This is a genomic window from Alteromonas aquimaris (genome assembly GCF_026183695.1).
Lineage (GTDB): Bacteria > Pseudomonadota > Gammaproteobacteria > Enterobacterales > Alteromonadaceae > Alteromonas > Alteromonas aquimaris.
Genome location: NZ_JAPFRD010000002.1, coordinates 169,622 through 284,964, shown reverse-complemented (window position 1 = coordinate 284,964; position 115,343 = coordinate 169,622). Strand labels below are relative to the sequence as shown.

Here is a 115,343-nt window from a genome sequence, read left to right as displayed (position 1 = left end):
CAGAGTTACTATGCAAGTATGGATTGGAAGAAATGGTACCCCTGTAGAAGGTGATATTCACTTTGTGTATGGTGATATGTCGACGGGTACGTCCGACGGTGGCACCGTGGGTGCAGAAAATGCTACCGGTACAGTGGGCATGAGCTATTTCTATAACGGCTCTGGCACTGCCCCTTCCGCTGGCGACGAATTGCGCGTGTCTACCTTAGAAGGCGGCTCTGCCACATTAGGCTTCCAGGTGGTAACAGACTGCAGCGTCGATTCGGTGATCAACCGCGCGAATTTAAGTGGCGATGGTCAACAAGAAACAGCTATAGCAGTTACAGATTGTCAGTAATGCTGATAGAGTAATACTTGAAAGGCCCGTTAAACGGGCCTTTTTTATGCTTAACTTGTTAGGGCTTGCCTACGATGCCTTGAAAACTCTTCAGTTTAATTAGAGATCTGTAAGTGCAAGAAGTTATATTTTAAATGAACAAACAGATTGCACGGGTAACCACGCCGCGTTTGTCCAATAACGAAGCAGGCAGGCACCGGAATCTTAAACTGTTCAGGCATGTTCCGAATACCTCGTCTATTCGGAGTTGTATTTTCCAATCACTCAAATGTAAATATTCAGCGTAATCCAATTTATACGGCCACTTTTCGACAACTTACGCGAACTATCACACTATTCTGAAAGGGTTAATGGCAACCAGCAGTTTACTGAATTACTACAACCAAAAAACAAAAAGTGTCAGGATATTTTACACTGCAAATCCCTACACTTTATAAATCATTGATTTTCAATCTAAATAAAGTAAGGCCGAAATATTGCTTAAAAAATATGCAGTTTAAGTAAAGCCGATCTTATTAAGTGGTCATTTTCGGTTCGTACCTGGTGCGTAATGAACCTCGCATAGGGTATTACCTTCTAAAACTAAAAAGATGGGATTGTCATGAAACTAAAAGTAATACTTCAATCGCTATTAGTATGCGCATTGACTTCATTTGCACATGTAGCCAATGCGGGTGTCATATTTACTGCCACGTTAAGCGGTGACCAGGAGGTCCCGAGTGTTGATACGACTGCAACAGGAAGTGCGATGGGCGAATTAACCGGTACGGCCGGCGCGTACGTGTTCACCTATGAAATAAACTATTCCGGCCTTAGCTCGCCAATAGTTGATATTTTCGGTGGGGGGCATTTCCATAATGCCTCAACAGGCGTAAATGGTCCTGTTGTTCACCTTTTTGATACGACAGACTTTGCGTTCTTAGGTACTACGAATGGGACCATTTCAGGTGACTGGCGGTTTGACGACGCCTCCAACCCGCTAACCGACGAACTTGCCAATGAATTGAAGGCTGGCAATATGTATATCAATTTGCACACTGAAATTTTTAACCCGGGAGAGTTGCGAGGTCAGCTATTCGCTGTACCTGAACCTGCGGTTCTACTGCTGGTTGCAAGTGGGCTGTTATTTGCCGCTGGTAGGAAAAGAAGCTGATAATTTGACTCAGCGCACGCAGTGAGTGCGCTATTTTGCCATACATTCAGAAATATTGTTTAGTCAACACGGTTAAGACACTTTCTCCCCATCAATCGACCATTCTGTTTACTTCTTCACATCGTGAAATAAATTATGTCTAATTCCAAAGTGCGTGGCCAATTTGACCGTCAAATAAATTACCACCGCGATTATCACATTTCTTAGCGCTTCATTTTGAGTGGGAAACACTTCAGTAACAATACTTAATATCATTATTAATACTGCGGTTAGTGCTAACACATAAGCAAATAGCAGTGTCACATTCTTTATCGAAACATTCATGGATAAATCCTTTTTTAAAAGGGGAGACAATTCCCCTTATCTACTCATCCTTAACTTTGGTCGTCCTTTTGGACATTGTGTCGCCAACCTTACTTCCAGCATAGGCGATCCCAGCAGAAAAACCCCCTAGAGCGGCGCCAACAAAACCTCCTCTCATTCCACCTATCGCTCCAGCCATAACTGAAATGCCAAAACCCGCGGCGCTAAAATCGCCCCAACAGTGTTCAGCGCAGCCGCCGCTGACCGCATTTAACTCTTCAATATTAAGTAATTCCATTTTAATTTCCTTATTAAGTTACCAGTATCTGGTATTTAAAATTTAGACGGAAAAACGAATAACAATAACTGGATTGAAGGATAGTTTCTGAGTAATAACATTATGCAAGAATCTAAGCTGTTTAGAGCGCTTAGTATGAGGGGAAAGGTCAAGAAAAATACTTTGCTTTGACTCCTCACGTATAACTGGACTTCCCAGCTTTCACTAGACAGTTCGCTACTGGGTGATCCAGCCATCCCCAATTGCGCAGGTGATATACTGCGAGTATGCCCATGAGTGTACAGATTGCGGACGTTTGATACGAGGTTAGTAAGGGTGTTCCGGACTGTTCTAAGCTCTTCTTATACTATGAGAGTGAAAAGTGACATTTCAGTGCTGTTTAGAAGACCATTAGGGTGCAAGGGCAGCTCACTTGCTTCGACACGTTAAACCGTACAGCCTATTAATGTCCACAATCGAGAATTATTTCCCAGGACATCAGCTTTTTAAAATCCCCTCCAACAAAGTAAAAACTCTTGCTTTCCCCGTGGTTTTACCGCTCTACATATTGCGCAACTTTGTCGGTTATGTGCCAACTTCCGTTATGGTTAATCAAATTCAGGTAATCCACATAGCCTTTTTTACCCTCCTTACCCCAACTGAACTTCACCGTTGCGTTAGCAGCATTGCCTGTTACCTTTACATCGGTGATTTCAATCGTGGCGTTCCATTCACTACCACTATCCACCAGGTCAGCAAATGCATCGCGGGTGTAGTTTTTGTAGCTACCCTCTTCGTTGAAATACTGGATTGACGCTGACTCTAAAAACGCCATTTTAATATGTTCACCCGACCCTGTTTTAACTGCGGTGATGTAGCTGTTTACCGCCTCTTGCGGCGAGCCGAATTCGTGTGCCATAACCTTTACTGATAGCAACAAACTCATCGCTACCGCCACTACCTTCAATTGACGACTTAACATATTGGATTCCTTGTTGTTCTTTAGACATTCAGCATAGCCTATCGGTAAAAAAAGTGATGTGCAAGATGCTATTTATTCTCGCTGGGGAAAACACTATTCGGGTAGAAAAGTGACGGGCCGGTGCGAATGGTAGGTGACCCCTGTTCTGCTATCCGTTTAATTTAATTTCAAGAGTCCAACTTCAGTTTGCTCTGAAAAACATGCATGCTTTCGGAAATATTTTCATCAACATAATGCATATTTGGTATTTACCACAGAACCAAAAATTCTATCCGGTGCCTGACAGGAAAGGGCTGCAAAAGACCCCCAAAAAAAATTCGTTATCGGTATATTCTTTGCCTCTCTTCTCTGTTGTACCCAACTTTCACGAAAAATAGGAGGTTACAATGAAAACCCAACTGAAAACATTAACCGCTGCCACTATGTTTGCACTAGCTACTGCAGGTGTAAGCGTAAGCGCGCAGGCAGAGAAACTGGATGACCCTGCTGAACTTAAAGCTGAAACTAACGATACACTTGAGGGCGCAGCTGAAGTGCTTCGCGATATGAAGGAAGATAATGAGCTTGCCAACCTGATGGATAACGCACAGGGTGTCTTTCTAATTCCTAATTATGCCCGAGCTGCACTAGGCGTGGGGGCAGCCGGCGGTGAAGGCGTTCTGCTAGTACGCGATGGCAGCGACTGGAGCGGCCCGATGTTCTATAACATTGGTGCGCTAAACGCTGGTCTAGAGGCCGGTATTGAAGCTGGCGAAATTGCGATGGTATTGCAGAACGACAAAGCGGTAAAAACATTCATGGATGACAACAACTTTTCGCTCAACGCTGACGCCGGCTTGTCGATAATTGACTATTCTGCACACGCACAAGCATCCGTGGGTAAAGGAGACATCGTAGTATGGACCGATACTGAAGGTGCCTTTGCGGACGTCGCACTCAGCATCGAGAATATCATGTGGGATGACGAAGAAAATACTGCCTATTACGGTTCGACCGTTAGTCCACAAGAAGTAGCAGATGGAAAAGTAAGTTCGGACAATAAAAATCCCGCTCAGCTGGTACTGACCGCTCGTAACTAAGCAAGTCGTAAGATGTGAAATAGTGGGGGAATAAATTTCCCCCTTTTTTAAAAGTATTTGACTCATCCCAAATAGGAACGACACTTTTCAAACTAATTTTGTAGAGGGCAATGAAATTGAGTATAAGACGGATTCAGGGCGATTATACCCCCGCCTATAGATTGAAAAAGGGATGCAGTGACCTTCCAGATGTTAGTCACTTTCGATTCGCGCCCTACTCTATTGGCCCCCTTTTTGTTATTTACAATATTTCCCGGAGATGAGCGGGGCTCATCTCCAGTCCTATCAAAATGGTTATGTGGACAGTCACTCCACCCAAAGGACAGCGGGAGTGCGACCAGACATCGGCACAATTAAACCTCTTCATTCGAACCTTGGGTGATCATTATGCCCAGCCCCCGCAATGACCATATACTGGTCCGTTACGCTTCACGTTTAAATTAAAAAATTGAGGTTAAACCAGTTCTGCCTGCTTGAGCAAAATGGCTTTCGGCATCATCACCCATTTTTTGGTGAGTGTCTGCCCTTCTTGCCCCCTTTTTTCCAATTTGAGTTCTGTGATATCTGATCTATTTTTTAATGTATATCTAAATCTTTTGGTTTTTAGCTAAACATTCAGAATGTCACCGTGGTAAGGCTACTTAAGATTAATAAAATTTTTCACCTCTCTGGCTATCAAAACAGTGTTGGAAGTTGGTTTAGAGCAGGATTAGGAAAACGGATTTGCTAACGCTCAGGTTCGAATCAACATGTACGATTTTCTTATCGACTCATTTTATTTAATTGGTGACACCGCCACTAAGCTTTTTGGCATCGCGCTTATATTTCTTGCGCTAGCATTTATAGTGAAAGGAAAGAAGGCGATTTCTGCGCTGCGCACCGCCCTTCCTAACACAGTGTTCAATATCAATATTATGGCGCTCAACCTATTACTACTGACACCGGTATTAGTATGGATTTCACAGCTCCAGAAACAGCATAACCTGTTGTTGATTCAGCCCGACACTTGGCAAAGCATTCCTGAACCGCTGGTTATTTTTGTAGCGGTTTTTTTAGGTGATTTTATTGGTTATTGGCGGCACAGGTTTGAGCATACTTCGTTTTTATGGCCATCCCATATGATGCACCATTCCGATGCCAATATGACATGGCTGACTCTTGAGCGCTTTCATCCGATAAATCGGCTATCTACTTTTATCATCGATAGTACGTTCTTATTAGCTGTGGGCCTACCACCCTATGCAATTCTTATAAATGGGCTTGTGCGCCATTATTACGGCTTTTTCATTCATGCCGATCTACCGTGGGCCTATGGGAAATTAGGTTATGTCTTTGTGTCTCCGGTGATGCACCGTTGGCACCATGCTGAGGAGCAAGCGGCCCACAAGACCAATTTTGCGACTGTATTCGCCGTCTTCGATTTGGCATTCGGTACATATCGAGTACCGGGTCTATGTACAAAGCCATTGGGAGTAAAAGGTCAAAGCAGCGCCAGTTTAGTCGCTCAACTTATCTACCCCTTCAGATTTAGTAGCTATAAAACAGGTGCAGCGCGACAACAGTACGAAAGTAAAATTCACGCGCAACCTACCGAAAAAACGCTACGGTAACTATCTGGCAGCTAATAACGTTTCTTCGGGCGTTTATGCACTACTCTACTAACTTGGCCAAGAGCGCTGTCTTGAGATCAAACGAAATTCCTTCCCCCCCCGCGTTGGGAGCTGGATTCAAGTTTGACCGTACTGGTTGATTTGTTCCCTAGCGTTTCCTGAACAAATTGATTCTTTAATTTGAGAAACACCAACTCCCCTTCTTAAAATCTCTTATCCTTTACATCTAACACCCTACTGGACAGTCCCTCTCAATTCCGCACTGGTAAACTTTCCAGAAGGACCTCACTTTTTAAAGGCGCTAGACCAACAATTACATGGCGATTCCAATAACACATCATACCTCTGCTAGTTGTAGACAAAGATGATTGTCACTTAAAAATTTACTCAAAATAATCTACTCACAATGAATAAAATGATTATTATTTGCTCAAGCTTTTACCGTCACTGCCGAAAACTCGAGAACAGGTTTAACGATATGAGAGGCATCAATGCAAGCGGTAGCATTTTCCCAAAATTTCGGTCAGCAAGTTCATCAACTTAAGGCGACTCGTGCAGAGGAAGGCACAACAGGTCCCTTAGGCAAGGACGTTTCTGCGATGGCACACGCGCGCAATGCTGAGCGCCAAGCTGAAAAAAACGCGACAGAAAGGACTAACGCGACCGATCAAGTCGAATTAAATATAACCGACAGCGCAAATACCGATGCTGCCGTTACGACAATTGTAACCCACAATATAAATGAATTTTTACAGTCCGCTAATGAAACTAGCTCATCTGTCACGCTCCGCCCCGCCACAGCGGATGAGTCATTAAGCGATTTGATCCGCACAGGGTTCTCTTCACTGTTGGCAAGTTATCAAGAGCAAAACCCCGAGCAATCAGCTGAAGAGTCGTTAAATAATTTCACTAAGCTTATGCATGATGGCGTTGAAAAAGGGTTTAGTGAAGCGCACGAAGCTTTAGCTAATGGCAATACATTGGATGAAGAGTCGATAAATCGATTATCGGCATCTAAAGATCAAATACGTAATCTAATAAGCGAGCTAGCATCTGCAGTTTCGACAAGTGGTTTGTAATGAATTGGCCTGCTGAGAAATAACCGATAACTTATCTTCTCCGATTTTCCATACAGCAATAAAAAAGCGCATCATCACTGATTCGCTTTTTATCATTTCATTGTCACAGACTTATTGCTATTTCACAGCCTGCATTAAAACGTTCACAAACTTAATCAAGTATCAACAAATTGTTCCTATGAAATAAGCCGTTTAACCACTATCACCACGAACAGGCCCTTCCAGATACCGTGACTTTAAGTAAGATGCTTAAAGGTATGGCCAAAAATTACTGCTTCTGACGAACCTACAGCTGGTGTCAGTTATCCTTAGCAACGTTGCTGTATTACTCTAAACCAGTTTAGCAGAAATGAGACGTTCAAGAGTCGAAGCCTGGCTGATCACTTAGAGCGATTTGCAGACCGTCATCTTTAAAAGATTAGGCTATCAGTTTAGAAAAAAAGCTGACAGTCGGACACTACGCATAAACTAAATCCGACCAATCATCGTTACTGTTAATTTACGTCTCCGTTGATATGACCCATCACAAAATCATAGGCGATTCCTCCAATTTCACGACCAATCTTTTGACCAGATGGGACTGCATCAGGGAAATGAACTCCTGCCCAGACTCTAGAATCACCACAATCGTTTGAAAAGTCCGTCCATGTATCAAAATACAACTCAGTATCTGCAGCAGGTGAAAAGCCAGGTTCAACCACAGAACTTCCTTGAGGGATTGGGATGGTCCAATTCAGATTATCACTACCAAGATATTTGCGGGCTGCTATCGCATGTGCAGCACAGAAACTTGCTGACGCTGAAGGATACTCAGGATGATCTGCAACAGGCATATAGCTTTTCCACTGATTAGCCGGCATATCAATAACCGTTCCTTGTCTAGGTCCGCCCCAGCTACTTACGTGCTTGTCACCCCAAATATAACCAATAGCGCTAAAGGGTCTAACAGCGTCATGTCGATACTTTTCTTGCCAGATCGCAATAGAAGTATCAAAAGCTGCAACGTTAACTAAGAAGTCAAAATGAACAAAATCCATTAAGTTCAGGTTATACAATTGTGCCGCCTGAACTGCAGAAAAACCTAAGCTTCTAAATTTATTGTCGAAGAACTCAGCTTTCATCTTTTGTTCTTCGGTTAGATTGGCCGAAAAATAAAGTACTTGCTGCGCTTGCTCAATGTAACCCGCCCAATTTATGACATTACTGTTTGTAGGTTTGGGTGCTCGAAACTTGCGTGGGTTCTTATATGAGTAGGGTGTAACATTCTTTAGTTGCGGAGTAACAAAGTGCTGAGCTTTGAACAGTCCTGTACCAGAACTTACCAATGCGGGCTGCCATTTGCTAGGGAAGAGTAATAAGGTAGGCGAGTTTTTCGGAGAATAACCCGTGTAATCAAGGTAGGGGACAGGGTTGTACTTAGCTTCTTCACCATCTGCTGCAATGTTTCCCAGCTGATTCATACCGTCATTTTGACGGTTAAACACCACATTTTTGCCTGCAACTATACCTAACCCTTCAGGTGTAGAGGTATCGTCAGTATCTAAGTCTGGATCCAGACCTAGATCTTCCAACATCGCTCGCCACGTCTGCATTCTCTGCGGTTGTAAGCTCAGCATTACGTGGTAACTTGCATACAAAATCGCAATGTTTTTCTCTCTGTTGGTAGATTCAGTCATGCGGTGATCGAATTGACTATAAATACCAATAGCTGTCGGATGATAAGGTGCTATAGCATCGAACCAGGCATTAGTAACTAATATAGTATTGCGCAAAACCAATGTTGCATCTCCCGCCCCTGGAGACACATCTTGTAAAATGACGGGAATTATTGTTGGAATAACTATTTGTGCAGGTGCATTCCCGTTATCAAAATCAAAGGAATGCGCATTTTTGCTGATACTGGTTAATATTAATAATGTTAGAGTGGCCAGTAAACTGGCTTTGTTGAAGGTATTCATATTGCTTCCTTGTCGTTTCAGGTTATCGATTTAGGAAACGTTAATAAAAGACTACCAGCATTTTTTGCCGCGGATATATGGCGCTTCTAAAGCAACAGTTTAGACCAAAAATTTTTTATTTCGGGAAATTGTAGGAGCCATCCTATAAATTCCACCATAAAGGTTTATACAGATGTAAGGGTCTAATTATCCAAGACACCTTGTTAGAGGTATCATAAGCAAAACTAACGAGGTCATTGTGAGTCGTAAATCCTTTACGCCTGAGATCAAACAAGAGCGTGTTGAACTGGTTATCAGACAGGGTTATCAAGTTAAACAAGTTGCTATTGCGATGGATGCAAGAACTGGGATCTCAAGTAAAACAGCTAAAAAATGACAATGCCTGGTTAAAAAAAGCGTCTTTTTTTATATGTCCCGCTCCTGCGTGACCCGCTCTAACTCAGCTTCTAACTTGGCTATGCGAACTGCATCATCCGATGATTGGCGAGTGACTTTATTTCCACTCAATTGGCTTCGCCAGTGATAGAGCGATTTAGTCGAAATCCCAGCCCGCTCCGCGACTTCCTGAACTGAATAACCACGTTCAGTAATTTGCTTTACTGCTTCAACCTTAAACTCTTCGGTATATCGTTTGCCTTTGGTCATAAACACCTCTGTTTGAAGTTACATTGTAACTATTAAAAGTGTCTCGCAACGTCTGGGACGTGCGGTTAGCATACGATTATTTCTCGCTGAATCAGGAGGTTTGTTCTATGCTCGCAAAAATCGGGGCAAGCTCGCTCATATCGAGAGGTTTCACCAAATAATGATCAAAGCCTGCTTCCATGCCCATTTGTTGGTCTTTGGGTTGCCCCCAACCTGTCTGAGCAACAAATACGGTATCTTTGAACAACGGGTTAGCTCGAAGTGTGCGGCAAACTTCATAGCCGCTGATGTCGGGTAGACCAATGTCCAGCAACACAATTTGGGGCTGAAAACGCTTAGCCTTTGCCAGCGCCTCCTCGCCGGTGAATGCAATTTGGGTTTGATGCCCCAGCAATTCCGCAATCATGCACATGGAGCGAGCAGAAGGCTCATTGTCGTCTACCACCAGAACTTTGAGGTGCTTAAAGGGTGTTGCAGGCGCCTTTCTTTGTTTCTCGGGGTTCGGTCCCTGCTTTTTCTGAATGCGGGGCAGCGTGACAACAAATTCACTGCCTTTGCCTCGCCCTGGGCTCTTTGCAAAAACACTTCCCTGGTGCAGTTCCACCAATTTCTTTACCAGTGTGAGCCCAATACCTAAGCCCCCTCGAGAGTAAGTTGCAACGGAATCTGCTTGAACAAACATGTCAAAAATCGAGATTAACTCGTCTGCATCCAATCCCAATCCAGAATCTTGGATACTGATAATTACTTCCTCGGCGTCAGCATTAACCGTTATGTCAATGCTGCCACCTGGGTCACTGTATTTGGCAGCATTATTTAACAGATTTAAAAACACCTGGGTCAATCTGGTTGTGTCAGCATTTACCATTATGGTGTCTTCCGGTATATAGAGATTCAAACGATGTTGCTGCTGATCGATAAAAGGTTTGGCACTTTCTATTGCGGAATCGAGTAACACCTTTAGAGGCACAGCTTGTTCCTGAAGGTTCACTTTACCGCGCGTTATTCGAGAAACGTCCATCAGATCATCGATGAGGCGTGTCATTTGGCCTAACTGCCTATCCATCATCTCGCGCACTTTAGATAAAATTTGCGGATTGTCTTCGGCGTGCTTTAGCAGTTCGATACAATTCCCCATAGGAGCAAGGGGGTTGCGCAGTTCGTGCGCCAAAATTGCCAGAAACTCGTCCTTGCGCTTGTCTGCCAGCCGTAAAGTTTCTTCGGCTTGACGGGCTGCACTGAGTGCTGACACCAATCGATTACGAGCTTTCTCAAGTGACTGTGCTAGAAGGTTGGCCGACATTTCCTTATCACGCGCCAATTTGGTCTGTGCGACTAGGGTCGTGGATTGTCTTTCGGCTCTTAACGCATGAACCAATAAAGGGCAGAGCTGAAAAAGTTCGTCACTGTTTTTGATAACGCATTGGTCACTCACGAATACAATGATGATGTCATCCAGATAATGGATCCCGAATACCTGGACCGGCCCGGGAGAATGAGAGAAATGCAGGTGAGCTGTGGCGCGACTATTGTGGAGACAGTTCTCAAGAAAATGTTGCCACGCTTTGCTGTCTTTCAGCTTCTGGGAGAAGCCGGGCGCCGGCAGAAAAAGCCCTACCTGATCATCGCGAAAAAAAATTATTAGGTCGTCGGCTTGATAGAACTTCGCAAGTTGTCGCGCTGCACTCTGCCGTTCCGAAGGTACAGCTAGCGCGGCAATTAGCTGAAGTTTGCTGTGGCTTTGCAAAGATTTCATTCCGGAAAAATACCGATCACCGCAGTACAATTGTGAAAGCCGCCAAACTGACCCTCTGCCCGCGCTATTTGGCCATAAGTATTGCAACCTACATAAGAAGCCGGGGATAGCAAATCGTCCAATTTACCCAGTTCCAAACCAAAATCCTGACCCGTGCGCAGCCGGGTCGCCACACAGTCAAAGAAAATGGCTGTCTTAGGCCGGTGATCCTCTAATTGTGCTAATGCAGTTTTTGTGGCTTGCGCAGCTGCTTCGGCAGAGCACATGCTGGAGGTACGCATAATGCTAATGATACTGCCGCTGGGAATTTCTGCGGCACAGAAAACCTCTCCCTCTGCATTTGTAGTTAAGGGCACTCGCAGACGGTACGCCCCTTGGTCTTGAATGCCAATTACGTTCGACAAAAAGAATGCCATGGGGTTTTCAAGGTCAAGAATTTGTCCAGTGGCCTCTGCGTGAGCTTGGAAAGCCTCGATGGCAGGCACAGCGTTCACGCTAATCAGACGCTTGCCGTCCGCCTCTGTTACGCGCATAGGTGCGCTCGCAGCCTCCCATCCGTGTTGTACGCCGATGCCAATTGGTTTGTTCGATAATATTTCCAGCGCTACAGCTGCATTGGTGATGGCTTCTTCACCATAAAAGATATGCGTGCGTTTAAATTGAGCATCATCACCCGCCCCTCCGCCGAACAGCTGGTACATTCCCGAGGTAGATAATGTGATTTCTTCGATGAGCGAATCGGCAAAACCGGCTAGGGCGTCAGTCAACACCATAGCTGTGCGATAGTTATAGGTCTGATCATCGAGACCCATAAAGCTAGCTGTAATACTCTGCGCCGCCTGCTTGCGGTCCGAGCTTAAGTTACGTGCAACACCCACTGAAAAAGCCATATCTGATGACTTCAAAGCCAAAACACAGGCAGATCCTTCATAAGGAATAGCGGAGGAAAATTCGCCTGCAGAGGAGCAACCGAGCATGTGCGTAGGGTTGCATTGGACGGCAATATTCCGGAGCAACAACTTAAAGTCGTACAAAGGGGACGCGAATACGATTAGGGCGTCCGGATTGCCGCTGATTTTCTCTCTAACTTCAGAGCCCAGCTTTTTGCCCGCAAGAGCACTGTCTGTCTCATTCGTGTGAACTACGGCCACTTCAGTCATAACGATCTCTAGGTAAATACTGGTACAGTTCGATTAGATAAATATAGGTAATGTGTGCGCTTGGAAACATTGTTTTATGCGCTCACTTTTCAATTATAAACGCCATCGTTACCTTATAGTATTTCAACCACTTGCACAAGAAAGTGAAAAGGGGTAGAACCGGATAATAATCACGAAATTGAGATCTGGTAAGACCCCAGCAATCCCGTCATAAAACACAAAGCAGGACTGTTAAATCTGACTGGATAGCTGAAAAATATAGCTAATTTTCATTTTTCATCTTCCTGTATGGACTACATGCACATCTTATGCACCGAAGAACATGCCTAACTTTATATGCTAACTGAAGCTATTTATGGGTGTAACTAATTAAGGGAGGTTTACAGATATTTTCTAATCTTTTAAAGATCAAAAAAACCGCCATCACGGCGGTTCTAGAACGATTGCCAGAAGAAGCTAAAGCGAGATACAACCCTTTTATATATAGACGTTTAACTATCGTTATTTAAGTTAATCGCAAGTTTTCCAGGAAACCCCCTCATCATACGAACATTCCTCTAATGTCGAGCCGTCAGAGAATTTTGTCGTTCTCTCCCATTTACCGGAATGATTGTAGGAGGTCACTCTAGAATCAAAATTTTCAGTGCTATCTTCATATTTGTGTTTTTCCCAGATATCAACTGGTACCATTACGATTTCATCAAACTCATAACCAGACATACTTAATTCTGATATTAACTCAGCTAAATCAAACTCGTCTTCTCTTCCTTCGAGCCCTATCCAATTTGGCAGTACAGAGAGCGAGTATTCTTCGTAAAGTCTTGTACTGAATGCGGCCGACTCATTCTGGTATTCAATTATGAAGGAATGGCCACCAATCTCTGTGGCCAATGATACTTGCTCGCACTGTGAAAATGTTGAGAAGTCATTGCGTTGGACATTATTTAAAAGATAATAACTGACGTTTTCGCTCTCGAACTCAAGTGTTTCAAAGACATTGCAACTATAACCATATGTGTCATTGAATGACCAGCTATACTCGGTAGTTAGTTGGGCCGTATTGAATGCAGAAACCGTTTTATTTAGATAATAATCTTGATTGATGACTTCGTCAGTCAATTCATCAATTTTTGCTTTTCTTAAATACAAAGTATTACCTTCAATCACTTCGTAATACCTTATCAATTCAGCAGAAGCATTGGTTTCGTCACTGTCATTCTGCCGATAAAAATTTACATGGAAAGCAGTCGAATCGGGATACTTTGTTTCTAACGTCTTCTCATATGCATAGTTTTTTTTAAGCAGTTCGACCAGTGCTGTAGCTAATTCACGCTGTTCCGCATTAGGGACCATAATATAATCCATATTGAGTGGACCGCTAAGATTGAGCAATTTGACATATTCTCCGGAACCATTCCGAAGAAGAGAAACAAATTCGGATTTTATTGACTGGTCGTTTACGATTTCGCTACAGCCTGGGATCCCAGTGGGAACAGATTCTTTTTCAACGCCTTTCCAGGATACCGTTGTTAATGGAGTGATATTAATTACGCTATTGTCATTTAACGGTTCAATACCGTTAGGGACTATGACCATCTGAAATGCCCGTTCAATCTCACCATTATCTTCGTCAATAGCGCCAACAGGCACATTCGCACGAAGCATGGAATAAGCTGTACAAGCATGCTGTGATTCGGAAAGCTCTAGTGAAAAACTTCCTTCATCACCCGAAATGGTATTCGGCTCTTCGGAATCTAACAAACCGTTATTATTAATATCCAGCCAAACCGTTGCACCAGAAATATAACCGTCAATGACTTTTCCACTTACGGTATACGCTGGTGGCGGCGTATCATCGCCTGTTGAGTCATCGCCTGTTGAGTCATCCCCGCTTGAATCATCATCAGAGCTATCATCCTCAGAAGAGTTATTATCATTTCCATTATTGTTAGTTTGCGTTGGGGCCGCTGTGGGTATTGCCGAGCTGGTATCTCCTCCACCACCACAAGCTGTGACAGCGAGAGAAAATAAAAGTGATATTAAGAGGTAGTTATTGTTCATCTTTATTACGTCCCTGAATTACTACATTTTAAACTTTACCAGATAAGTATTTGCAAAAGAATCAGACTATGAATACTTTTTAACCTTTTAACGTAAATACCATCGTCACAAGTTTTTCGTAGACACCTGCTTTGCCAACATCGAAGAACAAACTATCAGAGTGAAAGCGGTATTCCTGCGACAATCAAATCGGGAATCTGAGTAGTTGATATTGCAGCTAGGTAAGTTTTCCGATTGATACGGTGTTCCTGTCGTGATTTTCTTACTTCTGAGCATTATCTTGAAACTGTTGGAAATAATAACGGATCTTTTAGGTATTAAATATAATTAGTATGGCACATCGTTATTAAATGCGTTGCTATTGGACTGCCTGTCAGAGTTTACTTTTAGTCAGCTACGTACGTACTTCGGACGGTCACACGAAGCATTCATAATGCGTTATCACATTATTCAGAGATTTACTTGAGAAAAGGACAACCTTCTCTTCGCTACGGCGAAAAATACCTTGATAAAATTCTTACTTACAATATTTCAAAACGTAACTACTGGAAAAGCTTGTTACAATAAACTGCTATTTGGTATCACTAACCGCAAGGTAATATGAGTTTAAATAGCATACGGGAGCGGTATTCTTGAGCAAAAAGATAGGTTTGACGTTATTCGCCAGTTTAGGTATCTGGCTATTATTAGCATTTCAGTTTTTAAACGGAGGAATCCCTAGTCATTATATTCTGCATGACAAAAACATGCCTTCGTTGACCAACGCTTGGGGAGCACTATTAATTCCAGTGCTCACATACATATGCACTGGTTTACACGAAAAATACTCAGCTTCACCCTTTGATAAAAAAGTAATTGCCGGATGGATATCGGCGATCTTAGTTGGCATAATTGTATCAGTAGTGTTTCTTAACAATATTAAGCCACTGGTATCATGGCTTGGGCCAATATTGCTCGCTATATCTCTCATTGTGAGGGTTTATCAACCGCAATATATACTTGGATTTGTATTCGGCATGTCGGTAGCGTTTGGCGCAGTATTACCCACCGCATTTGTGTTAGTTCTTGCCTTATTGTCAGCGACTGTTCACCTACTTTTATACCCCGTTATTAAAAAGGTGATAACTACGTGACAATCGTTGTCATCAACAAACCTCAAAAGATTGATCAAATGTCCGCTCTTTGTCTAAACCAGCCGCTCATCCTCATACCTAACGACCAGCGTCTATACGCGCACTACTACATCTCAGATTACCACTCTTAACTAATCGGTTTATAAGGTAATTTATTTTATTTAGGAAGTAACTTTTTTACCATAAAAGAAAGGCGAACCATTATGTTCGCCTTTCATCTACATCGGTTTCCAACTTCAATTGCAGTTTCCAACTAGATTGGATCGGTTTCCAACTACAATTGTCGTGATCAATTGTGAGTTTTGAATGAAGTTTGTGAAATGCCCCATTGATATCAGCGGGCCTAAGAAAAGGGGTGTTTAAATAAAGTTTGTGAATATGGACGGTTAATGCAATACACGTCTCAGCCTTCTTAAATTAAATTTGTGAAAGCTAATATAATCAGGGCGTTAGACCCACCCAACCTCTAACTAACGTAATGATTTATAAAATATTTTCTTATTTATTGATCTAGTACTAGCATAGACCTATACGCTAGTTTTTACAACGACAAATCAGTGATAAGTATTAACCGGAGCAGCTAATGGAAACAGAGAGTGAGTCAACACAGGAAAACCTCGTCAGGCAGATCTGCACACCTTTAGTGGGTGAAGCACTGGCGGTATGTGTTGTTACCAGCGACGGAAAGATAGCATTCGGTTTTGGTGATAAATGCGACTTTTCAGATGACGCAACTGACGCTGCAATGATCTTTGAGTTAATCGGTAAATTAACTGAACTCAAAAAACAACGAGCATGTGAATAAAACAAGGTCGCCATTGAAGAAGAAACTGCTTTGCCTCAATGTTGAACTGCTGAATGCTTACAATAACGCTAAGCCCACGTATCCATTCATGCTGCCATCCCCCAAACTATGCAGTGCATTTGTCACGGTTGACCTCATAGATACTATTAATAAAGCACTGTCATTAATCGATGAGAACGATTTAAACGAAGTCTCTTTTCGCTCCGACGACGTAAACTGGTTCAGTTCGCTGTCTGAGCGAATATATCAGGAGATACGTTCCAATCTTCACGTCACAAAAGATTGCATATACTTCTCAGGGGCTTTCGCTCCTGACAAAACACCCGTTTTTGTTTCGACTAGACTTCCATTGTCATCAATTACCCCCGATGAGAAACGAGCGGCTAAACAACTCAACCTCGCATTTCTAGCTACTGATACAGCAAAGGCGTTGATAAGTGAAATAGAAAATTTAGATAGGGAAATGCAGCTCGCGTGGGAACGACTGGATAGTTTAGAGGGACTTACTAGCGCTATTGATGGAGTCAAAGCTGCCAGTTTTACAACCCCGAGTGCAAAAACTGATGAACTTGCGCTTGAAGTAAGTATTGAGATCAAACAGCTAGAAAAAGAAGCTGAGTCACTGGAGCAGCTAATTGAAAGAAAATGCGAACTCCTGTGCAGTCGTGTCCTTAGCATATCTGTCGGTGACCGAATCATTACTCAAACAAAGCTAAACAATAAAAATCAGGAAATTCAGCTGGAGTCGGTTCGATACTACAACGGTACGCTGTACCTTACTGGTCCCAAAGTCCTGAAAAATGGTTCGCTTGGCAAACGCAGTGAATCAGCATACGTTACATTGGTGCCTGATGATGAACATAAATAATGTTATCAGGGCACTACGCCAAGCTATAAAAACACAACCCATATCAATCTACTGCAAAGATGCACAACCCTGTGTGCCTGCCGACAGGGCTTTTTTTGATGAAATAACACCGGTTTTTAAGTTGTTGCTTAAGGCGTTTAAAGTGACAGGTTTTACTGCGCACGTATCGAGATGGGGAGAGCTGGCGTTACACTCACCGACATTATGCATTGAGATTTTGATACGGATATCGCCAAACATTAACTATATGAAAAGAGTTTCGGCGAAAAAGCTTGAAGATACGGGATATGAGGTTGTTGAAGTAGAGACCCCTAGAAAGCCATTTATTGTTAGCTATTTTTTTAATGGTACAGCATCAAAATGGCGCTATATCCCTTTCGATACTGAGTTCGTTTCCGTTGAGTCAGCCTATACAGCCTTTATCGTGCCGATGCTGAAAACCAGTAAGCCATTTCAGGGGCGCCTGCAAACCTCTTTACTTCGAAAGAAAAATGAATCGTTACCATCAGAAAGCACCTTTTATGCTTTTGCACGATACGCGGCCATTCACATCAATAAAGCATACGGTTTGTCTCAGGTCAGCGAAATTGTTGATAAAAAATTCGTGCACACAGCTTTCTTCGGCAGCTATGGTGCACTTTTACTGACACATGACTGGCATGGTGCAACTGCTATCATCTGGCACGATAAAGACCGGGACTTCCTTACCAAGTATATTCCTGAAATATTGGCACCATACGAAATAAATTGCCCTTCAATCAATCAGACATACACGGAAGATGCGGAGCATCAGTTTCTTCTTGAGTCATTAGATAAAGCGCTGCTGGACAAATACGGCTCTGTTACCGGTGCCGAGAACTGGTTGGAAGAGAAGCATTACTTCACTGATAAAAAACCAACCAAAGAACTACTTCATACCTCTTCCGAAGTTATGAAGCTACTTTTCAAAATCAAATAAAAATTAATAAATATCAGAACTTTAAGATTACCTGCCTATTTGTTATTAGATTTTCTACTATTTTTGCTTGCAATATAAAGAGAGGTAAACCATACTCACCAGCACATTAAGTAACATATAAATTAATATTTAGGCAGAATATGAAACACATAAAACACAAGCTGATTACCCAAGAACTTCTAGAGCAAAGAGCAACGCAGCTCTTCAATGCCCACATTGAAGCGAATAAGCGCATGACAACGTCCTTTCCAAAAATCGAGGGCGAACTCTACGCAGACGAATTGCAGCAGCTGCTTGAGCGTCAATTTCGTTATGGGATCTGTGGGCAACTATGGGAAGGCGATATGGTGTCTGACGACTTTATGATGATGGAAGTGTTTTCATTATTGGAAAAGCTCTACGCAGGCTATCCTTTCTATGCATTTGATGACAACTCAACATGTGTTATCGAAACAATAAAGCTGGCAGCCAGAGCTCGTCACGAACTGGTTATCAATGATGGCATCAGCATGCGTGAGCTTTTTGAGTTGGAAGATGACTTCGAGTATACGAGTGGGCAGATAGAACTGCGTGAACTTGCAGCTATCGCTGATATGTCTGTTCAGAGCGTTAGGAACGATATTTCTAAAAGTGCCGCACCCATAAAGTTTCGCTCAAGCGAAGGGAAACACTATACGTCTGTGGCTGAGGCAAAGAGCTGGCTGAAACAGCGAAACTCTTTCAAACCAACAATCAATTTTAATGAACTACACGAGCGGGAGCAGCGTGACGGTACGCTTTATGTTCCCGTAGCCAAAGACGGTACGCATTTCTCCAGCGCATGCAGAATGACTCGCGGATACCAAATCGGTGACAAAGGTGCTGAACGTTATATCGAGTCGTTCAAAGAGGCGCGCAGTGAATTGCTGTACATGCCTCAGGCAAAATGGCGCAGACCAAACGAGAAAGGAAATTTCGGCATTGTAACTGCCGTGGAGTGGAAGTTTTTTCCTAAAAATGAAGTGCTGAAGGACTAATTCGACGACGGAGGGGTTCACGTGAAATCACAGGTTAAATGCAATAAAGCAGTATCTACTCAGCGCATCTCTGATGACGCCAAATATATTCTTATGCTACTTGGCATTGTACTGGAGGATAACAAATGAAAATCACTAATCATGCTGAAGCCCGCCTTGCGCAGCGATCCCTTCGTGAAGAGGAACTGAATATCCTAGCCGGAATAGGTGCAATTATTGAACAACATGGTGGCACATCATTAGCCATTGTCCCAAAGGCTGAAAAAGCGAAATGGGTAAAGGTTATGAAAGAGGCCCTAGATATGGTTGACGCATCAACAAATGTCGACCGAAAAGACAAGAAGCGTGCACGCAGGGTGCTATCCCGTTCCATAGAAAGATTAAGTGCCAAGCATCAACCTTACTTTGTGAGACTCGATGAGGAAAACCGCGTGATCACCTGCGGGCATTTCACCGCTCGCCGTTTGAAAAGAAACCACTGAGGACATTATGGACAACAACCAACTTAGTAAATTCGCCGACACATTGAGCCTGTATCGAGACGGTTCACCTTTCACTGATGAGCTATTGATTGACTCGCAAGGTGATCTCGATGTGTTTTTCTCACCGTTTGAACACGTTAATATGCTCGCGAAAGTCGTTCTGGTTGGCATTTCGCCGGGTGCCACACAAGCCAATAATGCCAACGTGAAAGCAATGGAGCTCCTGAACGCGGGGGAGACGCTAGACGTAGTTTCAGAAAAAGCTAAGCTTACCGGCGCTTTCAGCGGAGCGCTTCGGAATAACCTTGTTCGACTGCTCGACTACATTGGTATCAACCAGAAGCTGAGCATTTCAAGCTGCGAATCGCTGTTTGGTGACAACATGCACCTGCTTCACAGTACCTCCGTCTTTCGTTATCCAACATTACTGAGCGGAAAGCCTATAAGCTCTGCTAACAAAGGACTTACTAATCCGTTGTTGAAAAGCATGGTTGATAACTGCCTGACTGATGAGTTCGCACAGCTACCTCAATCAGCATTTTATCTGCCCATGGGACAGGGAGTAGATAAAATTCTGCTGTATTTGTGCGAAAAAGGAATTCTATCCAGAAGCCAGCTATTGATTGGCATGCCCCACCCTTCCGGTGCGAACGCAGAAAGAATTGCGTACTTTTTAGGCTCAAAGACTAAAACAGAATTATCCGACAAGACTAATCCGGATAAAATTGATGAAGCAAAACAGCAGTTGCTTAAACAGGTAGGGCAAAACTTTAGCACGACAAATATCACGCCAACGACAGTGAACTATGATAAGGGAGGAAACAGTAGCAGAACGTCTTCCCCCGCATCCGTCGGGTCGGCCAAACCAGTCGAAGAAAAAACCAGTCAACAGGAATGTAAAAACTATTTGAACATGGTTTCTCCATCTGATGGTTACATGCTGGAAAATATAGAACGACAGATAAAAAGGCATTTAGCCGCTCTTAATCTTTCGGTAGGCCCTGTAAAGTCTCGAACTTCTAAAGAGCTTGCCATATTTAAGGGCAGCGAAACCATTGCCTACGTGAGTCGCAAAACGGGATTAAAGAAAGGACATATGATTGTAGCTTTGCATCCCAGAATGGCAACAAAGATAGACCAGATGACTGGCGAGTTGGAGGGAGTGAGTGTGAGTCCCGGTAAAAACTCACGTTACATTTCCAGTTCAAATTACCGTGGGTTTAACAGTAAAGGATATTCTTCTCAGTTAAAGTCCAATGAACATCAGGCAGCCGCATTTAAGGTTGACGTAACAGATGGCTTGTCAGCCTTTAAAAGTCTGCTCGGTGTTTGCTGAGATTAGCGTTGCGTTGGTGCCCCCGTCGTAATGATACTCCCAATCGGGGGCGAGCCAATTAACAAGCGTATAAGGGTGAATTTTAAAAAGTGATTCTAAAAATAAGTGATGAAAAGATATTAGTCTGCCCCCTACACCTGACACTTTATATTTACGCCTCTACAACCACAGCTAGAACCCTCTCTCAGTACAACTTTTGGCAACCTCATAATACTGCTTTCCCCTGCTGTATGATGCAGCCTGATTTGGCTGAAAGCCATCGAATAGTATCTGATGAACAGATAGCCACTTAATTCTCTTACCTAATTTCGTGTTTACCTTATTTTCCTCTGAAACCATGGTGAGATAATATAATAATAGTGTTTTTCCAAGACGATAATAGTGCTTCCGCTTGGTAATAAACGGCTCACAAATGTTCTCAATCAAGTCGTAAATAGACTCATCAATTGATTTTGATGTCCGCTCATAAACTAAGCAAAAGGCTTCATAGAAGCTGTCCACAGTTTGTTCGGCAATAATATGCAAAACTTCTGTTAACATTTGCTCATCAGTAGGCTTGATGACGTCTTGCTCTGGACTGTGATATCGCACCAACCAGTCATCGAAGTTCCCACGCGTGAACTCGAACTTGGAATCATCAGAGAAATGTTTTAATTCATTTTTTGCCATTACTTTTCCGCTTGATAACACTAGGCGCGTCTTGAAGTGACGCATCTAAAATTGATAAAAATCTAGTGTTTTGTGTCTTTGTCAGATTGAAGTTCAGACCACCCAACAACAGCTTCTTCGCTGACTACCCCCTGTTCGAGCATTTCATTGATAGTTTTACACGTGCTATCAATTATCCACTCGTCGTTAATTTTACAAGCAAGACGCTTTCGCCCCTTTATCGTAATCAGCGCAAAGTGCCTTGGGTAACTGCTGTAGTTAATATCGGTAATGTTAAAAAGTGACTTCAGTTTCATAGCTGCTCCACCGTGAGTTTTGAATTCAAATTATCAATAGAAATCACACCGGTATAAACTACCGATGTCTTATTTTGAAGATACTAGGTCTTTTGATTAAGCAAAGGTTTTAGCTCTGAAGCAAGTTGTTCAGGAACACTAATCACCTCATAGCCCACTTGGCTCACCCGTTCAGGGTCAATCTGACGGTAGATGTCCTCGATTGACTCGCACTTGAACGCATTTTCGAAATCGATTGCCTTGAGGTAGGGGGTGGATTCATCAACGCATTCAACGATTCCAGATGAATTAACATAGATATATATCAGACCCCGCTCCAAAGATTCGGCTGCTGTAGGCCTTTCTAAATCAGCGTTAAGATCTTTAAGTCGGGTATGCTCTAAAAAAGCGCCAGCCCTCAACATAAGGTCATTGCTAAGAGATATTGCTACTTGAAGTCTAGGATCATTATGTTTTGCTTCAGCTGTTTTTCGAAGTGCATGAGCGTCTCGAAACCCAGCTTTTCTACTTATATTTTCTAACGTCTTTCGATAAGTCAAATTCAAGGGCTTGACGTTTTTCTTGATGGTCTTATCGAATTTTGTATAGGAAAAGATCATTCCTTTATTTCCGTATAGTGGCTCTTTTTCAGGAGTGCTTGCTGAGTCCAAACGAGCATTCAACAGGAAATAACGTTCGATGGAAGTGTTAAAAATGAGGCCAAATTATTGGCAGGCCGTCATCACTAGGATGTGCAAGCGGCAGACACCTCATCACTGACTATGAAGGAGCCTAAACCACTTTTCAAGAATCGTCAAAGTCTGTTATCACTTTTATGCAAAACTCTACCAATAAAGTAGATTTCTCCTTTATCCAAATTCATTTTGGACTTAATGGCTAAATAAATAACGCCCTCAAAACAGCATGTTGAAGTAGTAATGCATCCCGACTATCTGAAAGATGCATTATGCTTTATCATTTTTCCTCTGCGCTGGAAGCGCACACGATTACCTTATGAGCTGCTTAGACTAGCCTGTCATGCCCGCTAACTTCAAACCCCATTCCATCAACACTTAGACCTGACAAGTGAGACTTGGCAAACTCACTCAAATACATTTCGGTTAATGAGCTCCCCCCTTCTCCCTGAAGCCATTTTCCGTCCTTTCTTTCAAGCCACCCAAGTACGGATGCATGATAGGTAATTTTCTGACCATTCAATCGCTGTAGCCTCTTTCCACCTTTTACGTCTGCATTAACAGCCCAGAAAACATGAAAGCTCAATTCACCATGACCAAGACCTCGCCATTTAATGATGGAGGAATAGCCATGTATATCTGCTGTTAACTCTCCTTCCACATCCTTTTGAGAATCCAAATTGACCTGATCGGCTTCAATAACTGAATTGACACCTGCGACTAACAGATTTCTAAAAATCTGCGATTTCCCAACACCCATTCTACACCCCTGTTTTATTTATACTTTTTACTTAATCATGCGAGAGGCGGTATTAAGAATACCCATGCCATAAACTACAAAAGCGCTTTTGCGTTTTGAGAGTATGCTAGGTTTTAAGACCCAGTAATTTAAGCTGCGAGCTAGTTTCTTGGTTAATGAATATCGCATCACCAACCCTCCGCTTTTTTCCAAACCGATGGATTACATCAATATGCTCCGGCCCAAAACCTCTTTGCTTCATTCTATGTCTTGCGTGTGCGGTATTTTTCATAATCCCGCCTCCAATTTCGAAAACTATTTACACATGGCTCATCAGACGAATCATTCCTGCTCTCGCCACCAATCACCGGCTCCTTCAGACGGCGCGACTTTAAGTCGAGCATTTTGACAACCGATGAGTGGTAATGAAGAATGCTTTATATAATTGCTATGTCTCGACTGCTCTTTAAGCTTTTTTATCTCTTGGTAAAACTCTTCCCTTTCTTTTTTGTAGCGCTTTCCTTCCATACGCAGCGCGTGAGTTGAAGCACTCCCACTTGCAACTGATTGACCATATTTTGAAAAAATCCGACGTGAGAAAGCCTTCTTAACGTACGCTTGATTTATCCCCGACTTTTTTGTCATGCACTTTAAACAATAGTTGAAGCTGTTTTGGTGTTTTAAGCTTTCTGTTCTTGGCACGTTTTTCTCTCCTTTATAATAGATTGGATAAAAAACCAATATACACCCAAAAAGCGAACATTAAAGGTCACAAACGTGGTATCTTTTTAAAGAAAGGCTCGTATCTCAAAGTGCTTCTTTTCAGAAGCTTATGAGTATTTTTCTAGATAAGAGAGTTATCATATGGAATTCGAGGTAGAACACTACCACACAGGAGAGTTGATTGAGCACAATGTGCTCCTGAAGCAACTAACGAGAGAAGCCGGGGTTACCCGAAACGAGTGGCATCGCCTCATTGGTGAACGAGCCAAGAGTGAAAAGCGAAGTATTGGTCAGCCCACAAAACTTTCAGAAATATTCAGTGGCAAACGAGATTTACCATTAAGAGATATCGTATTTGCATTTGAAGAGCTTAAGTTGGGAGCTAGGGAAACAGAGCACTATATATGCGAATATATGAAAGCTTATCTTCCCAAAAGCACAAGGAAGTTCGTCAAACCAACAAAGTGGAATTCTAGTAATGACAAATTAAAGCTCCAGATATCTGTTCTTCAGGATCAAATATCCCATTTACGACAGCGGCAAACATTCATCTCGCATTTTGATATTAATAACCCTTTGCATCCACTTTCTAAGAATAAATTAGATTTGACGCCTCTGTTTCCAATTGACCCGACTGAAATCGATAGCAGACACGAAATTCATGACTGGATAGACAAGTCCCGTATCGAATCACAAAAATATCACTTCGAGACTATAAAGAGGTGGCTAAATGTTCCATCAGAGCTCGAGCAATTAAAAGATGACCCCAAATTACGTTCATTGGTCTTGTATTGCATTGAGCGCGATATCACACAAAAACTTGAATACTTGTTAGATGAAAGCGTTTCCAGCTTAGGCAGTCAGACACCAGAAGGGATATGGTCGTGGACACGACATCAGCCAGCCCTTATTCCCACTGATTTATTTGTAGCGAGATTGTTTAATCGATGGAAAGAGAAATTTCCCGATGAATATCACTTCTGGGAAAATCGATATTTAGAGTATCAAGAAAATCATTATTTAGAAGACAACGAAGTGCCAGAGGGATACCTTGGATTCGCCTATCACCTACCCGGTATTTTTGAGCAAATAAAGAAGCGGGCGCCAAATTTGTACCACTTTTTCTGCCCGATCCAAGATAGCTTATTTATCGACTATTCACAGTTAGAATCGCGCTCTTTTTATTTACATCGAGAGTACCTATCGGTTATGAATCCAAACAGAGTCTCGTTTGATGAGTTTCTCGCCTCTTTGTGGCCCTCTTATGCAGATTCAAACAGGCCTATTACTGACATTAATGACGTAATCCTAAAATCTTTAGACGACAAAGGAACGACGGTTTTTCACTACAGTGTAACAACCGAGTAAGCTATTAAAGCTCTTCATAAAATTTAGCAACCGTGTTGGCATTTAAAATATTTGGGGGAGTGACTTGCATTTAGCCACCGGGTTCATCAGTATAAAACACGACATATGAATCGCCACCATCCTCTCGTATATGGATAATGAAATCCAAAGCCTTGAACAGCGCTTGGAGAAAATCCGCGAAATCAAGCAAGGTATGATGCAAGAGCTACTAACAGGCCGCACACGCTTGCCGTTTGAAAAAGAATAATAAGGAACACGGATGTCTGAATTTAATGAATTAGAATTAAAGCCTATTAATGACCTACTAGAGCTGTCGTTTTTTATACCAGCCTATCAACGAGGATATCGTTGGTCTAAAAGGCAGGTTACCGAACTGCTCGATGACATCAAAGAATTTCAGCAGCAAGCGGAAAATAGCAGTAAGAACGCTTTTTATTGCTTACAGCCAATCGTAGTTAAAAGACATAATGGCGATTGGGAATTAGTTGATGGTCAACAGCGATTGACCACCATATATATCATTCTAACGTACTTAAAAGACATCCTAACTTTGCTTGGTAAGTCACGTTATCAATTGAGCTACGAAACACGAGAAGAGAGTGCTGACTTTCTTCAGGACATTGATGAAGAGCGTGGCGAGGAAAATATTGACTTCTTCCATATCGTACAAGCTAAAAAAGCAGTAGAAGAATGGTTTAAGGCACAAGATGGCACCTACCAAATAAAATTTATTCAAACTCTATTAAACGATGACGATACTGGAAAAAACGTAAAGGTTATTTGGTATCAAATTGACGAAACTGAAAATGTTACCGAGGTATTTACTCGGCTAAATATGGGCAAGATCCCTCTGGTCAATGCCGAACTAGTTAAAGCGCTGTTCCTGAAGTCGAGCAACTTTGCCCAAAATATAGGTGACTCCAAAAGCAAAAAGCCTATTCAAGATCTACAGCAGTTAAAGATTTCTCAAGAGTGGGATGCCATTGAGAAGCGCCTACAAGATGACACATTTTGGTATTTCATAAGCAACAAGTCCATTACCACGAATCGAATCGAATTTGTTTTGGATTTGGCATCCAGAAAACTGAATGATGAAGGCATTCTAGACACGGATAAATTGAAAATATTTTTGACGTTCAACCGATTACTTACCAATAACGGTGATAAGGATAAAACTGTAGATGTAGCTCGTGAATGGCTAAAGATAAAACAGTGCTTTATGACGCTAGAAGAGTGGTATAATGACCGAGCTTTATTTCACTTAATTGGGTATTTAGTCTCGCAAAATGTTTCTATCGCAAATATTTTCGACTTACATCAAGAAGCACTCACAAAGTATGATTTTCGACAATCTCTGTTAAAGCTAGTCTTCAGCAAAAGCTTTAGTGTTAGACAGATAGATGATTTATCTCAAGAATGGCTGGAAGACAGACTAAACGCAGTCACTTATGAATCAGGTGTGCATAGGCTCAGACCAATACTATTGCTATTTAACGTAGCTAGCTTACTTGCAAACCCGGCTACCGATGCGCGCTTTCAATTTGATAAATATAAATTAGATAGTTGGGATATTGAACATATCCGCTCAGTGGCATCAGATATACCAAATAGTAAAGACAAGCAAAAGGCATGGCTTGAAAACGTTGTTGCTTATATCTCTAGCGATGAGACCCCAGAAACTGAGGAGTCTGACGTTGATGTAAACAATGAAGAGCTATCTATCAAACTTGAAGCAACAGAGTTACTGCAAGCCGCAAGCTTTAATAATGATCAGTTTGAAGCTGTGTACGACAAAGTACGTGCGTATTACGACCCTGATAGTAATGAAGATGTAGATAACTCGATTGGGAATCTAACCTTACTAGATAGCAGAACTAACCGTAGCTATCAAAATGCGGTATTTCCAATTAAACGAGCAAGGATCATCGCATTAGATAAGAAGGCAACCTTTGTTCCTCTATGCACTAAGAATGCGTTTCTTAAGTATTACAGCAAACAGGTAGATAAGATGCTGTATTGGGAAGCGAAAGATAGCGAAGATCATCAAAGGGCTATGGTAGAAATGTTACTCGGTTTCTTTCAAGGAGTAGGTGTTCATCAAAAGGAGTTAGGACATGAATAAAGGAAAAAGCTTAACGTTTTACGGGCTATTTGATGTTGTTGAAGCGACTGAAATTCCAATATTACAGCGTGATTACGCACAGGGTCGAAAAGAAGAAGATGAAGTTAGAACACTATTTTTAAATTCATTATTCCATGCGCTAAATAACAATGATGGGTCGCGCCAACCACTAGATTTAGACTTTGTTTACGGAAACTTTGAAGAAGGTCAAAGTAAGGCTTTCTCGGTTCTTGATGGACAGCAACGCTTAACGACTTTATTTTTACTGCATTGGTACTTAGCAATACAACATGATCATATTGAAGAATTTAGAGGCCGGTTTGTCACTGACGAGCAAAGATCTCGCTTTACATATAAGACACGTCCAAGCACAACTGAGTTTTTTGATGCATTAACCTCCAAAGACATTGAAATATCTGAAGCAGTGATAAGCAAGCAGATCAAAAATAGTCAGTGGTTTTATTTGTCATGGCAACAAGACCCAACCGTACAAGCCTGTTTAAATATGCTGGATGCAATTCAAGAGTTGTTTGATCAAAACGATATCAACTTGTACGAGCGAATAATAAATACAAGAGAACCTTACATTACCTTTCAGTTTTTAGACCTTCATTCTTTTGGTTTATCTGATGAGCTTTATATAAAAATGAATGCTCGCGGGAAGCCGCTAACAATATTTGAAAACTTTAAAGCCAAGTTAGAGCAGAAAATAAAATCCTTTGACGGACCTTGGCCTGAATACACGCTTCCTTTTCAAGACAGTGTTAGCGGTTATGAGTACTTCATACATAAGGTAGATACTGATTGGGCCGATTTATTCTGGCCCTATAGAAACGTTTGCTCGGATGACGATACTTTTGATGACGAACTAATGAATTTCATTCGCTTAGTCATTTCCTATCAATACCTATTTGACAATAAAGAATCACCTATCGAACTTCATGAGAATAGTGGAGTATTCTTTGGGCGAAACGGGCGATTAGAGGCGCTTACGCTTTCGAAATATGAAGAACTAGAGTGCCTAAATAAAGCGTTTATTGTTCGCCTTATTAGCTTCCTAGATCTCATCTATAGAGATGGATTGGTCGATCGAAAAATAAACAGTTACTTTGAAACTGATTACTACTATAACGAGAACAAAACATTCAAGAACGTATTGAAAAACGATGCTAGCTACGACGATAAGCTTAGGTTTTATGCATTTTACAGCTACGTTGCGAAATCACCGGCTGATGAAGAGTTAAATGAATGGTTAAGGGTTATTTTCAATTTAACCGAAAACACCATTATCAATACCGCAGACGAGTTTAATAAGGCACTATTTGCGATAGACAAACTTTATCAGCACGATAATCCAATATTAGAAACACTAGCTAATGATGCAGAAATAACTGGCTTTGCAGGCGCGCAGATAGTTGAAGAAAAGATCAAGGCTCATTTGTTATTAAGGTCTAGTGAATGGCGAGAAGCAATTATCAGTGCAGAGCAGCATTCATTCCTGAAAGGTCAGATTGGCTGTGTTTTAAACTTTTCTGAAATCCTAAGTTATTACCGAGAACATAAACATTGCAACTGGAGCGCTGAAGAAGATTACGAGTATTTAACCAGCTTCACACGATATTCCAATGCTATTCAACGTGTATTCGATCAAATTGAAAGTAGCTCTGCATCAATTGATTATTTGTGGGAAAGAGCGGTATTAAGTAAAGGCGAATACTTCACCGATAAACGAGGCGACAAATACAATATGTTGTCCTCTCGCGATACTAGAAACAATATTCCTCGTGATCATAGTTGGAAAAGGTTACTGCGGTTCGGAACAGCTTCTATTGAACAAAAACAAAATTACGTGAAAGCAGTACTAGATGACCCAGCATTTAATTCTAATGAAGTACAGATGTCACTATCTTCCATTTGCGCTAACGCAATAGAATCAGGAGAACTTGAGCCTTGGAGAAAGGCATTAATTCTACATAAAGAGTTAATGGGGTACTGCCAGCAAGGCTTTATAGAGAAAAACAACTCTGAATTTGTATTGCTGGGGCAATCACAGCGGAATCATACGCATATTGAGCTTTACACCAAAGTTCTAGAAATAGAATTGTCGCGAGACAAGTCCCTATTGGCACCTTTCTCAAATCGATGGTACGTCCCAGTTAAATCGCGTGAAGAAAGTGCGCATTTAAAACTAAGTGGGTTTGTTCTTGACGGAATGGGGTATCAGATAGAGGTCCATAAAATACCTAGCGGGTTTGATATTAGAGTTTTAGGTAGTGAAATTGAAAATGCACCTGAAACATTGACAAATTTATTAAGGAATGAAGGTTTTGAATTTACAGGCTTATCCGCACCAAGCCTCGACCTTTACAAATTCTACTCCAATAAAAATGAGAAAAGCATCGAAGACGTAAAGATTAAGCTTCAGCATCTATGTGCAAGTTTAAAGGAATTAAGCGATGAGTAATGTCGGGAATTTAGAACAAAAAGCACAAAAGCGCGTCGTTAAGTTTTTTTACCGAGCAACTCGGTTACGAATATTTAGGTAACTGGGAACATCGCGAAGGCAACAGCAAGATAGAAAAAGAGTTGCCGATTAAGTGGCATAAAAATCGTGGTACGTCCAATGCCCTCATGACCCGCACATTACGCGAACTTGATGCAGCCGCAGTCCTCGGTGAAGGCAAAAAACTGTTTGATGCCAACAAAGATGTATGTCGTTTACTCCGTTACGGCGTAAAGGAAAAAGAAGGTGCAGGTAAGCTAAACCAAATAGTTTGGCTGATTGACTGGAAGAACCCAGAAGCCAATGACTTTGCTATCGCAGAAGAAGTATCGGTTAAAGGCGAACTGAAAAGCGGCCTGACATTGTCATTAATGCAAATGGTATGCGCTGGGTGTGATTGAGCTAAAGCGGTCTCATGTATCAGCCAGCGAGGGAGTTCGTCAAAATTTAGATAATCAGAAACGTTGGCTCCTTAACCGTTTAACTCAATACCAGCTAATTAATGCTGTACAAGCGGCTAGAACAGAATAAAGCGGTATTTCAAAAAATACCATGTTCATCGTGCGTTAGCCGTCATGTAAAGTTTTTGATGAACAGAATAAGCCTAAGCAACAAAGAACTAGCCAAGGGATCACTGCAACGCTTAAGCGCTGAATGAAATTACCAGTTGTTATCAGATTTTTTTCTGACTTGCTCTCATTGAGGCTAACACAGAATGTGTGAACACGCTCAATGCTTTCTCCTTGTCGAAGTTTTAATAATCAGGTCAAAAATACCCAGAGTATTGACCGCATCAGACTGTTTTTGTGGCGCCATGCTATACTTATCAAGTCGCCGACAAGATTGAGATTTTGAATGATGAAGATTCTAAATATAGGAGCAATGATAGTTAGCGAGCTTCGAATTGGTGAAAAAGCCTCTAAGACTTCTTACTGGGAAACCGGGCGCAAAATTGATGGGTTAGATTACCATCTGTTGAGAACATTAAAAGACGTCGAAGTCGATGAATTATCTGATGCTGACTTGCACATAAATAGTTCATCACTGCAACCTTCCCTATAATTGTTACCTATCTTGTAACAGTCTTTTCTGCCTCGGTATTGCATCGGGTAAATGCGCATAAATCCCTTCTCTGTCACTTTTAAAAAACCACTTGTATGCCTTGCTATTGGCTACTTTTATATCTTTACGCCTTGGGTTTATAAGACTCTCAAGAGAGCCAATTAAAGAAAGACTCACTTCCTTACAAGCAGGAAAAAGTACAAGCTCTTATGCAGGCGTGTGCTCGGCGTATTTGTTAATGCTTCGTTTCGCAAAAAAAAATCGTTTACAGTGCTTTAACTTTAGCTACGATCAGTCGAACTCTAAAAGAAAAGGTTTGATAACCGGAGGGAAAATAACTTTAACATTTTTCCCATCTGTATTATGTTCGTTAGCTAGCTTATTAAGCTCCGTCATGGTTAGCAAAATTTTGTCAGCTAAAGGCAACGGAAGAGTCAATTCACCATCAGCAGAAATTGGCTTTCTAAAGTCATCATAATGAATGGGAAAGACCACTTTTGCCTTCGTTTCCTTTACCGCGTTTTCCCAATAATTCGCTATATATTTAGTAGCGTTAGGTTGCTTACTCAGTAAACCAATACTTAAAAATACAATATCCGCCTTAGTGTTTGCTGGAAGGTCTCCCTGTTCGAGAGATGAACTGGGTATGATTAAAATATCCGTATCTCCATGCTGAATCAAAAAGCTATAAACCTTACCCGCACACATAAATTCGTGTCCTTTGGCATATATAGCAGTGAGAAAATATTCAAAGTTTTGTATGAATGAATCCTTTGGAACATGCTGAGTTTCGAATGCTGTGACGGTAAACTTTCCAAACAAATAAGGTTTCCCAACAATTACTTCAGACTTATGGGAAAAATTTGGAAACAATCTGAGTGTTGAGGGAGACCCGAATAATTTTGCATTTGTCTGTTGAGCTGTCATTTCCGCATCTAGGGCGTGATCGAAATGCGAGTGACCTACGAAAAGCCCATCTATATTATCTATTCCTGCGGTTTCCAGACCGTTCGCGATAGCTTCCGAATCAGGAAGAAATCCATATTTTCGATGCTGAGTAAAGCTTCGACGGGTGAACAGACCATCAATCATTATCGAGGATTCACCATCGCTAAGATAGACCGTTGAGGTCCCAAAAAATCGTGCGTGTAATGCCCCGTTATCGGGTGGAGAGTCTAAACCCGGTAGGTTATGCGGCCTAAGATTGCTGCAACCACATATACAGATACTTAGAATCATTATGAACAAGATTCGTTGAGAGTTACCGTCCTGAATATACTTTATTTTCTGTCTCATAGTCGCCTGCCGAGCATCTCGCCCGATTCGTTTCATTCATTCTTAATTTAATCTTTGCGTTGTAAGCTTGGTTGATTTTATTAATCACAGACTGCGCCGAACAATTACCCTCTGCTTCAGCAGCTTGTAACAATTGCATAGTGAAATCGTGAATACCGTGGTCTGCTAACAGAGTCCAAGTGAAAAAATTAATCCAAGCAGTCTTGATATTGTCTTGGGCATCAGGCCATTCGTCGTAATCGAAATCCGGAGTACTAATAAGTCGAAGAGCATTTAGTATTTCTCCTTTTTCATAGACGCGCAAACTATTAAGTTCACCTCGGATATCGTAGTCAGTAAAAGAATAAATGTAGCCATTATTTGGTGAGGACATAAACACAATCGCCTCGGAATTTGGCGTGATAGTCTGCATAAACTCTGCAAGACCACCTCCTAACGAGTGACCAGTGAAAATAATCTTACTGAAGCTTAGATTGTGTTCATACAGATAGCGCAAAACTAACCTCTTATACTTCTTTGCAGATTTAAATTGATCATTACTAGAGCTATTAAACATTCGGAGATTTCCAGCGATCCAGTCAGGGAAATTATCTGTACCGCGAAAAGCGAATACCAGAATAGGGTCCTCTGACTGCTCCTTTCCATAGCGATATCTAAGCCACGCTTTTGCTCTGAAGCCGGTCTCAGTATCAATACCTTTGTAGTGCAAAATTTCTCGATTGTATTCATTCGTAGGAAGGAATATTTCTTTTTGTTCAGCTTCGGGTTTGTCATAGACATTTGCAGAATAAACAGCGTAAATAGCAGTTTTATTGGCAAACGCTCTTGCCCTATCAAAACCAGCTGGATCTTGCTCCCAATAATCAGCTAAGCTGTAGCAATATAGCTTTTCGCAATGGTTTACTCCTTGATTATTTGTGGCACATCCCGCCAACACAGACGTCATTAGGATAACTACAAAACGCATTACCACCTCCTTGTTCTAACACGTGTCAAAATAAATAAGCCTTAAAAACTATTTCTTATGATTATTCACATCGAATTAACTCAGCAATATTTAAAGCATACACACTAATTCTTTTCTATAAAAACCTTTGACGAATAGCCTAACCTTTATTCCTTTCCAATACACATAATTTTGGTTGTAGCTCCGGTGAATAACAGTGATTGTTAATAATAAAGGAAAAGCTTAAACAACGATAAATAATGCGAAACAAGCCGTTAATCTAGTTATTGAAATTACTCTTTAGCGGATTTCTTTTTTATAGTTTGAACCATATGCCGCACCTGATAACTCAAGAACAGAACCCCACCCTCAAAAATATAAGCACACATGGAAAATCTTATCTTTACTTGTGTAGATACAAAAGCCCTTAAAAAACCTTTAAAAATTAATCAAATAAGTATAAATTCATTCTGCTCACTTTTTAATCTCGGAAAAGGAATGCCGCCATGCTCAAATCGATTAGTAGATACTGCACCTTACTCTTATTCGTTATTTTGAGTGGCTGCTCCATATCCACCAAACACGTTCCACCAATGTCTGAAAAGACACCTCGCGACATATACATATTTCTCGATGGCACTGCCAATGATGCGGGCAGCAGAACAAATATAGCAAAGCTTCATAATATCATTACACTTCAAAACGACCCTAAAATAGCTGCGATTTATATTGATGGTGTAGGCACTCAAACATTTGGCAGAGTACTGGGTTTAGCAACCGGTTTAGGAAATGCAAATCGCGTACAGGAAGCATACCGGTTTCTTATAGAGAACTATAAGGAAGGTGACAATGTGTATTTATTTGGCTTCAGCCGGGGTGCGTGGTCAGCCAGAATATTGGCGTCCCTAATCTATGTAGCTGGACTACCAGACATAATGCATCTTCCCGCAGATAAGCGTAAAGATGCCGTGGATGACATTTATTATACCTATAAAAAATTCTGGGGTACCTTGTTCGGAGATAACCGAACACTTCAACAACGCCGTGAAGATGTTGAAGCATATTTGGCAAAAAACAATCTACTTAAAAATCACAAAACCAACGTCAATATTGATTTTCTGGGGTTATGGGACACTGTTCAAGCGCTTGGCGTGGTATCAATTGACGATACTGATGTAGGTGAACCAAACAAACTATACGCTGACCAACTGTGCAATATACGTCGCATAGCTCACGCAGTGTCCTTGGATGATTATCGGTTCGAAGAGTTCACTCCGCTTCTCTTCAGGCAATTACACTTTACTAAGGAAGACTGTATTGGGAATAACGAAAATGATGGCAATGTCTCGGAAATAAATGAAGTTTGGTTTTCTGGAGCACATTCGGATGTAGGTGGCGGCTATGATGATACAACAATAGACGGGGTTTCGCTTAATTGGATGTTAGGCCAAATGATAAAAGCGGGCATTACGTCTTTCGATCATAAAACCGAAGTTTATGCAAATCACCTCGATAAAACTCACAACGCCAACATAGGGTTTTTAGACCTCGTTTACGATGATTTATCTAGAGATTTAGCAACTATCTACGAATCCGACAATTATATTTATCCTGAGTTACATCTAGAACGGGGCAAGAACATAAAGGTTAATAAAGGTGAAACCTGTTCCGATGGGCAAGCAACGCAATCATATTGCTATCAAGCGAAAATAAAATTACATGCTTCTGTATTGGATAGACTTTGTGTTATTGCACCAAAGCATTTCGAATCACATTGGTTCCGAATGGAACCGTTTAAAGAGTGTGTTATGTGTAATGGAAATACTGGTTCGATATCCGAAGCGGGCAACTGCGGCGAAATATTCGAAGTTGAGAATGATGCCCGCTATAAACCCCAGAGTGAGCTACACAACCAAAACCTATGCAAATTGTCCAAATGCGAACTAAGTGATACCAAGGGCAGAAATCAAAATCCTATAAAGTCGTGTAATCTATCACTTCCCCAAACTAAAAAACAGGCTAAGCAAAGACTCTCAGTCACAACACTTGATGGCTCAGAACCTTCAAAAACCAAAGCTACAGTAACCTACTTCTCCGACAGAAAAAACGATAGAACAGGGATCCATTTAGAGCGAGGGGTGACTTACAAACTTACTTTAGAACAGATTAACGGTTGGTCAGACTGCACCTATCCAAGTGCAATCGATGGTCGCGGTGTATGGGACAAACCTAGCTATCAAACCAGCAAGATAAAAGGGTTTTTAGGGGGGGTAGGTCAAACGCTGGCAAAGCTCTATTCCGAATATCCTACTCAAAAATATACAGCGCTCATAGGTAGGGTAAATAAGCACTCTATTAAATTCCATAAAGTATTAACTGGTAAAAGTAACCTATCTGGCGATGTACGACAAATTGGTTTCTTTTCTGTGCCAGAAAGTGGGGAATTAATTCTGTCGGTAAACGAGCCTCGTGATCCCGATTTATTCGGCAATGATTATTTTGGAAACAATGCTGGCTTTATTGAGTTTACTGTGGAGGTTGTCGACGCTCAGCACTAAAAGTTTTTGGAATAGCTACGCATCCGTAAAAATAAAACTTAAAAATATGGGGTTATAAATAAACATTAGAATTATAGGGGCTATAAGTGGCGATGAACGGAAAGCGTGAAAAGTCTTCTAAACTAACTTTACTGCTTAGCTCAAAATTAGATTAATGTGTAAATAAGTCATTTACATAATCATATGGAGGTGTGCTTGAAAACGTATAAAATAAACAATTTTCTTATTTATGTATTTTTTTTGACCCTACTAATTGGAGGCTGTGCGAACCAACCCGACTCAGCAATGGCTCCAGCTCTTGATGGAGATGGATTTATTTCCAAAGACGCCAGTTACAGTAAAGAAGTTTTTTATGGTACTACAAGAGTGCCAAAATGTAATGACCGCACTTTTTTAACGCCAGACGAAGCATCGCCGACAAGTGACTTAGCTTGCGCTAGCGACCTCACAAGGCTAAACAGTGGAAATGGCCGTACAAATAACAAAATAAAATACGGAAAAGTAATAGTACAAATTCCATTTTCTAAAGAAATTGGTGGTATTGAAGGGATGTCGATAACAAATATAGAACATGATATCAAATTTTCAGATTTTATTTCTGAGCTTACATCTGAAGACCTATTGGTCTTTATTCATGGATTTAATACATCGTTTACTAACGCAGCTATAAGAACAGCACAATTAGCTCATGATACTAATTTCAAGGGGGAGGCTGTTTTTTTTAGTTGGCCATCTTTAGAAAATCCAGCGACTTACGGCACTGATAAAAAGAGAGCGAAAGAGAATTTCAAGCATTTAGCCCAATTTTTAATAAAAATATCTGAAAATACCAATAAGAAAATCCATGTAATAGCGCACAGTATGGGGACATACCTGTTAGTCAATTCTCTCGCCATTATTAGTGATAAAAGAAATGAAGATAATGAGTTACTTCGATCTAGAATATTGGTGAACAATGGAAAGATATTTAACCAAATTATTTTGGCGGCCCCTGATATTTCACAAGATGACTATCACCTAACTTTTAATGAATACAATTTATCTAACATTTCAGACAAGATAACTTTGTATTCCTCTATAAACGACCATGTTCTAAGCAAAGCTTCTAGGTTAACGAATTATTTTATTGAAGGTACTGCTCAAGCGCGACTTGGTGATTCTTCAGATGGCTTTTTTGTAGTAAACGGTATGGACACAATAGATACGAGGCAAGAGATATTACCGCAGTTTTTTGGGCATTCATTTTACGCAAACTATCGAGGATTAGTTACTGATATCTATCTTTTGTTAAAGTATGGTACAGAACCAGACGAGCGTATGCTTCAGAGAGTTATAGACGGTAGAAATAAAAAATCGCTATGGTTTATTCGTGATTAAATATTGGTACTGAATGAAGAGAAATTCTACATGACAATACAAAAGAGTGTGAACTTATAATAGACATCCCAATTTAAGATGAGCTAGTACAGATGAGCGCTTGCTCAATAAATGATTAATAGTGCTTCGATATTGAACGCCTTTGTAATTAGGTGTTTGTGCACAGCCTTGCCAATGTTCGTTAATAGTACTTTTCTGACTATCAGATTTAGTTCCAAGCGATTTCTGAAAGTGTCATACGTTGTATGAACCTCAACCATAAAAATAGGCACACAGAACTGATTTCTTCCTTTTCTTCAAAACTTTGCTACTCGTAGCCCGCTTGCACTAGGACTTGCTTCCCATAGAAAGCCCACTCGCATGTTTTCTCAAAATATTTATTCATACCCACCAAGCTCTTTACCATCGATAAACTTATGGAGGAGCTGTCTCCCATTTTCACCATGCTGTTTGAGTATTTGCAACGGCGTACAATTCCCAAAAGACTGTATCCGACACGTATCTAACCACAACACAGCTTGCTGTTGTGTATCAAACCACGCTCTTACTCGCTGAAGTATTTTCTTGATGTCTAGCAAGCGAGTCTGTTGTGAGTCGGCTAATTTGAAGTCACGACTATCGAGTCTTTCTTCTGGAATGTCCAAGCAGTGCGAAATAAACGTCATGGTTACTCCTAAATCAAGAGCCCATGATCTTGCGCTTAATGGCTCTCTCGGTAGGAGTGAATTGTAGTGTGTCATCATCGCTAAATCCTATTCATATTGTTGCGGTTTTGCTCTCGGTACAAACCCTCACCCACATCTGTGAAATCTTTGATATTCAGCACACGCTTTTGCATGCCCCACTAGTCACTGAGTGGCTTTCTTCGTCTCAAATTTCTAGGGATTGCTGTAGGCAAGTGTGTATAAAGCCATTGCCTGTCATTCTTATATAACCACATATAGGCCGTGTTATTCTCACACTTCATGTCTTGCCTTCGCGGTGTCGTTATTGACCTGATTGTTTCTGTTAATGATTGGCGCATTGATTTCATTTTTGTGTATTTACGGCGCAGTTTTCTCAAAGTAACAACATCAGGGTTCTGACTCAGAATTTGCTCAATGGCCCCCTGCGAGCAATCAAACTGCCTCGCAATTGTTTCGGTGGAGGAGCCTGCCAACAGTTTCCAAATAACTTGCCGCCGCTCTGTCGCGAATAGCTTTTGTGCACGGGACTCAATAGAGTAACCGGTCGATATAGCTACTTTCTTGATATAGGCGACAGAATGTCCTGTCTCAGCGGCCACATTCCTTAAGCTATCGCCTCTATTTAGAGCCTTTCTGATTCCAGCGATATCATCTCGCTCTTGGCCGGAAGACCGAGTATTCGCCCAAATCACCTTCTGTGAATAACTGATATCGTGATTTATCAAGTCACTTACTGAATCAAACAGAAAAGTCATCATAAGCAGATGTTTCAGTGGTGAAATAGCTGACCTTTTATTGGAGAGAACACAGGTTGGATAGAGAGGGGACCGGGTATCATCAAAAATAGCCTGTACATCTGCATGGCAGAGAACTGGTTCAAGAGACTCTATCATTGAGTTTCGCAACGCTTTCAGGCGCACATAAGCGCATTTTGTAAGGAACCCTTTTTCGTGCAAGCTCGCTTTGAATATGTCGCAAAGGTCATGACGAAAACCTTTAGACTCGTGATGCTGGAAGTAATGTGCAAACCTGACCAACTTCAACTCAACCTCTGTGGCCAATCGCCGGCCAGCAGCATCATAACAAGGCCAGTTATCAAAACGTTTACGCGAAATTGACTGATTAACAAGGGGTGTTTTGTGTCTCAGGCAAACAAACGCTCCTGAGAGTTGGTGCTTTACATGCCAATATGAGAAGCCATACGCATCATTGTCCTCAATGGCGCATTGTGGGCAAAAGCGCATTTGTAGACCAGAACATTGCCGGTTCGCAATCAGTGAAAGATCTTTAAATACCTTTTCACTCTCTCCTTTTTTTAAGTGAGACAATGCATTTCTGAAGCGCCCCTCCGGTGTAAACGGTCGATAGTGTGGTAAGACAGAATGATGGTTAATCCAGTATTCCGGAGAACAATCAAACCTTATTGAAAGCACAGGAACAACACTCGGAAAGGTCGAGCTAAATTGCATTGAGGATTTTTGAAATAGGGACTTGGCAGCATGCCGATACGAAGAAGCACATTCCATCGTCACTAACCGCTGGACAACGCTAAATATCGTTTCATCCGGAAATAGCGCAGGAATTGATTTCATAGCTGCACCTGAACTGCTTGGCCACCAGAAAAGAATCCAAAGCGAGCGTCACGTTCTTCCTTTGATAGAAATACCCATGCCAGCAAAGCGTAGATAACAGGTGATTGCTGTACGTCGGGATTAAGTAAGCTGCCGAGTTTAAGCGCACTGTATGAGCTGAGTCCCGCGTAAGGGATCTCGCCAAACGAAAAGTGGTCACATGCTCTTGTGCTATTGAATGCATTAATAAAAATCTGGTCTGGCATGACCCAAGACTTACGGGGCTTTAGTTTTATTTCTTCTTGATACAATTCAACTACATGATCAATACGCGGTATCAATGTATGCCGGTTAAATTGGACCCCGTGATTGGCGAGATGGTGAAGCTGTTCCAACCAACGTTGAAAGGGGGTTAGATCGCGTACCACCTTATTATCAAGTGGCGCAGAGCAGTATTGGCATTCAGCATTAGCTTTCGGCTGAGAGAGCTGATTTACGTATGCCTTTTTTCTTTTGCACATATGACAAGTTGAAAGAAGCGACACGCCGTGCTTCTGACATCGAACCAGCCGTGGATCCTGATGGCTGTTGCGCCAGTACGCTGCCCCAAAACTGGCAATATCTTCTCTGGCACACCCAGTGCACCACCTTAAATGCTTTACGCTGAAGCCTGAATTTATGGCTTCTGCCACCGGAAAGACTGAATCAGACTGGCTATCACCAAGCTCCAGCGTTGCTGCATACTTTTCCTGAGTGTGAGCATGACAAAATTGTTTTTTATCAACAAAAGCAGGAAGTGAGTTCGCCAATTTTGAAAGAAAACGGGGCTGCATCAGTTCAGTTATATACGTGGGCCTTTTACCAATAAGGCTATAAATCCCACGTGCCATGTTTGTTGCACCGGATAATACCGCCCACCTGCACATGAACGAAAGATAATGCTCATCTTCAAGAGTCACTGGAAGGAAAGGTGTGTTCTCAAGCTGGTTCATTTGTGCGCCTCTGATAGGCCCACGGTCAGACACGCAGAATCAATTGTTCGACACGCTGCCATCTCATCCATTTTCTCCAAACGATTGATAGCATGCTCTGTCGCCATCTTTGGAGGCTTTCGGGAAGAGTGCAGTGTTCTTGGGGGATTGGTTGAATGGGTCAACGCATCTTCTTCCGATTGTGCTTTGGCAAGAAGCATTTCCCATTCCTGCGCTTTATCAATGCGGAGTCTATTAATCGCGACTTTCATGTGCTCAAAGTGCTGCTCATAGACTTTATCAAGAAGATCGATACTCGGCTTATCCTTCAAATAACACTGATGCTGATGAATCGCCTCAAAAAATAATCTCATCAAACGTCCAGCAACAGCGGGAATACCGAAGGAGAGATAGTGCACGCGCTGCCTGAACTCAAGAGTATCTACTCCGGAACCGCTGAAGACGTTTGAAGGCAGGAAGGCATTAAAAAACTTCCTGAATGAAATGCTATCGATGTCCATCGGATCGAAGGGAAATGAGCGCTCTGATAGCAGGCGACGAATTGCTTGTAAACGCGGCTTAACCTCGTTATCCGTGTTACTTTCAAAGAACAACCTCAGGCCTTCTGGAGTGCAGGTCATTAGCATCGGGATCCCCATCCGGTTGAAAAAACTCTCCAGATCCTGAACCGATGCGCTATGCACACTTTTCATGCGGCGCAGCAAGTGCTGACATTCATCTACGTGCACAAAACCGATAGCATGTTTCGCACATACCAACCGCATATTGCCAATGAACACGTCAACAGACTCACGAAAATTACTGTATTGATTGGCGTAGTTTGTACCAAGCTGCTCATCTACCGCTCTGAAAAAGTTGGTTGCCAAGCCTTTCATGCTGTTCGTTGACGCTACGTCGAAGGTTACCCAGACAAGTTGATCAAATACCAACGTCTCGCCCTTAAACTCAGAATGGCGGATAACCTGTGGAATGCGATCCAGTACGGAAGTGATAGTTTCTGTTTTCCCCAGTCCAGATAGCCCCCTCGCCAGCGAGCAGCGTGCCTTGCCTGTGATTGACATGATACGTTTTTCAATTGCCTCGCTATATCCGTCCTGATTCAGAGTAGTCACTAAATTCAAGTATTTTTGACCATTCGCGGACAACGGATTTTTATGTCGATACCCGTTCTTTATTTGTTGAATGATACTGAGATACAGATTCCATGACTCTTTGTGGGGTATATAAATATCATCCAGAAGACCAATCCAGTCTCTCGCTAAAAATTCATCGTATGAAAAAATATCATCAGGAATTTCATGAATGGTCTGCAATGACTTCAGCAGCACTTTTTCGTCACGTATTATATGCCCTTCAAGCGCCTCAATTAGCGGGTTTCCCGCAAAGTACGGAAAGTCTGGTGTTTGATAAGTAGCTTTAATCTTCACAGTGTGTCCCCTTGCTCGAATTCGTCGGTATCAACTTCCGCAAGCAGTTGCTGCTGATGACGACTGGCAAGCTTTTTGGACTCTAACTCAGCCATCTCAGCTCGTCTGTCGTTAGCCCCTGACTGATACGAAGTCTGATCGTTCTTTGGCACCGAACTAAGTCTGTTCTCTGCCTCTTCCACGTCCGCGCGATTGGCAGCTTTCATGGCTAGTCTGTCTAGGTGTCGCTGATGTGCATTGTCATACTCCAGTTGATTCACCTCTTTTTTCAGCTCGGCATATTCATCCCAGCTCAGATCACGGTACTGGTCTAACTGTTCGACAAGTTTAAATTCGTGGATACCACCTTTATGATCTTCATAGAATAGTGAGTTCGCCAAAGACGGCGTAAAAGCCATTGTCTTGACAATATCTGATGAGCTATACAAAGCGTTGAGATACCAGTCATTTTTTTTCGCAAATGGTGAATCGAAGACGAGGCCGTTGTAATGCACGCCATCGTCTTTGACTTTGACCTGACATTTTGGCATCAAGCTATACCGTTACGAAGGTAGCTTAGACTTAGAAACCGGACGGCCGCCGCCCATTTGATGCTTAATGCTGTATGACCACAAACTGTAGGGAGTAATGCCGACTCCAGCTTGAGCCATATCCTTATCGCGTAATTTGGCACAGTTCCTATGTAGGTTTTGATGGATGATCTTCCTTATGATCACTCTGTGTAATTCATCGATAGTTAACGTCGCTCGCTGCGAGGCATCCTGCTCTGTTTTATCTCGATCAGCTTCAATTCCACCGGGGTGTTTTGCTGCATACCTGTCAGTTGTTCCAAACTGGCGCTCTACAACAGCTTTAAAATCACCTCGCGCCTTTGGAACAATTTCAACCCTGAAAAAGCCAGAGCTATGCCGCATTTGTTCATCCATCTGATATTCAGGAAACTCTTTTCCGTTATCGATACGCACAATAAAAAAGCCGTGGTGGCAGGCCCATTCATGCTCTTTAATAGAAAGCCCGAATTGTTCGCAGTAAGCTCGTTTATCCTCGAACGCGTTATACAGACACTCGGCGACGTTCTCCCACGTAGGTTGTTTAAATGAAAGACTATATCCAAGGATGTATCGTGTACGAACACAAATGGCGACAGTAAGAAAAACACGTCCAGCGGAGAGGCGTTTCTTTTTAAACCGGGGATCCCTGACATGAATTGAGAGCTCTGTAGAATCTATTTCAACGACATAATTTGCACCAACAACGCTGTCGGCGGCATGTCCCTGCCGGTCTTTAAAATCTCTCTGTGTTTTGACAATACCGTATCGTCGGGTCAACTTTTCAAGAAGCGGTATCGTGTTGTCGTAGTGATACCGAAAACTGCCTTCCGATAAAATGTAGGGATTAACGCGCGTTACATCGCGATTACCATTCTCATCAGGCTCAGGTAACTCAACCTCCTGTAGATTTAATGCCTCAGCACAATAATCATCGTAAATATCCCTTATGAATAGCGCACCATGCCTGCTGGCTGTGCCAAATCGCTTGGCTATTTTTTTTATCAGCCGTTTATCAAGAGGTCTCACTCCTGTATATATCGAGCTCGTATTCCTGCCATCGGCGCCGCCTCTGCCGCGTTTGTTTACATTATCATTTTCACTGTGCTGATAATTACAACCAGTATTCATAAGGCCTAAAGGAAGCAAGGCATTTCGCGTCATACCAAAAGTGATATACTGATTTAAATATCTTGTCAGGACAGTTTGAGAAGAAAACTTTTTATTAGGGTGCTCATCCCTCAACTCCTGCAACCTTTGTTTCAACAATTCGCTATGTCCGTTATTCAGCAGGTAGCGCTCAATTGCATCAGGCTCTATCAAAGATCCAAGCACTGAAATCGCGTTATCAGCTTTTGGATACCACTTTGAGAGTTGTGACTCTTCCAATACCGATTCTGGCTCCCTGATGATTTTTGGGTAGATGAAGGTGTTGATCCCTCCATCCTGTTCAAATAAGTCAAAAAGTTTCTCGGCTTCTGAAAACTGAAACACTTTCGGCTTTTTCATTTGATGAGCTTTTTTTCGATTTCCGCCCTCAGCCATGGTTTGCTTGTTTGCATCCCAACCGAATGCTTCGGACATATTGGCCACGGCGATTCGTCTGAGTCGGTAATCACACCATACGACAGTCAGTACATCGTACGGATTTGCCCACTGGACTTTGGCATTCATCGATTGTTTTAGGCGTAATTCAATGAAATCTGCGTACATATGGTTCTCCTATCCAAGTAAAAGCGCTTCATTAAGTCGAACTCGCTTTTGTTGCGAGAGAGGAAGAAGCCCTTGCAGCACAGCGTTTTTAAACAAACGTTCCGCGTCAAAGTAGTGCGTTTTCATCGAAGCAGCAGCTTTTTTGAGAAGGTCTCTCAAGCTCAACCACGGGTTTTGTTGATACAAACCAAGCAACTTATGTGAGAAATCGCTTAAATGACTGAATTGCAGTTGGTTGTCATAGTGAAGCTCACAAAAGAGCAGTGTTAAAAACCATTCTTTGCTTATCTGGTTGTCTGTCAACAAAGTGGATGGCACGTTTCGCAAAGCCCAAAACTCAGCCTCTATATCTAACTTTTGTGCTGTGCGGCTGGGTCTGGATGGTTCAGAAATTTTGTAGGGGTAAGCATGCTGCACACAGACACCATCCTCATTGACTGAAGTAACGAGAAAATCTGTCGACATGATGTGGTGAACTCGTTGTTTATACGAATACGGGTGCATCACCTTGCGTCGTTTAGCGATATTGAATGTCGTTACCGGATTAAGAGCATACTGCTCCTTGATTGAGACTACATTCGGCTGCCAGATGAGATACTTATAAGCTCGTAACTCACCGTCCGACATGAGCTCAACTATTCTCTGCTGCTTATCACACCAGAAACGATGCTTGCGTCCCAATGACATTGTTGACCCAACACGAACGAAAGAACGATACAAGTCATTTGACTCGCTATTTGCTGCCCACTCTTCGTAGCGCTTTCGATCGACCTCTCTTAATTCGAGTTTATCCATTGGATTTCTTACTCTGGATTTTGGTATTGCTGCCATGGTTGTCCCCCTCTGATTCGTTTTGCTTATTCAGTTATAGAGGGGGTTTTAATCAGTGCAAGAAAAACAGATGATTATTAACTTATTGTTTTTTATCTTATTTGTGTAGAATTAGGAATCATGTGGATAGCTAAAAAGAGGTTTATTCAAATAGTTTTAATAACACCCTGTAATAACTTAAAATTATTTGATTATCTTTTTATTGCTTAATTAGTTATATCAAACCAAATGGACTAAAAAACCAGCTTTTATGAGAACAAAATATAAACAGCTATTGTGCACGTACGGTGCTTTTTATTACTATAAGTTTCGAAATTACGAAACCTTATGATTAATAATTATCTAAAACACTGTCGCGAAGCACTTATGAGCGAGCACGGCAGGCAAACTTATTCACAAGTTGCCGTTGCCGATAAGTTAAGTGTCAGTAAAAGCTATATAAGCCGCGTAGAAAATGGGACCGAAACGCCGTCTCGGGATTTTCTTGTGCGCATCAGTCAGGTCTATAACATCGATGAAGATATCACGCTGGCAATTGGTGGATACTTGAGCCCAAAGATTACTGCCTTATTCAGCCAAGAGCCTAGATGCATGTTGTTGATAAGAGACTTATGCGAGCTTAATGACAGACAGCTCGCAGCTTTGTTTCAAGACTTCGAAGATAATGAAAAGATCGAGTTTTTAAGCAAGTTAGGCAAAAATCGATTGCTAAGTCAGATTGTCAGCAACCTTCTCGTCTTTGATACACAAGAGCTAAACGACCTGATAGATACCCTGCAAGACTATACGAAGCAACCACTTCACTTTGACTGAGGTATTCGTTTCGTGAGGCATCACGCAGTGTATAATTTACCGTATTAAAAAGCGTTGGCGATATTCATCACCTGATGCTGTAGTGTCGGTTGAAGCACCAATTGTACGCAACGTAAGTTCAAGAGTAATGGCCCTCGGTATATAACATTTGCATTGGTAGTCCACTGTCATCGTAAATGGGAACCGCAGGAACTGTTTTCAATTTTTCCTCAGGCGTAAGCGCAATACATAAACACATCAAGGCATCAACAATATCATCCCGTGCAAGATACTTACGCGGAAATCTCCCCAGCGCTTTCTCATATATTTCCTTACTAATATCGAGGTGCTTTGTGAGTAAGCTGAGACGCTGTTGGATCCCCTCTGTTCGCTTCTTTCTGGTAAGCAGAGGTCTCCCGCTGTTAAGCATGCAGAAACCTAATTCGGGATGAGCTTCTGTAATAACGAACCGAAGCTTTTGATTATCATTCAGCAGGTCGTCGACTTCGCGGATTTTGTTAAGGATATGGTACGACTGCTTAGATAGCTTTTTGCCCGTCAACAGCTCGCTGATCTCACAAGCCTCTGAATATGATTCAGCGTAAATGCAAGGCCTTACGGGCGAAGGAAAGACGGTCGAACCTCTGGGCTTTAATAGCTTCCGGGCCGCAATATCACAGGCTCTGGGCTCACTGCCTTTATCATGCAGCCCAATAGGTATATCAATAACAATCCGGCCCATCTCAGGAAACAGGGATATCAGTTCAGTAACTGAGCTGACAATACCGACAAGAAACTGCTTTCCATCGCTGGCAACATAAAACCATCCGCTTTTACAGCCATCGACTCCACAATACCATTTCTGCAAACTTGAATTTCTCATTCCATTTCTAGCGAGTTGCGATGGTTCAACCTATAGCTTCCCCATCCATGACATCAACGAAATAAAAATAAACACTCCTGATGCCAAGTAAGCTGGGACTTTGAATAAAAGCCGCCAATTACTGAGATATGCTTTCTTCAACTCAACCAAGCATAGATAGAATAACTTTCGTTGACCAATATTTATCGATGTTGCAAAGGCTTCCTTTTGATTGACCTATCAAATTGTTATACATGATATTTTTATCTCATCCATCCGGAGAAAGTTTACTGTTAGACTTAAGCGTGGTCTCACTTTATCTTTTTATGCAAGAATTATATGATAACTTGATTTCAAGATTTGCTTGGGTAAACAAAGTTCATATCTGTTAGCAACTCACTACAAAGGAACCTTCGCACAAAAAGTGCTCGTTTAAAAGCAGAGTACTGCGTGCTAATAAAGGACATTAAATGGAACTGAAGCAAGCTTTAAGCGTATTAGACAAGTCTTCATCATACGCCGTTTCAACTGAACGTTCCGAAAGGGCTGAATCAGAATTAGATAAAGCAAAAGACTATCTGTATGTAAAGACCCAAATAGAAGTAGATTTTGCCAACGCACTGAGTCTGATGGATGCATCTAAACGGACCCTTCTCTTCCTCTGTGGTAGCAGTGGTGATGGTAAATCCGAGATCATGACTCGCTACAGTCAAAAAGTTCAATTCAAGCACATCGATTTCCATTTAGATGCCACTCACAGCTATAACCCAAAGCTCGATGCAGTTGAAACACTAGATGTGCTTTTTACTAACTTCAAAAGCACAGCGAAGCCATTGGTCGTGGGTATTAACCTTGGCATGATGGCTAAATACGTTAAAGAAGGCTCTGAAGAGCATCACGATATAAGGCATGCGATGCAGCAGCACATTAGCGGAGTAGACGATTTTAGTGTCGCGAGTTTTCTAAGCTTCGAATCTTCAAAGTATTCAAAGTTCTCCTTTAAAGAAACTGAGCCGCATTCTGACTTCGCCAGCGATTTGATGAAGAAGCTTACTCGACAGTCTGTTGAGGGTGCGCCCAACCCATTTTGGGAAGCCATGAAGGAGTCTGAATCTAAGCAGAAAGACGCATTAATTGTCACAAATTTCAAAATATTATCGATTGAATCAGTTCAACGCTCTATCGTCGAATTGCTTATGAAGATAAGGCTGACAAAAGATCAGTTTTTGACAGCAAGATCGTTTTTAGATTTTTTGCATAATATTCTAGTCGGCGGCGGCTACTTGTTCGACAACTTGTTCTTGCTGAAAAGCAATGAGTTATCTGAAAAACTCACTAGCTTTGACCCTGCTCTCACACGTACCGAAAAAATTGATAGGTTCATATTGACCTTGAAATTGGGTTTAAAAGAAGAAGATTTCGCTCAGTTCAACCAAGAGCTCATTAATTTCGGTATAACAAATCTGGAAGAGCCCACTTCCTATGTTCGACTTTTTTACATTCTACGAAACTCAGAATTCGGAAACGGATACCACTTGAACTTGGCGTCTGAGTTTTCGAACAATATTCTGACTGAATACGCTGAAGTATTGCTCGCGCATCAGAACTACTCATCAGAAGCCGATCATGATGAACGAAATATAATCAATGACTTCTATCAGCATACTTTGTTTACAGCTTTGTGGAGGTATATCAACAGAAGCGCCCCACGAATCAAGAAAAAGCAATTTTTGCTGTCCAAAGAAAACGGGGTGCTGTTCTCCGTTGACGTAAAACACAGTCCCGATTGGAATCGAATTGCTAACTATCAGAGTAAAGATCTGATGGCGTTTGAAGCCATGTTTAAAGTTAACAAAGTTCCTATTGAACCTGCTCTTCCGATTAATATTAACCTTTTCGACCTTCTGCAAAGGCTTAACAAAGGGTACCGGCCCAATAAACACGATAAAAGTTGTGTCCTATTACTGGACGAATTAATAGAGCGAATTCGCTCTGTCTTGGCAAGATCAGATGCACTTATTATTACTGACGGAAACAAGACATACAACGCAGAACGTGACGAGAACATCATTGAGATAACGGAGCGGTAATCAATGACGCCGAATATAAATCTTGAAAATTTACAAGCCGAAATCAGTGACACTAATGCTCCCAGCGATTACTTGCCCGTAAAAACAAACTACAATGAATGTAATTGGAATATAGTTGCGGGTTACTTTCTCTCATTCGCATGCGGCGTTGAATTAAATAAGTACTCTAAAGAAGACCTAGAACAAGACTGTAAAGACGAATTGTTATCTAGGCAAGTCTCCGAGGAATATTTTGGGGTACTAAGAAAAGCCTATTTCGAGACAGACGGATATCTTAATTTAGCGCCAAAGAATTTGCTCTTACATACTCAGGACGATCAAAAATCGAAAGTGAATAGTGCCAGTAAAAAGGTCGCAACGGCACTTTCTACGCTCTTGGGAGATCAAGAAATTCAACTCAGCAATGCCGAAGATAACCACTTCATTGCCGAGCTTATAAGTTCAACACTTGCGAGCAAGTTTACTCAGAAAAGTCAAAATGGTCGGCCAAAACCATATCTGCCATTCCTGTATGAAAGGTTTCTCGGTGACCTATGCTTTTTGATTAAAAAGCCAACATATTTCGTTGAAAATATCGCTAACCTTCTAGCCTTATATAACTTTTTACATATCTCTCAATTGGCACTGAACCTCAAAGAATGGAAATCCGGAGAGCCCAGCAGCAAACCTCTCTTCTTCATCATTGAAAATGAACGGGTAAGCAGCGAGAGGAGCAACGTTATTGATATGGGTTGGAACAGTTTCGCTTCCGCCAGTAGAAATCTTTTCCCCATTTTATCGATTCTGCAAACTATCCAGAGCAAAGATAATAAAAAGCCCTTATGGCAACTTTTTATAGAAATTAACGCGTCAGCAGAAAAACAGAAATACATTGACGCTATTGATGATTTCTCCTCGCGTTTCATCGAAGCTCGTAAGTTACGAAATATGACGTTTGAAGCGTCCACTAATGTTGAGGAAAGCATTGAGCAATTGGTTGACTTGGCGTTAGCTCAGTTTGATAAACGTTTCGCAGATCCAAGCACTACTCGTTATCAAGCCAATGAGAAAGTTGTTGCTGCACTTAAAGAACATACAGCAAAAGGATTTGTCAAAGCCAGAGGTCGAATAGGCAACATCCTCGTTTTATCACTGGATAATCTCCTTCTGCTCACAAATTTAATCATAGGGACAAGAAATCAATTGAGGTTTGACGAACTGATCGATGAATTTAAAGGTAGAGGCATATATTTCGATGAGTCGAGTGAGGAAAAGTTAATCGAAATATTTGAGCGGATTGGGAACGTAGAGCGGAAAAGTGATAGTGGAGATGACTTAAATGTCCGTCAAACAATTTAAATCATTTGAAACATTTGTAGTCGAAAAGCTGCTTGAATGGGCGCCACAAAGCCTAGCTAGAGGTGCGAGATACACTTTTAAATCGCCAAACTTTGAAAACAGTAGAAAACTATTCGATGCCCTAATCAAAAAGACAGCCGACAATACAATTACTTATGTCTCTGAGTTTCACAAGGAAAATACTGCTCTTCCTTTCATACCCATTGGCCAAATTAAGTTAATTCCCTTACTCCACGCGCCCACAGCTGAAGGATTTACTGAAAACTTTATCTCACACTTGCGTGATGCTGTAGCCAAGGGTAGTGAGCCTTTCGATTCATGTTGTTTACTAATAATCCACAACAGTAAGTTAGACACCATAATTAACAGCTCCACTGATCTGGGCCAAGGAAGAAACGTCTGGAGCACAAAACGTTTTAAAGAAGCCCTTAGCCATGAAATAAAAGAGGCTGGCGAAAAGTCTGAAATCTCTCATGTGCTTCTTGATTATCAATTCGATGCGATAACCCAAGACAATGCAACACTGTTCGGATTTGAGGCACTGTACAGAGCGATAAGAGACGGAGATCTCCAGTTTCATAAATTGTATCTATTAGAAGATCCGGTAGTTCATGATTTCACTGGCAACCCCAAACAACTTCGGCGGCGATTAGACGAAAACCGCGAGCTATACAAAAAGATTGAAACTGAGGTGGATAACTTCCCCGGTCAGTTGGAAGACCGGTTGTCAGATAAATTCAGCGCGAAGTTTATAAAATCGAAGTTTCCTAAAGATGACCTAAGTAGCTGGAAGCAGGTTACATTTGACGAATTCAAAGAAGAAATTAAACGTAATCAACAGCAAACCCTTTCGCTAGAAGAAATTAAAATAAACGGTATCAGCTCTTTATTTGAGAGAACTAAGGGCGATACATCAGCGCAAAAACGGGATCTTCATATCATTGTTCAGTGTCCTGAGGGAATAGATAGCATCGATATAGATATCGTTTGGAATGGCGGAGATTTACAAAACGAGCATTTGAGCCAGCCGAACAAGTTGCTTCCCGATGGCAGCGACTTCAGAGTCATTGCTAAAGGAAGTAAAAGGAGCAAATCTAGAATTTCTGTTCCTTTCAAAGGCGAACCGCTCTTTTTCACAGTTGGCACCGAGAAACGAGATAAGAACAGTGACCGCTACAGACTGCATTTTCTGCTTTTAGCGACAGAACAATTTGATATTGACGCCATCAAAAACAATTTTCTTCTCAACACCAAGAAGAAGCTTATCAGACTGCTAACAAATGAAACCACTCTCGCCGTTAATCCTAATGCGTACTCAACACTAGAGTTGCACGCTTCAAACCAACGCATCGATTATTTGCAAATAAAAGCAATAGACTTCAAAACTCTGTCAGAAGCAGTGAATGATGTAGAGTTTTCTATTTTTAACGGCGATAGCCAGCTGGACTTCGTCGTAGAAGGAGAGCGTGCGGATTCATCGCTGTCACTCCCTCTACTTTTAGATAAGAACAAAGTCAAAAATATTCTGCAAGATAATTACTTTGGACTTTTTAATCGAGATAAAGAGAGAGTGGTTATAGACAATAAAGAGTTTTTACTCGTCTCTAACCGACTAACACTTACTCGTTTAGAATCACGTTTCATAGATGAACAGCTTTTATACATTGATGAAGTCAATGGCAGCCATTTGACGCTAAGAGAACTTGAAGGTATCGATGAACCTCTATTCAACGCCTACCGAGAGTTATTCGGTTTCTGTGAAAGCCATCAAACACTCCCCTCGTTGGTTTCATGGGGTGAGAGCTTCAGAAAAAAAGTAGATACCTTAACAAAGGCTTATATCCGTTTATTAGGTGATGCACAAATAGATAGCGTGCTCTCTGAAAGTATGAAAAAAGCCTTGCAAATCGGCTTAGTAAAGAAAGAGAACTCTGAACTCTTTTCTCCGTACCATCCCATTGTACTGTCATATTATTTAGAGTTATCTAATCAGATCCAATGTGACATGGCTTATGCAGAACAGCATGATGAAACATTAAGTTTTGGTAAAATCCCAAAAGTCACGTTAGATAGACTGAACGCTCGAGGCCTGATTCCATATCTCTACATGACTGGTTCTGATTATGCCCATGTGAGTGCGATACCGGAAAATCCATTTTGGTTAGAAGCAGTTCCTCACGAACACACCAAATACGACTTCGTCACCAAACTTGTCAAAGAGAAAATTAGTGAATTTAGGACCGCATTTTCAGACCTATTCGACATCCATGTCGAGGGTAAGCTAATAATCAATGCAGTCAATCAAGATCAGTGTTATGAACTTCTAATTGGACTTGTCGAATATTATTCCGATAATTTAGATGACGCGCCGTTCATACACATCAACATCTATGACAATGAACCACTTTTAAATGCTTTTGACCGATTTGCTGAGTCAACAAACAATGAAGCACTGAAAGAATTCCTTGGTCTCGGCGCTAAGAAATTTAAAGATACAGCTGATGGTATTATCGAACTATTAAGAACGCGCCTTACCTACAGCAAGTTCAACACGCGCAATGAAGAGTCTTACGAATACGCACATATCGCTTTCTTTTATAATGACGAAAAGGTTGACTGCATCTCTGTCAATATTGACTCAAAACCAAGTGGTATTGCTGCGGATGGGTTGTTAGGCGGGGAGTCATCCGAGAGCCAACACGGAAGCTACCATACCGCGTTTGGTCTAAAGGACATTGACTACGAGGGCGAGCCTCATTTAAAAGTCGCCCGACTCTTTGGATCACTTATCAGACCTGCAAGAGAAAGTAATACACCTTACTCAGGTAAGGACGCCGTCGCGCTTGCAGTTAATGAGAGCTTTAAAACTCTTTTAGATAAAACTTGCGATTCTTCTATTTGGACAACGGTTATAGACCCGAAAGTCACGCTAGATTTCTTCGAATCGCAAGATAAAGTACTAATACATTATTCCGACCAATACACTTCTTCAGCAGGTTTTGATGCAATAACTGTAAGTCGCCAAAGAGAGCTATTTACCAAGGTACTAGAGCTAGGAAAAGGTACGAAAATCAGCGATTTCAACGCCTTTAATGGTGACTGGCTGCTTAAGATGCTGACATCTACCAATACAGCAAGATTAGGTATGGAGGGTGAAATTGGCGCATACAAGCTGATAACCGCACTCTTGCATTCACCAGATATGACGTGGGTCCCCCTATCTGTGGGAGAAATGGTAAGGGTATCAGGAAATATTGGGCTTAAGATAATTGACTCTGATTTTGCAGCCGCCCACTCGGGACACGCTGGTGCCATGTCTGATGATGTACTGTTGGTCGGCCTCAAAAATCAGAAAATGACTTTAATGCCTGTTGAGGTTAAGACAGGTAGCACACCCGATTACAAAAAAGCGAAAGAACAAGTAGTTAACCTTAGAGAGCATTTACTAGCTCAGCTAGAGCCAAAGACATTGAAAGGCAAAATTTATCGAGCGCTTTTCTTTAGGCAGCTGCTGCTTCAAGTTGATAAGTTCAAGCTTTATCGAGTATTTCCTGAGGGCTATTTTGACAAAGAGATAGCACAAAAGAACGAATGGCTTCGCGGTGAATATGAAATTGCCTGCAATGAAGACGCGCTACTCGGGGTTGTAGTTAGCCATTTGAGCAGTGACGTCGTGTTTGGAGCAGAGACAAAAACTGAGGACGGAATTGCCCTAATAGACCTCCCAATTGCTTTACTGCCTTCTTTGGTAAAAGGTTCCCTGTCAGAATTCCTGCAAGGTCAGGGATTGCCTAAGAATCTCAACCTTCCCCCCCTATTAGAAAACAAAGAATTGGTAATGAAACAAGGCGATAAGGAAATTGCAGATACACCGGAAGCAACGGTAGATATCGACTCCACTCCATCGCAAGAACAGGAAAAACAAGGACCACATGAAGATGTTAATAGTGAAGAAAAGCCGCAGGATGATACTCTTAGGGTCTTAGTTGGTAACAATACACAAGACAATGCAGATGTATATTGGGAGCCCACAAATACAGCCAAATTCATGAATACCAATTCCGGTATTATTGGAACTATGGGCACTGGCAAAACTCAGTGCACCAAGTCAGTCATAACTCAGCTATACCGAAACCAACACAACAATGTTGATAGTAAGCCAATAGGCATGCTGGTTTTTGACTACAAGTCTGATTACACCGATGACAAATTCATAGAGGCTACAAACGCTAAGAAATTTAAACTGTTTAAGCTTCCTTATAATCCGCTCAGCTTGTTCGGTGACACACCCATGTTACCGATACACACTGCTGCGGGTTTTGCTGAAACCATGTCAAAGGCCTATGGGCTCGGCAAAAAACAGCAACTCAAGCTAGAAAACATTATCTTAGACGCCTATGACTTGGCTGGCATAAAACCTGAGGATCCATCGACATGGAACCGTCCAGCTCCCACAATCGAAAACATATGGGATCTGTTTTTAGACCAAGAAAAGGTAGAAGAAGACTCGCTTTACGCTGCACTCTCCAAACTAGCTCGTTTTAAAATATTCGAAACAGATCCAGAAAAAATGATGAGCTTATACGAGCTGATCAGCGGCGTTACAGTTATTGAATTGGCTGGTTACCCGAGTGAGGTACAAAATCTCATCGTTGCGCTAACACTTGACCTGTTCTACTCACAAATGCAAAAGCAAGGTAAACCTGAAGTCCAAGGCGATTTCAGACAGGTCTCTAAGCTCATTCTAGTCGATGAGGCAGACAACTTCATGTCTCAAAACTTCTCTAGTCTGCGTCGTATTCTGAAAGAGGGACGCGAATATGGGGTTGGCGTCATTTTGTCCACTCAAGATATTACGCACTTCAAAACGAGTGAAAACGACTACTCAGCTTATATCTTGAGCTGGATTGTGCATCGAGTATCACAAATCAAAAATCAGGACATAAAGTCTATCTTCAACAAAGATGACAAGGCAGAGCAAGAACACTTAATGAAATCTATCAGGGGGCTAGAGAAACACCATAGTCTCTATGTAAACGGTGAAAAGCGTATTACGAAAATTAGAGACAAGGCGTTTTGGGAGCTTTTGAATGACGCCTTATGAACTAAAAAGCGCAATATTAAGCGTAAAACGATGGTCACGAAGCGACCAAAGAGCCCCTAACAAACCTTTAATGCTTATCTACGCATTGTCACACTATGCTAAAGGTCATGAGCAGCTATTTCATTACGAAGATGAAGTTGATGAGCAAGTTACAGAGTTGCTGAAACGATTTGGTCCATCAAGAAAATCCTTCCATCCGCTTTATGGCTTTTGGAGATTGATAAATGATGGGTTCTGGAAATTAGAAAACGCAGAAAATTGTTTGCCTAGAAAAAGTAATACAGATCCGCCAAAGTCTGAACTCATAAAAAATGGAGTAACAGGCGGATTCAACGATGAGGCGTTCAAACTTATCAGGGCGAACCCTGAATTATCAATCGAGTTAATAGAATCAATCATTTCTGAAAATTTTCCAGAGTCAACAATAGAAGACTTCTCAGAAGCTTTAGGGCTCTCATTAAAACCAGTCCGTGATAATTCAAGAGCCCCTAATTTTCGTCGTGATGTGCTTCGAGCATATAACTACCAATGCGCTGTTTGTGGCTATGATTTGCGACTAGATGACATCTCTTTTGGATTAGAAGCTGCCCACATTAAGTGGAAGCAATTTCATGGACCATGTTCTGTAAACAATGGTCTAGCACTCTGTTCTATTCATCATAAGGCCTTCGATAGAGGGGCGATGGGCTTGGATAGTGCATTGCGAATAAGAGTCTCCAGCATATTGAATGGGGGGGAAGCTGCCGAAAAACTATTTTACCGTTTTGAAAATCATCGGATTTATCAAGTTAGAAGCTCAGAAAATTTTCCGTCTGATAGCTATCTTAGATGGCATCAAGAGGAAGTATTCAAAAGATAGATATATCTGAATTCATAAAATACCAAGGACTCTCAATGCAAGTAACCCCTGAATACAAATCTTTCGGCGAACTATTTTCAGAAAAAAATATATTTATCACTCCAAAATACCAGCGTGATTACTCATGGGAGGCCGAACAAGTAGAGCAATTCAGTGATGACATAAAGAACACATTAGAAAAGTTCAAAGAAAACCAAGAGTTTCAGCATTTTTTTGGCGGAATTGTTTGCGCACAAGAGCAAAGAGTCGGTAACAGTATCGTCAAGAATGTACTTATAGATGGCCAACAGAGATTATCAACAATCGTTTTATTTTTTTCAGCAATAAAAGAAACTTTGCAAAATTTAGAGTGCAACGAGCAAGATTCTGACTTTAGAGATGCTCTGTTGAAAGATGTTGAAAAATATCTCACGTTTGAGGAACGAGTTCATCGAAATGAAAAAGAAGTACATCCTAGGATATCTATCGGAAAAGCCGATGACTATTTCTTTCAAGCTGCCACAAAGGGGACTGAGCTGGATATTAACAGGGACTCACATAAATTAATCTTGGAAGCCCGAAAGCACTTTATTGTGTTTATAGATAGCTGCCTATTACGTAATAAAGGCGTACTAGAGTCTTTGGAGGTCATTGATGACGTCATCAAGCTCTTCGAAAACAACTTTTTATTAATACAAATTATTGCAACAACAGTCGACGATGCATATAAGCTCTTCATGGTCTTAAATGATCGAGGGATAAACTTAACAGAAGCTGAGTTGTTGAAAGCACATACCATTGGTAACTTCGACGAAAATTGTTCATCAGTGAGGATGATGTCTGACGACTGGGATTATATTTTGGCTAATGAGTCAAAGAATGTAAGTGACTATTTGCGTTGGATAATTACGATGATTACCGGTGAACATGTCACAAACACACAAATCTTAGACAAATATAAAACCGATTATTTGAATGAAGATTTGACAGCCAAAGAAATGGCAAAAAGAGTTAAATTTATTAGAAAGTCAACAGAAAAGCTAAAGCTCTTAACAGAGGCCGAATGGCCTTTTGAACAGTCACCGCAAACAACTCAATATCACAAAACAAAACTGGACTGGTTGGTTAAAAAGCTAAAGCACACTCATGCTATGCCTCTTATTCTAGCAGCGTCGTTCGGCAAAGAAACAGAATTCCAGAAAACAATTTCAGAAACTTGTAAATTCTTTATCAGATATAAAGTAATAAGTAATATGCATGCGTCCCTTTTTTCAAAGCTATACCCACCAATTGCAAAAGAAGCTTTAGAAAAGAAAGACAGGTTTTCTATCAGTTTGTTACAGAAGAGATTCAAAAAAGAAATACTGAGCAGAGATGAAGACAATGCCAACTTCTCAGCGGGAATTGGAGCACTAAATTACAAAAGAAAGGGCGATAATAGGCCAATAAAATATCTTCTGGTAACATTGCAAGAAAATTGGATGTGGGCAACATCCACCCCTCCAAAACCAATTAAAAAGATGCTTGCAATGGAGGACAAATCAATTGTCTTCGATTTTAACAACACAACCATTGAGCATATATATCCATATAGTGCTAGAAAAGATGATGTTATTGAAGAAATGGAGAGTGTAAAGAATCAGATAGGAAATCTAGCACTCTTAGATATAAATAGAAACAGAAGTAATGCTGACAAGCCATTCCGTGAAAAGAAAGATAAATTTGACAATACTGGAATTGGCATCCATTCAAAAATAGTTGAGAAAGAACAATGGAGCAAGGGTGAGTTTGAAGAGTTGAAAAGCCGGTACATAGAGCTAATGATCAAAGTTTTTTCATTCTAATCAATTTCCTTCACAAAAGACTCTAAGGGAGTTGCTCTTAGTTTAACTGATAATGCGACACGAGCGGCGGCAGTAAGATAAACTAAGGGCTATTACAGAATTAAAATCTCCCTTAAATAAAACTAGTTAGATGGAGTTAACTAGCTCAAGAATATTTTTGTGATTCCTGAGTGAAGCAATACCATCTTCAATGTGTGCCGCCCAAGCGGCTTGCAACTCTCTCCCGTCCAACTTGGGATATGTGAGTTTAAGCAATTGCTCCGTGATCAGTTGCGTATCGCCTAGCCATGTTATTTTGTCTAATACAAGTGATCCATCTAGCTTAGTTGCTTCACTTTCTGTGTATCTAAAACCAGACTCTATGGATCTAAAAAAAGCAATTCGTGCACTGACATTAGGAGTAATGCCAGTAAAACTTTTAAGACGCTTTAGTTGTTCTTCAACCGTCTTATTCAATTGCATTCTGTTAGGTAACATCACAAAACCTCCATAAATTTCACTGCATCATCAGTTCTTTGATTTCTCCAGAAATAGCCTTCGTTCACTTTTGAAGATTTCGTTTCCGCGTCAAACTGTATTTCGTATGAATGAGAAATATACTCAGAAAATGCTCCGTGATTGAAGTACTTTTCATCAACTTCTGTATCCGTTGATAAGATGATGACTTGGTGGCTAGCATTAGGGAAATACAGCTCTATCAACTTATCCCTATGTTTTGAATCTAATCGTCCCAACGGGGTATCGATAATAATAGGAAGCTTACGTCCAGAGGTCTTGCCTAACGCTTCTAAAATAGCTATCGCGTATATTTGTTTCTCACCCGCTGATAGCTCCTTTCTATTAATCGCGTTACCACTTTCATCGATTAGCTCTACGTCAAATGATTGAGTATTGATTCTTGCTGATATTTTGATGTCTTCTTTTCGGGCAAGTTTTTGATAGCTCTTTATAAACTCATCTTCAAGCTGTCTAACCTTAACCGTCGTAAGCTTTTTCGCAAAATCATTCAATAAAAGATTGGTATTTTGTGCGTTTACAACTGCTTCGGTGACCGTTGCTTCACTTTTATATTTATCATGCAGTTGTTGAACCTTTCTTGAAATTTCAATTGCCGCTTCGACTTCCTTCTTGGCTATATTTAGCTTATTTGCTCGCGCCATAATGGCTTTTGATTTGCGGTCATTGAGTTTTGAAATATCCTCAAGTTTATTCGAAAGACGAGAGTCATCTGGTGCTCTTGATATTGCAACAGCAGCATTATCAAGCGCATCTTCTACCTTTTTGAGCTCTGCTTTCAAATTCTCAAATTCCTTTTTCGATTGTACAGCGAGGACTTGAACTTGATGCAATATCTTTGCAGTTTCTCTATCAGAAAGGTCGAGCTGAATGTCTTCTTGCGAATTGGAACCGGTTTGTTCAGAGTAATCAGAGAGGCATTTCTCAAGCGCCTCTCTCGCAGAGGATTTTGCGTCGTAATCACCTGATAGGTTTTCTAAAACTTGAGTTTGGAACTTGGAGAACTCGGTCAAAAACGCTCTCTGTCGTTTTACTTCAGTTTCCTCTTCTAACCTTGCCACCAGACTTTGTAGTGTATTTGGTGCTAACGCGAAGGGTAATCCCCCTTCCATCTCTCTTCTCAATCTTGATTCAAGATCATTTTTACTGAGTTGTAATTCTTTGACTTTTGCTTCTTCTTGAGCCTTTGTGGCGGCCCAAGCACCACCTAAGCTCATTAACTCAGTTTCTTCTTTTTTAAGAAGGTCAATGATTGCAAGAATGGGCTTTTCAAGCTCATCTGCATCATTAATTAAGCAGTCGTATTTTCTTTCATGCTCCTTTCGTTGAAGCTCAAGGGCATCGATTTCTTTTTTGATTTTTTGCGGTATTGCTTGACTCTGATACGGTTTCAAGAAGACATTTAAATCATTTTTTAAACGCTCAATTACATCAATGCCCAGCAATCGACGTACAGCGGTTTGCAGTACTGAACCTGATTCATCCTCTGCTAGCTCAGCAATTTTTTCTCCGTCAAAAAAGAACAAGTCTGCAATACCAATAGGGATTAACTCATTTAAGAATGCTTGGCATTGATCATGACTTAATGAGGACTCTAGCACTTCATTCTTGGAAAGAGATAGTTTTTCTTTTTTCCCTCTTTCCCAGCTTCTGATGACTTTATATTCGTGCTCTTCACCGTGTTGGCTGTAAGTAAAAACCAATTCTAATGACGCCCGACTTTGTTGGACGCCAGTCCCCATATGAATTAAAGCGTCTAGTTGCTCTTGGTATTGCGAGGAGGTCATAACGTATCCAAAAGCTGCTCGGCCATATAACGCCAGACGCACACCAGTTAATACAGATGTCTTCCCGCTCCCATTGAGGCCGCCAAATAAAACAATGGGTTTATCAGAACTGACTGGAGTCAACTCAACATCATTTACGCCATTAAAAACTCGGAAATTATTGAGGGTAAGGCTTTTGATAATCATCTCAAAACTCCTTCTTCAGTAGCTTATCTACGATGTTCGACTTATCTTTTAGCGAACTAAGCTCTGCTTGCAAAACATCGTAGTCGGCTTTAGTTTGCTGCCCTGCTTGTTTCTCTTTTATCTCTTCAAGCGTGCCCCAGTCTTGCTTAAGAATTGAAGTAATTTTGCTCTGTATACCGCTCCTGCGACTCAACCCTTCCATGGAAACCTCAAGGTCAAGTAGTTTCATTATCATTTGTGGGACCACGTCGTAATCATGACTCAACTCATTTAAAAGTTGGCCGCCTTGCTTATCGAAGGTTGCATTATCATTTAATACCCAATTAAGGTCCTTCCCATAAACCTCCCGATAAATATTAGGCAATGAGTCTTCCCAATCAGGTTCATTCGGATCGTTTAACCACTCCTGACGTATTGCATGCAACTCGGGTTCAGTGATCAGTTCTACGTCATGTCCCTGCTCTTTGAATAGCTTCTCTTGTTCAAGAAGCTCCTTTAGCCACTTCTTGCGATATTTGAGCCAGTAAGGTCCCGGGACATGCTTACGGTCAGTGCTAATGTCCTCACCTTCCTTTGCTCGCTGAAATGAGACTACCCCGGTTCTCCTTTTGTAATTTCTGTATGTATTTTTGTTATCTGGATTGTTAGTACCTGCTAGTAAATCCCTAAACTTGAGTAATGGTTCCATCCAGCCTTCTCCATTTTGAATCAAACTCTCCATAGCTCTGTCCTTTGTCACCACAGTACATGTCCAACATCCAAAGCGTGAATTCCCACATGAAGGTGTACTGTCATCAATGACCATAGGACACTCTCCTTGGTCTGATGCATCTCTGTAGAGGTTCCAGAGCGTCATATTTTTAGAAGCCCATGGATTTTCCCACTCTATATCGTAGCTATTCTCCCATTTTTTTCCGATACCAATTGAAGATACCGATACCTCTAAACTTGATGAACGTAATAATTTCCAAACATCGTCCATACTCCATGTATCGATAGGTGTATAAATAAATGCATTTGCTAACGTTGTATGACGAGCAAATCGCGAGTTCTCTAATTTGTGCTTAGCAATAACTTGAGCCCGCGAGGCACTCTCTTCGCTTCTAGATCCAAGAGCGACAATAACTTCATCGTGTTGGGAGATTTTTTCCTTAATGAAATCACTAACGGGATCTATCTTCATACGTTCAGTACACCAGCGGAAGCTTTTGGTTGGAGCAGGATATCCCTTGCCTAACAAACACGCCCAGAAAGACTGATTTGCCTTCGGCACCACTTTATGTGTTGAAATGGGAACTCTATCTCGTTCTGCTTGCTTTGCCATTACAGAAAGAGAATTGTCTATATGGTCAACTACCTTAGGTGTTTCAACAAGTGTATCTGACGCCACAACATAAATATTCTTGGTTCGCAGATTTTCAGGTAAAGCAAGTGTTGAATAGTAGACAAGAGAGGCAACAGCTGATGAATCCTTACCACCACTATATCCAATTACCCATGGTCTACTGTCCTGACCATAAGCCACTTGCACGTCTTGAATGATATCAATCAGTTTTTTGCTCAAATGAGGGTCATAGTCGTCGACTTCATTGTTGTTAAAGTCGGTTTTCTCTAGAAAAGCCATACACTCAGTAGCATCTCTTACTAGCTTGATTTGCTTGTAGCCACTGTAGCTATCTAGTTTAGACTGGCTGTCCTTCAACTCCCTTTGTTTTTGCTCTCTTAAAGTTTCATCTCTAAGACTTTTTAGCTCATTCTTCTTTTTCTCTACGATGTCTTTAAGGGCCTTAGTTTCTCTATCTATCTCGGCCTTACTTTTTTTAACGTCTTTGAATTGCACACCGAGGCTGTCATCCGCATATTGATTAATGAGCTCGCAACACAAGGTGAGTGTTTTTTCAGACTTTCGAAGATTCGCTTCTACGGTTTGGAGCTCCCTGTAGCGACCTTTAAGATCCTCAAAAACAGCACCCAACGTTTTGGATTGTTGTTTATCTTTACCGCCACTTTTCTCTAAATATATATCAATGAATTGTTGTTGGTGCTCGTTTATGGACTCTGGCAATGATTCAGCTTCAAATAGTTTGGATAGCTTTGCCATGTTATGGTTAATATTGTCGGTAGTAGGGATCTCCGAGCACACAGAAAAAACTAAACTAATTAATTCCTTTAAGCTCTTCTCACTGTTTTCGAGTTGATAGCGCAGATTGGCTTTATCATCTAAGTAGTGAGGCAGCACCTCCTTCAATTTGAAAGGGAGTTGCTTCCAGTTTTTATATCTCTTAAACCCTGAAAAATATTCATTTGTAATAAAATCAACTTGCTCTTCAAAGAGGTTTTCGATTTGTATTGTTCTAGTCATTTTTATGCCTTAGCTTCTAATGCCCGCTCTTCTGGTGACAGGGCAAGCCCGAGCTCAACTTTCAATGCGTTTGCTACTAATTGGATATTGATCGTCGCCTTGGACAAACGACCTTGTTGATTAATACATCGACTTGAAAACATAGGGTTCGCTTTTCGCCAGTCGATGCTTTCCAACTTAATTAGAATTTTTTTCCAATCGCTCGGATGCTCTGCCAAGAGCGAATTGCCCATTACACCGAGTGCTTGAACGCCAATCCCATGGGCATGGATAAATTCTTGGCGGAATTGAGATGGAGGCAGAGTCTTATTCCATACCATCTGCCATTCAGGCGTATATTCATAAACAGTTTTCCAAAAATCAGCAGCCAGTTCCTGCTCTTCATCTGTATAAGACTCTTTTTGGGACTTTCCCATCAACGCTCTGGTCGCGTGCTTAATTGCACTAATTGTGAATAGCTTTCCACTACTAGAGCTGATGTTTGATTTCTCAAGCTCAGTAAAGCCCTTAAAGGGTGGTATGTTCTGCGACAAGTATCGAGCGACAGCGGCGCTAGGGTCGCGTTTATCATATGTGTCTGCAATAGCAGGACTTGGTTTAACAGCATACTTATTTAGATCAACGAACATCTGCTGGCTGCGAGCCAAACCCTCATCCACGAAGAAGAGTACAGCAATGTTGTCAGAGCCTAAGTCTGCATTCTCTTTGAGTGCTTCTTCAATAGCTTTCCGGCGATGTTGACCGTCATTTATTAAGATTTGGGCATCGAGGGGCACCTTCAATATGCCAAGGTTTGGAATATTGACAGGATCACTTTCCTGAAAGTTGACACTTGTGTCTACCGAAACAGTTATTGCAGAGAAAACGTAGTCCTTTGGGTTTTCTACGAGATATTTAGCAATAGCCGGTATACGAGATTTGTTCAGTGTGCGCTGTGCACGTAACTCAGGAGGAACTTCCTCTTCATCAAAAACGAAAATCTTTTGCACTGTCCTTAATGGACACGTCGCAATATAGAATGGACGACCAGCCTGAGTTCCTCTCACAGCAGGGAATGAAAAACAGTAACCTGAATCTTGACTAACGCTCATTTTTACGACCAACGTAATTTTTTTACGTCATTTTATTTCTTTTACGTAAAAAAATCTACGTCATTCGACGTTAAAGTAGAATCAAGTGGCGACTTTTTAAACAGACGCATGATAGAAGTGCACAAATCGACTGCACCTAGCATTGCTCTCATACATTGAAAAGCCTGTAGCCTTTGATACGTTTTCCCAATTTTGACATTTTCATTATAAATTCAGCGCGGGCGATATGCTGCTCCCCGGTGCCGGGGACAACATTATGGTGTAAGAGTTTGAGGTCTAGTCGGCGCTGATGTTCAAAGTTTTCTTCAGTCTCTGCCATCAATTCATTTTTATTGGTCAGCGGTGGACGCTTTGCTTCGTTTATGTAATCAAAGTAGTCGATATCTTGTTCAGATAGCTTCACTTTTACGCGCTCCACAAGTGCAGGAATGGCTAACCCATCAAAGTTATCGTAAACCATGAAGGAAACCTTATTAGAAGTAAGATGAATCTTCACTACGTCTGCGCTTTCCCATTCGCCATAGTAGTACGCAGCAACACCAACGTAGATTCGCAACATCAATGGCAGATCATTTACATACTTTGACTGCAAAAGTAACGAGTGCTCCTTGTTGTAGATATAAGCAGGCAAATTGCGACAAGCTTCCCCAGCAGCTTCTATAAGCCTATCGGTGTCTGCAATTCTAAATAGTGCATTTTTAGCTAAGTCCCGTGCTTCACTAATGTTTACAAACAACGCTTTGATGTCTCGCTTCTTATCGTCAGGCATATATTGATATGGAGAACGTTTGTCAAAGCACTCCATTGCGAAGTCAGTAAGATAATCATCTCTTCTTCTGTTTTGCGAGTTAGTCAGTTCTTTCTGCTTTTCGTCATCAATGATTAAGTTGAAAAGCTTCTTTGGGCTACCAAAATACTCCGCGACTCTATCCCCCTCGTCTAGTTCTGTATCAACAGGTAGACGCCCTAGTTCGATAACCTTTTCCCAAAAGCGCTCCACCAGATCGTGATACTCCTCCAGCAAGTAAGCCGTTTTTGCCCCCCTCGAGACAAGTTGAGTCTTGGGAAGCCATGAAGTTTTCCTCTTGAATCTTGCAGATAAATAACGTTGCTCCTCTAACTTATCCTTGAAGACCATGAAAATTCCCGGTCCAGCTGAAATCGCCCTTTGCTCCAGACTTTCTTCGATAAAAAGCTGAAGTTCAGATTGAAAATAATACTTTTGAAACGTATTTCTAGATGTGAGCACACCGTCTTTGTATGGGGTATACTGTGCAAGTCGTGCTTCACTCATTAACATACAAGACACAATCAAAAATTTTTCGGCAAGTTCAAATGCCCTCTGGATAGCTCCTATTCGCTCCTCGAAATCTTCGATTACGTTGAGGACAAAACCTAAGTTAACAATATCGGCGCTATCGATATCATCATCTGGCCGAAAGTTTGGGTCCCACCCTGACGCACTTATTCCGTTTGATTGCAGCTCAGCGAGGTCGTCTCCAAGCCCACATCCATAATCAAAAACAGTATGACCTCCGTCTAAATAACCTTTTTTCTGTAACAACTTGAAAGGTGCGCTCAATCCCCTGCGTACAATTGCAGTTTTATGGCGATCAATCTTTTTATTCGAAGTGACTACTGCACTGTCCCTAAACAAGCGTCCATCAACCAGCGTGTATCCGTACTTTAGCAGCTTAGCTTCCCATCCTAGTTTAAATCCGATAGTTCGAGCGTTTTCATAAAGACCTGCTTGCTCCCCCTCCTGTGTAATGATAGAAAATTCGTCGTAAAGGGGATGTGATTCCAGTACCATCAGCTCTTTTCTATGAAGAATGGGCGGGTTATCTATGTCTTGATAATCATTAATTTTGTGATGCTTTTTTTCTAAATCTACAAATAGGCTCCTGTTGAGTTCAGGGTAAGCTTGGACTTCGAAGTTGGGATAGCACAGTAGTGAAAATTGAAATTCAGATTTAAAAAGTTTGGCAACATTCCATGGTAGGGTTGTTTGCTTTAGAGCTGCCAATATGCGGTCAAGAAATGCGCATAGAGCAGTGCCTTCAATCGCAGACCGATGAATATAAATTGCTTTTGGCGTTGACTTCCCGGTTGGTAGCGTCGTGATTAGTGCCTGAAAGCTCTCTAAATTCATCGCGAATTAAATCCAAACTTTGTCAAATGTTATTCCCGCACCTTTTTTTCCCGGATAGCGCCGTCCGTCAGAGGTTATTTCCATTATTTGGATGAATTGGTTCAATTCAGGTCCAAAACTAACATGTAGCGGTCTATCGACGCCGTAAAAGTACATACGGTCAAAACTCAGGTTTTGCGAAACCCAATTTGCCACTTGGTCCATTTTCGAGGCATGACTCTCTACGATAAAGTCACAAGCCGCACCTAATCTATTACAGAAGAAATTTCCTTCTGAATTGAGTTCATGTGCGGCATGCTGGTCAAGACTTGGAGCTATCCCTCTAGGATTTTTTTTCTTAATCTCCCTGAGCAAAATGGCCGACGTAAATCCATAAGTAATGCAAAATGCACCATACTGCTTTTCAATAGGCACAAGTATTGCTGATGACAAATCAGTAATTGCTTGTAAACTCTTATTTGAAGGTTCATTGCAAGAAACATTTGGATACTTAGAGGCATGCCAATCAATCACTCTCTGATTCAGTCGTCTAATTGTTTTTATATCTGATACTTGAATGTTCTTCATTTAATAAGCGCTGATATTCCAGTATTTTCATTTATCTAATATAGCTCATCTTTCAGCAGATCATTCTTCCGAAGTAAGAGCTTTCTTTAGCAAAAAGATACTGCTTTAGTTTTTTGAAATACAATAAAAAAGGGCCTTTCGACCCTTTTCACAAACTTCATTTACATCACAAACTTTATTTAAGCGACACAAACTTCATTCGAAACTCACATCAATTAATTATTCTTCAACATAACTCTCAATCGCAGGACAAGAGCACATGAGGTTACGGTCACCGAATACGTCATCGATACGGTTCACGCTTGGCCAGAACTTGTTGCGTGCCACTTCTGGTACCGGGTATGCCGCCAGGGTGCGGTCGTAGCTGCGGTTCCAATCGTTATCGCAGATGTCAGCCAGGGTGTGAGGTGCGTTGTGAAGTGGGTTGTCGGTGGCATCCCATTCGCCGCTTTCCACTTTCGCGATTTCTTTACGAATACTGATTAACGCGTTGATGAAGCGGTCCAGCTCGTATTTGGCTTCCGATTCAGTGGGTTCAATCATGAGTGTACCCGCTACCGGGAAGCTCATGGTAGGTGCGTGGAAACCGTAGTCGTTTAAGCGCTTCGCGATATCCACTTCTGAAACACCTGACGCTTCTTTTAATGGGCGCAAGTCAACGATACATTCGTGGGCTACACGGCCATTACGGCCTTTGTAAAGCACGTTGTAGTGCCCTTCAAGTGATTTGGCCACATAGTTAGCATTTAAAATTGCCACTTGGGTGGCTTTACGTAAGCCTTCCGAGCCCATCATTTTGATATACATGTAGCTGATTGGCAGAATGGATGCACTGCCCCATGGCGCAGCTGATACAGCACCACAGTCTTTTCCAGCTGTTTCAATATTCACTACGGTGTGATTTGGCAGGAATGGTGCTAAGTGTGATTTTACACCGATTGGTCCCATACCCGGGCCACCACCACCGTGTGGAATACAGAAGGTTTTGTGCAAATTAAGATGGGATACGTCAGAACCAATAAAGCCTGGTGCAGTAACCCCCACCTGCGCGTTCATGTTGGCCCCGTCCATATAAACCTGGCCGCCGTGGTCGTGCACGATGTCACAAATTTCACGGATGGTTTCTTCATAAACCCCATGCGTAGAAGGATAGGTGATCATGGCGCAGGACAAGTTATCCCCTACTTGCTCCGCCTTGGCGCGCAAGTCATTTAAGTCAACGTTTCCATTTTTATCGCAGGCAACCACTACCACTTTCATGCTAACCATTTGCGCAGACGCTGGGTTAGTGCCATGTGCAGAGCTTGGGATAAGACAAACGTTACGGTGACCTTCACCACGGCTTTCATGATAATTTTGAATCGCCAGTAAGCCTGCGTACTCACCTTGCGCACCGGAGTTTGGCTGCATGGAAAGCGCATCGTAACCGGTGATGTTGATCAGCCATTCACTCAGCTCGCTGATCATTTCCTGATAGCCACCAGCCTGATCCAGTGGTGCAAACGGGTGCAGCTGACCGAACTCAGGCCAGGTCACCGGGATCATTTCGGCTGTGGCATTTAATTTCATGGTGCACGAACCCAATGAAATCATTGAATGGTTAAGCGCTAAATCTTTATCTTCCAACGATTTGATGTAACGTAGCATCTCCGTTTCAGAGTGATACTGATTGAATACTTCATGCGTCAATATGTCACTGGTGCGCACCAGTTCCTGTGGAATAGACTTGCTACCTTGAGTAGTGACTTCTGCATCCAGCTTGTCCACGGTGAAGTCATGGTCATCGCCTAAGAAAACGGACAACAAGGTGTCAATATCATTACGCGTGGTGGTTTCATCTAATGCGACGCCGACCGCGCCGTCTAAATCCGCGCGCAGGTTTACGCCCGCTTCATAGGCTTTTTGCAACACAGCTTCTTTATCTTTCACTTCAACGGTGATGGTGTCAAACCAGGTGCTGTGGCGCAGAGCCATACCTTTGGTGGTAAGCGCTTTGGCCAGTATATCTGTTAACCGATGAATGCGCTGGGCGATAGTTTTTAACCCTTCGGGGCCGTGATATACCGCATAGAATGAAGCCATGTTGGCTAACAAAACCTGTGCCGTACAGATGTTTGAGTTCGCCTTTTCCCGGCGAATGTGTTGTTCGCGGGTTTGTAGCGCCATACGTAGCGCCGGGCGGCCGCGGGTATCTTTGCTCACCCCAATAATACGGCCTGGCAATGAACGCTTATATTCATCCCGTGTAGCGAAAAAGGCAGCATGTGGTCCACCGTATCCCATAGGTACGCCAAAACGTTGTGCACTCCCCAGTGCGACATCTGCGCCAAGTTCACCCGGTGATTTCAGCATAACCAGGCTCATTAAGTCAGCCGCTACTGCCACTACCCCTTTTTTCGCTTTCACCGCGGCGATTACATCAGTTAAATCTTTTACTTCACCCGTGGTGGATGGGTATTGCAGCAATGCACCAAACACATCGTGCTCAGCAGCGTCTTCAGCAGAACCTGTGACTACTTCAAAGCCGAACATCTCTGCGCGGGTTTCAACCACATCACGCGTCTGTGGATGCACGTCATTCGCGATGAAAAACAAATTCGACTTTTTGTTTTTCGACACGCGCTTGGCTAATGACATGGCTTCGGCAGCCGCCGTACCTTCGTCTAGTAATGATGCTGAAGCCAGCTCTAAGCCAGTTAAATCAATGGTCACCTGCTGGAAATTCAAGATTGCCTGCAAACGACCCTGCGCGATTTCAGGTTGGTATGGTGTGTAAGCAGTATACCAACCTGGGTTTTCCAGCACATTACGTAAAATTACATTGGGTACGTGTGTATCGTAATACCCCATACCAATAAAGGAACGGTTGATTTTGTTCTTACCCGCTACTTTTTTAAGCGCAGCAAGTGCTTCCACTTCGGTGGCACCTTCGCCCACTTCGATGGGTTTATCCAGTTGTATACCGGAGGGTACGGTTTGCTCCATCAAGTCATCAAGGGAGGAGGCACCAATGGCGTCCAACATCGCCTGAATTTCGTCTTCCCCTGGGCCGATATGACGACGAACAAAGGCATTTTTCTGCTCTAACTGAGCCAGCGTAAGAGATGAATTCGACATAAATAGTTAAGCACTTGCGTTGATTTAAAATACATGAAAGGGGCAAAAACACTGCCCCTTTCCAATTGATTAATCGCTGATCTTATAGATGCGATTAGTCTTCGTCGATGCTGTTCTCGTAAGCTTCTGCATCTAATAAACCGTCTACTTCTGACGGATCATCTGCTTTGATTTTGAACATCCAGCCATCACCGTACGGGTCAGAGTTAACCTGCTCTGGTGAATCTTCCAGCGCTTCGTTTACTTCAACGATTTCACCGCTGATAGGTGCATATACGTCAGAGGCTGCTTTTACTGATTCAGCTACAGCTACGTCTTCGCCAGCGTTTACCTGATCGCCCACGTCTGGCAATTCAACAAACACCATGTCACCAAGCAAATCTTGCGCATGCTCAGAAATACCAACAGTAAACACGCCATCGCCTTCAGGACGTACCCACTCGTGAGTTGATGCGTAGCGTAATTCAGATGGGATATTGCTCATAATAATTCCTGATATTAATTGTTAATTATAAAACGCTCTTACCATTGCGAACGAAACTGGGTTTAACCACTTTTACTGTAACCCACTTTTTGCGCATTTCCACTTCAACTGTTTCACCTACGCCAGCAGGGACCCGCGCCATGCCAATCGCGTGACCTAACGTAGGGGAAAACGTACCTGAGGTAATAACCCCTTCGCCATTGTCCGTACGCACTTTTTGACCGGCACGAAGAACCCCTTTTTCGGTCATGACCAGTCCGATTAATTTGTCCGTGCCCTCTTTGCGTTGCTGCTCCAAGGCTTTACGGCCAACAAAGTCGCGCTCGGCAGGTTCCCAGGTAATGGTCCAGCCCATATTTGCCGCTAATGGCGACACAGTTTCGTCCATGTCCTGGCCATATAAATTCATACCGGCTTCTAAACGTAAGGTATCACGCGCGCCTAAACCGCAGGGTTTTACGCCTGCATCCAGGAGTCCTTGCCAGAACTGCCCAGCGCGCTCTTTTGGCACCATAATCTCATAGCCGGCTTCACCAGTGTAACCTGTGGTGGCGATGAATAAATCTTCTGCCTGCACCCCAAAGAAAGGCTTCATACCGGCCACCGCTTCTTTTTGTGCATCGCTGAATAAAGTTGCCGCTTTTTCTTTGGCATTCGGGCCCTGCACTGCAATCATGGCAAATTCAGAACGCTCGGTAATGGTTACATCAAACCCTTCGGCTTTATCGCGCAACCAGTTCATGTCTTTTTCGCGGGTGGCAGAGTTCACCACCAAACGATAATTGGTGTCGTCAAAGTGATAAACGATTAAATCGTCAACCACCCCGCCGGTTTCATTCAGCATACCGCTATACAGTGCTTTGCCTTTGTCCTGTAGCTTGGCCACGTCGTTGGCTAACAAATAACGCAAATAGTCCTTGGCTTGGGCGCCGGTAACGTCAACGATGGTCATGTGCGATACATCGAACATGCCAGCGTCCTGGCGCACAGCGTGATGCTCTTCAATTTGTGAGCCATAGCTGATGGGCATATCCCAGCCGAAGAAATCGACCATTTTGGCGCCCGCTTCAATATGCTTGGCGTGCAGAGGCGTAGTATTAGACATGGGTATTTTTTTCACTTTTTGCTGAATAAAAATATGCGCTGAGTATAGGAGGAGATCAAACCGGCAACAAATTGAAAATTCTTATCATTACATTTAAAAATGTAATATATTACGCCGCATTCATCAGCAAAACTAATTACTATGAAACAACTCTCATTAGATAATTTGCGCACCTTTGTCAGTGTAATTGAGCAAGGCGGCTACGCTAAAGCCGGTGAATTTCTGGGGCGTTCGCAACCGGCGGTGAGTTTGCAAATAAAAAAACTGGAAGAGCAGATTGAGCGCAAATTGTTTACCAAAGTCGGTCAGCGCCACTTACCCAGCGTGGATGGAAACTGGTTGTATCCTAAAGCCAAAGCGATGCTGGAAATGAATGATGGTATTTTTAGAAGCTTGACCCCTGCACCGTTGAGTGGTCGCTTACGCCTGGGCATTCCTAACGAATTTGCATCAACGTTATTACCTGGATTAATCGGTGAATTTTCTGCGCGTTATCCCGATGTTGTGTTGGAGGTGACCTCTGCCTTAAGCCGGGAACTGTTGCACGAAGCCAAGCGGCACAGCTTTGACTTGATCCTGGCGCTGGTCAACCCCAACGAGCCTACCGAAGGCGAAGTGGTCATTGAAGATGATGTGGTATGGGTAAGTGACAGCTTCCGCCCGTTTGTAGACAACCCTATTTCGCTGGTTCTGGCTCCTGATGGTTGCATGTATCGAAGCCGTGTTATAGATGCACTAAAACAACAAACCAAAGCCTGGAAAATCGCCTATACCAATGCCGATTTAACCGGCTTGGCAGCGGCGATTAACCAGGGTTTGGGTATCACCGCCCTAGCCCGTTCAAGTATTCCATCCACGTTATCCCCAATAGCACATCCCAGTTTGCCGGTGTTGGGGAAAGTCAACATTTGCCTGTTCAATCAGGACACCCAACATCCTGTGGTCAGTAAAACCCTGGCCGAGTTCATCACCACTCGCCTGAAAGCTTAAATCGCTAACGGAAGTAGCTTACCAACTGGTTTGTCTAATGCTTCAGGCGGCTCAGTAAACCAGTGTGCTTTCTCTGCGCCCATGTAAAGGCAATCTTCCAAGCGCACGCCAAATTCGCCAGGCAGATAAATACCAGGCTCATTAGACAAGCACATACCTTTGGCCAACGGTGTGGTTTCGTTGCGCACAAAATTGATTTTCTCATGTCCTTCCATGCCAATACCGTGGCCTAAACGATGAGACAAACCGGGAAGTTTATAATCGGGTCCGAACCCTTGTGTGGCATACATCTTACGAACCGTGCTGTCCACTTTTCCAGCCGGGGTCCCCACCTGTGCGGTTTCAAATGCAAGTTGCTGCCCCTGTCGCACTAAATTCCACACCTGTTTTTGTTTTGCACTGGCTTCGCCATACACAAACGTACGGGAAATATCAGATTGATAACCATGCACGTTACAGCCGCAATCCATTAATACAATTGAACCTTCTTTGATGGTTTGGGCCTGACGTGTACCATGTGGATAGGCACTCGCTTCGTTAAACAGCGCCATCCCCCATACGCCGGCACCGCCCAGTTGTTGCTGCGCTTCGCTCATTAGCCCTTTAACGTGCTGCTGCTCCATCCCTTTCTCGAGTTGCTTCCAGACATGCTCATAAGCAGTTAAGGTGATTTCGTTCGCTTTGTGCATTAACCGCAATTCATGTGCACTTTTAATCAAACGGCAAGCAAGGGTTACCGGTTCGGCACTGGTGTGTTGAAAATTGTTCAGTGCTTTCATTACGCCATCCAGCACAAAGTAACGCACCGTGCTTTCAAACCCGATTTTGCCATGCTTGATCTTTCGATCATTAAGAATGTTCTTTACCAGTGAAAACGGATTCTCATGTTCCTGCCATACCCGCACATCATTCCCTACAGAAAGAGTTTCACGCACGCTGGGTTCTTCGAAAAATGGGGTGATAACTGCTATTTCCCCTTCTCGCGGAATGATCAGTGCGGTTAACCTTTCACTGCGCCACCACTGAATGCCGGCAAAATAGTCCATACTTGCGCCTGGCTCAATAATGATGGCCGCGATATTCTGCTTCTGCATAATTGATTGCGCTTTGGAAATGCGTTCACGCCTCTCATCGACTGATATTGGCTGAACGTTGCCGAGTATGTTCGACAGGCCAGCTGTCGACGCAGATTGCTTGTTTTGCGCCACAGCCAGTTGACCAAAAGATAACGCGCCCAGTGCGGTAACCCCAAGCCCGGACGCTTTTAAGAAAGCACGCTTATCCATGTAAACTACTTATTTTAAGTTGTTGAATAGGCTCATAATGAAAGGTCAAAAGCAAATTTGCAAATGAATATATCTCATCTTCTGTTCGCTTCATCTTAAGGCTGGCAGACCGGTGTGGAACTGCCCAAGCGAGACTCTTTATCAATTGGCAGCCATGAGTGCTTAAAAAGCTGAGGCTTCTGTCATCCATTGTTGTTTAAACAGGGAAAGTTTATCTGTCATCACCAGGCCAGTGCCGCGAAGCAGCTTTTTAACGGGATCATTGCCGCTGAATAAAGTTTGGAACCCACTCATGGCCGCTATCATCTTGGTGGCCTGCGTTTTGCGTTCCCGCTCGAAAGGGCGCAGGTAACGTAAGCGAGAATAATCTTTGCCTTTAAGCTGCAATTGGAAAATGGTTTTCGCCAGGGAGAACGCGTCTTCCATACCTAAGTTCGCCCCCTGTCCGGCTAACGGGTGAATAGTATGCGCGGCATCACCAATGATCACCGCGCCGTCCATTGCCCAGGTTCGAGCACACTGCATGGTTAATGGAAAATGAGCGATATCGCTTTCCACCTGCAACACACCTAACACTGAATCACTGGCAGCAGTGAGCTGATTAGCAAAATCGGATTTATCAAGCTGAAGAAGTTGTTCTGCAACGTGTGTATCCTGTGACCACACCACTGAACACACTTGCTCGTGGTAGGTGGGCAACAACGCCAGTGGCCCGGTGGGCGTGAATACTTGTCGTGCAGTGGCTCCATGAGGCTGCGCTGTGCGTACGTTGGCCACCAGCGCGAGTTGACCATAATCATGAAAGGTGATGGGAAACTGACAATGTTTGCGCACAAACGAGTTTGCACCATCGGCGCCGACTAATAACTTACAGGCAATCACCTCATCATTATCCAGCATCAACATGGATTCTTGCTGTCCAGACAAAATCTTATTGATTTTAGCGTTGACTCGATGAATTTTTGAATGTGTTGCAAGGTAACTGGCCAGCCCGTTAATTAAGACCTGATTTTCAATGATAGTGCCTAAGGCGGGGCGTGCGGTATCGGTACAATCAAAACTTATCTGGCCAAAACTGTCTTTGTCCCATACGTGCATGTGGGTAAAATCACCTCGCCGACTTGCATCGACATGCTGCCACGCACCCAGCGTATTCAATGTGTCTATGTGTGACTGATTAACGGCGCTCACCCTTAGTCCCATCTGCTCGGGTAAAGGTTGAGTAACAGCACCGTCGTTTATTAATGCCACCGACACATCGCCCTGAGTAAGAGCACATGCCAGCGATAACCCGACGATCCCCCCACCGACAATCGCAATATCAACCTTTTGCATATTTACCCTTTCCTGAAGAAATCAAGATTAATTCAATCCTGTCGTTTGTCTGACGAAGTGTGATTGCAACACATGACTTGCATGCATGCTTAATAAACCAAGGTTGCGTGCTGCCTGCAGTGGGCGCAACTGATTGGAAAACAGGGTTACTAACGAGTCGGTGAGACCTATGGTGGTTAAGCGGTCTGCTTTGCGAGCGGTTTGATACGCATGCAGTGCATCGAATTGGCCAGGATCAGGCACCGATTTTATTGCATTCACCAGGGCTACTGCATCACGGACCCCAAGGTTAAACCCCTGTCCGGCAATGGGATGTAAGGTTTGCGCAGCATTGCCAACCACTACGCTACGATGACGCCGCAAGGTATCGGCTTGTCGTAACGCCAGTGGAAACGCATCTTTTTTGCCAACCGTTAAAATGCGTCCTTTTCGATAGCCAAACGCTTTTTGCAACTGTGCTATAAACTGACTATCAGATAAATTAAGAAGATGATCGGCCTGCTCCTGAGCCAAGGTCCACACCACCGAATATTCATGTTGTGAATCATTTTGAGACGATGAGGTAAATGGCAGAAAAGCCAACGGCCCAGTTGCGGTAAAGCGCTCAAACGCCATGTTTTGGTGGGTTTGTGACATCTTCACGTTAAAGATGATTGCCGTTTGCCGGTAGCTCGTTTCTTGATAATGATAACCTAAAGCAGTCGATACGGAGGACCGCCCTCCATCAGCCAGTATCACCAGTTTACCGTTGAGGGGCGCCTGGTCTTCCAACACTAGCTGGTGCCCATCCTGCGTCGTTACAATATCTGTAACCGTTGCAGATACGCGCTGAATTCTGGAATTTTTCACAGAGGAGTATAAAACTTCACCTAAGCGCTGTAGCGCAACGACATCGCCAAAGGCGGCCAAGCCAAATTTCTCAGCATTTAGCTCGCAATACCCTGCAGCACCTTTATCGGTGACTTCTATCTGCTTTATCGGCACCGATTCTGGTAAGGATACGCCCCATCGCGTCAGTTCATCGACCGAGCGTCTGGCTAACGCAATCACCCGCGCGTCAAAGTCCACCGGACGCTTTGCGTTAACATCAAGCTTGTTATCAATTATCGCGACTGAAAAGTCTGTTTGCTCTAACAGGCCTTTTGCCACTGTCAGCCCGACTATGCCCCCACCGATGATAATGATATCCGCATTCATTCTACGCTACTTTCTCATCAGGTCTTCAATAGCTGCGATGGTTTTGGGTACGTCAGCGGTAATGACTTCCGCGCCCTCTGCAGTAATTACAATATTATCTTCAATACGCACACCAATGCCGCGATAGATTTCTGGAACGCTTGTATGGGCAGGTAAATACAGCCCAGGTTCGATGGTTAACACCATGCCCGGTTTTAAGGGTCTATCTTCACCTTCGAGTTTGTATGCGCCCACATCATGTACATCCAGTCCTAAGTAATGTCCCAGCCCATGCATGTAAAATGCGCGATAAGCCTGGTTCTCCAGATTGTCTGCCACCGTGCCGTTTAATATCTGTAATTCAATTAACCCTTCAACCAATATTCGGCTGCTTACATCATTCGCCTGGGCAAGTGTCACACCTGGTTTCAGCATTGCAATTGCCGCTTCCTGTGCCCGCAATACAATTTCATATACTTGGGCCTGGGCGTCGGTAAACTTCCCGTTCACCGGGAAGGTACGGGTAATATCTGCGGCGTAGCCTTGATATTCCGCTCCTGCATCTATCAATACTAAAGTGCCGTCATCAACCGGATCAGCGTTCTCAGTGTAGTGCAAGATACAGGCGTTTTCACCGCTACCCACAATGGTGCCATAGGCAGGATAATGCGCCCCAGCCATCGCTATCTGATGATGAATTTCTGCTGCCAGTTGGTATTCATAACACCCGGCATGAGCGAATTTCATCGCCCGGCAATGGGCTTCGCTGGTCATTTTCGCCGCGGCTTTCATGGTCGCGATTTCTGCGGCAGATTTAAATAAACGCATTTCATCCAGAAACGGACGCGGATCACTTAAATGTGTGGGCACGGCATATTTACGCGGATTGCTGCGCAAGCGCCCCAAACTCGCCATTAACTGTTGTTCTGCCCAGTCTTCTTCGCCTAGGGCGAAGAAAACATGGTCATGGCCATCTAACCATTCGTCGAGCACAGTCGCCAGTTGATCCGATTCATAGGCCTCATCCAGGTTAAACTGAATAAGGGCCTGTTGTGCGCCTAATCGCCGACCGTGCCACACTTCTTCATGTTTGTCTTTAGCTTGACAGACCATGGCACGGTAGCTGGAAGGATACCGGGAATGATTAGACAATAACAACACGCTATTGGGCTCTGAAAATCCGGTTAGATACCAAAAATAGCTGTTCTGACGAAACTTGTACTCGGTGTCCCGGCTGCGGGTGACCAGGTTGGCGGATGGAATAATACACACGCTGTTTTCAGGACACTGTGCAAGCAACCTGTCCTGACGAGAAGTAAATTCCTGTTGGGTAATCACGTATTGACCTGCTTAATGTAATGACGGTTTTTCAGGGTGATCATCAAGTAGAGTTTTGCCCAGCTCGCTATAGCATAACAGGGCGGATATTTTCACGTACTCCATGACCTCAAACAGCGCCCTTTCCGACTCTTCATCTGCTGACATGGGCTCTTCCATTTGGGCAATATTGGCAAAATCTTCCAGCGCTTCCCGCACTTCTTCAGAACAGGGCACCAAATCCTGCTGATATAACCCAAAGCCAAGCATAAATCCTTGAACCCAGTTAATAATAGCTGCCCCGCGGTCATTGATTGGCGCTTTATCATCGGGAAGCAATAATTGCAGCGCATACTCGGATTCGAGCAGTTGTTCGCAGGTCAGATTGAATAAATCGTTCAGGCATTGCTGGGTTTCCTGATTAAACGACTCGCCCTGATTAATGGTATCACTCAGTACATGCATCCATTTGCGATCGGTCAACGACATGCCCCCACATAACATTCCACTAAGAATACCATGTACTTCGGCACCATCGACTATCACGCCATGTTGAGATAACAAGTTTGTCACCCCATCGTAGTTGAGCTGATTATTCACACGATTTGTCCAATTATTTTTTCCCCTATGCTATCAAAACATGGGTATAAAACCCAGATTTAGCAACCCCAGAACAATAATACTAATTTGTCATAGCCAGAGCTCACCTCTGCATCTAAATTAAAACGGGGTTACCCGCTATCCTTGGTGTAAAAATACGCAGTTGAGAACCTAATAACAGATGATCTACTTCACGCGCGCTTGCGTTTGTTATACTCTGTACTGCTTTTTTATAATAACAATGCTTCCTGGGATGTTTGCCAGTTCATTCATGTCCCTGGCCGATGCTTTTATATAAGGAAGTTGACCTCGTTACTATTGTGCAAGCTCGACACGCATCGAGAAGCCTGCGGTAACGAATAAACTTCCGCCGTGATCCTTTCGGTTCACGGGCGAAAATGAACAGCGGCATTCTGGGAAGCGCCCTCTTTCGTTGGACACAGAAATGGCAATAATTAATTTCGGATCAATTAACATTGATCACGTTTATCAGGTCGATCACTTCGTTACCCCCGGTGAAACATTAGCGTCGAATCACTACCAAACCCTTCTGGGTGGCAAAGGAGCCAACCAATCCATTGCATTGGCAATGGCGGGCGCGGATGTCAGACACGTTGGGTGCATCCACGAAAATGACGCCTCATTTAAACAGACACTAATTCGAAAAGGTGTTGATTGCCGTTTTGTGAAGTGCTCTGACACCCCTTCGGGGCATGCAATTATTCAGGTCACCCCAAGCGGAGAAAATGCCATTGTGTTATTTGGTGGCGCGAACCAAACCATTACTGAAAAGATGGTTGAGCACGCCTTAGATGACGCCAAGTCGTCAGACTGGGTACTAATGCAAAACGAGACCAGCTGTATCAAAGAAGCCATGCAGCAAGCGAAAAAGAAAGGTCTTAAAGTGGCATTTAACCCCGCGCCAATGAGTGAGTCAGTAAAGGCTTTGCCGTATAACTGCATCGACCTGCTAATTGTGAATGAAACCGAAGCAGCGGCGATTACAGGTGAAAGTGAAATAGATGCCATTCTTAACCACTTTACCGAAAAATGGGGCCATGCCCGGGTCATAGTGACTCTTGGAAAAGTCGGGGTGGTGATGTTGCAAAAAGGCGAACGTACTGAGGTAAAGGCGTTTTCTGTGGAGGCGATCGATACTACGGCAGCGGGAGACTGTTTTATTGGATACTTCTTGTCGGCCTTTGCATCCCACGCTGATGCCAGACAAGCCCTAATCCGCGGATGTGCCGCTTCTGCTATTGCGGTCACCCGAGAAGGCGCAGCGCAGTCGATTCCAGAAGAGAAAGAAGTCGACCGTTTTCTTGCCAAACACAGCCGATAAGCTAAACCTTTGGTAAGTTCCAGTTTTGATAAATAGAGTAAAGTGGATTTATGAGTCATAAAATTATTTTGGATACTGACCCGGGCATTGATGATGCAATGGCTATCTTTTTTGCATTCCAATCGCCCGACATCGAAGTACTCGGCCTGACAACAGTTTTTGGCAATGTGCCGGTTGATATGGCCGCACGCAATGCGCTTACCCTATGTGAGCTGGCCGGGCAGGAAATTCCTGTGACCAAAGGTGTGGGCATGCCGTGGGTGGGGCCTGAGTCAACCTATGCCCACTTTGTTCATGGTGATGATGGCTTTGGTAATATCAATTTCCCCGCTTCAAACCGTGAGTTAGATCCACGTAGTTCGGCACAGTTTATTGTAGACATGGCTCGCCAATACCCCGGTGAGATCACACTGGTGGCAATTGGTCCCCTTGGCAATCTTGCGCTGGCATTGCGACTTGAGCCGGAATTACCCAAACTGGTTAAGGGTGTCAGTATCATGGGCGGCGCTGCATTTGTGCGCGGGAATGTTACCCCTGTTGCCGAAGCTAATATCTGGAACGACGCGCACGCGGCCGAAATTGTTTTTGCAGCGGACTGGGATCTCACCATGTTCGGTCTGGATGTCACTAACGCCGTGCCCTTTAAACCCTCTTTCATGGAAACGTTGAAGGGGAAGAACGAGAAATTGGGTGGGTTTGTTTTCAACGCTGCCAAATTTTACACGGATTTTTATTCGGCAAACCGTGATGACCGTGTGTGTTTCTTTCACGATGCATTCCCGTTAGCTCACCTCATCCAGCCCGCGCTGTTTGAATTGACTGAAGGCCACGTGCGCGTTGCAACCGACGCACTCAACCGCGGCCAGACAATCGTTGCGCCTGAAGGCACCACGGCAAGCCCATTATGGACTGAAGCAAATAAAATCAAAGTCGCAACTGGAGTCGATCACAGTAAACTTGAGCAACTGTTTATCGATACTTACGCTAGATAATGATGTGCTTTCCTTAGCCACTCGCTTCGTGAGTGGCTTATTCAGATATGGATAAAACATAATTATGAATACATTGGAAAGCCGGAACACCCTGCGACGTTCGTTTCGCAACGCCAGAAATTTACTGAGTCGGCAACAGCAGCAGAAGGCCTCCCAGGCCATACTAGATCAAACTAAACAATTTCTCCCTCCTGCGGTGAAGCGCGTGGCGTTATACCTGGCAAACGATGGCGAACCTGATTTATCTTTGCTTATCAAGCATTGCTGGCAACATGGCATGGCAACTTCCCTTCCCGTCTTGCATCCCGTCACGAAGAAGCATTTATTAATGTTGGATTATACAGCTCACACTAAAATGCAGACAAACCGCTTTGGTATCGCTGAACCGGCTCTGGATTGTCAGGCAATTCGCCTGCTGAGTGAGCACGATGTGGTTTTCATGCCGTTAGTGGGCTTCGACAAAAAAGGAAACAGACTCGGTATGGGCGGCGGATTTTACGACCGCACATTATCCAAAGTTGCAGAACAGAAAAATCGACCGCGCTTGATTGGTATAGCCCATGACTGCCAACAAGCAGATTCTTTACCGATACAACCCTGGGATGTGCCATTGGATGCTATTATTACTCCAACCCTAATTATTCAAACATAACTTTCGCTGGGATAAACATGGATCAGAACGAAAAGAAAAAAGCGGTTGCGCACGCTGCGCTTAAATATGTCGAACAAGATTCTATTGTCGGAGTCGGTACGGGCTCGACTGTAAATTATTTCATTGATGCACTGGCTGAAATAAAACACAAAATTGAAGGTGCGGTATCAAGTTCAACTGCTTCCACTGAGCGCATGAAGAAACTCGGCATCGAAGTATTTGACCTTAATTCGGTTGATCAGCTATCGGTGTATATTGACGGAGCCGATGAAGTCACTGAGCACAAGCATATGATAAAAGGCGGCGGAGCGGCGCTTACACAAGAGAAAATTGTGGCCGCCGTGGCCAAAAAATTTGTGTGTATTGTTGACGATTCCAAACGTGTGGGGGTGCTAGGGAAATTCCCGCTGCCCGTCGAGGTCATTCCCATGGCGCGATCTTATGTGGCAAGAGAAATGGTTAAATTAGGCGGCGATCCGGCGTACCGTGAAGGCGTTATTACCGATAACGGAAATGTGATCCTTGACGTACACAACCTGGAAATTCTTGACCCTCGCGAGCTGGAACAAAAAATCAATAATATCGCCGGCGTGGTAACCAACGGAATCTTTGCCATGCGAGGTGCCGATGTAGTGCTCTCTGCTACTGACAAGGGTGTCGAAACTATCGAATAAATATCGCTCTGCTCGCAGGGGGAGTAATTTGCGATTGATAGAGAAACATTGCGGATAAAGAAAGCGTGGGACAGCGATACCCCCTGCCCATAAGCAGAGAATAAGCAACCATGCTGTGCTTCTCTATCGACCTATTTAGAGGTGTAACGACGTAAAATCGTGTGCGTTTTCTCACTTCACTACGCCGGGAGAGAATCCGTAGTCGTCACGGAAATTTTAGCTATCGCAATAAACAAAGAACGCCTATCTTAGCCAGGTGCAACTAATTCCATATCAGAGATATGATTTCGCTTTCACTCTAGCATAGATTTTGTTAACTTTGCCTTTCCAGACGTCCAGATGTCTTTTTAACGTTCGAGAAGCGACCATGAGTAAAGTTTCGTTACCAAAAGAGAAGATCAAGATTTTGTTGTTAGAAGGTGTTCACCATAGTGCTGTGGAAACGTTCAAAAATAACGGCTACAGCAACATTGAATACCTTAAAACGTCGCTGCCTGAAGCTGAACTGATTGAGAAAGTCAAAGATGTGCACTTTATTGGCCTGCGCTCCCGCACCCAGATAACCGAGGCTGTGGTCGAAGCGGCAACTAAGCTTGTGGCTATTGGCTGTTTTTGTATTGGCACTAACCAGGTGGACCTGATTTCTGCGCGATCCAAAGGCATTCCTGTCTTTAATGCCCCCTTTTCTAACACTCGTTCGGTGGCGGAATTAGTGCTGGGCCAAATCATTTTATTGCTTCGTAAAATCCCCCAGAAAAATGCAAAAGCCCACCGCGGTGAATGGGATAAAACCGCCGACGGCGCATTTGAAGCCAGAGGGAAAACATTGGGTATTATTGGCTACGGTCACATTGGTACGCAATTGAGTATTTTGGCCGAACACCTTGGTATGCGCGTGCAGTTTTTCGATATTGAAGACAAATTAGTTTTAGGTAATTCGACTCAAGTCAAATCGTTGGACAAACTGCTTGAAACGTCTGACGTTGTCACATTGCATGTTCCAGAAACACTGCAAACCAAAAATATGATTAGTGACACACAACTTCGTAAGATGCGTAAAAATAGTATATTAATCAACGCCTCTCGTGGGACGGTCATTGATATTGATGCGCTGGTCTGCGCACTACAAGACGGCCATCTAAGCGGCGCAGCATTAGATGTGTTCCCTATTGAACCGAAATCCAATTCTGAAGAGTTTGAGTCACCTTTGCGTGCATTTGATAATGTGATTTTGACACCACACGTGGGCGGCAGCACCCAGGAAGCACAGGAGAATATTGGTGTCGAAGTGGCGGGTAAGCTAGCCAAGTACAGCGATAACGGTTCAACCCTGTCTGCGGTCAATTTTCCTGAAGTTTCCTTACCCGATCATCCCGGTAGTTGTCGCATTTTACACATTCACGAAAACCGGCCCGGTGTACTAACGCAGATCAACCAGACGTTTGCGCAAAAAAGCATAAATATCCAGGCGCAGTACTTACAAACGAGCGCAGAGATAGGGTACGTGGTGGTGGATGTTGAATCAGATAAAGGCTATGACGCATTAACTGAGTTACAGCAAATTGATGGCACCATTAAAACGCGCATTTTGCACTAGGCTTTGGTTTAAGGGGAAACGTCATGGCAGCTCCCCACCCCATTCGTCATCCTCCGCGCAGGCGGAGGAACTCTAGCGCTCTAACGGGAAATTAGATAACTGCTTGTTAGTTCACAACATTCACGTGAAAGATTTCCGCCTTCGCGGGAATGACACACTGGGGAGCAAGAGGTTCCCGCCTTCGCGGGAACGACGTATCGGGAAGTCTGACCGCTCCCCGCCCCCACTCGTCATCCTCCGCGCAGGCGGAGGAACTCTAGCGTGCTAACGGGAAATTAGATAACTGCTTGTTAGTTCACAACATTCACGTGAAAGATTTCCGCCTTCGCGGGAATGACCTAGCGTGAGGTTTGATAATTTCCCGCCTTCGCCGGAACGACGTATCGGGAAGTCTGACCGTTCCCCGCCCCCACTCGTCATCCTCCGCGCAGGCGGAGGAACTCTAGCGTGCTAACGTGAAATTAGATAACTGCTTGTTAGTTCACAACATTCACGTGAGAGATTTCCGCCTTCGCGTAATGCTGTTCGTTTAAGGTTTTTTTCGTAATTTTTCAGGCTTTTTGAGTGGATAACGTTTTGCGTTATTTAACTTTAAAACCCGAGGGTAAGCAGGTCGTTCCGGCTTAGGGAGAATGAAGTCTTTTATTGCTTCGGTTAAGTCTTTCATCCTTGCTGGTAAAGTGTGCAGACTATTTGTCATAGCCATGCCATAGTAATCGTACAATACTATACGCATGGCGGATTTAAAGCTTATTCGGGTCGGCCTGATACCCACTTCATTTGCTGTTAACGCAATTTCGTGCCTGATTAAATTGTAAGCGAGTAGTAGCACATAGAGCTCCTGATACACTAAATCTACTTTTTTGCTTCGCAACGTTAAGGCATTGTTCAACATTGATGTTTTTACTTCCCGATACCCTAATTCTATTTCCCAGCGCTCTTTGTAAAGCGCAATAATATCTTCTGCAGAATACGCATCATGCGGTAAGTTTGTGGCTAGCTTCACTACTTTCTTTTTCGACGTTTCAAAGCTGATTAAGCGCATACTCCAATGCCGTGGAAGAGACTTATCTTTTCGTCTTGCACTACTCAAGTCGCGTTCAACTAACTGGTCATTCGAAGTGAAGGTATGAGTAACGGTGTACTTAATATCTTTTCTAACAGGCGTCACCCAGAAACGGTTTTGTCCATTAGTCTCGAGCTCAGGTAAAAGCTTCGCTGAGTGATAAAGTTTGTCCATTAAAAGCACACTGTTATCAGGCACACTTTCCAACATTTTCGTAGTCTGATATAACTCGGAATCCCTATATTTACCAGCCTCTGCGCGTAGGATGATATGGCTTCTTACATTCATTAAACAGGTTAATTGCATCACCGGATAACCAGATTCAAACTCACCACTCGTCGCTGCTGAGCCAAAGTGCTCACGGCATTCAGGTGTATCTTCCGTTCGCAATGTTGTGCCATCGATAGCCATAGGCTGTAAGCCAAGCCAATTATCATCAACGTGTGTTTGATTAGCCCAATGCTCTGCACTTCGCTCGAATAGCCATTTCACCGGCTCTGACCCAAGCCTTTGCCGCGCATTACTTAAAGAACTTCTCGCAGCGAGTAAATCTGGTGTGAGCCCTTTCGAACTGAAGGCTAAACGCGTTGCCACTTCTTGGATTGACTCATGACGCATTAACGACATGCCTACAACCAGACGCAGTACCTGCTCGGGAGGGAGTTTTCTTCTCCTTACTGACACTGAACTTGTTAGTGATATTGCCTGCTCGATAAATTCTGTAGGCAAAGGCGCGTTAAAGACGTCAATATTTTCTCTGACTTTGTCTTCTTCGAAAATAGATGTGAGCTCTTGAATTAGCATGGGGTGACTACTCAGCTGGAAAGCGGTAGTTTGATCTCATTAGCTGAGATGTCAAGAGCCTAAAAGACTATTAAATAAAAGAGCTAAATTCTTAAACGATCAGCATTACGCCTTCGCGGGAATGACGCATTGGGAGCAAAAGTTTCCCGCCTTCGCGGGAACGACGTATCGGGAAGTCTGGCCGATCCCCGCCCCCACTCGTCATCCTCCGCGCAGGCGGAGGATCTTTAGCGTACATACGGGGAATGAGAGGATAATAAGACGGCTATTATGTAGCCAGTCAACGTGCTTTTCGCTGGGATAAACGGAAGCAGAAGGCCCCCCTCACGAGGCCCTACTAAATGTCGATAGCTTAAAAGAAGCTGTAAACCAGGGTGACTGAGGTTTCAGTATCAAGATTTTCGATGTCTGGATCGACATCACTGTTATGGTCTAACTTTAACGCCACTTTGAGGGAAAGATTTCCACTTATTGTTGCTGTAACCGCCGTTTCGGCACGCGACTTAGTATTTTCTTCCCCAATCTCGGTACTAACTGTCTGAGTAAATTTGGCCGTTTCTGAAATCAGCCATTGGTAGGCGGCAGAAGCACGTAAAATTGGTCCATTCTGCTCCACCCCTTCCTGGGTTTCTGCCCAAGCATAACCCGGACCTACTGAGTATTCGAATGACATTTTGTCGGTTTCCCACAATTGGTGGTTCCAACCAACAGCTAAGGTAGATTGATACTCATAGTTGCTCAACTTGTCTTGTTCGTATGAAGCGAACCCAAACACACGATAATCCGGGTTGGATAACTTATAGTTGGCTTGTGACGAGGCAAACAGCTTTTCGGCTGACGTACGTTCTTCGTCGACACCTTCGTCGTTTGCTACAGTTTCCTTCTTATACAAGCCTTCGACATTATAATCGTTACTCCATCTGGGCAACTCTTGGTGAGCAACCAAGGATGCACTTAAAGAGGTAGTTTCCGTATTACCAGTGGTATGGATTGCGCCCACGCCGCCTTCCATTGTAAAAGGCTTTTTCTCTTCTTGCGCGATAGCAATATTCGCTGATAACGTCCCCAATATTGCCGCAGCCACTAAACTTCTTTTCATCGGTGTGTTCCTACTATTAACTCTTTTTAATCTTGTCGTTACTGCGTTTATATCTAAATAAATCTGAAAAAGTTCATCTAATTACCGAAATTCACGGCTAATTTTCGCGAAATGGTACAAACTCCCTAAAAAAATCGATAAATAAGGGAGATGGATGACTCAGTATTTAATTCTGCTACATCTTCAGGTGTATTGGTTTCATGCGTGAGGGTAACAGCAAACTTTAAGGCTAATGAATCAAAAATCTTCGCGGTGACAGCGGATTCAGAACGGGAGCGGATATTGTGTCCACCTGCTTCAATACTGGCAAACTGCCTGAACTTGGCGCCCGTTGTCCAGAAGTAGCGGTACTCCACCGAAGCTCTCGCTATAAGACCACTGTTAATTGACGTTTCAGTGTCCTCTTCAACTGAAACCAAAGAATATCCCGGCCCAATGCTGTACCTAAACGCACTGACCTCATGCTGCCATAATTGGTGAGACCATCCTGAGGCGATGGAAGACCGATAGTGAAACCCATTAAAATCGTCGTTTTCATAGTCGCCGTAGATAAACAGACGGCGGTCTCTATGATTTAGTTTATAATCGAGTTGCGCATAGCCAAACACGCGTTCTGCTGTCACTTCACGCTGTTTTTCGCCTTTTCTTTCTACTTCGCTCTCTTTATAGAGTAATTCACCAAAATATCGATTACTCCACCAGCGGGTTTCATGTTCGGATACAATTCCACCTTTGATAGTGGTTGAGTCAGAATTACCCGTGGCGAACAAAATACCTACTTCCCCATCCATGGTAAAATGAGGGGCTTCTTCATCCACATCGGGGATCATATCTGGATGATAAAGTGTTCTAATCAGATTACGATCTTTTGCTGCTTGCGCACTGGGAAGCAGACAAAAAGACAACATCGTAAACGCCACCAGCCGGATGGCAAACGAATCTTGCATAGTAATGTTCTATTTTAATGTTTAGCGCAAAAAAATCATTCCGTGATGATTATTGTCGTACAAGTGAGGCAATCATATCCGTTTCTCTACGAGAATAATGAATTGCATCATTTATAGTGTCCTTGTCAATCTTTATTATCTTGTCTAATTCTGGCGTAATAAGTTCAATTTTATTCGACTCTTCTTGCTGTTGCTTATTGAACAAGGTTCTTACCGCTACCGCAAGTACTGCGATTTCTGCATCAATCGCTTTTTGTTTATGATCGTGTAAATGCATAACTGGAAAATAAAGTGAAAGCGGTAATTTCCAGCTTTCCATTATAGTGCCACTACATTGCGCGAAGGTGAACTTAAAGTGATTTAACTGTTTCTCCCAAGGTAACAAGTCGGCATCATCTTTGAGATAATTTTCATACTTTTCAGGAGAACATTTCGCAATAACCAACTCACTCAAGTTCTGTAAAATTCCCATCACGAAAAAGCGTTCTATACCACGTATACGACAGTTTTTTGCCAGAAATTTTGCCACCATTCCGCAATACACCGAATCGCGCCAATGCTGCTCGGGATTAATTAACGGTGAGTCGAACTGAGCAAACGCGGTGTTGGCTGTTTCAGCCACCACCAAATTATATAATGCTTCACCGCCTATCACATTCACGGCTTTAGAAATTGAACCAATTTGCGAAGGAAAACGAAATAATGCGCTGTTAGCCAAGCGTAGAATTTTGGCAGTTAACGAAGGATCAACACTAATTAGTTTAGCGATGTCGTCTGCATCAGAGCGGTGATCATCAAGTATATCGCGAATACGTAAGCAGATGTCGGGCAAGGTGAAGGATTGCGACGCATACGTCACATACTTAGTTAAAGACATATTCAACACCACTTCAAAATAATCCTGGAATTATATCAGCCATGGAATAAATGACAGCCCTTTTTACGTTTCATTACAGTATGCTGAATTATAACTGCGTACTGAGCGTATTTACCTATCTTCGAACAAGTCAGCCTGCGTTGGAGGCGGCTTGGAACGCCCACCTTCCTGCTGAGCATTCCGTTGCGCCGCAAGTTTTCTTCGCTGGCAGGCCGTAATGATTTTGCGTTTAGTCGCATCGTCAATTTTTAGCCAATAGAGACGTTCTTCCCGACTTCTGAAACATCCAAGGCAATAGCCTCGCGGCCCCGATTGGCATACACCGATGCACGGGCTGGGAACATCAAAAAATTCTAGCTGTGAAGGAGACGGCTCTCCTCTGGTTACCATAAATTCAATTTCTGGACGTACAATAGAATAAAAATAGTCTACCAGTGTATATTCAATTGTGGAAACCAGGTGGAGTTTTTTAATTTTGGGAAGGAGGGGATCAACAGAATAAGAGTTAATTGGCCAGTGCTAATACTGTCTAATCTCGAGCAAATACTGTTAGCACTCTATTCACCTTATTCATCCCTCGCTTGGTTACCCAATAGTCTGTGGCCAAATGTTGCGGCATTTCCACGGTTATCCGATTACCGGTGCGAGCCGCTGCCTTTTTAACAGGCTTATTCAACTTTCGATCAGGTTTCTTGTACACTACCCCTTTGGAAAAACAGCGTCCCACTTCACACCTGGTCCTGCGAATGACATGGTTAACCCTTTGCGTGTGAAGATCTAATCTCAGAAGCAGAATTAAACAAAAGGAATGTCATCACGTTATGTCTGGATACCACGCTAACCTTACAGAGAATGACGTCGAACTTAGCGCTATTCGCGCACAAGGCTCAGGTGGTCAGAACGTCAATAAAGTCAGCAGCGCGATACATCTTCGCTTCGATATAAATGAATCTATATTACCTGATGAAATAAAAGCACGTTTATTGCAAACCAACGATTCACGCATTACTGCTGAAGGCGTTTTTGTGTTAAAAGCACAGCAATATAGAACGCAGGAACAGAACCGTGCTGATGCAATTCTTAGGTTAAATGAGTGGATAACACAATCGACCAAGGTGCAAAAAAAACGTCGCCCTACGCGCGTTTCAAAGGCGGTTAAAGCCCGTCGGCAGCAAAGTAAACAAGCGACCAGTCAAAAAAAGCAACGCAGACAGAAGCCCGAGTTTTAATCCCCCATTGACATACGAAATTTCATATATATGATATCCCATATACCAAAGGAGGCTATATGGGAACACCCCTTTCGTTTTATAAATGTCTGGCGGACGATACCCGCCTGAAAATACTGTTACTGATTATGCGGCAGAATGAGCTTTGTGTTTGTGATTTTCAGTCCGCACTTCAATTAAGCCAGCCTAAAATTTCGCGTCATCTTGCCGAGTTAAGACGGTGTGAATTAGTGCAGGATGAACGCCGCGGAAAATGGGTGTATTACCGTCTTCATGAGCGATTACCTCCGTGGGCGGGCGAGGTATTGAAGTTAACCCATGACAACAGCCCTGATTATATTGCTGAAAATATTAAACATCTTTCGTCCTGTTGTGAGGAAACATTATGAAAATTCTTTTTATTTGCACGCACAATAGGTGCCGCAGCATCCTGTCAGAAGCAATAACAAACCAGCTCACCGATGAGAACGTGTTAGCAAAAAGTGCAGGCAGCCAGCCCGTAGGCGAAGTCCACCCGCTCTCGCTTAAATACCTTCAGCAAACAGGTTTCAACACTGATGGTCTATTCAGTAAATCTTGGCATGAGTTAGAAACATTTGCCCCGGATGTGGTGATTACGGTATGTGATAGCGCAGCCAACGAAAGCTGCCCCGTATGGTTTGGCAACGCCATAAAGCTTCATTGGGGGTTAGAAGACCCTTCCAAAATTGCCGATTCGAAAACAGCTGAACAGGCATTTTTAGAAACGATAAAGCTGATCAGTACACGGGCTAAATACATTAATCAGATTGCCGAACTGCCAAAAGAACAATGGCAGCAAGCGTTCAAAAATCTAGGAGCGAAGTAATGAGTGTGACGGATTTATCTACACCCAATTTAAATGAAGACGAGTTTGCGATTCCTGATGTAAATCAATTTAACCGAAACGTATCTACTCACAAACCTAAAATCTTGTTGCTTTACGGTTCACTCAGGAAACGCTCGTTTAGCAAATTAGTGGTTGAAGAGTGTGCCCGTTTGCTCATTCGCATGGGGGCCGAGGTGCGCATTTTCGATCCAAAAGGATTGCCCTTGCCAGATGGTGAAGAAGATACCCACCCAAAAGTTCAGGAACTCAGGGAGCTGGTCGTGTGGTCTGAAGGTCAGGTATGGTGTTCGCCAGAACGCCATGGATCAATGACAGGCATTATGAAATCGCAAATTGACTGGATCCCGCTATCACTGGGCGCAGTGCGCCCTACTCAGGGGAAAACCCTGGCTGTGATGCAAGTTGAAGGGGGTTCACAGTCGTTTAACGTAGTGAATCAGTTACGCGTGCTAGGCCGTTGGATGCGTATGATCACCATTCCAAATCAATCGTCAGTAGCCAAAGCGTTTCTAGAATTTGACGATGAAGATCGTATGAAGCCTTCGAGCTATTACAACCGCATAGTTGATGTGATGGAAGAGCTGATAAAATTTACCCTGCTAACGCGCGATAATAGTGACTATCTTGTCGATCGTTATTCGGAGCGCGTCGAAACGGCTGAGCAATTAATGCAGCGCGTTAATCAGTCGTCACAATAATAAAGGATAAAAAGATGGGATTGTTCGAACGTTACCTCTCTGTGTGGGTGGGGATAAGTATATTATTCGGTGTACTCGCTGGCACAATAGTACCGGATTGGTTTGCTTTGGTAGCAAAGCTTGAATATGCGCATGTCAATATCGTTATCGCAGTGCTGATCTGGTTGATGATCTATCCAATGATGATCCAGATTGATTTGGCGTCGCTTAAGGATGTGGGCAAAGCCCCCAAAGGCTTGATATTAACGTTGGTCATTAACTGGCTGATTAAGCCTTTCACTATGGCCTTGTTGGGTTGGTTATTCTTTGAAGGTATATTCGCGCCATGGGTAGATCCGCAATCTGCCAGTGAATATATTGCCGGAATGATTTTACTAGGGGTCGCCCCCTGTACTGCTATGGTCTTCGTATGGAGCCATCTGACCAAAGGTGATGCCAATTACACGCTTGTACAGGTATCGGTTAACGATGTCATCATGGTATTTGCTTTTGCGCCAATTGCTGCATTTTTGTTAGGCGTAAGTGATATTGAGGTACCTTGGGAAACATTGCTATTATCTGTGGTAATTTATGTTCTTTTACCTTTAATCCTGGGCATGTTTACCCGCAAAATCTTACGGAAAGACAATGATGCTTCTCGTTTAGATCATTTCGTTTCACAATTAAAACCTTTTTCAATTATTGGGTTGTTGCTAACGGTTTTTTTACTATTCGGATTGCAAGCTGACACCTTGCTCGACAAGCCGCTGGTTATTGGATTGATCGCAGTTCCACTACTTATACAAACCTACGGCATTTTTGCATTGGCTTATTTTATTGCGCTCAAAATGCGCTTACCTCATCGGGTGGCCTCACCTGCTTGCATGATCGGTACCTCTAACTTTTTTGAACTGGCCGTGGCCATGGCGGTATCCTTGTTCGGATTGCATTCCGGTGCCGCCTTAGCAACGGTTGTGGGCGTGTTAGTGGAAGTACCTGTAATGTTATCACTGGTATGGTTTGCCAATCGCACCAGGCATTGGTTTGCGCCAGAACCTGCATAATGTGCTGATACTAAAACGCCCGCATCAAGCGGGCGTTTTTTTATTTCTATAGAGAAACTATTTCTTCTTCGCTTTTGGATTTGGCATATCAGTAATGCTGCCTTCGAAGATTTCTGCAGCCAACCCAATAGATTCGTTAAGCGTTGGGTGAGCGTGAATAGTCAATGCGACATCTTCTGCATCTGCACCCATTTCAATAGCTAAACCAATTTCACCTAACATTTCGCCGGCGTTGGTTCCCACCATAGCACCGCCAATTACACGACCTGATTCTTTATCAAAAATCATTTTGGTCATACCGTTAGTGGCATCAGACGCAATTGCACGACCTGAAGCGGCCCACGGGAACGTAGCTGTTTCGTAACTAACGCCCTGCTCTTTCGCTTCTTTCTCGGTTAAACCTACCCAAGCTACTTCTGGCTCAGTATAGGCAACTGAAGGTATGCAACGTGGGTCAAAGTAGTGTTTCTTACCAGAAATTACTTCTGCCGCAACATGACCTTCGTGGACGGCTTTATGCGCTAGCATCGGCTGGCCTACTACATCACCAATTGCATAGATGTGCTCAACGTTGGTTTTCATTTGCTTATTAACGTTGATGAATCCACGCTCATCCACGTTTACACCAGCTTTATCTGCGTCAATTAATTTGCCATTCGGACGACGGCCAACAGCAACCAACACCTTATCGTAACGTACAGCTTCAGCTGGCGCCTGCTTACCTTCGAAGGTAACGTACAAACCGTCTTTCTTGGCTTCGACATTTGTGACTTTGGTTTCTACCATCACATTAAATTTATCTTTGTAAGACTTCATGAACACTTTCATGATGTCTTTATCTGCCGCAGGGATTAACTGATCTAAGAACTCGACCACGTCAATCTTTGAACCCAGGGCTTCGTATACCGTGCCCATTTCCAGGCCGATGATACCGCCGCCTAACACCAGCATTTTTTCTGGGATGTCTTTAAGCTCAAGGGCACCAGTTGAATCAATTACGCGATCATCTTCAGGAATGAACGGCAATGATACAGGCTCAGAACCCGCTGCAATGATTGCTTGTTCAAAGTTGATGGTGGTTTTGCCGTCTTTACCTTCCACTTCCAAGGAGTTAGCGCCAGTAAATTTACCGTAGCCTTGTACGTGCTTCACCTTACGCATTTTTGACATACCAGACAGGCCTTTGGTCAATTGACCGACCACACTGTCTTTATAGCTGCGTAGTTTATCCAGATCGATTTTCGGTTCACCAAAGGCAACGCCATGAGCTCCCAGGTGACTGGCTTCTTTGATAACTTTAGCCACGTGTAAAAGCGCTTTGGAAGGAATACAACCTACGTTAAGGCAGACGCCACCTAAAGTGTCTCGAGCGTCAACAATGACGGTTTCGATACCTAAATCGGCTGCACGGAATGCGGCTGAGTAACCACCGGGTCCTGCTCCTAATACGACTAACTGAGTTTTGATTTCGCTCATTGTGACCTCAAATCTGTCCTGTTTTTATAAAACGAATAAAGCCTGAATTTTAACGAGTCGGCTGTAGGGCGTAAAGCTAACTAGTCAAAAAGCCTCATAAAATGTGTAAAAAGTGGATAATGACTGCATTATCCACTCTAGTTCAATCAGATTTACAGTAAAATCTGTCTCAAGTCTTCCAGTACCTGTTTCAAATGCACGGCAAAACGTGCGGCAACGGCACCGTCAATAACTCTGTGATCATAAGAAAGTGATAAGGGTAACATCAGGCGCGGTTCAAATTCTTTGCCGTTCCATTTTGGTTTCATATCACTTTTCGACACACCCAGTATCGCCACATCAGGGGCATTCACAATAGGTGTGAACGCGGTTCCACCGATACCACCCAGACTGGATATGGTAAAACAACTACCCTGCATGTCCGCAGCCTTAAGTTTACCATCACGGGCTTTGATACTGATTTCCATCAGCTCTTTAGACAGTTCGTGAATACCTTTCTGATCGACATCGCGCACTACCGGCACCACCAGTCCCCCGGGGGTGTCCACCGCTATACCTATATGGTAATACTTTTTCTGAATTAAAGATTCACCATCTGCAGAAAGGGAAGTATTAAACACCGGATAGGCTTTTAACGCATCCGCTACCGCCTTCATCATAAATACCAGCGGCGTAATCTTAATTCCAAGTTTACGTTTTTCTGCCACTGCATTCTGATCTTTCCTGAACGCTTCTAAATCAGTAATGTCAGCCTCTTCAAATTGGGTAACATGTGGAATCGTCACCCAGTTGCGATGCAAGTTGGGCCCCGAGATCTTCTGTATTCGGGTCAGTGGTTTTTCTTCCACTTCACCAAATTTGGAGAAGTCCACTTTTGGCGGTGCGATAACCTGTAAGCCGCCCTCACCCTGCGCGACCGCTCCTGCGGTCGCTTTCGGACGTGACAATTCATATTTGACATACGACTGCACATCCTCTTTTAAGATACGATTCTTCGGTCCATTGCCAGACACCTGGGTCAGGTCAACCCCGAATTCTCGCGCCAGACGGCGCACTGAGGGAGACGCATGGACCTTTCCTGTCTTGGGTTTTTCTCCTGCCGATGGGTGGTGTGGTACAGGAGGCGGTTTTGGACGTCCTGCATCCTGCGCCGGTTCTGCCTTATCTGGCGTGGGTTGGGGCTTGTCCGTAGTAGGGGTTGTGTCACCACCGGCCACCTTGAGCATCAAAATCGCTGATCCCTGTGAAACCTTGTCACCCTGTTTAACCATTAATTTAGTTACAGTCCCAGCTTGTGGAGCAGGCACGTCCATGGTGGCTTTGTCAGTTTCTAACGTAATCAAACCATCTTCAGCGTTGATAGTATCGCCTTCAGCCACTAACACCTCAATGATATCCACATCGCTGGCGTCACCAATGTCTGGAACCGTTACTTCAATTTCTTTCTCTGCACCTGAAGAAGCAGAAGAGTCAGAGGAATCTGTTTCAGAGGCTTCAGCTTGGGACGGTGCAGACTGCTCACCCTCAGCAGCATCGTCACTGTCACCTTCGCTTTCCAGCATCAGAATTAATGACCCTTCGCTGACTTTGTCGCCAACTTTAACTTTTAACTCTTTAATTTTACCTGCTTGAGGAGCTGGTACATCCATGGTGGCTTTGTCGGTCTCAAGCGTAATCAGACCATCTTCTGCTGCGACCGAATCGCCTTCAGCCACCAGAATTTCAATGATCTCCACATCGGATGCATCACCAATGTCAGGTACTTTCACCTCAACAGTGCCACCAGAACTTGGCGATTTAGCTGCTGCTTTTTCTTGCGCAGGTTTATCTTCCGTTTGCTCAGTCCGTTCAGTTGTGTCGTTTTCAGGTTGCTCAGCCGCTTTATCCGCGTCGCTGGCACCCTCGTCAGCGTCTTCAGAGACTGCGATCTTAGCTAACAGATCACCTTCGCTGATTTTATCGCCTACCTTGACGCACAGTTCTTTTAGTTTGCCTGCAAATGGGGCAGGGATGTCCATACTGGCTTTATCACTTTCCACAGTAACCAGAGCACCTTCCTGCTCGACATCATCACCAGCATTAACACACAGTTCGATAACTTCAACGCCCTCTTCACCTAAGTCAGGAACGCGTACTTCTTTAATATTCGCCATATTAATGTTCTCCCTGATTTATGCGTAAAGCGGGTTAATTTTATCAGCGTCGATATTGAGCGATTTCATGGCGCCAGTCAGCGTCTTTTTGTCAACATCGCCCGCCTTGTATAGCTCGTATAACGCCGCAAAGGCGATATTATTGGCATCCACCTCAAAGTGCTTACGCAAATTGGCGCGGCTATCTGAGCGACCGAATCCATCTGTTCCTAATACACGGTAACTACCCGGCACGAACGCACGCACCTGATCCGCGTAGTTTTTGATGTAATCGGTAGCGGCAATCGTTGGCCCTTCGATACCTTCTGCCAGGACGTCAGTGATATAGGGCGTACGCTTGTCTTTATCGGCATGCAGCATATTATAGCGGTCACAGTCAAAGCCATCGCGCGCCAGCTCGTTGAACGAGGTCACGCTGTATACTTGTGATACCACGTCGAATTGCTCAGCAAGAATATCTGCCGCCTCGCGCACCTGCAGTAAAATGGTGCCTGAGCCCAATAGTTTCACCTTACGTTTGCGCTTCTTGTCTCCCACCGTATCTAGCAGGTAAATACCTTTTACGATACCTTCTTCAATACCTTTTGGCATTTCAGGTTGCGCATAGTTTTCGTTCATTACGGTAAGGTAGTAGAAGACATTTTCTTGTTCTTCCATCATGCGACGCAAACCGTCCTGCACGATAACGGCAATTTCATAGCCATACGTTGGATCATAACTTACACAATTTGGGATAAGCGCAGCCTGAGTATGGCTGTGTCCATCCTGATGCTGTAAGCCTTCACCATTTAAGGTTGTGCGCCCTGCGGTCCCTCCTACCAGGAAGCCTCGTGCCTGGCTGTCACCCGCTGCCCAGGCTAAATCACCTACACGTTGGAAGCCAAACATTGAATAATAAATATAGACAGGGATCATCGGCAGATCGTTTGTACTGTAGGATGTGCCCGCAGCCAACCATGATGCCATCGCGCCCAGCTCGTTAATGCCTTCCTGTAACACCTGACCTTTTTTATCTTCCCGATAATAGGCTACTTGATCAGAATCCTGCGGTTCATACTTCTGACCCTGCGAGGAATAGATTCCAACCTGACGGAATAAACCTTCCATACCAAAAGTACGGGCTTCATCAGGGATAATAGGCACTACACGCTTACCGATTTGCTTATCTTTAAGCATCGCAGTTAATACGCGAACAAATGCCATTGTAGTCGAGATTTCCCGATCGCCAGACCCTTTGGTTACCGCTTCGAAGGCTTTTAACTGCGGAGCTGGTAACTCTTCGGTACTTTTATCTAATCGGCGTGGCATAAAGCCGTGCAGCGCGTCGCGACGTGCACGAAGATATTTCATCTCTTCGCTATCATCGTCAAATTTATAATAGGGCAAGTTTTCCAATTCAGCATCTTTCACTGGAATATTGAAACGGTCGCGATACGCTTTTACCGCATTCATATCCATTTTCTTAACCTGATGCGCTATATTCTTGCCTTCCCCAGCTGCGCCCATGCCGTACCCTTTAACCGTTTTGGCCAGAATAACCTGAGGACGGCCCTTAGTATTTACTGCCCGGTCATAGGCCGCATAAACCTTGACTGGATCATGGCCGCCACGATTTAAACGCCAGATATCTTCATCTGACATATTGGCCACCATTTCTTTCAATTCGGGGTACTTGCCAAAGAAGTTTTCACGGGTGTAAGCACCGCCTTTGGCTTTATAGTTCTGGTATTCACCGTCCACTGTCTCATTCATCAAGTCTAGCAGTTTGCCTGAAGTATCACGGGCAAGCAGAGGATCCCAATAGCGACCCCAAATTACTTTAATGACTTCCCAGCCGGCACCTCTAAATGTACCTTCCAGTTCCTGAATGATTTTACCGTTACCGCGCACAGGTCCATCCAGGCGTTGTAAATTACAGTTGATAACAAAGGTTAAGTTATCCAGGCCTTCTCGCGATGCCAGGCCGATTGCTCCCAAGCTCTCTGGCTCATCACATTCACCGTCGCCTAAGAAACACCATACCCGTTGTTGCGAACAGTCTTTAAGACCTCGATTGGTTAAGTATTTTAAAAAACGCGCCAGGTAAATCGCCTGCATAGGGCCCAAGCCCATCGATACAGTAGGGAATTGCCAGAAATCCGGCATCAATTTAGGGTGCGGATAAGAAGATAAACCACCTCCTTCCGCTTCTTGACGGAACATATCCAATTGGTCTTCGCTTAGACGCCCTTCGATATAAGCACGCGAGTAGATACCCGGTGAAACGTGTCCCTGAATGAAGAGGAAATCGCCGCCGTCATTGTCATTAGGGGCGCGGAAAAAGTGATTAAAGCCCACATCATAAAGCATTGCCGAAGAGGCAAAGCTGGATATGTGTCCACCTAACTCAAGGTTTTTCTTCGATGCGCGTAAAACCATCATCAACGCATTCCATCGTAACGCATTGCGAATTTTCGCTTCGATAGTTTGATCACCTGGCATGGTCGGCTCTTGGCCCGGTGGGATGGTATTTATGTATGCAGTAGTGGCATCATAGGGTAAATGGGCACCATTTCTACGTGCTTTTTCAATCAATGATTCCAACAAAAAGTGCGCTCTTTCAACGCCTTCTTCTTCTAAAACCGACTCTAACGACTCCAGCCATTCTTGTGTTTCTTGAGGATCCACATCTTGGTGCATCATTTCAGTCATGGTGCCATCCTATTTTTGCTTATATAGAAAACCGCCTTCGACTATTTTATGAAGGCGGATACTAATGTTTAGTTTTACTTATAGTAAGCTTTTAAAGCTCACCCTTTTTACTATTCAACGTTGAATAGCTTATTTGTTACGACTCCAGCCGACGCAACGCACGCTGCACCCGACTGTCTCGCTGATTTATACTTAGCAATGTGTGTTCGATGTACGCCAGATGATCATTACATGCCTGTCTGGCGGCCTCGGGGTCACGTTTGGCAATTGCTGCAACGATGGTTTTGCGTTGCGCAGCTAAATTGTCATTCACGTCCACATGCTTTGACAATATCGTCAAATTACGTTCAATGTTATCCACCAACATGCTCTGCATGGTCCGCATCACATGCAAAAGCACCATGTTATGCGAGGCTTTAGCCATCGTGAGATAAAATTGCCCTAAGCCTTCTGCCAAATCGCGTAAAGATTGGCTTGAACCTTCGCTTGGAAGTTTCGCTAACGCCTCTTCCAAAGCGCTATAATCTTCGGGTTGCCCACGTAATGCCGCATAATAAGCTGACATTCCTTCCAGGGCATGACGAAACTCAAGCAAATCAAACTGGGTTTCTGGCCTGCGGCTTATTAATGCCATTAGCGGATCCATCACCGCAGCGTTTATGTCGCGGCTTACATAGGTGCCACCACCCTGCTTGCGTTCGATTAATCCGCGCGCCTGGAGATTACCAATTGCTTCACGCAATGACGGACGCGACACCTCAAACTGCGCAGCTAACTCCCGCTCAGGGGGTAGCTTTTGTCCCGCCAGCAACGAGCCATCTAAAATCATAGACTCCAATTGCTCGGTGATCACGTCAGCCAGTTTTTTACGCCCTTGATGCATCCTGTCTCGTCCAGTACGATTTTTGCGTGCTCATTTTGTAAACAAATCGAAGCGCCGCAGGTCAATTGGTAATACCATTTTACCCGCGTAGTGTAGGTGAGAAAATTAAATTGGTAAACTAGCACTCCACTTTTAAATAGGGGGGCTTACTTATACCAATGAAAATAAAACAGACATTTCATGCACTTACTGCAAAACAAGCACTGGTCTGACATCCAATATCTATTATTCAACTAGGCCTAGTATGGTTAAAAAGGCGACGATAACCACCAAGGTTTTGACTGTCCGTTTGGACAAATCAACATAACTTGCTGGATTGGAAATTGCCCCCTCCATCACTTCGTTGTCAGCCGTGGCTTTAGTAGCAATATGCGTAATAACATGCCTGGCTGAAACTGAAACATTGGTTAGATACTTCAGCCACGTGGGAAGCGCGCGGGTAAAATCGCCGATAAAAAGATAAATTGCCGAGGCAATTCTCGCAGGGACATAATCGAGCCATTCTGCGCACGTCTCTAATTGCTTTACGGGTAACTTGTTATTTTTCTTAGCAAGCTTCTTCCAGTCTCTGAGTAGTACGTATAACACAACTCCCGTCGCACCAAACGCTGCATACCATATGATAACCGCTGCATAATATTGATAATTGAGATACGCCAGCTCTCTGCCCATAGCGCGGTTAATGGCTTCAGAATTGTTCGCCGGGGTGGCCGGCAATATTTTCCCCGCGTACAAATAGCATGCTTCTGCATCGTTTCGGGTGAGGGCCGCGCGATAAGCGTGATAGTGATGGGGTAAGGTGGCATGTCGCACCCCTACAAAAAGAATTACACATTCAAGTAAAAATAGAAGTACTCCTGACAACGAAGACGTTAGCAGGTGGGTCATCAGGACAGGTAAAATGATGGCAAGCGCAAGTGCTATTACTTTGGTGGAGGCAGAAAACATGCGTTTTTCTGTTAACCATTTAGCGTATCCACTGGTGTAGCAAATAGAATAAAGGTGCGCGTTTCTACTTATCGTGCGGTCCAGTACTAGTGCAATTAAAATAATTATCAGGGTCATATTATTTGCCTTGGCTCACAGACTGTCTGAACTGGCCCCAGTTAAACGCCTCTCCTGGATCCGTTTTTCGTCCACATGCAATATCACTGTGGCCTACAATTCGCCCTAAAGTGATAGCAGGATAATGACGGATTATGTCGTTAGTCAGTGCTGCCAGACTGGTATATTGTTCTGAAGTGAAAGGAGTAGTATCCGTCCCCTCCATTTCAATGCCAATGGCGTAGTCATTACAACGACTGACGCCTTGAAAAGAAGATATTCCGGCATGCCATGCGCGTTTTGAGAAAGGCACATATTGTTCAACATCCCCACTTCGCCGGATTACACAATGGGCAGACACTTTTAGATGAGCAATATCTTTAAAAAAAGGATGGGCGTCAGGATTTAATGTACCAGTGAACAATGCTTCTATATGTTCGCCGCCAAATTGACCAGGCGGTAACGAGATATTATGAATAACCAACAGCGATATATCGATATCTTTGGGCCTTTCATCATAATAGGGCGAATGTTTTTGTGTAGCTGACTTATAGTAGTCGTATGGCACAGCGGGGGTTCCTTTACTAACAATGGGTAAAGTCTGACAGCCACCACTGCAATCTACAAGCGAAAATGCTATAAAGAAAATGATGTAATTGAGGTGAAAAGAGGCTTATGGCTGAATCGGGCGGAAAATGGATGTACATTATGGCGTGGGTCTGTGGTTTAGGCTTACTCGCTGCCGTCTTTAATAATGTACTGGAAAAACGCTACAACCCTAATCAACAGCCAAGTTCCTACCGTACCGGTGGTCAAATCGAAGTAAAGCTGAAGCAAAACCGCTTTGGCCACTACGTCACAAACGGCACCATTAATGGCCAAACTGTCACCTTCATTGTTGATACCGGTGCCACCGATGTGGCCATTCCTGCTCACCTGCAAAACAAACTATCACTCACACCGGGTCGCGTTGGGCTGGCTAATACAGCCAATGGAACAGTACGGATTGCTTTAACGGAAATTGACACGCTTACCATTGGTGATATCCGACTAAATAATGTAAGAGCGAATTTGAATCCGGGCATGTCGGGCGATGAAATTTTACTCGGTATGAGTGTTTTACGGCAACTGGAGTTTACTCAGCGCGGAGAATGGTTAATATTGCGTACCTTTTAATATAATTGGAATATCGCAATGAATCGCCCCTCACAACACGCTATCAGCAAGCAAGTGACACTCGCACTTGAGGAAGACTTAGGTGGCAGCATTGATATCAACAACGATATTACTGCATGCCTGATTGACGCACGCACTCAGGCAAACGCAAAAGTTATTACGCGAGAAGAGTGTACGGTATGTGGCCTGGACTGGGTGAATGAAACCTTTTCACAAGTCGATAGTAATTTGCAGATTACCTGGTTTGTAAAGGATGGGGACAAAGCCAGTGCAAATTCTACCTTATTCAGTGTTACCGGTAATGCTCGCGCTATCCTTACTGCCGAACGCACGGCGCTTAACTTTCTGCAAACATTAAGTGGCACGGCAACCATCACCGCGAAATATGCCCAGCTATTGGCCCACACTGACACCCAGATATTAGATACCCGCAAAACCCTGCCTGGTATGCGGCTAGCGCAAAAATATGCAGTTTTATGTGGCGGCGGCAAGAATCATAGAATTGGCTTGTTTGACGCTTTTTTAATAAAAGAAAATCACATTGCTGCTTGCGGCTCTATACCTAAAGCCATTGCCAAAGCCAAAGAGATGCACCCCGAAAAACCGGTGGAAGTAGAAGTAGAAAACTTTGATGAATTAAGCCAAGCGATTGAAGCTAAAGCAGATATTATCATGTTGGATAATTTTTCTAACGAACAGATCCAACGGGCAGTCGACATAAATCAGGCCCGATGTAAACTGGAAGTATCAGGTAATATTACCGACGAAAGGCTGTTTTCGCTCGCCAAATTGGGTGTCAACTACGTATCTTCTGGCGCCTTGACCAAACATGTTCAGGCCATTGATCTCTCGTTAAGGCTTGACATAAAACATTGAATAATTTAATTTTTTCAGAATAATGGTGAGAGGTGAGCGTGAGGATTTGAACTGGTATTGCGCACGCAAACTAGTCAAAGCTAACACTTACGTATAACTGACTATACTTGTCAGCAGCTAATTGCCTTCTATACTGAAAGCCAAGTACCGGGGTCGTAACCAAAATACAAACGCCTCAGGTATAGGTAGAAACGAAACTTAAATTGCTAACACAGCACGTTAAAACGTCCCGGAGAAAGACCATGAAACAAGTACAAGCTAACAACCAAAAAGGCTTTACCTTAATCGAATTAATGATCGTTGTTGCGATTATCGGTATTCTTGCAGCGATTGCTTTGCCAGCTTACCAAAACTATACCGAGAAGGCGAAGTTTACCGAAGTGACTAACGCCACGGCAGCGGCTAAGTTAGCGGTTGAAGTATGTTCTCAGACCACAGGCGATATCACGTCGTGTGACAGTGGCTCAAACGGTATCCCTGCCGCAGTAACCGCTGCAGGAAAAGTTCCTGGCGTATCCGTTACTGATGGTGTTATTACTGCTACTGCTTCACCTGATTCTAAACTTCAAAATGCAGCAAAAACTGGTGGCGCAACAATTGTGTTAACTCCGACTGTAGCTGCCAGCGGTATCACTTGGGATAAAGTGTGTGACCCGACTACTGCTTGTTAATTATTAAGTAATAATAAGAATAATTAAAGCCCAGTCCTCACTGGGCTTTATTGTCTGCAACCCCTTTCAATATTCTCAGGTACTCCACATGGCAAAAGCAGCATCAATTTTTGTCTGGCAAGGAAAAGACCGGGCGGGAAACAACCGCAAAGGTGAAATTTCAGCCACCTCTATTATGGAAGCTAAAAACCTGCTTCGCCGTCAGGGTATCTCCACTACGAAGGTTAAGAAATACGCAAAGCCTCTTTTCGGTGGTGGTGGTAAGAAAATTGAACCTGCCGATATCTCCGTTATGTCTCGTCAGATCGCCACGATGTTGGGAGCAGGGGTAACCTTGATTCAGTCATTGGAAATGATTGCACAAGGGCATGCAAAACCCTCTATGCGCAAAATGCTGGTTGAAATTACGGAAGAAGTTAAAGCCGGTACGCCATTATCCTCAGCTTTACGTAAGCACCCCCAACATTTTGATGACTTGTATTGTGACCTGGTCGCCACCGGCGAACAATCTGGTGCGTTGGAAACCATTTACGATCGTATCGCGGTATATAAGGAAAAAGCTGAAGCCCTAAAATCGAAAATCAAGAAGGCGCTGTTTTATCCAATCGCGGTTCTTGTTGTCGCCTTCATCGTGACCACCATCTTGCTAATTTTTGTTGTGCCACAATTTGAGGAAATTTTCAGTAGCTTTGGCGCAGAGCTACCCGCCTTTACGCAAATGGTATTAGGTTTATCTGCGTTTGTGCAAACCTATGGACTTTTCATTGCGATGGGAATGGGTATATGCGGCTATCTCTTTATGAAGCAATATAAGAAGTCGCTAAAACTCCGTGATAGTGTGGATAAGAAAATGCTGAAGATACCGGTAATCGGCGAAATATTGAAAAAAGCCAGTATCGCTCGGTTTACCCGCACTCTTTCTACCACCTTCGCTGCCGGTGTGCCCTTGATCGGCGCGTTAGACTCAGCGGCAGGTGCATCTGGCAACGCGGTATATCGCGATGCTATCTTGTTTATTAAAAAAGAAGTGGCTGGCGGTATGCAGATGAATACGGCGATGCGTGCCACGGCGGTATTTCCAGATATGGTTACGCAAATGATTGCTATCGGTGAAGAATCCGGTGCGGTGGATGAAATGTTAAGTAAAATCGCCACCATTTATGAAGCTGAAGTCGACGATATGGTCGACGGCCTGACCAGCTTACTGGAACCGCTAATAATGGCCGTTCTGGGTGTGGTCATCGGTGGCCTGATTATCGCCATGTATTTACCAATCTTTCAAATGGGTAATGTGGTTTAACCTGGTTTCGCAGCAATGCAAAATTCGCATTGTTGCCCCCTTTACTTTCTGGCACCCTTACATAAAAAATAAAGTATAAACCTTATGGACGCCCTGATTCAGTTAAGCCTTTCCAGCCCCCCCTTTTTTCTGGGGCTGGTTTTTGTTGTCAGTCTTATGGTTGGCAGTTTTTTAAATGTCGTCATTTATCGCCTGCCAATAATGATGGAGCGAAGCTGGAAAGCTGAGTACCAACATTATTTTGAACCAGAGGTCAGCGTAGAAAAACAAGCTACGTTTAATTTGGTTAAGCCTGATAGTACCTGCCCTCAATGCCAGCATAAAATTCGCGCATGGGAAAATATCCCTTTACTGAGTTACCTGTTGTTAAAAGGCAGGTGCGCTAAGTGTCATACTCCTATTTCGATTCGCTATCCACTGGTAGAACTGTTGACCGGCTGCGCCGCCACTTTTGCCGCCTGGTATTTCGGGCCATCGTCGCAGGCGCTGAGCGCTGTTCTTCTTACCTATGTATTGATTGCCCTCATTTTTATTGATCTGGATAAAATGCTGTTGCCGGATCAATTAACGTTACCGCTATTATGGTTTGGCTTGGTACTGAGTACTCAAGACGTATTTGTCTCACCTGGACAGGCTATTGCGGGAGCGGCAGCGGGGTACTTAAGCTTATGGACCGTTTACTGGCTATTCAAGCTGGCAACGGGTAAAGAAGGAATGGGTTACGGCGATTTTAAACTACTTGCTGCGTTGGGTGCCTTTACCGGGTTGATGGGGCTTCCTATTATAATTTTGTTTTCTTCCTTAGTGGGCGCTATTTTCGGAATTATAATGATGGTGACCCAAAAGAAAGGTAGTTCACTGGCGATTCCTTTCGGCCCTTATCTTGCCATTGCGGGGTGGTTAACCCTTATGTTTAAAACTGACATAGCGTCGGCATATTTAAACTGGGTATTGCTGTGAAGATGCCTCAAGCAAACAAATATGTGGTGGGATTAACTGGCGGAATAGGTAGTGGCAAGTCGGTGGTTAGTCAGGAGTTTGAAAAACTGGGCATCGATGTTATTGATGCGGACGTGGTAGCGCGCGACGTCGTCAAAACCGGCACTCCGGTTTTAAACGAAATTGCCGCACATTTTGGTAGCGAAGTTTTACATTCAGACGGGTCGTTGAATCGTGCCTTACTCAGACAGCGAGTATTTAATGATGACGCCGAGAAACGTTGGTTAAATGGGCTTATCCACCCTGCGGTTCGCGAACAAATGATGACGGCCATACAACACACTACAAGCCCCTATTGTGTGCTCGCGGTCCCTCTTTTAATCGAAAATAATCTTACCACTATGGTAGATCGGGTATTGGTGGTTGATTGCCCTGAGACATTGCAGATAGAGCGTGCCAGTCGACGGGATGGCAGTGATAGCAAACTCATTGAAAACATAATGAGAGCCCAGATATCACGAAAAGAGCGAATAAAAGCCGCAGACGACATTATACTAAACGATGGCCCCCTAAACCGAATACCGTTTCTGGTAAAGTCTTTACACAGCCAATATCTGTCATTTTCTGCGACAAAGAGATAAAGGCATCTAGCATCTCAAAGTAAAGGATGAGCCGCTTTACCTGTACCGTAAAGCATAATCTGATCACTTCCCTCCCCTATCTTGTATAATACTCACCTGCGTTACAGCGAACTCACTTTGCGCGTGGGTTTTCAATGTGAAAAACAATTTGGTGAAGGTCAGTAAGATCAAATAAATCAACATTAACTGGCCGGCAAATTCGCAAGTGCCGCAAACTGAAAGTGATGAAATCCTCTTGGCTTGCGTTACGTTCGTTTGAAAAGCTTAGTTATTTCACTACATTTTTACCAATGTATCTTCATTAGTAGAATTTCTATATATTCTAAGCGAACATTATTCCAAATTGGTATAGTGCTTGAATTATGCGTAATTTTACGGTGTAGTGCGCAGCCGATATTGCAATGAGGGACGCCATGACTGATTCTGTTTTTGAATTTCCACTAAAAGAAAAGGTGCGAAACTACCTTCGCATTGAGCAGTTGCTGCGGCAACTAAAAACCGGTGCGAAAGGCGAAAACGGGACACTGCAGATGTATTTTTTCGATCGACTTTTTATCCTATTGGATTTAGTGGAACGCTTGGACTTGCGCACCGATGTGCTTAAGGACATGGACGTCCACGAACGCAACCTGGTGTATTGGTCGCAACACCCTAATATCGATAGTGCGGCTTTAGAACAGGCTCTTCAATCGATTTTACGATTAAAAGAGAAACTCAAAGCCAGTAAAAAGTTTGGTAACGAACTTAAAGATGACAAATTTTTAAATTCTATCAGGCAACGCTTCGTTATCCCCGGGGGTGCATGCAGCTTTGATTTACCGAACTTACATTTCTGGTTAGCCCAGCCAGCGGAGTCCCGCCACCATGCGATTGGCCAGTGGATGAATTCTCTAAAACTGATAGAAGAGTCCATCGCGATCAGTCTTTCATTTTTGCGTGAACGGGGTCTTTTTTCTCAGGTTATTGCTGAGCATGGATTTTATCAAGGTGTAGCAGAAGATAAGAATGAACTGATCCGCGTAAAATGTGATGTTAATGCTGGCTATTACCCTACCCTCAGTGGAAATAAATATCGCTACGCAATTCGCTTTATGTGGTTTGAGCCCCAAGAGAGACAGTCTTCTTCAGTAGAATCTGAAGTGACATTTTCACTTGCCGCCTGTTAGACTTTACGCTTACTGAGTCAACCAATGGTTATCGAATGAAAGTAAAATGTCCCACCTGCCAGCACGATGTTAGCTGGGAAGAAAAAAACGAATACCGGCCTTTTTGTTCTAAGCGCTGCCAAATGATTGATTTAGGAGATTGGGCGAGCGAAGCAAATGCCATTGCAGGCAAACCCGCCTCTGAAACCGCTCCCCAAAATGCTATGGATGTAGAAGAAATTGAGGCGATGCTTGCCAAGCAAAACGATTCTTTTTTCACCCACTAGAGCCAGATTATGATTAAAAATGTGATGTTTGTAGCAGGCACCCACGGCAATGAGACAAGCGGCATCCAGCTGATTAGGAATTGGCAACGTAATGGCTGCCCTTACAAATATTCTACGTTTGAATTATCCACCATGCTCGCCAATGAAGAGGCGATTGTTCGCAATGTTCGCTTTGTAGACGAAGATTTGAATCGACAATTTTCTTTGCCCAAACTAGCCAACCCGGAGCTTACGCTGGAAAGCCAGCTGGCCATTGATATTAATGCCAGAATCGGTCCTAAAGGCGAGTCGCAGTATGATCTGGTCGTAGACATTCACAATACCACCAGCCATATGGGGGCCACCCTCATCTTGCCCTCCAGTGCACCTTTTTACGTCAGTATGGCGCGATTTGTGAAACAAGTTTTACCCGAGGCAAATATACTGGTAGAGGACGAAATTCCGTATGAAGAGCATCCCTACCTATGCACCTTAGGTAAATACGGTGTCATGATTGAAGTAGGCGGGCAACCTCAAAGTGTCCTCAGAGAAGATGTTTATCAACTCACTACCTTACTCGCAGGCACACTGGTGGCGTTTTGTGAAAGCTATAATTCTAATGAGCTCAGCGAGCTAGCACCTTGTCAGGCGTATCGGTTTATTGAAAACATTCACTTCCCGCTCGATAGTGACGGGCAGCGAATAGCGATGATCCATCATCAGCTACAAGACAAAGATTTTGTGCCTTTGCTTCCCGGGCAACCAATATTTAAATGCTTTGATGGCACAGAAAAGGTGTGGGAAGGTAACACTGAAGTTTACCCACACTTTATTAATGAAGCGGCTTATAGCAAACAGCATGTAGCCTTTGCTACAGCTGATTCGTGTTTACTTTGACGTTGTCAGAGCGTCAAGTATAGCCACATTGGCGGTAGGAAAATCTGCCGGATTAAGGGAGTCTATCGGACACCATTTATGTTGTTGCCCTTCGACCCCGTGCGGCTCACCGTTGAAATCCAGCACCTCACGTACAAGTAACGCGACTCGCTTATCACCATAATCATGAGTAATCTCAATTAACGGCCGACAACGAATTACCGAGATCCCGATTTCTTCTTGCAGTTCGCGCTTTAGTGCCTCGACAACACTTTCCCCGTGGTCGATTTTCCCCCCTGGAAACTCCCACTTACCGCCCTGATGCTGATGTTCAGAGCGCAGACAGATGAATACGTCATCTGCCCGGCGGATTACCCCTACAGCTACCTGTACGGTATTCATTAACTCAGTTTGCCGTGACACTGCTTGTACTTTTTGCCAGAGCCACAAGGACAAGGATCGTTCCTGCCGACTTTGGGGCCTTCTCGCACAGCCGTTTGCACCCGACCGCTTTCTGAATTGGGCGTATCTGTCGACGCTTCATGTTTGAAGTTTTTAGGGGTATTGTTTGCCTGACGACGTTGTTCTTCTACCTTCTCAACATCAGATTCTGCTTTAACCTGTACTCGGCTCAAAATGGTAATCACTTCCACTTTCAGCGCTTCGAGCATTTGTGAAAAGAGCTCGAATGACTCACGCTTGTATTCCTGCTTAGGATTTTTCTGCGCATAGCCGCGCAGATGAATTCCCTGACGGAGGTGATCCATCGCAGCCAAGTGCTCTTTCCAGTGACTATCCAGATTTTGCAGCATTACCGCTTTTTCAAACTGGCGTAGCACCCCTTCGCCCACGGCATTTTCTTTTTCTTTATACGCTTCCTCGATGTGGGTCAAAATCCGTTCACGCACCTTTTCTTCGTATAATTTATCATCGTCGTCCAGCCATTTTTGTACTGGAAGATCCACTGCAAAATCAGCTTTTAAACGCTCTTCCAGCGCTGGTACATCCCACATTTCTTCCAGCGACTGTGGAGGAATATATTCGTCAATGACACTATTGACCACGTCTTCACGGATAGCCTTAATGGTTTCACTGATATCACCCTCGTCCAGCAGTTCGTTTCGCTGCTCGTAAATAACTTTACGTTGATCATTGGCAACATCATCATATTCAAGTAATTGCTTACGAATGTCGAAGTTACGCCCCTCAACTTTACGTTGCGCATTTTCGATGGCGCGAGTCACCCATGGGTGCTCGATGGCTTCGCCACGTTCCATGCCCAAGCGCTTCATCATGCCTGCCATCTTCTCAGAGGCGAAAATACGCATCAAGGAATCGTCCAGTGACAGGTAGAAACGGCTTGAGCCTGGGTCACCCTGTCGGCCTGAACGCCCCCGTAGCTGGTTGTCAATACGACGGGATTCATGACGCTCAGTACCAATGATATGTAAACCACCGGCTTCAATTACTTTATCGTGGCGTTCTTTCCAAGCCTCTTTAATTTTTTGGATTTGTTCTTCAGTAGGGTTTTCCAGCTTTTCAACTTCGGCCTGCCAGTTACCCCCTAACACGATATCGGTACCCCGACCAGCCATATTGGTGGCAATCGTGACCGCACCGGGTTTACCAGCCTGCTCTACAATATCAGCTTCTTGTGCGTGGAACTTGGCATTAAGTACCTTGTGAGGGATTTTGGCTTTTTTCAGCACCCGTGAAAGTAACTCTGAGTTCTCAATGGAAATAGTCCCCACCAGGGTAGGTTGTCCACGCTCCACACACTTTTTAATATCTTCAACAATCGCTTCGTATTTTTCTTCTGCGGTCAGATAAATCAAGTCCGCCTTATCATCACGGATCATCGGTTTGTTGGTGGGTATCACCACCGTTTCCAAACTATAGATGTGTTGAAATTCGAATGCTTCTGTATCAGCAGTACCTGTCATACCCGACAGTTTGTTAAATAAGCGGAAGTAATTCTGAAAAGTAATTGAAGCCAGGGTTTGGTTTTCATTTTGAATCCGCACACCTTCTTTAGCTTCTACTGCCTGGTGCAGTCCTTCTGACCAGCGACGTCCTTCCATCGTCCGACCGGTGTGTTCGTCAACAATGACGATGTTGTCATCTTTAACTATGTAATCGACATCTTTCCTAAATAACTTATGTGCGCGTAAGGCCGCATTGATATGGTGCAGTAACGAAATATTTCCTGCATCGAATAACGATTCTTCCTGTGGCAGGATACCCTCTTCTTTGAGGATCTCTTCAACACGAAGCTGACCGTTTTCAGTCAGGTGAATCTGACGGGCCTTTTCATCGACAGTGAAATCCCCATCGCCTGGATTATCCTCTTCATCCTCTTTTTCTTGCTGAATTAACTTTGGAATAACCAGGTTAATGCGGCGATAAAGCTCTGAGCTATCTTCGGCAGCACCAGATATAATAAGAGGAGTTCGCGCTTCGTCAATCAAGATTGAGTCTACTTCATCTACCACTGCGTAGTTGAGTTCGCGCTGCACACGATCCTGTGGGCTAAACGCCATGTTGTCACGTAAATAATCGAAACCAAACTCGTTGTTCGTACCATAGGTAATATCCGCTTTATAGGCTTCGCGCTTAGTTTCCGACGCCATACCGGGAATGTTACAACCTACTGTCATGCCTAGATAAGCAAATAATGGTCTGCTCCAATCGGCATCACGTTTGGCCAGATAGTCGTTCACCGTGACAACATGCACACCTTTACCTGACAAAGCATTAAGATAGGTAGGTAACGTGGCGGTAAGGGTTTTACCTTCCCCTGTTCGCATTTCTGCAATTTTACCCTGATGCAGAACCTGGCCACCTAATAACTGGACATCAAAGTGGCGCATACCAAAAACACGTTTACTGGCTTCACGCACAGTGGCGAATGCTTCTACCAGTAAATCATCTAACGATTCACCTTTCTCGAGTCGCGTTTTGAACTCTGCCGTTTTTGCCTTAAGTTCATCATCGGTAAGCGCTTCGTAATCGGCTTCCAGTGCATTAATGGCGTCGACAGATTTTTGTAGTTTTTTTAATAGTCGGTCATTTTTGCTACCGAAAATTTTCTTAATGACACTTGCAAACATGTTTTGAGATCCCACTACCTGTACTCAACGATAAATCATTATCATAGAGCGATTAAACTTAAGGCGGTATCGGAAGTAATTTCTCACCGACTATCCGCTATGTATTGATACTTATTGCTATTACTTTTAGTTATTACTTGTTCTTTTTTCTTTAGTGGTTATCCACAAAAGGTAACGGGTTTACGTGATGTCCGCTTTTTAACACCTCATAGTGTACATGCGCTCCCGTAGACCTACCCGTGCTGCCCATTTGTGCAATAACCTGCCCTTTTGTCACCACGTCCCCGACGGCGACATAAACGGCTTGATTGTGAGCGTAACGTGTTTTAAGCCCATCAATATGATCGATTTCGACCATTTGCCCATACCCGTAACGATCCCCCGCCCAACTGACGATGCCCGCGCCGGTAGCGATAACGTCATCACCAATACTGCCAGCGAAGTCCAGTCCCGTATGCTCAGCTGCTTCCCCCGAAAAAGGATCTTCCCGCAGACCGTAATAAGAGGATAACCATCCGCGCTTAATGGGCCGTCCTGATAACTGAGTCTGATTGTCGATATGGTGTCCCCTAAGCAAACTTTCAAGCATAGAAAGTTGCGTCTCATGAGTTGCTAAACTTTGCTGAAGCTGAGCGATTTCTGATTGTAAAGGGTTGGCGTGTAAAGGTGGCTTCACCTCTTCTTTGATAACCGCCAGATCGCTGTGCTTAATACCAACCGCTTGGGCAATAATATTAAGTCGACTTTCAATGGTTTTAATCTGAACATTTGCCTGCGCAATATCCCGATTTAATACCGCTATCTGCGAGGATGAACGATCGCTTAATGCATTCAGTTGTTGTTGCGTCTGCGCCACAATTTGTTTGGATACATTCACCCTGGCAAGGTTTTCGTTGACAGATTGGGTAGAACGGCTGGATACCAGAACAAACATTGACACTATGACCACGATACTGAATAAACGCCGGACACTCATTGAATGCTCGAACTGCTTATTTTCGCCGCGAATCGTTAATGTTAATTTCATGGTCTACCCTGTAAAAAATCGAGCATTAGTTTACCTTTGAATGGCATTGGGAACAAATATCCACACCCTTTTTTTACTTTCCCTTCCGTGAACACCTAAAAAATTTAGCAGGTCGCTAATTTTTTAAACAAAAAAAGCCGCCTGAACGGCGGCTTTCCAAAATGAATTTTTAATTATGCCAGTACGGGCGAGGCATAGCGGATTGGAACTTCATCCTGATTTTCATAGGTGATGTATTCCCAACTATCTTTGTCGTCTAAAACCGCATTCAATAGTTTGTTATTTAAACCATGGCCACTCTTAAACGCTTTTAGCTCGCCAATAATGCTATGGCCACCCAGGTAAAGGTCGCCTACTGCATCCAGTATTTTATGCTTCAGGAATTCATCTTCGTAACGTAACCCTTCAGGGTTCAATATACGAAATTCATCCAGGGCCACCGCGTTTTCCATGCTTCCACCCAGGGCCAGATTATTCGCGTTCATATACTCTAAATCGCGCATAAACCCGAAGGTTCTGGCTCGACTGACTTCATTCACATACGAGCATGAATCGAAATCCATAACCATATGTTGACGCGTCTGGCTGATCACAGGGTGATCAAACTCAATACGAAAATCTACACGGAAACCATCGTGTGGGCGCAGTTCTGCCCACTTGTCCCCTTCAGTTACTCTTACCGGCTTCTTGATCCGAATAAAACGCTTTGCCGCATTCAATTCTTCAATACCGGCAGTTTGTAGTAAAAATACAAACGGACTGGCGCTGCCATCCATAATGGGCAGCTCGTTGCTATCAACCTCAACAATAATATTGTCAATACCTAACCCTGCTAATGCAGATGCCAAGTGTTCTACGGTGTGAATGCTAACACCATCCTCGTTATTCACACACGTACATAACATGGTATTCCCAACTGCATTAGCGCGTGCAGGAATATCTACATGAGGGTGCAGGTCAATACGTCTGAACACAATTCCTGTGTTGGCAGGCGCAGGCCGGAGAGTCATGGTGACCTTCTCCCCTTTATGTAGACCAATTCCAGTTTCTTGAACTGAATGTTTAATTGTACGTTGCTTAATCATCGTGTTTGTAGCTTTTTACCTGTTCCAAAAGCGGCCGCGAATTATAGTGAGTGATTACCCACTTGTCAAAAACTTACAATTCTTGGCTAAATAATGGTAAACCATCAACTTTTGACAGCAAAACCGTGTAAAAATTCCTCAGTTTGTGAAATATTAATCAGCTTGTTTGCGTAAAAACGCTGGTATATCTAAGTATTCAAGATCGTTGCCAGGTTGCGCTTCATCTTCAACTTTTAACGCCTGATTACCCTCAGTACCACCCACGCTTCGTGACTCATGCACTGAACTGACACCAAACTCGCGAGCTGAATTCGTCAGCCGAGTACCTTCAGAACTCACCAGCGAGATATCAGGCTTTCGTTCTGCTCCGATACCCGTAGCCACCACGGTTACACGGATCTCATCGGCCAGTTCCATATCGATAACTGTACCCACGACAACAGTGGCATTTTCGGAAGCGAAGGCTTTCACAGCGTTACCAACGGTTTCGAATTCATCAATTGCAAAGTCAGGTCCACAGGTAATATTGACCAGAATTCCGCGTGCGCCCGACAAATCGATATCTTCAAGTAACGGACAGGCAATCGCCGATTCTGCTGCTTCTTCAGCACGATCAGGACCCGATGCCACGCCGCTGCCCATCATCGCCGTGCCCATCTCAGACATAACTGTCTTCACATCGGCGAAGTCGACATTGATAAGACCCGGACGGGTGATCAATTCGGCAATCCCTTGTACCGCACCACGTAATACATCGTTGGCAGCACTGAAGGCTTGAAGTAACGGCGTCCCCGGTCCCATCACTTTGAGTAGTTTTTCATTAGGAATGGTAATAAGTGAGTCCACGTGCTTGGATAACTCAACAATACCTTGGTCTGCAAATGCCGTTCGCTTTTTCCCTTCAAAAGGAAAAGGTTTAGTGACCACTGCTACCGTCAAAATACCCATTTCACGCGCAATTCTGGCAACTTCTGGCGCGGCACCTGTACCTGTACCGCCTCCCATACCTGCGGTAATGAACACCATATCCGCACCATCTAGCGATTGACGAATGGTTTCGCGGTCTTCTTGTGCAGCATCGCGACCAATGTTTGGATCGGCGCCGGCACCTAAGCCTTTGGTTACGTTAGACCCGATTTGCAGGGTTACATCAGCACTAGAGCTGCGTAGCACCTGTGCATCGGTGTTGACTGCTATAAATTCGACGCCTTCAATGCTTTGAGACACCATGTGCTCAATTGCATTACCGCCGCCACCGCCAACGCCGATGACTTTGATTACGGCTTCTTCGCCGTGACTATCCATTAATTCAAACATACTTACTCTCCGGTTTTGTACGTCTTACCACACCAAGTCATTTCACAAACCACCGGTTTGATGCCTCCATGCTAACCATTATGTCCTGACCTTAGCGCCCCTAAAAATTAAAATTCACCTTTAAACCAGCTTTGCACACGGTTGATAAAAGAATCACCGCTTTTCAGCTTGCTGACTTTCTTGTTTTCCGTTTGCATCTTACCGTAATGGAGCAACCCCACTGCGGTAGCAAAACTGACGTCATCTGTATACTCAGATAACCCCTTAACATTTAATGGTTTCCCTACTCTAACAGGCATTTGGAATAATTCTTCGGCAAACTCCACCGCACCTTCCATTTTTGCTGTACCGCCTGTCAGCACTAGTCCTGCTGCAATCTGTTCTTCAAAACCACTGGCGCGGATTTCGTCATGCACCAGTTCAAATAATTCCTGGTAACGAGGTTCAATAACTTCTGCCAGAGTATGTCTCGACATGGCGCGTGCTGGCCTGCCACCCACACTGGGCACCTCGATATTTTCTTCCATACTTACCATATCTTTTAATGCGCAGGCATAATTAACCTTAATTTCCTCTGCATTACTGATTGGTGTGCGAAAAATTTTCGCGATATCACTGGTAATCTGATTACCTGCTACCGGTATAACGGCAGTGTGACGAATAGCCCCGTCGGTGTAAATCACAATATCCATGGTACCGCCACCAATGTCCACTACACATACACCCAATTCGCGCTCATCG

General features: G+C 43.5%; 99 protein-coding genes, 1 other RNA gene and 1 pseudogene (2 of these 101 running past the window's edge). 47 read left to right on the top strand and 54 right to left on the bottom strand.

All coding sequences use genetic code 11. From position 1 onward, the window contains the following. Positions 1-337: the end of a S8 family serine peptidase gene (locus OPS25_RS01450; protein WP_265615869.1), read on the top strand. Its footprint begins 2,969 nt before the window's first position; 337 of the gene's 3,306 nt are visible here — the last part of the coding sequence; its start codon lies off the left edge, out of view; it ends in the stop codon at positions 335-337. 601 nt (positions 338-938) lie between these two features. Beyond that, entirely contained in the window at positions 939-1,490 is a 552-nt protein-coding gene (locus OPS25_RS01445) for a CHRD domain-containing protein (RefSeq protein WP_265615868.1), read from the top strand. A gap of 108 nt (positions 1,491-1,598) precedes the next feature. Here the strand turns inward: OPS25_RS01445 and OPS25_RS01440 are convergent, their stop codons facing one another. From OPS25_RS01440 to OPS25_RS01430, 3 genes are all read right to left on the bottom strand, one after another. After that, positions 1,599-1,814, bottom strand: coding sequence for a hypothetical protein (locus OPS25_RS01440; protein ID WP_265615867.1), 216 nt, complete (start codon positions 1,812-1,814; stop codon positions 1,599-1,601). A 40-nt stretch (positions 1,815-1,854) separates the two neighbouring features. Continuing rightward, complete coding sequence (locus OPS25_RS01435) at positions 1,855-2,091, bottom strand: hypothetical protein (protein WP_265615866.1); 237 nt, start codon at positions 2,089-2,091, stop codon at positions 1,855-1,857. 532 nt (positions 2,092-2,623) lie between these two features. Next, the gene (locus tag OPS25_RS01430; protein WP_265615865.1) at positions 2,624-3,052 is read right to left on the bottom strand and encodes a nuclear transport factor 2 family protein; all 429 of its coding nucleotides are present in this window, start codon (positions 3,050-3,052) and stop codon (positions 2,624-2,626) included. Between the two features lie 386 nt (positions 3,053-3,438). On the opposite strand from OPS25_RS01430, the gene OPS25_RS01425 reads away from it, so the two are divergent. The 3 genes from OPS25_RS01425 (at position 3,439) to OPS25_RS01415 (ending at position 6,820) form a co-directional block, all read left to right on the top strand. Continuing rightward, on the top strand, positions 3,439-4,131 hold the full coding sequence (locus tag OPS25_RS01425) for a lipid-binding SYLF domain-containing protein (RefSeq protein WP_265615864.1): 693 nt from the start codon (positions 3,439-3,441) through the stop codon (positions 4,129-4,131). 749 nt (positions 4,132-4,880) lie between these two features. Continuing rightward, the gene (locus OPS25_RS01420) at positions 4,881-5,741 is read left to right on the top strand and encodes a sterol desaturase family protein (protein ID WP_265615863.1); all 861 of its coding nucleotides are present in this window, start codon (positions 4,881-4,883) and stop codon (positions 5,739-5,741) included. Positions 5,742-6,232: 491 nt separating this feature from the next. Next, a complete protein-coding gene (locus tag OPS25_RS01415) occupies positions 6,233-6,820 on the top strand; it encodes a DUF5610 domain-containing protein (protein ID WP_265615862.1) in 588 nt (195 codons plus the stop codon). A 494-nt stretch (positions 6,821-7,314) separates the two neighbouring features. Here the strand turns inward: OPS25_RS01415 and OPS25_RS01410 are convergent, their stop codons facing one another. Next, positions 7,315-8,778, bottom strand: coding sequence for a vanadium-dependent haloperoxidase (locus OPS25_RS01410; RefSeq protein WP_265615861.1), 1,464 nt, complete (start codon positions 8,776-8,778; stop codon positions 7,315-7,317). A gap of 238 nt (positions 8,779-9,016) precedes the next feature. Between OPS25_RS01410 and OPS25_RS01405 the strand changes: the two genes are divergently transcribed. Next, positions 9,017-9,154, top strand: coding sequence for a hypothetical protein (locus OPS25_RS01405; RefSeq protein ID WP_265615860.1), 138 nt, complete (start codon positions 9,017-9,019; stop codon positions 9,152-9,154). 29 nt (positions 9,155-9,183) lie between these two features. Here OPS25_RS01405 and OPS25_RS01400 read toward each other — a convergent pair whose 3' ends face one another. The 4 genes from OPS25_RS01400 to OPS25_RS01385 all read right to left on the bottom strand — a co-directional run bounded on the left by OPS25_RS01400 (position 9,184) and on the right by OPS25_RS01385 (position 14,400). After that, a complete protein-coding gene (locus OPS25_RS01400; RefSeq protein ID WP_265615859.1) occupies positions 9,184-9,423 on the bottom strand; it encodes a transposase in 240 nt (79 codons plus the stop codon). A gap of 91 nt (positions 9,424-9,514) precedes the next feature. Further along, on the bottom strand, positions 9,515-11,179 hold the full coding sequence (locus tag OPS25_RS01395; protein WP_265615858.1) for a hybrid sensor histidine kinase/response regulator: 1,665 nt from the start codon (positions 11,177-11,179) through the stop codon (positions 9,515-9,517). Beyond that, entirely contained in the window at positions 11,176-12,339 is a 1,164-nt protein-coding gene (locus OPS25_RS01390) for an FIST signal transduction protein (protein WP_265615857.1), read from the bottom strand. The genes OPS25_RS01395 and OPS25_RS01390 overlap by 4 nt, the downstream gene beginning before the upstream one ends. A 510-nt stretch (positions 12,340-12,849) precedes the next feature. Next, a complete protein-coding gene (locus OPS25_RS01385; protein ID WP_265615856.1) occupies positions 12,850-14,400 on the bottom strand; it encodes a hypothetical protein in 1,551 nt (516 codons plus the stop codon). A 632-nt stretch (positions 14,401-15,032) separates the two neighbouring features. On the opposite strand from OPS25_RS01385, the gene OPS25_RS01380 reads away from it, so the two are divergent. The 7 genes from OPS25_RS01380 to OPS25_RS01350 all read left to right on the top strand — a co-directional run bounded on the left by OPS25_RS01380 (position 15,033) and on the right by OPS25_RS01350 (position 20,998). Beyond that, complete coding sequence (locus OPS25_RS01380; protein ID WP_265615855.1) at positions 15,033-15,533, top strand: hypothetical protein; 501 nt, start codon at positions 15,033-15,035, stop codon at positions 15,531-15,533. Between the two features lie 583 nt (positions 15,534-16,116). Then, positions 16,117-16,338: a hypothetical protein gene (locus tag OPS25_RS01375; RefSeq protein WP_265615854.1), complete on the top strand. Its 222-nt coding sequence runs from the start codon at positions 16,117-16,119 to the stop codon at positions 16,336-16,338. A 13-nt stretch (positions 16,339-16,351) separates the two neighbouring features. After that, the gene (locus OPS25_RS01370; RefSeq protein WP_265615853.1) at positions 16,352-17,206 is read left to right on the top strand and encodes a hypothetical protein; all 855 of its coding nucleotides are present in this window, start codon (positions 16,352-16,354) and stop codon (positions 17,204-17,206) included. 247 nt (positions 17,207-17,453) lie between these two features. Continuing rightward, a complete protein-coding gene (locus tag OPS25_RS01365; RefSeq protein WP_265615852.1) occupies positions 17,454-18,164 on the top strand; it encodes a hypothetical protein in 711 nt (236 codons plus the stop codon). Positions 18,165-18,304: 140 nt separating this feature from the next. Next, positions 18,305-19,180, top strand: coding sequence for a hypothetical protein (locus tag OPS25_RS01360; protein ID WP_265615851.1), 876 nt, complete (start codon positions 18,305-18,307; stop codon positions 19,178-19,180). Positions 19,181-19,305: 125 nt separating this feature from the next. Then, positions 19,306-19,662: a hypothetical protein gene (locus OPS25_RS01355; RefSeq protein WP_265615850.1), complete on the top strand. Its 357-nt coding sequence runs from the start codon at positions 19,306-19,308 to the stop codon at positions 19,660-19,662. 7 nt (positions 19,663-19,669) lie between these two features. Further along, positions 19,670-20,998: a hypothetical protein gene (locus OPS25_RS01350; RefSeq protein ID WP_265615849.1), complete on the top strand. Its 1,329-nt coding sequence runs from the start codon at positions 19,670-19,672 to the stop codon at positions 20,996-20,998. A gap of 171 nt (positions 20,999-21,169) precedes the next feature. Here OPS25_RS01350 and OPS25_RS01345 read toward each other — a convergent pair whose 3' ends face one another. The 5 genes from OPS25_RS01345 to OPS25_RS01325 form a co-directional block, all read right to left on the bottom strand. Then, the gene (locus OPS25_RS01345; protein WP_265615848.1) at positions 21,170-21,667 is read right to left on the bottom strand and encodes a DUF7004 family protein; all 498 of its coding nucleotides are present in this window, start codon (positions 21,665-21,667) and stop codon (positions 21,170-21,172) included. A 62-nt stretch (positions 21,668-21,729) separates the two neighbouring features. Beyond that, the gene (locus OPS25_RS01340) at positions 21,730-21,963 is read right to left on the bottom strand and encodes a hypothetical protein (protein WP_265615847.1); all 234 of its coding nucleotides are present in this window, start codon (positions 21,961-21,963) and stop codon (positions 21,730-21,732) included. A gap of 83 nt (positions 21,964-22,046) precedes the next feature. Then, on the bottom strand, positions 22,047-22,613 hold the full coding sequence (locus tag OPS25_RS01335) for a hypothetical protein (protein WP_265615846.1): 567 nt from the start codon (positions 22,611-22,613) through the stop codon (positions 22,047-22,049). Between the two features lie 352 nt (positions 22,614-22,965). Then, a complete protein-coding gene (locus OPS25_RS01330; protein ID WP_265615845.1) occupies positions 22,966-23,397 on the bottom strand; it encodes a hypothetical protein in 432 nt (143 codons plus the stop codon). 321 nt (positions 23,398-23,718) lie between these two features. Further along, positions 23,719-24,078 (bottom strand): hypothetical protein, encoded by a 360-nt coding sequence (locus OPS25_RS01325; RefSeq protein WP_265615843.1) that lies wholly within the window; start codon positions 24,076-24,078, stop codon positions 23,719-23,721. Positions 24,079-24,240: 162 nt separating this feature from the next. Between OPS25_RS01325 and OPS25_RS01320 the strand changes: the two genes are divergently transcribed. From OPS25_RS01320 to OPS25_RS01300, 5 genes and pseudogenes are all read left to right on the top strand, one after another. Next, positions 24,241-25,467, top strand: coding sequence for a hypothetical protein (locus OPS25_RS01320; RefSeq protein ID WP_265615842.1), 1,227 nt, complete (start codon positions 24,241-24,243; stop codon positions 25,465-25,467). Positions 25,468-25,726: 259 nt separating this feature from the next. Further along, positions 25,727-27,589: a DUF262 domain-containing protein gene (locus tag OPS25_RS01315; RefSeq protein WP_265615841.1), complete on the top strand. Its 1,863-nt coding sequence runs from the start codon at positions 25,727-25,729 to the stop codon at positions 27,587-27,589. After that, positions 27,582-30,053 (top strand): DUF262 domain-containing protein, encoded by a 2,472-nt coding sequence (locus OPS25_RS01310; RefSeq protein ID WP_265615840.1) that lies wholly within the window; start codon positions 27,582-27,584, stop codon positions 30,051-30,053. Before OPS25_RS01315 ends, OPS25_RS01310 begins: the two co-directional genes overlap by 8 nt. A gap of 101 nt (positions 30,054-30,154) precedes the next feature. Continuing rightward, positions 30,155-30,493: pseudogene (locus tag OPS25_RS01305) on the top strand (type I restriction endonuclease); the annotation flags it as partial. A 454-nt stretch (positions 30,494-30,947) separates the two neighbouring features. Further along, on the top strand, positions 30,948-31,154 hold the full coding sequence (locus OPS25_RS01300) for a hypothetical protein (protein ID WP_265615839.1): 207 nt from the start codon (positions 30,948-30,950) through the stop codon (positions 31,152-31,154). 291 nt (positions 31,155-31,445) lie between these two features. Here OPS25_RS01300 and OPS25_RS01295 read toward each other — a convergent pair whose 3' ends face one another. Then, positions 31,446-32,393 carry an MBL fold metallo-hydrolase gene (locus tag OPS25_RS01295; protein WP_265616135.1) on the bottom strand — a complete coding sequence of 316 codons (948 nt, stop codon included), beginning with the start codon at positions 32,391-32,393 and terminating at the stop codon, positions 31,446-31,448. 22 nt (positions 32,394-32,415) lie between these two features. Beyond that, a complete protein-coding gene (locus OPS25_RS01290; protein ID WP_265615838.1) occupies positions 32,416-33,417 on the bottom strand; it encodes a lipase family protein in 1,002 nt (333 codons plus the stop codon). Between the two features lie 572 nt (positions 33,418-33,989). On the opposite strand from OPS25_RS01290, the gene OPS25_RS01285 reads away from it, so the two are divergent. Next, a complete protein-coding gene (locus OPS25_RS01285) occupies positions 33,990-35,954 on the top strand; it encodes a phospholipase effector Tle1 domain-containing protein (protein WP_265615837.1) in 1,965 nt (654 codons plus the stop codon). Between the two features lie 195 nt (positions 35,955-36,149). Further along, a complete protein-coding gene (locus OPS25_RS01280) occupies positions 36,150-37,331 on the top strand; it encodes an alpha/beta hydrolase (RefSeq protein ID WP_265615836.1) in 1,182 nt (393 codons plus the stop codon). Positions 37,332-37,708: 377 nt separating this feature from the next. Here OPS25_RS01280 and OPS25_RS01275 read toward each other — a convergent pair whose 3' ends face one another. The 7 genes from OPS25_RS01275 to OPS25_RS01245 all read right to left on the bottom strand — a co-directional run bounded on the left by OPS25_RS01275 (position 37,709) and on the right by OPS25_RS01245 (position 45,099). Continuing rightward, the gene (locus OPS25_RS01275) at positions 37,709-37,996 is read right to left on the bottom strand and encodes a hypothetical protein (RefSeq protein WP_265615835.1); all 288 of its coding nucleotides are present in this window, start codon (positions 37,994-37,996) and stop codon (positions 37,709-37,711) included. Between the two features lie 179 nt (positions 37,997-38,175). After that, positions 38,176-39,609, bottom strand: coding sequence for a TnsD family Tn7-like transposition protein (locus tag OPS25_RS01270; RefSeq protein WP_265615834.1), 1,434 nt, complete (start codon positions 39,607-39,609; stop codon positions 38,176-38,178). After that, positions 39,606-40,580: a TniQ family protein gene (locus OPS25_RS01265; RefSeq protein WP_265615833.1), complete on the bottom strand. Its 975-nt coding sequence runs from the start codon at positions 40,578-40,580 to the stop codon at positions 39,606-39,608. Before OPS25_RS01265 ends, OPS25_RS01270 begins: the two co-directional genes overlap by 4 nt. After that, positions 40,577-42,007: an AAA family ATPase gene (locus tag OPS25_RS01260; protein ID WP_265615832.1), complete on the bottom strand. Its 1,431-nt coding sequence runs from the start codon at positions 42,005-42,007 to the stop codon at positions 40,577-40,579. Before OPS25_RS01260 ends, OPS25_RS01265 begins: the two co-directional genes overlap by 4 nt. After that, positions 42,004-42,537, bottom strand: coding sequence for a hypothetical protein (locus tag OPS25_RS01255; protein ID WP_265615831.1), 534 nt, complete (start codon positions 42,535-42,537; stop codon positions 42,004-42,006). Before OPS25_RS01255 ends, OPS25_RS01260 begins: the two co-directional genes overlap by 4 nt. Before the next feature lie 12 nt (positions 42,538-42,549). Continuing rightward, a complete protein-coding gene (locus OPS25_RS01250) occupies positions 42,550-44,268 on the bottom strand; it encodes a hypothetical protein (RefSeq protein WP_265615830.1) in 1,719 nt (572 codons plus the stop codon). 9 nt (positions 44,269-44,277) lie between these two features. Then, positions 44,278-45,099: a TnsA endonuclease N-terminal domain-containing protein gene (locus tag OPS25_RS01245; protein ID WP_265615829.1), complete on the bottom strand. Its 822-nt coding sequence runs from the start codon at positions 45,097-45,099 to the stop codon at positions 44,278-44,280. 327 nt (positions 45,100-45,426) lie between these two features. Between OPS25_RS01245 and OPS25_RS01240 the strand changes: the two genes are divergently transcribed. Beyond that, positions 45,427-45,912 (top strand): helix-turn-helix domain-containing protein, encoded by a 486-nt coding sequence (locus OPS25_RS01240; protein WP_265615828.1) that lies wholly within the window; start codon positions 45,427-45,429, stop codon positions 45,910-45,912. 118 nt (positions 45,913-46,030) lie between these two features. Here the strand turns inward: OPS25_RS01240 and OPS25_RS01235 are convergent, their stop codons facing one another. Then, complete coding sequence (locus tag OPS25_RS01235; protein ID WP_265615827.1) at positions 46,031-46,774, bottom strand: DUF429 domain-containing protein; 744 nt, start codon at positions 46,772-46,774, stop codon at positions 46,031-46,033. A gap of 449 nt (positions 46,775-47,223) precedes the next feature. Between OPS25_RS01235 and dptF the strand changes: the two genes are divergently transcribed. Genes dptF through OPS25_RS01210 form a run of 5 tightly spaced genes read left to right on the top strand, consistent with a single transcriptional unit; the run spans position 47,224 to position 57,967 of the window. Beyond that, entirely contained in the window at positions 47,224-48,843 is a 1,620-nt protein-coding gene (gene dptF / locus OPS25_RS01230; RefSeq protein ID WP_265615826.1) for a DNA phosphorothioation-dependent restriction protein DptF, read from the top strand. Positions 48,844-48,846: 3 nt separating this feature from the next. Continuing rightward, positions 48,847-50,181 carry a DNA phosphorothioation-dependent restriction protein DptG gene (gene dptG, locus OPS25_RS01225; RefSeq protein ID WP_265615825.1) on the top strand — a complete coding sequence of 445 codons (1,335 nt, stop codon included), beginning with the start codon at positions 48,847-48,849 and terminating at the stop codon, positions 50,179-50,181. Then, complete coding sequence (dptH, locus tag OPS25_RS01220; protein ID WP_265615824.1) at positions 50,162-55,285, top strand: DNA phosphorothioation-dependent restriction protein DptH; 5,124 nt, start codon at positions 50,162-50,164, stop codon at positions 55,283-55,285. Before dptG ends, dptH begins: the two co-directional genes overlap by 20 nt. Further along, positions 55,272-56,144 (top strand): phosphorothioated DNA-binding restriction endonuclease, encoded by an 873-nt coding sequence (locus OPS25_RS01215; RefSeq protein WP_265615823.1) that lies wholly within the window; start codon positions 55,272-55,274, stop codon positions 56,142-56,144. The genes dptH and OPS25_RS01215 overlap by 14 nt, the downstream gene beginning before the upstream one ends. Beyond that, positions 56,114-57,967 (top strand): DUF262 domain-containing protein, encoded by a 1,854-nt coding sequence (locus OPS25_RS01210; protein WP_265615822.1) that lies wholly within the window; start codon positions 56,114-56,116, stop codon positions 57,965-57,967. Before OPS25_RS01215 ends, OPS25_RS01210 begins: the two co-directional genes overlap by 31 nt. 126 nt (positions 57,968-58,093) lie before the next feature. Here OPS25_RS01210 and dndE read toward each other — a convergent pair whose 3' ends face one another. From dndE to gcvT, 9 genes are all read right to left on the bottom strand, one after another. Further along, positions 58,094-58,444, bottom strand: coding sequence for a DNA sulfur modification protein DndE (gene dndE / locus OPS25_RS01205; RefSeq protein ID WP_265616134.1), 351 nt, complete (start codon positions 58,442-58,444; stop codon positions 58,094-58,096). Next, positions 58,444-60,456: a DNA sulfur modification protein DndD gene (dndD, locus tag OPS25_RS01200; RefSeq protein ID WP_265615821.1), complete on the bottom strand. Its 2,013-nt coding sequence runs from the start codon at positions 60,454-60,456 to the stop codon at positions 58,444-58,446. Before dndD ends, dndE begins: the two co-directional genes overlap by 1 nt. Position 60,457: 1 nt before the next feature. Then, complete coding sequence (gene dndC / locus OPS25_RS01195; protein ID WP_265615820.1) at positions 60,458-62,818, bottom strand: DNA phosphorothioation system sulfurtransferase DndC; 2,361 nt, start codon at positions 62,816-62,818, stop codon at positions 60,458-60,460. A 2-nt stretch (positions 62,819-62,820) separates the two neighbouring features. Next, complete coding sequence (dndB, locus tag OPS25_RS01190) at positions 62,821-63,909, bottom strand: DNA sulfur modification protein DndB (RefSeq protein WP_265615819.1); 1,089 nt, start codon at positions 63,907-63,909, stop codon at positions 62,821-62,823. Positions 63,910-64,057: 148 nt separating this feature from the next. Further along, entirely contained in the window at positions 64,058-66,061 is a 2,004-nt protein-coding gene (locus tag OPS25_RS01185; protein WP_265615818.1) for a DNA phosphorothioation-associated putative methyltransferase, read from the bottom strand. Positions 66,062-66,067: 6 nt separating this feature from the next. Beyond that, positions 66,068-66,628, bottom strand: coding sequence for a hypothetical protein (locus OPS25_RS01180; RefSeq protein WP_265615817.1), 561 nt, complete (start codon positions 66,626-66,628; stop codon positions 66,068-66,070). A gap of 219 nt (positions 66,629-66,847) precedes the next feature. Then, positions 66,848-69,745 carry an aminomethyl-transferring glycine dehydrogenase gene (gcvP, locus tag OPS25_RS01175; RefSeq protein WP_265615816.1) on the bottom strand — a complete coding sequence of 966 codons (2,898 nt, stop codon included), beginning with the start codon at positions 69,743-69,745 and terminating at the stop codon, positions 66,848-66,850. A gap of 94 nt (positions 69,746-69,839) precedes the next feature. Continuing rightward, positions 69,840-70,229 carry a glycine cleavage system protein GcvH gene (gcvH, locus tag OPS25_RS01170; protein WP_265615815.1) on the bottom strand — a complete coding sequence of 130 codons (390 nt, stop codon included), beginning with the start codon at positions 70,227-70,229 and terminating at the stop codon, positions 69,840-69,842. A gap of 25 nt (positions 70,230-70,254) precedes the next feature. Beyond that, positions 70,255-71,334, bottom strand: a complete 1,080-nt coding sequence (gene gcvT, locus OPS25_RS01165) for a glycine cleavage system aminomethyltransferase GcvT (protein WP_265615814.1) — start codon at positions 71,332-71,334, stop codon at positions 70,255-70,257. Between the two features lie 141 nt (positions 71,335-71,475). Here gcvT and OPS25_RS01160 point away from each other — a divergent pair, with 141 nt between their 5' ends. Continuing rightward, the gene (locus OPS25_RS01160) at positions 71,476-72,324 is read left to right on the top strand and encodes a LysR family transcriptional regulator (RefSeq protein WP_265615813.1); all 849 of its coding nucleotides are present in this window, start codon (positions 71,476-71,478) and stop codon (positions 72,322-72,324) included. Here OPS25_RS01160 and OPS25_RS01155 read toward each other — a convergent pair. The 5 genes from OPS25_RS01155 to OPS25_RS01135 form a co-directional block, all read right to left on the bottom strand. After that, on the bottom strand, positions 72,321-73,610 hold the full coding sequence (locus OPS25_RS01155) for a M24 family metallopeptidase (RefSeq protein WP_265615812.1): 1,290 nt from the start codon (positions 73,608-73,610) through the stop codon (positions 72,321-72,323). The genes OPS25_RS01160 and OPS25_RS01155 overlap by 4 nt on opposite strands. Positions 73,611-73,772: 162 nt before the next feature. Beyond that, a complete protein-coding gene (locus tag OPS25_RS01150) occupies positions 73,773-74,945 on the bottom strand; it encodes an FAD-dependent monooxygenase (protein WP_265615811.1) in 1,173 nt (390 codons plus the stop codon). Between the two features lie 27 nt (positions 74,946-74,972). After that, positions 74,973-76,142 (bottom strand): FAD-dependent monooxygenase, encoded by a 1,170-nt coding sequence (locus OPS25_RS01145; RefSeq protein WP_265615810.1) that lies wholly within the window; start codon positions 76,140-76,142, stop codon positions 74,973-74,975. A 6-nt stretch (positions 76,143-76,148) separates the two neighbouring features. After that, positions 76,149-77,459: a Xaa-Pro aminopeptidase gene (gene pepP / locus OPS25_RS01140; protein ID WP_265615809.1), complete on the bottom strand. Its 1,311-nt coding sequence runs from the start codon at positions 77,457-77,459 to the stop codon at positions 76,149-76,151. Between the two features lie 12 nt (positions 77,460-77,471). Beyond that, complete coding sequence (locus OPS25_RS01135; RefSeq protein WP_265615808.1) at positions 77,472-78,038, bottom strand: UPF0149 family protein; 567 nt, start codon at positions 78,036-78,038, stop codon at positions 77,472-77,474. Between the two features lie 242 nt (positions 78,039-78,280). Here OPS25_RS01135 and ssrS point away from each other — a divergent pair. The 6 genes from ssrS to serA all read left to right on the top strand — a co-directional run bounded on the left by ssrS (position 78,281) and on the right by serA (position 83,295). Further along, a non-coding RNA gene (gene ssrS, locus OPS25_RS01130) (6S RNA) lies at positions 78,281-78,462 on the top strand. A 21-nt stretch (positions 78,463-78,483) separates the two neighbouring features. Continuing rightward, positions 78,484-79,380: a ribokinase gene (locus OPS25_RS01125; protein ID WP_265615807.1), complete on the top strand. Its 897-nt coding sequence runs from the start codon at positions 78,484-78,486 to the stop codon at positions 79,378-79,380. A gap of 50 nt (positions 79,381-79,430) precedes the next feature. Further along, a complete protein-coding gene (locus tag OPS25_RS01120) occupies positions 79,431-80,372 on the top strand; it encodes a nucleoside hydrolase (protein WP_265615805.1) in 942 nt (313 codons plus the stop codon). Between the two features lie 64 nt (positions 80,373-80,436). After that, positions 80,437-81,024 carry a 5-formyltetrahydrofolate cyclo-ligase gene (locus tag OPS25_RS01115; protein ID WP_265615804.1) on the top strand — a complete coding sequence of 196 codons (588 nt, stop codon included), beginning with the start codon at positions 80,437-80,439 and terminating at the stop codon, positions 81,022-81,024. A 17-nt stretch (positions 81,025-81,041) separates the two neighbouring features. Continuing rightward, positions 81,042-81,698 (top strand): ribose-5-phosphate isomerase RpiA, encoded by a 657-nt coding sequence (gene rpiA / locus OPS25_RS01110; RefSeq protein ID WP_265615803.1) that lies wholly within the window; start codon positions 81,042-81,044, stop codon positions 81,696-81,698. 367 nt (positions 81,699-82,065) lie between these two features. Beyond that, positions 82,066-83,295: a phosphoglycerate dehydrogenase gene (serA, locus tag OPS25_RS01105; RefSeq protein ID WP_265615802.1), complete on the top strand. Its 1,230-nt coding sequence runs from the start codon at positions 82,066-82,068 to the stop codon at positions 83,293-83,295. Positions 83,296-83,824: 529 nt separating this feature from the next. Here serA and OPS25_RS01100 read toward each other — a convergent pair. From OPS25_RS01100 to OPS25_RS01080, 5 genes are all read right to left on the bottom strand, one after another. Further along, positions 83,825-85,165, bottom strand: a complete 1,341-nt coding sequence (locus OPS25_RS01100; protein WP_265615801.1) for an IS4 family transposase — start codon at positions 85,163-85,165, stop codon at positions 83,825-83,827. Positions 85,166-85,517: 352 nt separating this feature from the next. Beyond that, on the bottom strand, positions 85,518-86,264 hold the full coding sequence (locus OPS25_RS01095) for a DUF481 domain-containing protein (protein WP_265615800.1): 747 nt from the start codon (positions 86,262-86,264) through the stop codon (positions 85,518-85,520). 125 nt (positions 86,265-86,389) lie between these two features. After that, complete coding sequence (locus OPS25_RS01090; protein ID WP_265615799.1) at positions 86,390-87,211, bottom strand: DUF481 domain-containing protein; 822 nt, start codon at positions 87,209-87,211, stop codon at positions 86,390-86,392. Between the two features lie 49 nt (positions 87,212-87,260). Then, positions 87,261-88,088 (bottom strand): HDOD domain-containing protein, encoded by an 828-nt coding sequence (locus OPS25_RS01085; RefSeq protein WP_265615798.1) that lies wholly within the window; start codon positions 88,086-88,088, stop codon positions 87,261-87,263. Positions 88,089-88,199: 111 nt separating this feature from the next. Continuing rightward, a complete protein-coding gene (locus OPS25_RS01080) occupies positions 88,200-88,478 on the bottom strand; it encodes a DUF1289 domain-containing protein (RefSeq protein WP_265615797.1) in 279 nt (92 codons plus the stop codon). Positions 88,479-88,909: 431 nt separating this feature from the next. Here OPS25_RS01080 and arfB point away from each other — a divergent pair, with 431 nt between their 5' ends. Genes arfB through arsB form a run of 5 tightly spaced genes read left to right on the top strand, consistent with a single transcriptional unit; the run spans position 88,910 to position 91,926 of the window. Further along, the gene (arfB, locus tag OPS25_RS01075; protein ID WP_265615796.1) at positions 88,910-89,317 is read left to right on the top strand and encodes an alternative ribosome rescue aminoacyl-tRNA hydrolase ArfB; all 408 of its coding nucleotides are present in this window, start codon (positions 88,910-88,912) and stop codon (positions 89,315-89,317) included. A 59-nt stretch (positions 89,318-89,376) separates the two neighbouring features. Further along, a complete protein-coding gene (locus OPS25_RS01070; protein ID WP_265615795.1) occupies positions 89,377-89,706 on the top strand; it encodes a metalloregulator ArsR/SmtB family transcription factor in 330 nt (109 codons plus the stop codon). Continuing rightward, a complete protein-coding gene (locus OPS25_RS01065) occupies positions 89,703-90,164 on the top strand; it encodes an arsenate reductase ArsC (RefSeq protein ID WP_265615794.1) in 462 nt (153 codons plus the stop codon). Before OPS25_RS01070 ends, OPS25_RS01065 begins: the two co-directional genes overlap by 4 nt. Then, positions 90,164-90,883 carry an arsenical resistance protein ArsH gene (gene arsH, locus OPS25_RS01060; protein ID WP_265615793.1) on the top strand — a complete coding sequence of 240 codons (720 nt, stop codon included), beginning with the start codon at positions 90,164-90,166 and terminating at the stop codon, positions 90,881-90,883. Before OPS25_RS01065 ends, arsH begins: the two co-directional genes overlap by 1 nt. Positions 90,884-90,897: 14 nt before the next feature. Next, a complete protein-coding gene (gene arsB / locus OPS25_RS01055; protein ID WP_265615792.1) occupies positions 90,898-91,926 on the top strand; it encodes an ACR3 family arsenite efflux transporter in 1,029 nt (342 codons plus the stop codon). Positions 91,927-91,983: 57 nt separating this feature from the next. Here the strand turns inward: arsB and lpdA are convergent, their stop codons facing one another. From lpdA to ampD, 6 genes are all read right to left on the bottom strand, one after another. Further along, positions 91,984-93,402, bottom strand: a complete 1,419-nt coding sequence (lpdA, locus tag OPS25_RS01050) for a dihydrolipoyl dehydrogenase (protein WP_265615791.1) — start codon at positions 93,400-93,402, stop codon at positions 91,984-91,986. A gap of 152 nt (positions 93,403-93,554) precedes the next feature. Continuing rightward, positions 93,555-95,555: a pyruvate dehydrogenase complex dihydrolipoyllysine-residue acetyltransferase gene (gene aceF / locus OPS25_RS01045; protein ID WP_265615790.1), complete on the bottom strand. Its 2,001-nt coding sequence runs from the start codon at positions 95,553-95,555 to the stop codon at positions 93,555-93,557. Between the two features lie 18 nt (positions 95,556-95,573). Then, complete coding sequence (gene aceE / locus OPS25_RS01040; protein ID WP_265615789.1) at positions 95,574-98,246, bottom strand: pyruvate dehydrogenase (acetyl-transferring), homodimeric type; 2,673 nt, start codon at positions 98,244-98,246, stop codon at positions 95,574-95,576. Positions 98,247-98,382: 136 nt separating this feature from the next. After that, the gene (locus OPS25_RS01035) at positions 98,383-99,129 is read right to left on the bottom strand and encodes a GntR family transcriptional regulator (RefSeq protein WP_265615788.1); all 747 of its coding nucleotides are present in this window, start codon (positions 99,127-99,129) and stop codon (positions 98,383-98,385) included. Between the two features lie 225 nt (positions 99,130-99,354). Next, entirely contained in the window at positions 99,355-100,194 is an 840-nt protein-coding gene (gene ampE, locus OPS25_RS01030) for a regulatory signaling modulator protein AmpE (protein ID WP_265615787.1), read from the bottom strand. Position 100,195: 1 nt separating this feature from the next. Further along, the gene (gene ampD / locus OPS25_RS01025) at positions 100,196-100,741 is read right to left on the bottom strand and encodes a 1,6-anhydro-N-acetylmuramyl-L-alanine amidase AmpD (protein WP_265615786.1); all 546 of its coding nucleotides are present in this window, start codon (positions 100,739-100,741) and stop codon (positions 100,196-100,198) included. Between the two features lie 107 nt (positions 100,742-100,848). On the opposite strand from ampD, the gene OPS25_RS01020 reads away from it, so the two are divergent. From OPS25_RS01020 to OPS25_RS00980, 9 genes are all read left to right on the top strand, one after another. After that, a complete protein-coding gene (locus tag OPS25_RS01020; protein ID WP_265615785.1) occupies positions 100,849-101,349 on the top strand; it encodes a retropepsin-like aspartic protease family protein in 501 nt (166 codons plus the stop codon). Positions 101,350-101,367: 18 nt separating this feature from the next. After that, positions 101,368-102,225: a carboxylating nicotinate-nucleotide diphosphorylase gene (gene nadC / locus OPS25_RS01015; RefSeq protein WP_265615784.1), complete on the top strand. Its 858-nt coding sequence runs from the start codon at positions 101,368-101,370 to the stop codon at positions 102,223-102,225. A gap of 242 nt (positions 102,226-102,467) precedes the next feature. Next, positions 102,468-102,896: a pilin gene (locus OPS25_RS01010; protein WP_265615783.1), complete on the top strand. Its 429-nt coding sequence runs from the start codon at positions 102,468-102,470 to the stop codon at positions 102,894-102,896. 88 nt (positions 102,897-102,984) lie between these two features. Further along, positions 102,985-104,196, top strand: coding sequence for a type II secretion system F family protein (locus tag OPS25_RS01005; RefSeq protein ID WP_265615782.1), 1,212 nt, complete (start codon positions 102,985-102,987; stop codon positions 104,194-104,196). An 84-nt stretch (positions 104,197-104,280) separates the two neighbouring features. Then, positions 104,281-105,156 (top strand): prepilin peptidase, encoded by an 876-nt coding sequence (locus OPS25_RS01000; protein ID WP_265615781.1) that lies wholly within the window; start codon positions 104,281-104,283, stop codon positions 105,154-105,156. 2 nt (positions 105,157-105,158) lie between these two features. Next, on the top strand, positions 105,159-105,776 hold the full coding sequence (gene coaE, locus OPS25_RS00995; protein ID WP_265615780.1) for a dephospho-CoA kinase: 618 nt from the start codon (positions 105,159-105,161) through the stop codon (positions 105,774-105,776). Positions 105,777-106,189: 413 nt separating this feature from the next. Further along, positions 106,190-106,942: a cell division protein ZapD gene (gene zapD, locus OPS25_RS00990; protein ID WP_265615779.1), complete on the top strand. Its 753-nt coding sequence runs from the start codon at positions 106,190-106,192 to the stop codon at positions 106,940-106,942. A gap of 35 nt (positions 106,943-106,977) precedes the next feature. Beyond that, positions 106,978-107,208: a DNA gyrase inhibitor YacG gene (gene yacG, locus OPS25_RS00985; RefSeq protein WP_265615778.1), complete on the top strand. Its 231-nt coding sequence runs from the start codon at positions 106,978-106,980 to the stop codon at positions 107,206-107,208. A gap of 9 nt (positions 107,209-107,217) precedes the next feature. Then, a complete protein-coding gene (locus tag OPS25_RS00980) occupies positions 107,218-108,084 on the top strand; it encodes an aspartoacylase (protein ID WP_265615777.1) in 867 nt (288 codons plus the stop codon). Here OPS25_RS00980 and mutT read toward each other — a convergent pair. The 6 genes from mutT to ftsA all read right to left on the bottom strand — a co-directional run. Continuing rightward, positions 108,076-108,465 carry an 8-oxo-dGTP diphosphatase MutT gene (gene mutT, locus OPS25_RS00975; RefSeq protein WP_265615776.1) on the bottom strand — a complete coding sequence of 130 codons (390 nt, stop codon included), beginning with the start codon at positions 108,463-108,465 and terminating at the stop codon, positions 108,076-108,078. The two genes, OPS25_RS00980 and mutT, sit on opposite strands and share 9 nt — an antisense overlap. Then, the gene (secA, locus tag OPS25_RS00970) at positions 108,465-111,173 is read right to left on the bottom strand and encodes a preprotein translocase subunit SecA (protein WP_265615775.1); all 2,709 of its coding nucleotides are present in this window, start codon (positions 111,171-111,173) and stop codon (positions 108,465-108,467) included. The genes mutT and secA overlap by 1 nt, the downstream gene beginning before the upstream one ends. 151 nt (positions 111,174-111,324) lie before the next feature. Next, positions 111,325-112,200, bottom strand: coding sequence for a M23 family metallopeptidase (locus OPS25_RS00965; RefSeq protein ID WP_265615774.1), 876 nt, complete (start codon positions 112,198-112,200; stop codon positions 111,325-111,327). 173 nt (positions 112,201-112,373) lie between these two features. Continuing rightward, positions 112,374-113,285 (bottom strand): UDP-3-O-acyl-N-acetylglucosamine deacetylase, encoded by a 912-nt coding sequence (lpxC, locus tag OPS25_RS00960; protein ID WP_265615773.1) that lies wholly within the window; start codon positions 113,283-113,285, stop codon positions 112,374-112,376. Positions 113,286-113,438: 153 nt separating this feature from the next. Next, positions 113,439-114,602: a cell division protein FtsZ gene (gene ftsZ, locus OPS25_RS00955; protein WP_265615772.1), complete on the bottom strand. Its 1,164-nt coding sequence runs from the start codon at positions 114,600-114,602 to the stop codon at positions 113,439-113,441. 107 nt (positions 114,603-114,709) lie between these two features. Then, positions 114,710-115,343, bottom strand: the 3' portion of a protein-coding gene (gene ftsA, locus OPS25_RS00950; protein ID WP_265615771.1) for a cell division protein FtsA. The gene runs 596 nt beyond the window's last position; only the last 634 of its 1,230 coding nucleotides appear in the window; its start codon lies off the right edge, out of view; its stop codon occupies positions 114,710-114,712.

What these genes read in the sequence shown, in the direction of transcription:
- OPS25_RS01080 (WP_265615797.1), bottom strand. Translation starts at nt 88,478, where the DNA reads ATGGTAACCAGAGGAGAGCCGTCTCCTTCACAGCTAGAATTTTTTGAT.
- arsH (WP_265615793.1), top strand. Translation starts at nt 90,164, where the DNA reads ATGAGTGTGACGGATTTATCTACACCCAATTTAAATGAAGACGAGTTT.
- OPS25_RS01345 (WP_265615848.1), bottom strand. Translation starts at nt 21,667, where the DNA reads ATGGCAAAAAATGAATTAAAACATTTCTCTGATGATTCCAAGTTCGAG.
- OPS25_RS01035 (WP_265615788.1), bottom strand. Translation starts at nt 99,129, where the DNA reads ATGCATCAAGGGCGTAAAAAACTGGCTGACGTGATCACCGAGCAATTG.
- OPS25_RS01150 (WP_265615811.1), bottom strand. Translation starts at nt 74,945, where the DNA reads ATGCAAAAGGTTGATATTGCGATTGTCGGTGGGGGGATCGTCGGGTTA.
- OPS25_RS01120 (WP_265615805.1), top strand. Translation starts at nt 79,431, where the DNA reads ATGAGTCATAAAATTATTTTGGATACTGACCCGGGCATTGATGATGCA.
- OPS25_RS01350 (WP_265615849.1), top strand. Translation starts at nt 19,670, where the DNA reads ATGGACAACAACCAACTTAGTAAATTCGCCGACACATTGAGCCTGTAT.
- OPS25_RS01330 (WP_265615845.1), bottom strand. Translation starts at nt 23,397, where the DNA reads ATGGGTGTTGGGAAATCGCAGATTTTTAGAAATCTGTTAGTCGCAGGT.
- OPS25_RS01360 (WP_265615851.1), top strand. Translation starts at nt 18,305, where the DNA reads ATGAAACACATAAAACACAAGCTGATTACCCAAGAACTTCTAGAGCAA.
- dptH (WP_265615824.1), top strand. Translation starts at nt 50,162, where the DNA reads ATGTCCGTCAAACAATTTAAATCATTTGAAACATTTGTAGTCGAAAAG.
- OPS25_RS01145 (WP_265615810.1), bottom strand. Translation starts at nt 76,142, where the DNA reads ATGAATGCGGATATCATTATCATCGGTGGGGGCATAGTCGGGCTGACA.
- OPS25_RS01315 (WP_265615841.1), top strand. Translation starts at nt 25,727, where the DNA reads ATGTCTGAATTTAATGAATTAGAATTAAAGCCTATTAATGACCTACTA.
- secA (WP_265615775.1), bottom strand. Translation starts at nt 111,173, where the DNA reads ATGTTTGCAAGTGTCATTAAGAAAATTTTCGGTAGCAAAAATGACCGA.
- OPS25_RS01265 (WP_265615833.1), bottom strand. Translation starts at nt 40,580, where the DNA reads ATGAACCAGCTTGAGAACACACCTTTCCTTCCAGTGACTCTTGAAGAT.
- OPS25_RS01445 (WP_265615868.1), top strand. Translation starts at nt 939, where the DNA reads ATGAAACTAAAAGTAATACTTCAATCGCTATTAGTATGCGCATTGACT.
- OPS25_RS01395 (WP_265615858.1), bottom strand. Translation starts at nt 11,179, where the DNA reads ATGAAATCTTTGCAAAGCCACAGCAAACTTCAGCTAATTGCCGCGCTA.
- zapD (WP_265615779.1), top strand. Translation starts at nt 106,190, where the DNA reads ATGACTGATTCTGTTTTTGAATTTCCACTAAAAGAAAAGGTGCGAAAC.
- aceE (WP_265615789.1), bottom strand. Translation starts at nt 98,246, where the DNA reads ATGACTGAAATGATGCACCAAGATGTGGATCCTCAAGAAACACAAGAA.
- OPS25_RS01430 (WP_265615865.1), bottom strand. Translation starts at nt 3,052, where the DNA reads ATGTTAAGTCGTCAATTGAAGGTAGTGGCGGTAGCGATGAGTTTGTTG.
- OPS25_RS01310 (WP_265615840.1), top strand. Translation starts at nt 27,582, where the DNA reads ATGAATAAAGGAAAAAGCTTAACGTTTTACGGGCTATTTGATGTTGTT.
- OPS25_RS01115 (WP_265615804.1), top strand. Translation starts at nt 80,437, where the DNA reads ATGAATACATTGGAAAGCCGGAACACCCTGCGACGTTCGTTTCGCAAC.
- OPS25_RS01400 (WP_265615859.1), bottom strand. Translation starts at nt 9,423, where the DNA reads ATGACCAAAGGCAAACGATATACCGAAGAGTTTAAGGTTGAAGCAGTA.
- OPS25_RS01285 (WP_265615837.1), top strand. Translation starts at nt 33,990, where the DNA reads ATGTCTGAAAAGACACCTCGCGACATATACATATTTCTCGATGGCACT.
- coaE (WP_265615780.1), top strand. Translation starts at nt 105,159, where the DNA reads ATGCCTCAAGCAAACAAATATGTGGTGGGATTAACTGGCGGAATAGGT.
- OPS25_RS01290 (WP_265615838.1), bottom strand. Translation starts at nt 33,417, where the DNA reads ATGCGTTTTGTAGTTATCCTAATGACGTCTGTGTTGGCGGGATGTGCC.
- dptG (WP_265615825.1), top strand. Translation starts at nt 48,847, where the DNA reads ATGACGCCGAATATAAATCTTGAAAATTTACAAGCCGAAATCAGTGAC.
- ampE (WP_265615787.1), bottom strand. Translation starts at nt 100,194, where the DNA reads ATGACCCTGATAATTATTTTAATTGCACTAGTACTGGACCGCACGATA.
- mutT (WP_265615776.1), bottom strand. Translation starts at nt 108,465, where the DNA reads ATGAATACCGTACAGGTAGCTGTAGGGGTAATCCGCCGGGCAGATGAC.
- arsB (WP_265615792.1), top strand. Translation starts at nt 90,898, where the DNA reads ATGGGATTGTTCGAACGTTACCTCTCTGTGTGGGTGGGGATAAGTATA.
- OPS25_RS01270 (WP_265615834.1), bottom strand. Translation starts at nt 39,609, where the DNA reads ATGAAATCAATTCCTGCGCTATTTCCGGATGAAACGATATTTAGCGTT.
- OPS25_RS01390 (WP_265615857.1), bottom strand. Translation starts at nt 12,339, where the DNA reads ATGACTGAAGTGGCCGTAGTTCACACGAATGAGACAGACAGTGCTCTT.
- OPS25_RS01375 (WP_265615854.1), top strand. Translation starts at nt 16,117, where the DNA reads ATGGAAACAGAGAGTGAGTCAACACAGGAAAACCTCGTCAGGCAGATC.
- OPS25_RS00980 (WP_265615777.1), top strand. Translation starts at nt 107,218, where the DNA reads ATGATTAAAAATGTGATGTTTGTAGCAGGCACCCACGGCAATGAGACA.
- OPS25_RS01155 (WP_265615812.1), bottom strand. Translation starts at nt 73,610, where the DNA reads ATGGATAAGCGTGCTTTCTTAAAAGCGTCCGGGCTTGGGGTTACCGCA.
- OPS25_RS01410 (WP_265615861.1), bottom strand. Translation starts at nt 8,778, where the DNA reads ATGAATACCTTCAACAAAGCCAGTTTACTGGCCACTCTAACATTATTA.
- OPS25_RS01215 (WP_265615823.1), top strand. Translation starts at nt 55,272, where the DNA reads ATGACGCCTTATGAACTAAAAAGCGCAATATTAAGCGTAAAACGATGG.
- gcvH (WP_265615815.1), bottom strand. Translation starts at nt 70,229, where the DNA reads ATGAGCAATATCCCATCTGAATTACGCTACGCATCAACTCACGAGTGG.
- ftsZ (WP_265615772.1), bottom strand. Translation starts at nt 114,602, where the DNA reads ATGTTTGAATTAATGGATAGTCACGGCGAAGAAGCCGTAATCAAAGTC.
- OPS25_RS01010 (WP_265615783.1), top strand. Translation starts at nt 102,468, where the DNA reads ATGAAACAAGTACAAGCTAACAACCAAAAAGGCTTTACCTTAATCGAA.
- OPS25_RS01440 (WP_265615867.1), bottom strand. Translation starts at nt 1,814, where the DNA reads ATGAATGTTTCGATAAAGAATGTGACACTGCTATTTGCTTATGTGTTA.
- OPS25_RS01425 (WP_265615864.1), top strand. Translation starts at nt 3,439, where the DNA reads ATGAAAACCCAACTGAAAACATTAACCGCTGCCACTATGTTTGCACTA.
- OPS25_RS01245 (WP_265615829.1), bottom strand. Translation starts at nt 45,099, where the DNA reads ATGGCAGCAATACCAAAATCCAGAGTAAGAAATCCAATGGATAAACTC.
- OPS25_RS01065 (WP_265615794.1), top strand. Translation starts at nt 89,703, where the DNA reads ATGAAAATTCTTTTTATTTGCACGCACAATAGGTGCCGCAGCATCCTG.
- OPS25_RS01000 (WP_265615781.1), top strand. Translation starts at nt 104,281, where the DNA reads ATGGACGCCCTGATTCAGTTAAGCCTTTCCAGCCCCCCCTTTTTTCTG.
- gcvP (WP_265615816.1), bottom strand. Translation starts at nt 69,745, where the DNA reads ATGTCGAATTCATCTCTTACGCTGGCTCAGTTAGAGCAGAAAAATGCC.
- OPS25_RS01385 (WP_265615856.1), bottom strand. Translation starts at nt 14,400, where the DNA reads ATGAACAATAACTACCTCTTAATATCACTTTTATTTTCTCTCGCTGTC.
- OPS25_RS01005 (WP_265615782.1), top strand. Translation starts at nt 102,985, where the DNA reads ATGGCAAAAGCAGCATCAATTTTTGTCTGGCAAGGAAAAGACCGGGCG.
- serA (WP_265615802.1), top strand. Translation starts at nt 82,066, where the DNA reads ATGAGTAAAGTTTCGTTACCAAAAGAGAAGATCAAGATTTTGTTGTTA.
- OPS25_RS01020 (WP_265615785.1), top strand. Translation starts at nt 100,849, where the DNA reads ATGGCTGAATCGGGCGGAAAATGGATGTACATTATGGCGTGGGTCTGT.
- OPS25_RS01180 (WP_265615817.1), bottom strand. Translation starts at nt 66,628, where the DNA reads ATGAAGAACATTCAAGTATCAGATATAAAAACAATTAGACGACTGAAT.
- dndE (WP_265616134.1), bottom strand. Translation starts at nt 58,444, where the DNA reads ATGTTACCTAACAGAATGCAATTGAATAAGACGGTTGAAGAACAACTA.
- OPS25_RS01435 (WP_265615866.1), bottom strand. Translation starts at nt 2,091, where the DNA reads ATGGAATTACTTAATATTGAAGAGTTAAATGCGGTCAGCGGCGGCTGC.
- OPS25_RS01160 (WP_265615813.1), top strand. Translation starts at nt 71,476, where the DNA reads ATGAAACAACTCTCATTAGATAATTTGCGCACCTTTGTCAGTGTAATT.
- OPS25_RS01210 (WP_265615822.1), top strand. Translation starts at nt 56,114, where the DNA reads ATGGCATCAAGAGGAAGTATTCAAAAGATAGATATATCTGAATTCATA.
- gcvT (WP_265615814.1), bottom strand. Translation starts at nt 71,334, where the DNA reads ATGTCTAATACTACGCCTCTGCACGCCAAGCATATTGAAGCGGGCGCC.
- OPS25_RS01420 (WP_265615863.1), top strand. Translation starts at nt 4,881, where the DNA reads ATGTACGATTTTCTTATCGACTCATTTTATTTAATTGGTGACACCGCC.
- OPS25_RS01300 (WP_265615839.1), top strand. Translation starts at nt 30,948, where the DNA reads ATGATGAAGATTCTAAATATAGGAGCAATGATAGTTAGCGAGCTTCGA.
- yacG (WP_265615778.1), top strand. Translation starts at nt 106,978, where the DNA reads ATGAAAGTAAAATGTCCCACCTGCCAGCACGATGTTAGCTGGGAAGAA.
- OPS25_RS01275 (WP_265615835.1), bottom strand. Translation starts at nt 37,996, where the DNA reads ATGACGTTTATTTCGCACTGCTTGGACATTCCAGAAGAAAGACTCGAT.
- OPS25_RS01125 (WP_265615807.1), top strand. Translation starts at nt 78,484, where the DNA reads ATGGCAATAATTAATTTCGGATCAATTAACATTGATCACGTTTATCAG.
- OPS25_RS01235 (WP_265615827.1), bottom strand. Translation starts at nt 46,774, where the DNA reads ATGAGAAATTCAAGTTTGCAGAAATGGTATTGTGGAGTCGATGGCTGT.
- OPS25_RS01365 (WP_265615852.1), top strand. Translation starts at nt 17,454, where the DNA reads ATGAAAAGAGTTTCGGCGAAAAAGCTTGAAGATACGGGATATGAGGTT.
- OPS25_RS01090 (WP_265615799.1), bottom strand. Translation starts at nt 87,211, where the DNA reads ATGCAAGATTCGTTTGCCATCCGGCTGGTGGCGTTTACGATGTTGTCT.
- OPS25_RS01355 (WP_265615850.1), top strand. Translation starts at nt 19,306, where the DNA reads ATGAAAATCACTAATCATGCTGAAGCCCGCCTTGCGCAGCGATCCCTT.
- lpdA (WP_265615791.1), bottom strand. Translation starts at nt 93,402, where the DNA reads ATGAGCGAAATCAAAACTCAGTTAGTCGTATTAGGAGCAGGACCCGGT.
- OPS25_RS01070 (WP_265615795.1), top strand. Translation starts at nt 89,377, where the DNA reads ATGGGAACACCCCTTTCGTTTTATAAATGTCTGGCGGACGATACCCGC.
- dndD (WP_265615821.1), bottom strand. Translation starts at nt 60,456, where the DNA reads ATGATTATCAAAAGCCTTACCCTCAATAATTTCCGAGTTTTTAATGGC.
- dptF (WP_265615826.1), top strand. Translation starts at nt 47,224, where the DNA reads ATGGAACTGAAGCAAGCTTTAAGCGTATTAGACAAGTCTTCATCATAC.
- OPS25_RS01415 (WP_265615862.1), top strand. Translation starts at nt 6,233, where the DNA reads ATGCAAGCGGTAGCATTTTCCCAAAATTTCGGTCAGCAAGTTCATCAA.
- dndB (WP_265615819.1), bottom strand. Translation starts at nt 63,909, where the DNA reads ATGAGCGTTAGTCAAGATTCAGGTTACTGTTTTTCATTCCCTGCTGTG.
- OPS25_RS01185 (WP_265615818.1), bottom strand. Translation starts at nt 66,061, where the DNA reads ATGAATTTAGAGAGCTTTCAGGCACTAATCACGACGCTACCAACCGGG.
- rpiA (WP_265615803.1), top strand. Translation starts at nt 81,042, where the DNA reads ATGGATCAGAACGAAAAGAAAAAAGCGGTTGCGCACGCTGCGCTTAAA.
- dndC (WP_265615820.1), bottom strand. Translation starts at nt 62,818, where the DNA reads ATGACTAGAACAATACAAATCGAAAACCTCTTTGAAGAGCAAGTTGAT.
- OPS25_RS01100 (WP_265615801.1), bottom strand. Translation starts at nt 85,165, where the DNA reads ATGCTAATTCAAGAGCTCACATCTATTTTCGAAGAAGACAAAGTCAGA.
- OPS25_RS01340 (WP_265615847.1), bottom strand. Translation starts at nt 21,963, where the DNA reads ATGAAACTGAAGTCACTTTTTAACATTACCGATATTAACTACAGCAGT.
- OPS25_RS01255 (WP_265615831.1), bottom strand. Translation starts at nt 42,537, where the DNA reads ATGCCAAAATGTCAGGTCAAAGTCAAAGACGATGGCGTGCATTACAAC.
- OPS25_RS01250 (WP_265615830.1), bottom strand. Translation starts at nt 44,268, where the DNA reads ATGTACGCAGATTTCATTGAATTACGCCTAAAACAATCGATGAATGCC.
- OPS25_RS01085 (WP_265615798.1), bottom strand. Translation starts at nt 88,088, where the DNA reads ATGTCTTTAACTAAGTATGTGACGTATGCGTCGCAATCCTTCACCTTG.
- OPS25_RS00965 (WP_265615774.1), bottom strand. Translation starts at nt 112,200, where the DNA reads ATGAAATTAACATTAACGATTCGCGGCGAAAATAAGCAGTTCGAGCAT.
- nadC (WP_265615784.1), top strand. Translation starts at nt 101,368, where the DNA reads ATGAATCGCCCCTCACAACACGCTATCAGCAAGCAAGTGACACTCGCA.
- OPS25_RS01095 (WP_265615800.1), bottom strand. Translation starts at nt 86,264, where the DNA reads ATGAAAAGAAGTTTAGTGGCTGCGGCAATATTGGGGACGTTATCAGCG.
- arfB (WP_265615796.1), top strand. Translation starts at nt 88,910, where the DNA reads ATGTCTGGATACCACGCTAACCTTACAGAGAATGACGTCGAACTTAGC.
- aceF (WP_265615790.1), bottom strand. Translation starts at nt 95,555, where the DNA reads ATGGCGAATATTAAAGAAGTACGCGTTCCTGACTTAGGTGAAGAGGGC.
- OPS25_RS01295 (WP_265616135.1), bottom strand. Translation starts at nt 32,393, where the DNA reads ATGATTCTAAGTATCTGTATATGTGGTTGCAGCAATCTTAGGCCGCAT.
- lpxC (WP_265615773.1), bottom strand. Translation starts at nt 113,285, where the DNA reads ATGATTAAGCAACGTACAATTAAACATTCAGTTCAAGAAACTGGAATT.
- OPS25_RS01240 (WP_265615828.1), top strand. Translation starts at nt 45,427, where the DNA reads ATGATTAATAATTATCTAAAACACTGTCGCGAAGCACTTATGAGCGAG.
- OPS25_RS01320 (WP_265615842.1), top strand. Translation starts at nt 24,241, where the DNA reads ATGGAATTCGAGGTAGAACACTACCACACAGGAGAGTTGATTGAGCAC.